Annotated in this window: 103 protein-coding genes and 2 tRNA genes (2 of these 105 only partly in view); 78 read left to right on the top strand and 27 right to left on the bottom strand. The window is 71.6% G+C overall.

The window, feature by feature from the left end; all coding sequences use genetic code 11:
- On the bottom strand, window positions 1-902 hold the 5' portion of the coding sequence (locus ACIPPM_RS10940) for a hypothetical protein (protein WP_401445678.1). 142 nt of this gene lie to the left of the window's left edge; only the first 902 of its 1,044 coding nucleotides appear in the window; the start codon lies at window positions 900-902; its stop codon lies off the left edge, out of view.
- Between the two features lie 137 nt (window positions 903-1,039).
- Here ACIPPM_RS10940 and ACIPPM_RS10935 point away from each other — a divergent pair, with 137 nt between their 5' ends.
- The 12 genes from ACIPPM_RS10935 to ACIPPM_RS10880 all read left to right on the top strand — a co-directional run bounded on the left by ACIPPM_RS10935 (window position 1,040) and on the right by ACIPPM_RS10880 (window position 17,020).
- Window positions 1,040-3,691: a valine--tRNA ligase gene (locus ACIPPM_RS10935; RefSeq protein ID WP_401445672.1), complete on the top strand. Its 2,652-nt coding sequence runs from the start codon at window positions 1,040-1,042 to the stop codon at window positions 3,689-3,691.
- 296 nt (window positions 3,692-3,987) lie between these two features.
- The gene (locus tag ACIPPM_RS10930) at window positions 3,988-5,502 is read left to right on the top strand and encodes a bifunctional folylpolyglutamate synthase/dihydrofolate synthase (RefSeq protein ID WP_401445670.1); all 1,515 of its coding nucleotides are present in this window, start codon (window positions 3,988-3,990) and stop codon (window positions 5,500-5,502) included.
- 12 nt (window positions 5,503-5,514) lie between these two features.
- Window positions 5,515-5,880, top strand: a complete 366-nt coding sequence (locus ACIPPM_RS10925) for a DUF4233 domain-containing protein (protein WP_401445667.1) — start codon at window positions 5,515-5,517, stop codon at window positions 5,878-5,880.
- A 61-nt stretch (window positions 5,881-5,941) separates the two neighbouring features.
- Window positions 5,942-6,355, top strand: a complete 414-nt coding sequence (ndk, locus tag ACIPPM_RS10920) for a nucleoside-diphosphate kinase (protein ID WP_030814145.1) — start codon at window positions 5,942-5,944, stop codon at window positions 6,353-6,355.
- Between the two features lie 341 nt (window positions 6,356-6,696).
- A complete protein-coding gene (locus tag ACIPPM_RS10915; RefSeq protein ID WP_361654642.1) occupies window positions 6,697-7,716 on the top strand; it encodes a rod shape-determining protein in 1,020 nt (339 codons plus the stop codon).
- A gap of 165 nt (window positions 7,717-7,881) precedes the next feature.
- Window positions 7,882-8,838: a rod shape-determining protein MreC gene (gene mreC, locus ACIPPM_RS10910; protein ID WP_401445664.1), complete on the top strand. Its 957-nt coding sequence runs from the start codon at window positions 7,882-7,884 to the stop codon at window positions 8,836-8,838.
- Window positions 8,839-8,851: 13 nt separating this feature from the next.
- On the top strand, window positions 8,852-9,526 hold the full coding sequence (gene mreD, locus ACIPPM_RS10905; protein ID WP_393606860.1) for a rod shape-determining protein MreD: 675 nt from the start codon (window positions 8,852-8,854) through the stop codon (window positions 9,524-9,526).
- A gap of 64 nt (window positions 9,527-9,590) precedes the next feature.
- Window positions 9,591-11,840 (top strand): penicillin-binding protein 2, encoded by a 2,250-nt coding sequence (gene mrdA / locus ACIPPM_RS10900; protein WP_401445661.1) that lies wholly within the window; start codon window positions 9,591-9,593, stop codon window positions 11,838-11,840.
- Window positions 11,837-13,033, top strand: a complete 1,197-nt coding sequence (gene rodA / locus ACIPPM_RS10895) for a rod shape-determining protein RodA (protein ID WP_401445658.1) — start codon at window positions 11,837-11,839, stop codon at window positions 13,031-13,033. Before mrdA ends, rodA begins: the two co-directional genes overlap by 4 nt.
- A gap of 100 nt (window positions 13,034-13,133) precedes the next feature.
- A complete protein-coding gene (locus tag ACIPPM_RS10890; RefSeq protein ID WP_401445656.1) occupies window positions 13,134-14,636 on the top strand; it encodes a CHAD domain-containing protein in 1,503 nt (500 codons plus the stop codon).
- 105 nt (window positions 14,637-14,741) lie between these two features.
- Window positions 14,742-16,697: a TIGR03960 family B12-binding radical SAM protein gene (locus ACIPPM_RS10885; protein WP_401445654.1), complete on the top strand. Its 1,956-nt coding sequence runs from the start codon at window positions 14,742-14,744 to the stop codon at window positions 16,695-16,697.
- A gap of 95 nt (window positions 16,698-16,792) precedes the next feature.
- Window positions 16,793-17,020 carry a hypothetical protein gene (locus ACIPPM_RS10880; protein ID WP_401445652.1) on the top strand — a complete coding sequence of 76 codons (228 nt, stop codon included), beginning with the start codon at window positions 16,793-16,795 and terminating at the stop codon, window positions 17,018-17,020.
- 67 nt (window positions 17,021-17,087) lie between these two features.
- On the opposite strand, the gene ACIPPM_RS10875 is transcribed toward ACIPPM_RS10880, so the two are convergent.
- Window positions 17,088-17,441, bottom strand: coding sequence for a DUF805 domain-containing protein (locus ACIPPM_RS10875; RefSeq protein ID WP_401445650.1), 354 nt, complete (start codon window positions 17,439-17,441; stop codon window positions 17,088-17,090).
- 130 nt (window positions 17,442-17,571) lie between these two features.
- Window positions 17,572-18,816, bottom strand: coding sequence for an alpha/beta hydrolase family protein (locus ACIPPM_RS10870; RefSeq protein WP_401445648.1), 1,245 nt, complete (start codon window positions 18,814-18,816; stop codon window positions 17,572-17,574).
- Window positions 18,817-18,997: 181 nt separating this feature from the next.
- On the opposite strand from ACIPPM_RS10870, the gene ACIPPM_RS10865 reads away from it, so the two are divergent.
- The 9 genes from ACIPPM_RS10865 to obgE all read left to right on the top strand — a co-directional run bounded on the left by ACIPPM_RS10865 (window position 18,998) and on the right by obgE (window position 30,399).
- On the top strand, window positions 18,998-19,612 hold the full coding sequence (locus ACIPPM_RS10865; RefSeq protein ID WP_401445646.1) for a hypothetical protein: 615 nt from the start codon (window positions 18,998-19,000) through the stop codon (window positions 19,610-19,612).
- Window positions 19,613-19,651: 39 nt separating this feature from the next.
- Complete coding sequence (locus tag ACIPPM_RS10860; RefSeq protein ID WP_401445644.1) at window positions 19,652-20,698, top strand: hypothetical protein; 1,047 nt, start codon at window positions 19,652-19,654, stop codon at window positions 20,696-20,698.
- 46 nt (window positions 20,699-20,744) lie between these two features.
- Window positions 20,745-21,521, top strand: a complete 777-nt coding sequence (locus ACIPPM_RS10855; protein WP_401445642.1) for a TIGR03936 family radical SAM-associated protein — start codon at window positions 20,745-20,747, stop codon at window positions 21,519-21,521.
- A 266-nt stretch (window positions 21,522-21,787) separates the two neighbouring features.
- Window positions 21,788-26,104: a ribonuclease E/G gene (locus ACIPPM_RS10850; protein WP_401445640.1), complete on the top strand. Its 4,317-nt coding sequence runs from the start codon at window positions 21,788-21,790 to the stop codon at window positions 26,102-26,104.
- Window positions 26,105-26,222: 118 nt separating this feature from the next.
- On the top strand, window positions 26,223-26,975 hold the full coding sequence (locus ACIPPM_RS10845) for a sugar phosphate nucleotidyltransferase (RefSeq protein ID WP_401445637.1): 753 nt from the start codon (window positions 26,223-26,225) through the stop codon (window positions 26,973-26,975).
- Entirely contained in the window at window positions 26,963-28,024 is a 1,062-nt protein-coding gene (locus tag ACIPPM_RS10840) for an iron-containing alcohol dehydrogenase family protein (protein ID WP_401445635.1), read from the top strand. The genes ACIPPM_RS10845 and ACIPPM_RS10840 overlap by 13 nt, the downstream gene beginning before the upstream one ends.
- Before the next feature lie 210 nt (window positions 28,025-28,234).
- Window positions 28,235-28,555, top strand: a complete 321-nt coding sequence (gene rplU, locus ACIPPM_RS10835; protein WP_161145910.1) for a 50S ribosomal protein L21 — start codon at window positions 28,235-28,237, stop codon at window positions 28,553-28,555.
- Window positions 28,556-28,569: 14 nt separating this feature from the next.
- Entirely contained in the window at window positions 28,570-28,824 is a 255-nt protein-coding gene (gene rpmA / locus ACIPPM_RS10830; protein WP_401445632.1) for a 50S ribosomal protein L27, read from the top strand.
- A 129-nt stretch (window positions 28,825-28,953) separates the two neighbouring features.
- Window positions 28,954-30,399 carry a GTPase ObgE gene (gene obgE, locus ACIPPM_RS10825; protein WP_401445630.1) on the top strand — a complete coding sequence of 482 codons (1,446 nt, stop codon included), beginning with the start codon at window positions 28,954-28,956 and terminating at the stop codon, window positions 30,397-30,399.
- A 93-nt stretch (window positions 30,400-30,492) separates the two neighbouring features.
- On the opposite strand, the gene ACIPPM_RS10820 is transcribed toward obgE, so the two are convergent.
- From ACIPPM_RS10820 to ACIPPM_RS10810, 3 genes are read right to left on the bottom strand one after another with little or no spacing between them, the layout of a single operon-like run.
- A complete protein-coding gene (locus ACIPPM_RS10820; RefSeq protein WP_401445628.1) occupies window positions 30,493-31,638 on the bottom strand; it encodes a glycosyltransferase family 4 protein in 1,146 nt (381 codons plus the stop codon).
- Window positions 31,635-34,511 carry a CDP-glycerol glycerophosphotransferase family protein gene (locus tag ACIPPM_RS10815; RefSeq protein ID WP_401445626.1) on the bottom strand — a complete coding sequence of 959 codons (2,877 nt, stop codon included), beginning with the start codon at window positions 34,509-34,511 and terminating at the stop codon, window positions 31,635-31,637. Before ACIPPM_RS10815 ends, ACIPPM_RS10820 begins: the two co-directional genes overlap by 4 nt.
- An 18-nt stretch (window positions 34,512-34,529) precedes the next feature.
- Window positions 34,530-36,776, bottom strand: coding sequence for a CDP-glycerol glycerophosphotransferase family protein (locus ACIPPM_RS10810; protein WP_401445624.1), 2,247 nt, complete (start codon window positions 36,774-36,776; stop codon window positions 34,530-34,532).
- 269 nt (window positions 36,777-37,045) lie between these two features.
- Here ACIPPM_RS10810 and galE point away from each other — a divergent pair, with 269 nt between their 5' ends.
- A complete protein-coding gene (gene galE / locus ACIPPM_RS10805; RefSeq protein WP_401445622.1) occupies window positions 37,046-38,017 on the top strand; it encodes a UDP-glucose 4-epimerase GalE in 972 nt (323 codons plus the stop codon).
- A gap of 84 nt (window positions 38,018-38,101) precedes the next feature.
- Here the strand turns inward: galE and ACIPPM_RS10800 are convergent, their stop codons facing one another.
- The gene (locus ACIPPM_RS10800; protein WP_401445620.1) at window positions 38,102-38,830 is read right to left on the bottom strand and encodes a L,D-transpeptidase family protein; all 729 of its coding nucleotides are present in this window, start codon (window positions 38,828-38,830) and stop codon (window positions 38,102-38,104) included.
- 168 nt (window positions 38,831-38,998) lie between these two features.
- Here ACIPPM_RS10800 and proB point away from each other — a divergent pair, with 168 nt between their 5' ends.
- The 5 genes from proB (at window position 38,999) to ACIPPM_RS10775 (ending at window position 43,862) form a co-directional block, all read left to right on the top strand.
- The gene (gene proB, locus ACIPPM_RS10795; protein ID WP_401446434.1) at window positions 38,999-40,105 is read left to right on the top strand and encodes a glutamate 5-kinase; all 1,107 of its coding nucleotides are present in this window, start codon (window positions 38,999-39,001) and stop codon (window positions 40,103-40,105) included.
- Window positions 40,106-40,265: 160 nt separating this feature from the next.
- Complete coding sequence (locus ACIPPM_RS10790) at window positions 40,266-40,691, top strand: hypothetical protein (protein WP_388993569.1); 426 nt, start codon at window positions 40,266-40,268, stop codon at window positions 40,689-40,691.
- Window positions 40,692-40,764: 73 nt separating this feature from the next.
- Window positions 40,765-42,051: a glutamate-5-semialdehyde dehydrogenase gene (locus ACIPPM_RS10785; RefSeq protein WP_401445617.1), complete on the top strand. Its 1,287-nt coding sequence runs from the start codon at window positions 40,765-40,767 to the stop codon at window positions 42,049-42,051.
- 57 nt (window positions 42,052-42,108) lie between these two features.
- The gene (locus tag ACIPPM_RS10780; protein ID WP_401445615.1) at window positions 42,109-42,705 is read left to right on the top strand and encodes a hypothetical protein; all 597 of its coding nucleotides are present in this window, start codon (window positions 42,109-42,111) and stop codon (window positions 42,703-42,705) included.
- 89 nt (window positions 42,706-42,794) lie between these two features.
- Window positions 42,795-43,862: a hypothetical protein gene (locus ACIPPM_RS10775; RefSeq protein WP_401445613.1), complete on the top strand. Its 1,068-nt coding sequence runs from the start codon at window positions 42,795-42,797 to the stop codon at window positions 43,860-43,862.
- A 10-nt stretch (window positions 43,863-43,872) separates the two neighbouring features.
- Here ACIPPM_RS10775 and ACIPPM_RS10770 read toward each other — a convergent pair whose 3' ends face one another.
- Window positions 43,873-44,961 carry a M48 family metallopeptidase gene (locus tag ACIPPM_RS10770; RefSeq protein WP_401445610.1) on the bottom strand — a complete coding sequence of 363 codons (1,089 nt, stop codon included), beginning with the start codon at window positions 44,959-44,961 and terminating at the stop codon, window positions 43,873-43,875.
- Window positions 44,962-45,060: 99 nt separating this feature from the next.
- Here ACIPPM_RS10770 and ACIPPM_RS10765 point away from each other — a divergent pair, with 99 nt between their 5' ends.
- From ACIPPM_RS10765 to ACIPPM_RS10725, 9 genes are all read left to right on the top strand, one after another.
- Window positions 45,061-45,225 (top strand): hypothetical protein, encoded by a 165-nt coding sequence (locus ACIPPM_RS10765; RefSeq protein ID WP_401445607.1) that lies wholly within the window; start codon window positions 45,061-45,063, stop codon window positions 45,223-45,225.
- A gap of 131 nt (window positions 45,226-45,356) precedes the next feature.
- Window positions 45,357-45,521, top strand: a complete 165-nt coding sequence (locus ACIPPM_RS10760) for a hypothetical protein (RefSeq protein ID WP_401445604.1) — start codon at window positions 45,357-45,359, stop codon at window positions 45,519-45,521.
- A 55-nt stretch (window positions 45,522-45,576) separates the two neighbouring features.
- Window positions 45,577-46,254, top strand: coding sequence for a nicotinate-nucleotide adenylyltransferase (gene nadD / locus ACIPPM_RS10755; RefSeq protein ID WP_401445601.1), 678 nt, complete (start codon window positions 45,577-45,579; stop codon window positions 46,252-46,254).
- A 16-nt stretch (window positions 46,255-46,270) separates the two neighbouring features.
- Window positions 46,271-47,974 carry a LytR C-terminal domain-containing protein gene (locus ACIPPM_RS10750; RefSeq protein ID WP_401445598.1) on the top strand — a complete coding sequence of 568 codons (1,704 nt, stop codon included), beginning with the start codon at window positions 46,271-46,273 and terminating at the stop codon, window positions 47,972-47,974.
- A 161-nt stretch (window positions 47,975-48,135) separates the two neighbouring features.
- Window positions 48,136-48,579 carry a ribosome silencing factor gene (rsfS, locus tag ACIPPM_RS10745; RefSeq protein WP_031183654.1) on the top strand — a complete coding sequence of 148 codons (444 nt, stop codon included), beginning with the start codon at window positions 48,136-48,138 and terminating at the stop codon, window positions 48,577-48,579.
- Window positions 48,579-49,247 (top strand): histidine phosphatase family protein, encoded by a 669-nt coding sequence (locus tag ACIPPM_RS10740; RefSeq protein WP_401445595.1) that lies wholly within the window; start codon window positions 48,579-48,581, stop codon window positions 49,245-49,247. The genes rsfS and ACIPPM_RS10740 overlap by 1 nt, the downstream gene beginning before the upstream one ends.
- Window positions 49,248-49,319: 72 nt before the next feature.
- Window positions 49,320-49,392, top strand: a tRNA-Ala gene (locus tag ACIPPM_RS10735).
- Window positions 49,393-49,701: 309 nt separating this feature from the next.
- Window positions 49,702-49,935, top strand: coding sequence for a hypothetical protein (locus ACIPPM_RS10730; protein ID WP_006136074.1), 234 nt, complete (start codon window positions 49,702-49,704; stop codon window positions 49,933-49,935).
- Window positions 49,936-50,023: 88 nt separating this feature from the next.
- Window positions 50,024-50,096 (top strand) — tRNA-Ala (locus ACIPPM_RS10725).
- A gap of 105 nt (window positions 50,097-50,201) precedes the next feature.
- Here the strand turns inward: ACIPPM_RS10725 and ACIPPM_RS10720 are convergent.
- Window positions 50,202-51,812, bottom strand: coding sequence for an NADH-ubiquinone oxidoreductase-F iron-sulfur binding region domain-containing protein (locus ACIPPM_RS10720; RefSeq protein ID WP_401445592.1), 1,611 nt, complete (start codon window positions 51,810-51,812; stop codon window positions 50,202-50,204).
- Window positions 51,809-53,065 (bottom strand): cytochrome b/b6 domain-containing protein, encoded by a 1,257-nt coding sequence (locus ACIPPM_RS10715; RefSeq protein ID WP_401445589.1) that lies wholly within the window; start codon window positions 53,063-53,065, stop codon window positions 51,809-51,811. The genes ACIPPM_RS10720 and ACIPPM_RS10715 overlap by 4 nt, the downstream gene beginning before the upstream one ends.
- A gap of 416 nt (window positions 53,066-53,481) precedes the next feature.
- Between ACIPPM_RS10715 and leuS the strand changes: the two genes are divergently transcribed.
- The 10 genes from leuS to holA all read left to right on the top strand — a co-directional run bounded on the left by leuS (window position 53,482) and on the right by holA (window position 66,093).
- On the top strand, window positions 53,482-56,379 hold the full coding sequence (leuS, locus tag ACIPPM_RS10710; protein ID WP_401445586.1) for a leucine--tRNA ligase: 2,898 nt from the start codon (window positions 53,482-53,484) through the stop codon (window positions 56,377-56,379).
- A gap of 164 nt (window positions 56,380-56,543) precedes the next feature.
- Window positions 56,544-57,278 (top strand): hypothetical protein, encoded by a 735-nt coding sequence (locus ACIPPM_RS10705; RefSeq protein WP_401445583.1) that lies wholly within the window; start codon window positions 56,544-56,546, stop codon window positions 57,276-57,278.
- 64 nt (window positions 57,279-57,342) lie between these two features.
- Window positions 57,343-58,188: a DegV family protein gene (locus ACIPPM_RS10700; protein WP_401445580.1), complete on the top strand. Its 846-nt coding sequence runs from the start codon at window positions 57,343-57,345 to the stop codon at window positions 58,186-58,188.
- 552 nt (window positions 58,189-58,740) lie between these two features.
- Window positions 58,741-59,412 (top strand): helix-hairpin-helix domain-containing protein, encoded by a 672-nt coding sequence (locus ACIPPM_RS10695; protein WP_401445577.1) that lies wholly within the window; start codon window positions 58,741-58,743, stop codon window positions 59,410-59,412.
- Window positions 59,409-61,913: a ComEC/Rec2 family competence protein gene (locus ACIPPM_RS10690; protein ID WP_401445575.1), complete on the top strand. Its 2,505-nt coding sequence runs from the start codon at window positions 59,409-59,411 to the stop codon at window positions 61,911-61,913. The genes ACIPPM_RS10695 and ACIPPM_RS10690 overlap by 4 nt, the downstream gene beginning before the upstream one ends.
- Before the next feature lie 270 nt (window positions 61,914-62,183).
- Window positions 62,184-62,723, top strand: a complete 540-nt coding sequence (locus ACIPPM_RS10685; RefSeq protein WP_401445572.1) for a GNAT family N-acetyltransferase — start codon at window positions 62,184-62,186, stop codon at window positions 62,721-62,723.
- Window positions 62,724-62,854: 131 nt separating this feature from the next.
- On the top strand, window positions 62,855-63,661 hold the full coding sequence (locus ACIPPM_RS10680) for an arylamine N-acetyltransferase (RefSeq protein WP_401445569.1): 807 nt from the start codon (window positions 62,855-62,857) through the stop codon (window positions 63,659-63,661).
- Window positions 63,662-63,800: 139 nt separating this feature from the next.
- Entirely contained in the window at window positions 63,801-64,682 is an 882-nt protein-coding gene (locus tag ACIPPM_RS10675) for a YceI family protein (protein ID WP_401446431.1), read from the top strand.
- Between the two features lie 49 nt (window positions 64,683-64,731).
- Window positions 64,732-64,977, top strand: a complete 246-nt coding sequence (locus tag ACIPPM_RS10670) for a hypothetical protein (RefSeq protein ID WP_388993515.1) — start codon at window positions 64,732-64,734, stop codon at window positions 64,975-64,977.
- Window positions 64,978-65,103: 126 nt separating this feature from the next.
- The gene (gene holA, locus ACIPPM_RS10665; RefSeq protein WP_393598529.1) at window positions 65,104-66,093 is read left to right on the top strand and encodes a DNA polymerase III subunit delta; all 990 of its coding nucleotides are present in this window, start codon (window positions 65,104-65,106) and stop codon (window positions 66,091-66,093) included.
- A gap of 247 nt (window positions 66,094-66,340) precedes the next feature.
- Here the strand turns inward: holA and rpsT are convergent, their stop codons facing one another.
- On the bottom strand, window positions 66,341-66,607 hold the full coding sequence (gene rpsT, locus ACIPPM_RS10660) for a 30S ribosomal protein S20 (protein ID WP_030814907.1): 267 nt from the start codon (window positions 66,605-66,607) through the stop codon (window positions 66,341-66,343).
- Between the two features lie 228 nt (window positions 66,608-66,835).
- On the opposite strand from rpsT, the gene lepA reads away from it, so the two are divergent.
- From lepA to ACIPPM_RS10635, 5 genes are all read left to right on the top strand, one after another.
- Entirely contained in the window at window positions 66,836-68,713 is a 1,878-nt protein-coding gene (gene lepA, locus ACIPPM_RS10655; protein ID WP_401445566.1) for a translation elongation factor 4, read from the top strand.
- 278 nt (window positions 68,714-68,991) lie between these two features.
- On the top strand, window positions 68,992-70,866 hold the full coding sequence (locus ACIPPM_RS10650) for an AMP-dependent synthetase/ligase (RefSeq protein WP_401445564.1): 1,875 nt from the start codon (window positions 68,992-68,994) through the stop codon (window positions 70,864-70,866).
- Between the two features lie 170 nt (window positions 70,867-71,036).
- On the top strand, window positions 71,037-72,902 hold the full coding sequence (locus ACIPPM_RS10645; protein ID WP_401446428.1) for a SpoIIE family protein phosphatase: 1,866 nt from the start codon (window positions 71,037-71,039) through the stop codon (window positions 72,900-72,902).
- Window positions 72,903-72,949: 47 nt separating this feature from the next.
- Window positions 72,950-74,182, top strand: a complete 1,233-nt coding sequence (gene hemW / locus ACIPPM_RS10640; RefSeq protein ID WP_401445560.1) for a radical SAM family heme chaperone HemW — start codon at window positions 72,950-72,952, stop codon at window positions 74,180-74,182.
- Between the two features lie 100 nt (window positions 74,183-74,282).
- Complete coding sequence (locus ACIPPM_RS10635) at window positions 74,283-74,861, top strand: Uma2 family endonuclease (RefSeq protein WP_401445558.1); 579 nt, start codon at window positions 74,283-74,285, stop codon at window positions 74,859-74,861.
- Here ACIPPM_RS10635 and ACIPPM_RS10630 read toward each other — a convergent pair.
- Both ACIPPM_RS10630 and ACIPPM_RS10625 read right to left on the bottom strand, forming a co-directional pair.
- A complete protein-coding gene (locus ACIPPM_RS10630; RefSeq protein WP_401445556.1) occupies window positions 74,839-75,648 on the bottom strand; it encodes a DUF3097 domain-containing protein in 810 nt (269 codons plus the stop codon). The genes ACIPPM_RS10635 and ACIPPM_RS10630 overlap by 23 nt on opposite strands.
- Window positions 75,649-75,682: 34 nt before the next feature.
- Window positions 75,683-76,405 carry an MBL fold metallo-hydrolase gene (locus ACIPPM_RS10625; protein WP_401445554.1) on the bottom strand — a complete coding sequence of 241 codons (723 nt, stop codon included), beginning with the start codon at window positions 76,403-76,405 and terminating at the stop codon, window positions 75,683-75,685.
- A gap of 158 nt (window positions 76,406-76,563) precedes the next feature.
- Here ACIPPM_RS10625 and hrcA point away from each other — a divergent pair, with 158 nt between their 5' ends.
- The 4 genes from hrcA (at window position 76,564) to ACIPPM_RS10605 (ending at window position 80,651) form a co-directional block, all read left to right on the top strand.
- The gene (hrcA, locus tag ACIPPM_RS10620; RefSeq protein ID WP_135785882.1) at window positions 76,564-77,580 is read left to right on the top strand and encodes a heat-inducible transcriptional repressor HrcA; all 1,017 of its coding nucleotides are present in this window, start codon (window positions 76,564-76,566) and stop codon (window positions 77,578-77,580) included.
- The gene (gene dnaJ, locus ACIPPM_RS10615) at window positions 77,581-78,720 is read left to right on the top strand and encodes a molecular chaperone DnaJ (protein WP_401445551.1); all 1,140 of its coding nucleotides are present in this window, start codon (window positions 77,581-77,583) and stop codon (window positions 78,718-78,720) included. It begins immediately after the preceding gene.
- Window positions 78,721-78,807: 87 nt separating this feature from the next.
- Window positions 78,808-79,908, top strand: a complete 1,101-nt coding sequence (locus ACIPPM_RS10610; protein WP_401445549.1) for a nitronate monooxygenase — start codon at window positions 78,808-78,810, stop codon at window positions 79,906-79,908.
- A complete protein-coding gene (locus tag ACIPPM_RS10605) occupies window positions 79,905-80,651 on the top strand; it encodes a 16S rRNA (uracil(1498)-N(3))-methyltransferase (RefSeq protein WP_401445547.1) in 747 nt (248 codons plus the stop codon). Before ACIPPM_RS10610 ends, ACIPPM_RS10605 begins: the two co-directional genes overlap by 4 nt.
- Before the next feature lie 29 nt (window positions 80,652-80,680).
- Here ACIPPM_RS10605 and ACIPPM_RS10600 read toward each other — a convergent pair whose 3' ends face one another.
- Window positions 80,681-81,061, bottom strand: a complete 381-nt coding sequence (locus tag ACIPPM_RS10600) for a hypothetical protein (RefSeq protein WP_401445545.1) — start codon at window positions 81,059-81,061, stop codon at window positions 80,681-80,683.
- A gap of 87 nt (window positions 81,062-81,148) precedes the next feature.
- Between ACIPPM_RS10600 and ACIPPM_RS10595 the strand changes: the two genes are divergently transcribed.
- From ACIPPM_RS10595 to ACIPPM_RS10575, 5 genes are all read left to right on the top strand, one after another.
- The gene (locus tag ACIPPM_RS10595; RefSeq protein WP_401445543.1) at window positions 81,149-81,697 is read left to right on the top strand and encodes a hypothetical protein; all 549 of its coding nucleotides are present in this window, start codon (window positions 81,149-81,151) and stop codon (window positions 81,695-81,697) included.
- Between the two features lie 122 nt (window positions 81,698-81,819).
- Window positions 81,820-84,969 (top strand): S41 family peptidase, encoded by a 3,150-nt coding sequence (locus tag ACIPPM_RS10590; protein WP_401446425.1) that lies wholly within the window; start codon window positions 81,820-81,822, stop codon window positions 84,967-84,969.
- Window positions 84,970-85,089: 120 nt separating this feature from the next.
- A complete protein-coding gene (locus ACIPPM_RS10585; protein ID WP_388993477.1) occupies window positions 85,090-85,443 on the top strand; it encodes a histidine triad nucleotide-binding protein in 354 nt (117 codons plus the stop codon).
- Between the two features lie 5 nt (window positions 85,444-85,448).
- Entirely contained in the window at window positions 85,449-86,354 is a 906-nt protein-coding gene (locus tag ACIPPM_RS10580) for a ribonuclease Z (protein ID WP_401445540.1), read from the top strand.
- Between the two features lie 29 nt (window positions 86,355-86,383).
- Window positions 86,384-87,388 carry an adenosine deaminase gene (locus tag ACIPPM_RS10575; RefSeq protein ID WP_401445538.1) on the top strand — a complete coding sequence of 335 codons (1,005 nt, stop codon included), beginning with the start codon at window positions 86,384-86,386 and terminating at the stop codon, window positions 87,386-87,388.
- Here the strand turns inward: ACIPPM_RS10575 and ACIPPM_RS10570 are convergent, their stop codons facing one another.
- Entirely contained in the window at window positions 87,389-88,714 is a 1,326-nt protein-coding gene (locus ACIPPM_RS10570) for an MFS transporter (protein WP_401445536.1), read from the bottom strand.
- 587 nt (window positions 88,715-89,301) lie between these two features.
- Between ACIPPM_RS10570 and ACIPPM_RS10565 the strand changes: the two genes are divergently transcribed.
- From ACIPPM_RS10565 to ACIPPM_RS10530, 8 genes are all read left to right on the top strand, one after another.
- Window positions 89,302-90,252: a 5-dehydro-4-deoxyglucarate dehydratase gene (locus ACIPPM_RS10565; RefSeq protein ID WP_401445533.1), complete on the top strand. Its 951-nt coding sequence runs from the start codon at window positions 89,302-89,304 to the stop codon at window positions 90,250-90,252.
- Window positions 90,249-91,529, top strand: coding sequence for a glucarate dehydratase family protein (locus ACIPPM_RS10560; protein ID WP_401445531.1), 1,281 nt, complete (start codon window positions 90,249-90,251; stop codon window positions 91,527-91,529). The genes ACIPPM_RS10565 and ACIPPM_RS10560 overlap by 4 nt, the downstream gene beginning before the upstream one ends.
- Before the next feature lie 120 nt (window positions 91,530-91,649).
- Window positions 91,650-92,801 (top strand): carbohydrate kinase family protein, encoded by a 1,152-nt coding sequence (locus ACIPPM_RS10555; protein ID WP_401445529.1) that lies wholly within the window; start codon window positions 91,650-91,652, stop codon window positions 92,799-92,801.
- Between the two features lie 345 nt (window positions 92,802-93,146).
- Window positions 93,147-94,226, top strand: a complete 1,080-nt coding sequence (locus ACIPPM_RS10550) for a PhoH family protein (RefSeq protein WP_401445526.1) — start codon at window positions 93,147-93,149, stop codon at window positions 94,224-94,226.
- A 12-nt stretch (window positions 94,227-94,238) separates the two neighbouring features.
- A complete protein-coding gene (ybeY, locus tag ACIPPM_RS10545; protein WP_401445524.1) occupies window positions 94,239-94,736 on the top strand; it encodes an rRNA maturation RNase YbeY in 498 nt (165 codons plus the stop codon).
- 16 nt (window positions 94,737-94,752) lie between these two features.
- A complete protein-coding gene (locus ACIPPM_RS10540) occupies window positions 94,753-96,051 on the top strand; it encodes a hemolysin family protein (protein WP_401445522.1) in 1,299 nt (432 codons plus the stop codon).
- The gene (locus ACIPPM_RS10535) at window positions 96,048-96,407 is read left to right on the top strand and encodes an MmcQ/YjbR family DNA-binding protein (protein ID WP_401445520.1); all 360 of its coding nucleotides are present in this window, start codon (window positions 96,048-96,050) and stop codon (window positions 96,405-96,407) included. The genes ACIPPM_RS10540 and ACIPPM_RS10535 overlap by 4 nt, the downstream gene beginning before the upstream one ends.
- Window positions 96,408-96,451: 44 nt before the next feature.
- Window positions 96,452-97,471: a S66 peptidase family protein gene (locus ACIPPM_RS10530; protein ID WP_401445518.1), complete on the top strand. Its 1,020-nt coding sequence runs from the start codon at window positions 96,452-96,454 to the stop codon at window positions 97,469-97,471.
- A 2-nt stretch (window positions 97,472-97,473) separates the two neighbouring features.
- Here the strand turns inward: ACIPPM_RS10530 and ACIPPM_RS10525 are convergent, their stop codons facing one another.
- A complete protein-coding gene (locus ACIPPM_RS10525; RefSeq protein WP_401445516.1) occupies window positions 97,474-98,889 on the bottom strand; it encodes an MFS transporter in 1,416 nt (471 codons plus the stop codon).
- A 163-nt stretch (window positions 98,890-99,052) separates the two neighbouring features.
- On the opposite strand from ACIPPM_RS10525, the gene ACIPPM_RS10520 reads away from it, so the two are divergent.
- Both ACIPPM_RS10520 and ACIPPM_RS10515 read left to right on the top strand, forming a co-directional pair.
- The gene (locus ACIPPM_RS10520; RefSeq protein WP_401446422.1) at window positions 99,053-99,868 is read left to right on the top strand and encodes a helix-turn-helix transcriptional regulator; all 816 of its coding nucleotides are present in this window, start codon (window positions 99,053-99,055) and stop codon (window positions 99,866-99,868) included.
- Window positions 99,865-100,215: a cytidine deaminase gene (locus ACIPPM_RS10515; RefSeq protein WP_401445513.1), complete on the top strand. Its 351-nt coding sequence runs from the start codon at window positions 99,865-99,867 to the stop codon at window positions 100,213-100,215. Before ACIPPM_RS10520 ends, ACIPPM_RS10515 begins: the two co-directional genes overlap by 4 nt.
- A gap of 21 nt (window positions 100,216-100,236) precedes the next feature.
- On the opposite strand, the gene ACIPPM_RS10510 is transcribed toward ACIPPM_RS10515, so the two are convergent.
- Both ACIPPM_RS10510 and ACIPPM_RS10505 read right to left on the bottom strand, forming a co-directional pair.
- A complete protein-coding gene (locus tag ACIPPM_RS10510) occupies window positions 100,237-100,575 on the bottom strand; it encodes a P-II family nitrogen regulator (protein WP_401445511.1) in 339 nt (112 codons plus the stop codon).
- Window positions 100,572-101,867: an ammonium transporter gene (locus tag ACIPPM_RS10505; protein ID WP_401445509.1), complete on the bottom strand. Its 1,296-nt coding sequence runs from the start codon at window positions 101,865-101,867 to the stop codon at window positions 100,572-100,574. Before ACIPPM_RS10505 ends, ACIPPM_RS10510 begins: the two co-directional genes overlap by 4 nt.
- A 180-nt stretch (window positions 101,868-102,047) precedes the next feature.
- Between ACIPPM_RS10505 and era the strand changes: the two genes are divergently transcribed.
- Entirely contained in the window at window positions 102,048-103,001 is a 954-nt protein-coding gene (era, locus tag ACIPPM_RS10500) for a GTPase Era (protein ID WP_393598479.1), read from the top strand.
- Window positions 103,002-103,007: 6 nt separating this feature from the next.
- Here the strand turns inward: era and ACIPPM_RS10495 are convergent, their stop codons facing one another.
- A complete protein-coding gene (locus ACIPPM_RS10495; RefSeq protein WP_401445504.1) occupies window positions 103,008-104,321 on the bottom strand; it encodes a GH1 family beta-glucosidase in 1,314 nt (437 codons plus the stop codon).
- A 45-nt stretch (window positions 104,322-104,366) separates the two neighbouring features.
- Window positions 104,367-105,230, bottom strand: a complete 864-nt coding sequence (locus ACIPPM_RS10490) for a sigma-70 family RNA polymerase sigma factor (protein ID WP_401446419.1) — start codon at window positions 105,228-105,230, stop codon at window positions 104,367-104,369.
- Between the two features lie 112 nt (window positions 105,231-105,342).
- Here ACIPPM_RS10490 and ACIPPM_RS10485 point away from each other — a divergent pair, with 112 nt between their 5' ends.
- Window positions 105,343-106,104 (top strand): SDR family oxidoreductase, encoded by a 762-nt coding sequence (locus ACIPPM_RS10485; RefSeq protein WP_401445502.1) that lies wholly within the window; start codon window positions 105,343-105,345, stop codon window positions 106,102-106,104.
- A gap of 10 nt (window positions 106,105-106,114) precedes the next feature.
- Here ACIPPM_RS10485 and ACIPPM_RS10480 read toward each other — a convergent pair whose 3' ends face one another.
- Together ACIPPM_RS10480 and ACIPPM_RS10475 are read right to left on the bottom strand one after the other, a co-directional pair.
- Window positions 106,115-106,381, bottom strand: a complete 267-nt coding sequence (locus ACIPPM_RS10480) for a protealysin inhibitor emfourin (protein ID WP_401445499.1) — start codon at window positions 106,379-106,381, stop codon at window positions 106,115-106,117.
- Window positions 106,382-106,405: 24 nt separating this feature from the next.
- The gene (locus ACIPPM_RS10475; RefSeq protein WP_401445497.1) at window positions 106,406-107,482 is read right to left on the bottom strand and encodes a M4 family metallopeptidase; all 1,077 of its coding nucleotides are present in this window, start codon (window positions 107,480-107,482) and stop codon (window positions 106,406-106,408) included.
- 326 nt (window positions 107,483-107,808) lie between these two features.
- Here ACIPPM_RS10475 and leuA point away from each other — a divergent pair, with 326 nt between their 5' ends.
- The 4 genes from leuA (at window position 107,809) to ACIPPM_RS10455 (ending at window position 112,145) form a co-directional block, all read left to right on the top strand.
- Window positions 107,809-109,530: a 2-isopropylmalate synthase gene (leuA, locus tag ACIPPM_RS10470; protein WP_401445494.1), complete on the top strand. Its 1,722-nt coding sequence runs from the start codon at window positions 107,809-107,811 to the stop codon at window positions 109,528-109,530.
- A gap of 179 nt (window positions 109,531-109,709) precedes the next feature.
- Window positions 109,710-110,354, top strand: coding sequence for a TerB family tellurite resistance protein (locus ACIPPM_RS10465; protein WP_401445492.1), 645 nt, complete (start codon window positions 109,710-109,712; stop codon window positions 110,352-110,354).
- A gap of 167 nt (window positions 110,355-110,521) precedes the next feature.
- Window positions 110,522-111,073, top strand: a complete 552-nt coding sequence (locus ACIPPM_RS10460) for an EF-hand domain-containing protein (RefSeq protein WP_401445490.1) — start codon at window positions 110,522-110,524, stop codon at window positions 111,071-111,073.
- 64 nt (window positions 111,074-111,137) lie between these two features.
- Window positions 111,138-112,145: a questin oxidase family protein gene (locus tag ACIPPM_RS10455; RefSeq protein WP_401445487.1), complete on the top strand. Its 1,008-nt coding sequence runs from the start codon at window positions 111,138-111,140 to the stop codon at window positions 112,143-112,145.
- Here the strand turns inward: ACIPPM_RS10455 and ACIPPM_RS10450 are convergent.
- From ACIPPM_RS10450 to ACIPPM_RS10435, 4 genes are all read right to left on the bottom strand, one after another.
- A complete protein-coding gene (locus tag ACIPPM_RS10450) occupies window positions 112,142-112,384 on the bottom strand; it encodes a hypothetical protein (protein ID WP_401445484.1) in 243 nt (80 codons plus the stop codon). The genes ACIPPM_RS10455 and ACIPPM_RS10450 overlap by 4 nt on opposite strands.
- A gap of 98 nt (window positions 112,385-112,482) precedes the next feature.
- On the bottom strand, window positions 112,483-112,665 hold the full coding sequence (locus ACIPPM_RS10445) for a DUF397 domain-containing protein (protein ID WP_401445482.1): 183 nt from the start codon (window positions 112,663-112,665) through the stop codon (window positions 112,483-112,485).
- Window positions 112,647-112,868, bottom strand: coding sequence for a DUF397 domain-containing protein (locus tag ACIPPM_RS10440; RefSeq protein WP_401445479.1), 222 nt, complete (start codon window positions 112,866-112,868; stop codon window positions 112,647-112,649). The genes ACIPPM_RS10445 and ACIPPM_RS10440 overlap by 19 nt, the downstream gene beginning before the upstream one ends.
- The gene (locus ACIPPM_RS10435) at window positions 112,850-113,683 is read right to left on the bottom strand and encodes a Scr1 family TA system antitoxin-like transcriptional regulator (protein ID WP_401445477.1); all 834 of its coding nucleotides are present in this window, start codon (window positions 113,681-113,683) and stop codon (window positions 112,850-112,852) included. Before ACIPPM_RS10435 ends, ACIPPM_RS10440 begins: the two co-directional genes overlap by 19 nt.
- A 113-nt stretch (window positions 113,684-113,796) precedes the next feature.
- Here ACIPPM_RS10435 and ACIPPM_RS10430 point away from each other — a divergent pair, with 113 nt between their 5' ends.
- Together ACIPPM_RS10430 and ACIPPM_RS10425 are read left to right on the top strand one after the other, a co-directional pair.
- Window positions 113,797-114,012, top strand: coding sequence for a hypothetical protein (locus ACIPPM_RS10430; RefSeq protein ID WP_393598460.1), 216 nt, complete (start codon window positions 113,797-113,799; stop codon window positions 114,010-114,012).
- A complete protein-coding gene (locus ACIPPM_RS10425) occupies window positions 114,009-114,233 on the top strand; it encodes a hypothetical protein (RefSeq protein ID WP_401445473.1) in 225 nt (74 codons plus the stop codon). Before ACIPPM_RS10430 ends, ACIPPM_RS10425 begins: the two co-directional genes overlap by 4 nt.
- A gap of 81 nt (window positions 114,234-114,314) precedes the next feature.
- On the opposite strand, the gene ACIPPM_RS10420 is transcribed toward ACIPPM_RS10425, so the two are convergent.
- Window positions 114,315-114,699, bottom strand: partial view of an N-acetylmuramoyl-L-alanine amidase gene (locus tag ACIPPM_RS10420; protein WP_401445471.1) — the end only. Its footprint extends 2,126 nt past the window's final position; the window shows 385 of its 2,511 coding nt (coding positions 2,127-2,511); its start codon lies beyond the right edge, outside the window; the stop codon is at window positions 114,315-114,317.

Raw genomic sequence — 114,699 nt, 5'->3', positions numbered from 1 at the left:
AGGGAGAACGTCATCTCCTTGGGCACGCCCTCACCGCTGCCCGACGTATCGCCCTTCGCCTGCTGGCACTTGAGGACCGCGTCCCCGAGCGCCTCCGGCTCGTACGGCTTCGGCTCGCCGATCAGCTCGTACTTGTGCTCGGCGTCCTTGGCGCTCTGGTCCTTCATGTAGGCGAACATCTCGTCGACCGTCTTCTCCGGGTCGGCGATCGTGCCGTACACCCCGCCGAACTCGATGACCTTCTTGCTCAGCGGGTTGTCGACGTTCCCGGCCGCGTACTCGGCGCTGACGTCCTTCGGCTTCTCGACGCCCCAGTTCTCGGCGTCCTTCAGGTCGTCCTGGGTCATCGCGCCGTTGGCGCTCTTGCCCTTCTTGTACTCCGAGAGCACCGTCGAGGGCGCGGTCAGCTTGTGCGGGCCGTCGTCGGCGATGTCGCCGCCACCGCTGCCACTGGTCAGGAAGTAGACGCCCACCGCCACGGCGGCGACCACGGCCACCGCGCCGATGATCAGCCCGTTCCGCTTGGAGTTGTTGCGACCCTGCACCGGGGGCTGCGGAGCGCCGTAGGGGGCCTGCTGCGGCTGCCCGTACGGGGGCTGCTGCCCGTAGGGGGGCTGCTGGGGCTGGGCGTAGGGGCCCGGCTGCTGGGGGACGCCCTGCTGCTGCGGGTACCCGTAGGGGGCCTGCGGCGGGGCCGGGGGGCCGGGCGGGGGCGGCGGGGACTGCGGGTAGCCGTAGCCCGGCTGCGGCGCCTGCGGGGGCTGACCGTACGGTCCGGGTGCCCCGTAGGGGCCGGGCTGGGCCGGGGGCTGCTGCCCGTAGGGGCCGGGCTGACCAGCCTGACCGTAAGGACCCGGCTGCGGGGGCTGCCCGCCGTACGGGCCCGGCTGGTTGCTGCTCATGGCTGGGTTCCCCTCCAGATGTTCAGGTGTTGCCGCCATCCTTGCCCAGCGGCGGGGGAGGGGTGGCACCGGGGGCCGCACCGTTACAGAACAAACGCGTTTCGGGAGCACCCCGTGGCACCCCTAAACTGACCCCCGTGACCGAGAACGCTCAGCAGCAGCCATCAGCGCCCGAGACCGAACTGCCGACCCAGTACGCGCCGGCCGACGTAGAGGGGCCGCTGTACGAGCGCTGGGTGGAGCGGGGCTACTTCGAGGCCGACGAGAAGAGCGACAAGCCGCCCTTCACCGTCGTCATCCCCCCGCCCAACGTCACCGGCAGCCTCCACCTGGGCCACGCCTTCGAGCACACCATCATCGACGCCCTGACCCGCCGCAAGCGCATGCAGGGCTACGAGACGCTGTGGCAGCCGGGCATGGACCACGCCGGCATCGCCACCCAGAACGTCGTCGAGCGCGAGCTGGGCAAGGAGGGCAAGTCCCGCCACGACCTGGGCCGTGAGGCGTTCGTCGACCGCGTCTGGCAGTGGAAGGGCGAGTCCGGCGGCCAGATCTCCGGCCAGATGCGCCGCCTCGGCGACGGCGTCGCCTGGTCCCGCGAGCGCTTCACCATGGACGAGGGCCTGTCCCAGGCCGTCCAGACCATCTTCAAGCGGCTCTACGACGACGAGCTGATCTACCGCGCCGAGCGCATCATCAACTGGTGCCCGCGCTGCCTCACCGCGATCTCCGACATCGAGGTCGAGTACCAGGACGACGACGGCGAGCTCGTCTCCATGAAGTACGGCGACGGGGACGAGACCATCGTCGTCGCCACCACCCGCGCCGAGACGATGCTCGGTGACACCGCCGTCGCCGTCCACCCCGGGGACGAGCGGTACCGGCACCTCATCGGCAAGCTGATCCGGCTCCCGCTGACCGACCGCTCCATCCCGGTCGTCGCCGACGAGCACGTCGACCCCGAGTTCGGCACCGGCGCCGTCAAGGTGACCCCGGCGCACGACCCGAACGACTTCGAGATCGGCCAGCGGCACGACCTGCCGTCCATCACCGTCATGGACGAGCACGCCGTCATCACCACCCCCGGCCCCTTCCAGGGCCTGGACCGCCTGGAGGCCCGCTCCGCCATCGTCGCCGCACTGCGCGCCGAGGGCCGGATCGTCGCCGAGAAGCGGCCCTACGTCCACTCGGTCGGCCACTGCTCGCGCTGCAAGACCACCATCGAGCCGCGCCTGTCCATGCAGTGGTGGGTCAAGGTCGGCCCGCTCGCCAAGGCCGCCGGTGACGCGGTCCGCGACGGCAAGGTCAAGATCCACCCGCAGGAGATGGAGAAGCGGTACTTCGACTGGGTCGACAACCTGCACGACTGGTGCATCTCGCGCCAGCTCTGGTGGGGCCACCGCATCCCGGTCTGGTACGGCCCGGACGGCGAGGTCGTCTGCGTCGGCCCCGACGAGCAGCCGCCCACCGGCGACGGCTGGCACCAGGACACCGACGTCCTCGACACCTGGTTCTCCTCCGGCCTGTGGCCCTTCTCCACCCTGGGCTGGCCCGAGCAGACCGAGTCGCTCGCGAAGTTCTACCCGAACTCCGTCCTGGTCACCGGCTACGACATCCTCTTCTTCTGGGTCGCCCGGATGATGATGTTCGGCCTCTACGCGATGGACGGCACCCCGCCGTTCCACACCATCGCCCTGCACGGCATGGTCCGCGACCAGTTCGGCAAGAAGATGTCGAAGTCCTTCGGCAACGCGGTCAACCCGCTGGACTGGATGGACAAGTACGGCTCCGACGCGCTCCGCTTCACCCTCGCGCGCGGTGCCAACCCCGGCGTCGACGTGCCGATCGGCGAGGACTGGGTCCAGGGCTCGCGGAACTTCGCCAACAAGATCTGGAACGCGACCCGGTTCGCCATGATGAACGGCGCGACGATCGAGGGCCCGCTGCCGGACGCCTCGCGCATGTCGGCGTCCGACCGCTGGATTCTCTCCCGCCTCAACTCGGTCGTGGCCGAGGTCGACGCGCACTACGAGGACTACCAGTTCGCCAAGCTCTCCGACGCCCTCTTCCACTTCGCGTGGGACGAGGTCTTCGACTGGTACGTCGAGCTGTCCAAGACCACGTTCCAGGCGGGCGGGGAGGCGGCCGAGGTCTCCAAGCGGGTCCTGGGCGAGGTTCTCGACGTCACGCTGAAGCTGCTGCACCCGGTGGTCCCGTTCGTCACGGAGACCCTGTGGACGACGCTGACCGGTGGCGAGTCGCTGGTCATCGCCGAGTGGCCGAAGGCTGTGTCCGTTCCTGGCGCCGACGCACCGGGCGGCTTCCGGGACGCGGCCGCCGAGCGGGAGATCGAGTCCCTCCAGTCGGTCATCACCGAGGTCCGCCGCTTCCGCGCCGACCAGGGCCTCCAGCCGGGCCAGCGGGTGCCCGCGCGGCTCACGCTGGACGGTACGGCCCTCGCTCCCCACGAGGCCGCGATCCGCCAGCTCCTCCGCCTCCAGCCGGAGGGCGACTCCTTCACTGCCACGGCCACCCTGCCGGTCGCCGGTGCCGAGGTCGCGCTCGACCTCTCCGGCACGATCGACATCGCGGCGGAGCGCAAGCGCCTCGCGAAGGACCTCGCGGCCGCGGAGAAGGAGAAGGCCGCCGCCACGGCCAAGCTCGGCAACGAGGCGTTCCTCGCGAAGGCCCCGGACGCGGTCGTCGACAAGATCCGCGCCCGCCTGACCAAGTCCGAGGAAGACATCCTCCGCCTCCAGTCCCAGCTGGACCGCTTGCCGCAGGCGTGAGCGACCCCAGGCAGCCCCCGGCGCTTTCCACGAGCACCGGGGGCTGTCGTCTGCCCGCGGCGCCGCGGTGGTGCCGCTGCGCCCACCCGTGCCGCCCTGCGGCACGACTGCCCGCAGCTGGGTGGGTGGTGTGGGCACCACGAGGTGGCCGCCCGATCCAGCGCGGCTCGGCTGCACCCACCTAGGGGCGCGGGGAACTGCGCGAGTGGCCACGACGGCGCCGCGGCCGAACACGGCAGACGCCCGGCGCCGGACCACCACGCGCAAGACAGCACCCCCTCCGTAGACTGGGCGATGTGAGCGACTCGCCCGGTAATAACGACACGCCCGACCCCCTCGCCGACTTCGACGACATCGTCGCCGAGGAGACCGACCGCGACCCCGACCTCGCCGTGATCGAGGCGGGCAGCCGCACCCTGCGTACCCAGGGCGGCCCGCCGGAGGCCGACGTACCGGCCCGGCCCGAGGACCCCGAGGTGGACGCCGCCCTGCGCGCGGTGGAGACCGAGCTGGCCACCCGCTGGGGCGAGACCAAGCTGGAGCCCTCCGTCACCCGGATCGCCGCCCTGATGGACGTACTGGGCGACCCCCAGCGCACGTACCCCTCCATCCACATCACCGGCACCAACGGCAAGACCTCCACCGCCCGCATGATCGAGGCCCTGCTCGGCGCCTTCGAGCTGCGCACCGGCCGCTACACCAGCCCCCACGTGCAGTCGGTGACCGAGCGCATCAGCCTGGACGGCGCCCCGATCAGCGCCGAGCGGTTCATCGAGACGTACGAGGACGTCAAGCCGTACATCGGGATGGTCGACACCGCCCAGGAGCACCGCCTCTCCTTCTTCGAGGTGCTGACCGGCATGGCGTACGCCGCGTTCGCGGACGCGCCCGTGGACGTCGCCGTCGTCGAGGTCGGCATGGGCGGCAGCTGGGACGCGACCAACGTGATCGACGGTGATGTCGCCGTGGTCATGCCCATCTCGCTGGACCACACCGACCGCCTGGGCGAGACGCCCGAGCAGATCGCCACCGAGAAGTCCGGCATCATCAAGCCGGACTCGACCGTGATCATGGCGCAGCAGCCGGTGGACGCGGCGCAGGTGCTGCTGAAGAAGGCCGTCGAGGAGAACGCCACCGTGGCCCGCGAGGGCATGGAGTTCGGCGTGGTGGACCGCCAGGTCGCCGTCGGCGGCCAGCTGCTCACCCTGCGCGGGCTGGGCGGCGAGTACCCCGAGGTCTACCTCCCGCTGCACGGCGCCCACCAAGCGCACAACGCGGCCGTCGCCCTCGCCGCCGTCGAGGCGTTCTTCGGCGTGGGTGCCGAGCGCGCCGAGCCGCTGGACATCGACACCGTGCGCAAGGCGTTCGCGGCCGTCTCCTCGCCGGGCCGCCTGGAGATCGTCCGGCGTTCGCCGACCGTCGTGCTGGACGCGGCGCACAACCCGGCGGGTGCCGAGGCGACCGCCGAGGCGGTGCGGGAGTCGTTCGACTTCAGCAGGCTGATCGGCGTGGTCGGCGCCAGCGCGGACAAGAATGTGCGCGGGGTGCTGGAGGCGTTCGAGCCGATCTTCGCGGAGGTCGTCGTCACGCAGAACTCCAGCCATCGCGCGATGGACGCGGACGAGCTGGCCGGTATCGCTGTCGAGGTGTTCGGCGAGGACCGCGTCCAGGTCGAGCCCCGGCTGCCGGAGGCGCTGGAGGCCGCGATCACCCTGGCCGAGGAGGAGGGCGAGTTCTCCGGTGGCGGCGTCCTGGTCACCGGCTCGGTCATCACGGTGGGCGAGGCCCGCCTGCTGCTTCGGAAGAGCTGAGGTAAACCGCTCGTGCGTACGCTCTGTTCCTCGACGCTGATCGGCGAGTTCTTCGTCATCGGGTTCGCCGGTCTGGTCGCCATGAAGGACCCCTCGCTGGGCATGTCCACGGTGTGGTGGGTCTGCGGGGTCGCCATGGTGCTGTCCGTGCTGCTGTGCGGCATGGTGTCCCGGCCGGGCGGCGTCGTCCTCGGCTGGGCGCTGCAGATCGCGCTGATCGCGTCCGGCTTCTTCGTGCCGATGATGTACTTCATGGGCGCGGTGTTCGCGGCCCTGTGGTGGGCGTCGGTGCACTACGGCCGCAAGGTCGACGAGGCCAAGGCCCGCTTCGCGGCGGCCGCTGCCGCCGGGTCCTCCCCTAAGGCTGACGCTGCGTGACGAGGGTGCGGACACGCCCTGTAACCTCGTGCCACCGCACGTCAGTCGTAAGGAGCCTTCCGTGACCCAGCGCACCCTCGTCCTGCTCAAGCCCGACGCCGTCCGTCGTGGTCTGATCGGCGAGATCATCGGCCGTATCGAGCGCAAGGCCGACTGGCGGATCGCCGCGCTGGAGCTGCGCGAGCTGGACCGGGGCACGCTGGAGCAGCACTACGGCGAGCACGAGGGCAAGCCTTTCTACGAGCCGCTGGTGCAGTTCATGTCCTCCGGCCCCGTCGTCGCCATGATCGTCGAGGGTGAGCGGGTCATCGAGGGTGTGCGGCAGCTCGCCGGGCCGACCGACCCGATCGCCGCGGCTCCCGGCTCCATCCGCGGCGACTTCGGTGTCATCGTGCGCGAGAACCTGATCCACGCCTCGGACTCGGAGGAGTCCGCCGAGCGCGAGGTGAAGATTTTCTTTCCGGGTCGTGACTGACCGGTGCGGTGCGGGCCCGTCCGGGCCACGCCGTAAGGAGTTTTAGGGAATTTTTTCTGAGGGGCCGTCAGCCTTCTTGGATATCCCGCCCCCGGGCGGCCGTACCATTTCGGCCGTCCCTCGGCATATGCGTTGCCGATCGGGGGAACGCATGCCCCCGATGGACCGTCTCCACAAGCGAGGCACCGCGCCATCTGCTGACAATTGGCGAAGACCCTCGCGCGGTGTTCGTGCAGGCGCGTCTACGATGGAAGCCTTCACGTCACCGCACCCACCTCGCCGACCTGAAAAGCCCTCAAAAGCTTCCAGGGAAGGCCCGTCGAATCCTGATGGGGAACTCAATGTCGTTCATCGGCCGTGACATGGCTGTCGACCTCGGGACCGCCAACACGCTGGTGTACGTCAGGGGTCGCGGGATCGTACTCAACGAGCCGTCCGTCGTGGCGATCAACACCAACACCGGTGGCATCCTCGCGGTCGGCGCCGAAGCGAAGAAGATGATCGGCCGCACGCCGGGCAACATCGTGGCCGTGCGGCCGCTGAAGGACGGCGTGATCGCCGACTTCGAGATCACCGAGCGGATGCTCCGCTACTTCATCCTGAAGATCCACAAGCGGCGGTATCTGGCCCGGCCTCGGGTCGTCGTCTGTGTCCCCTCGGGCATCACAGGCGTCGAGCGGCGCGCCGTCATCGAAGCGTCCTCCCAGGCGGGCGCCCGCCAGGTGCACATCATCGAGGAGCCCATGGCCGCGGCCATCGGTTCCGGCCTGCCGGTCCACGAGGCCACGGGCAACATGGTGGTGGACATCGGCGGCGGCACCACGGAGGTCGCGGTCATCTCCCTCGGCGGCATCGTCACCGCCCAGTCCATCCGCGTCGCGGGTGACGAACTGGACAACGCGATCATCCAGTACATCAAGAAGGAGTACAGCCTTCTGCTGGGTGAGCGGACGGCCGAACAGATCAAGATCACGATCGGTTCGGCGTACGACCTCGACTCCGACGAGCACACCGAAGTCCGCGGCCGGGACCTGGTGTCCGGGCTGCCCAAGACCGTCGTCATCTCCGCCGCGGAGGTACGCAAGGCGATCGAGGAACCGGTCAACGCGATCGTCGACGCCGTCAAGACGACCCTGGACAAGTGCCCGCCGGAGCTGTCCGGCGACATCATGGACCGGGGCATCGTGCTGACCGGCGGCGGCGCCCTGCTGCGCGGCCTCGACGAGCGGCTGCGCCATGAGACCGGCATGCCGATCCACATCGCCGAGGACCCGCTCGACAGCGTCGCGCTCGGTTCCGGCAAGTGCGTCGAGGAGTTCGAGGCACTGCAGCAGGTGCTCGACGCCCAGCCGCGCCGATGACATCACCCTTCGATTCCGCCGTACGAGACGTTCTGCTCTCGTGCGGCGGATCGTTGATATAGAGGCATAAGCTCCCCCAACGGACCCCCTTCGATTCGCGTATCGGCAACGGCGCTTTATCGGGGGTCCCCGAATTCCTATAGAGGAAGGGCACGGCCGCCGCACGTGAGGGACACGAAAGAGAGCCGCCTGCTCCTGGTCCTGCTGATCGCCATCGCGTTCGCACTGATCACGGTGGACATCCGCGGAGGCCGGAACTCCCCGGTCGACGGAGCCCGGCAGGCCGCGGCCGCGGCCTTCGGCCCGATCGAGAACGGGCTGTCCACGGTGGTCGATCCGGTCGGCAACGCCGTCTCGGCCGTACGGGACTCCGGAGACCGCCATGACCGGCTCGCCGTCATGGAGAAGGAGAACGCGGCACTCAAGGCCAAGCTGGGCAGCGACGACCGCAACCGCAGCCGTCTGAACCAGCTCGACCGGATGCTGAAGGTCGCCGGTCAGGGCCAGTACGGCATCAAGGGCGCCCAGGTCATCGCCATAGGAGCCGCGCAGGGCTTCTCCTGGACCATCACCATCGACGCGGGCGCCGATGACGGCATCAAGCGGGACATGACCGTGCTCAACGGCGACGGCCTGGTCGGCCGCGTCACCACGGTCGGCCCCGAGACCGCCACCGTGCTGCTCGCCAACGACCCCGACTTCACCGTCGGCACCCGGATGGAGGCGGGCGACGAACTCGGCTTCGCCTCGGGACAGGGCGACCGCCCGCTGCGTGTCGAACTCCTCAACGGCAAGGCGGAGGTGAAGAAGGGCGACCGGCTCGTCACCTTCGGCTCCCAGGCCGACAAGCCGTTCGTGCCCGGCGTGCCGGTCGGCGTGGTCTCCCGCGTCGACCCCTCCGGCGGCGGCCTGACCCGCACCCTGTACGTCACCCCGTACGTCGGCTTCAGCAAGCTCGACATCGTCGGCGTGGTCGTCGCGGGACCGAAGAAGGACCCGCGCGACGAGGTCCTCCCGGCCAAGCCCAAGCCGGTCCCGACGCCCACGGTGACCGTCACGGTCACCCCCTCGGCGGACGGCTCCGCGCCGGACGACTCCGACACCAACGGCCAGCAGCAGTAGGAGCTGAACCCCCATGCGCCTCAACCGTGTCCTGCTCTCCACGGTGCTGGTCGTCGTCGCCCTGGTGATCCAGGTGAGTGTCCTCGCCCGCCTCCACCTGCCCGGTGCCGTGCCCGACCTGCTCCTCCTCACCGTCCTCGGCCTCGCCCTGGTGTACGGCCATGTCGGCGGCGCCCTCGTCGGCTTCGGCGCCGGACTCCTCGCGGACCTCGCGCCGCCCGCCGACCACGCCGCGGGCCGCTACGCCCTCGTGCTGTGCGTCATCGGCTACTTCGCCGGGCTCGTCAAGCCCGAGACCGGCCGTCTGAAGTCGGCGACCGGCCCGATGGCCGTCGTGGTCGCCGCCGCGATCGGCTCCACGCTGCTCTACGCCGGTGTCGGCGCCCTCGTCGGCGACACCGCCGCCCGCCATGTCGGCCTGCCCGGCCTGCTGTTCTCGGCCGCGCTGTACGACCTGCTGCTGGCGCCCTTCGTGGTGCCCGGCGTGATGTGGCTGGCCCGCCGCGCGGACAACGACCCGCTGGCCGAGTCCGGCCCCGCCGCCAAGGCCGGGAACATCTCCTCCGGTTGGCTCTCCTCCGGCACCGGTCTGCGCCTCGGCTCCCAGCGGGGCCTCGGCTCCCTGAAGGCCAAGGCCCGCACCCGCTCGGCCCGCGTGGGCCGCATCAAGGGGGTCAAGCGGCTGTGACCGCACCCGAGTTCATCCGCCGTCCGTACATCAGTTCCCGCGCTGAGAGGGGGAGTCAGCAGCAGTGACGAACATTCCCGAGACCGGACGGACCCCACGGGTCCAGATCCGGCTGGTCGTCATCCAGATCCTCGTCCTCTCCCTGCTCGGCACCCTCGGCGGGCGCCTGTGGTACCTCCAGATCCGCGAGGGCGCCGAGTACCAGAAGGAGGCGTCCGGCAACCACGTCCAGCAGGTCGTCGACCCCGCCGTGCGCGGTGACATCCTGGACGCGCGCGGTGTGCCCCTCGCGGACAACGAGACCCGCCTCGTCGTCTCCGCCTCGCGCACCGACCTGCTCAAGCAGAAGGACGACGGCAAGGGCGTGCTGGCCAAGCTCGCCGGTGTCCTCGGCCTGAAGCCGGACGAGGTCCAGCAGAAGGTCCGGCTGTGCGACGCCAAGACCCCCCAGCCCTGCTGGAACGGCTCGCCCTACCAGCCGATCCCGATCACCGACGAGGCCACGGCCAAGCAGGCCCTGCAGATCCGTGAGCGCGCCGAGGACTTCCCCGGCATCACCGCCGAGCCCGAGGCCGTCCGCCGCTACGGCGCCCCCGGTAAGGCCCACACCTCCCAGGTCCTCGGCTATCTCTCGCCGGTCACCGACGACGAGATCCAGAAGGCCAAGGACACCGACTCGCCCTACCTGCGCTCCGACATGGTCGGCCGCTCCGGACTGGAGCGGCAGTACGACAAGGAGCTGCGCGGCAAGGCGGGCGTCACCCGCTACGAGGTGGACAACCTCGGCCGGGTCATCGGCAAGGCCCAGGCCGACCCGGCGGAGTCCGGCTCCAACCTGGTCACCAGCATCGACTCCCGCGTCCAGCGGGTCACCGAGTTCGAGCTGGACAAGGCGATGAAGGTCGCCCGCCAGCAGTTCGACAAGATCACCGGCACCAACTACAAGGCCGACTCCGGTGCCGCCGTGGTGATGGAGGCCAAGACCGGCCGCATCGTCGCCATGGCCTCCGCGCCGGACTACGACCCGAACGTCTGGGTCGGCGGCATCTCCGCCAAGGACTACCAGACCCTCACCGGCAAGAACTCCGACTACCCGCTGCTGAACCGGGCCATCCAGGGCCAGGCCGCACCCGGCTCGACCTTCAAGGTGATCTCCACCGCCGCCGCGGTGGAGGCGGGGTACGACTTCGACGGCCGCTACCCCTGCACGAGTTCGTACTCGGTGGGCGGCCAGGTCTTCAAGAACTTCGAGGGCGAGAGCTTCGGCCCCATCCCGCTGGGCCGGGCGCTCGAGGTCTCCTGCGACACCGTCTTCTACTACCTCTCCGACCAGCAGTGGAAGAAGGACGGCGGCATCAACCCCAAGAAGGGTCAGCCGAAGGACTTCTTCTACAAGGCCGCCCACCAGTTCGGCCTCGGCAAGGAGACCGGCGTCGACCTGCCCAACGAGGTCACCGGCCGCGTCCCCGACCGCCAGTGGAAGCTGGACTACTGGGAGGCCAACAAGGACGCCTGGTGCAAGTACGGCAAGAAGGACGGCTCCTACGTCGAGAAGATCGCGTACGAGAACTGCCTCGAAGGCAACAAGATGCGTGAGGGCGACTCGATCAACTACTCCATCGGCCAGGGCGACACCCTCGTCACGCCGATCCAGGAGGCCGTGATCTACGGCGCCGTCGCCAACGGCGGCACCATGTACCACCCCACCATCGGCAAGGCCGTGATCAGCGCGGACGGCAAGACCGTGACCCCGATCCCGCCGAGGAAGAGCGGCCGTCTCCCGGTCTCCCAGGCCACGCTGAAGGGCATGGACGACGCCTTCGCGGGCGTGGTCACCCGGGGTACCGCCGCCTGGAAGTTCGGCGGCTGGCCGCAGAACAAGATCCCGCTGCACGCCAAGACGGGCACGGCCGAGGTCTACGGCAAGCAGACCACCTCCTGGCTGGCCACCTACTCCAAGGACTACACGGTGATCATGACGATCGCCCAGGCCGGTACGGGTTCCGGAGCCTCCGGTGAGGCCGTCCGCAACATCTACAGCGCGCTCTACGGCGTCAAGGGCGACGGTTCCATCGACAAGAACGCGGCTCTGCTGCCCGAGCCGCAGAAGACCCTGCCGCAGGTCCGCCCCGACGGCACCGTGGCCGCCCCGAAGATCAAGGGCGACCCGGCCAAGGACGTCGAGAACGCCCAGAAGAACAACACCAGCAACGGCGAGGACCAGCCCGCCGCCGCCACCTCGCCCTCGCCCAACACCAACAGCAACACCCGCAGGCGGGCCCGCCGGAGGGGGAGCCGGAGGACACGCACATGACCGGCAACACCTTCTCCGTCTCCGGGTACGGCCCGGAGCGCGCGGGCTGGACCAGGATCTTCGCCCGTGACTCCCTGGCCCGCAGGCTCGACTGGCCGATGCTGCTGGCGGCGCTCGCGCTGTCGCTGATCGGCTCCCTGCTGGTGTTCTCGGCGACCCGCAACCGCACCGAGATCAACCAGGGCGACCCGTACTACTTCCTGTTCCGGCACTTCATGAACACCGGCATCGGGCTCGCCCTGATGATCGGCACCCTCTGGCTCGGCCACCGCGGCCTGCGCAACGCGGTGCCGATCCTCTACGGGCTGTCGCTGGCCGGCATCCTCGCGGTGCTCACCCCGCTCGGCTCCACCGTCAACGGCGCCCACTCCTGGATCGTCTTCGGCGGCGGCTTCTCGCTCCAGCCCTCCGAGTTCGTGAAGATCACGATCATCCTGGGCATGGCGATGCTGCTGTCCGCGCGGGTCGACGCGGGCGACAAGGCGTACCCCGACCACCGCACGGTCCTCCAGGCGCTCGGGCTGGCCGCCGTGCCGATCCTCATCGTGCTGCTCATGCCCGACCTCGGTTCGGTCATGGTGATGGTGATCATCATCCTGGGCGTGCTGCTCGCCTCCGGCGCCTCTAACCGCTGGGTGTTCGGCCTCATCTCGGCGGGCGCCGCCGGTGCCATCGCGGTGTGGCAGCTGCACATCCTGGACGACTACCAGATCAACCGGTTCGCCGCCTTCGCCAACCCGGAGCTGGACCCGGCGGGCGTCGGCTACAACACCAACCAGGCGCGGATCGCCATCGGTTCGGGCGGGCTGACCGGCTCCGGGCTGTTCCACGGCTCGCAGACCACGGGCCAGTTCGTGCCCGAGCAGCAGACCGACTTCGTCTTCACGGTCGCGGGGGAGGAGCTGGGCTTCCTCGGGGCCGGCCTGATAATCCTCCTGCTCGGCGTCATCCTGTGGCGCGCCTGCCGTATCGCCCGCGACTCCACCGAGCTGTACGGCACGATCGTGGCCGCCGGGATCGTCGCCTGGTTCGCCTTCCAGGCGTTCGAGAACATCGGCATGACCCTCGGCATCATGCCGGTGACCGGTCTGCCACTGCCGTTCGTGTCCTACGGCGGCTCGTCGATGTTCGCGGTCTGGGTGGCCGTCGGGCTGTTGCAGTCGATCAGAGCGCAGCGACCGATGTCGGCGTGAGCCGGTAGGGGTGCCGCGTGAGGGCCGGGAGCCGATCTCCCGGCCCTCACCCGTGTCCGGGGGGCTGGTTGAGATCGCGGGGGCGTTCTAGATTCGGTTCATGACGGACGTGAAGCGGGAGATCGAGCGGAAGTACGAGGTGGCGGACGGTGGGCCGCTGCCCGAGCTGGCCGGGACCGGCGGGGTGGCGGACGTCGTCGACCAGGGGGTGGTCGAGCTGGACGCCGTCTACTACGACACCGCCGACGAGCGCCTCGGCGCCGCCTCGCTCACACTGCGCCGCCGCACCGGGGGGTCGGACGCCGGATGGCATCTGAAGTTCCCGGTCGCGCCCGGTGTCCGGGACGAGATCCGGGCGCCGCTCTCGGACACCGTGCCCGACGAGCTGGCCGCGCTGGTCCGCTCACGGGTGCGGGGCGCCGAGCTGGTGCCCGTGGTCCGGCTCCGGTCCGCCCGCGACGTGTGGCACCTGCTCGACGCGGACGGCGCCCCGCTGGCCGAGGCGAGCGTGGACACCGTGACCGCCGAGCGCCTCAACCGGGCGGGCGGCACCGCCCGGTGGACGGAGATCGAGGTGGAACTGGCCGACGGCGCCGACCCGGCCGTGCTGGACGCCGTCGAGGAGCGCCTCGCCGAGGCGGGCGTGCGGCCGTCGAAGGCGGCGTCCAAGGTGGCCGAGGCGCTGCGCCGGACCGGCGGCTCCCGCGCCCGGTCGGCGCGGGCGGCCGAGCCGGTGACGGCGGGGGACCACGTCCTGGCGTATCTGCGGGAGCAGCGCGAGGCGATCCTCACCCGCGACCCCGGTGTCCGCCGGGACCTGCCGGACTCCGTGCACCAGATGCGGGTGGCCACCCGCCGGATGCGGTCCGCCTTCCGCGCCTTCGGCTCGGTGCTGGACCGGGACGCCACCGCGCCGGTCGCCGCCGAGCTGAAGTGGCTGGCACGCGAACTCGGGACCGGCCGCGACCAGGAGGTGCTGGCGGACCGGCTGACGGAAGCCCTGGACGCCGTCCCGCCCGGCCAGGTCACCGGCCCGGTCCGCGAGCGCCTCGCCTCCTGGGCCACCGCCCGGCACGGCAGCACCCGCGGCCATCTGCTCGGCGTGCTGGACTCGGCCCGCTACCTCGCCCTGCTGGACGGCCTCGACACCCTGCTCGCCGACCCGCCGCTGCGGAAGCGGGCGGCCCGCAAGCCGGACAAGGTGCTCACCCGCGCGCTGAAGAAGGAGGGCGCGAAACTGTCCGGGCTGGTGACGGCCGCGCTGGCGCTGCCGCCCGGCGAGGACCGCGACCACGCCCTGCACGAGGCCCGCAAGCGGGCGAAGCGCGCCCGCTACGCCGCCGAGGCGGCCGTTCCCGCGCTCGGCGGCCCGGCCCGCGCCCTGGCCCGCGCGGCGAAGAAGCTGACCAGCCTGCTCGGCGAGCACCAGGACAGCGTGCTGGCCCGGCGGACCCTGCGCGAGCTGGCCGCGGTGGCGCACGCGGCGGGGGAGAGCGCGTTCACCTACGGGGTGCTGTACGAGCGGGAGGAGCAGGCCGCGCGGCGCACGGAGGCGGAGCTGCCCCGCAGGTGGCACAAGGCACGGTCGGCGTTCCCGCGCTGAGACCGGCGTACGGAGGAGGCGCCCGGACGGGTTAGGCTTGATGGTCACCCTTCCAGCCTCCGGCCGGGAGATGCCCTGAAGTCAGCTCACGAAGGTAATGCCGCGATGTCTGTCGAGTCGGTCTTCCCGCAGCTCGAAGCCTTGCTCCCGCATGTGCAGAAGCCGATCCAGTACGTCGGTGGGGAGCTGAACTCCACGGTCAAGCCCTGGGACGAGGCCGAGGTCCGCTGGGCGCTGATGTACCCCGACGCGTACGAGGTCGGTCTGCCCAACCAGGGCGTCATGATCCTCTACGAGGTACTGAACGAGCAGCGGGGCGTCCTCGCCGAGCGCACCTACAGTGTGTGGCCGGACCTGGAGGCGCTGATGCGGGAGCACGGCGTCCCGCAGTTCACGGTCGACAGCCACCGCCCGGTGAAGGCGTTCGACGTGTTCGGCCTGAGCTTCTCCACCGAGCTGGGCTACACCAACATGCTCACCGCGCTGGAGCTGGCGAACATCCCGCTGGAGTCCAAGGACCGTACGGTCGACGACCCGATCGTCCTGGCGGGCGGGCACGCGGCGTTCAACCCGGAGCCCATCGCGGACTTCATCGACGCCGCGATCATCGGTGACGGCGAGCAGGCCGTGCTGGACATGACCGAGATCATCCGCGGCTGGAAGGCCGAGGGCCGTCCCGGTGGCCGCGAGGAGGTCCTGCTCCGGCTGGCGAAGACGGGCGGGGTGTACATCCCGGCGTTCTACGACGTGGAGTACCTGCCCGACGGCCGGATCGGCCGTGTCGTGCCCAACCGCTCCGGTGTGCCGTGGCGCGTCTCCAAGCACACGGTGATGGACCTGGACGAGTGGCCGTACCCGAAGCAGCCGCTGGTGCCGCTGGCGGAGACGGTGCACGAGCGGATGTCGGTGGAGATCTTCCGCGGCTGCACGCGCGGCTGCCGCTTCTGCCAGGCGGGCATGATCACCCGTCCGGTGCGCGAGCGCTCCATCACCGGCATCGGTGACATGGTCGAGAAGGGCCTGAACGCGACCGGCTTCGAGGAGGTCGGTCTGCTGTCGCTGTCCTCGGCGGACCACTCCGAGATCGGTGACATCGCCAAGGGCCTCGCGGACCGCTACACCGACGACAAGATCGGCCTCTCGCTCCCCTCCACCCGCGTCGACGCGTTCAACGTCGACCTGGCCAACGAGCTGACCCGCAACGGCCGTCGCTCCGGTCTCACCTTCGCCCCCGAGGGCGGCTCCGAGCGCATGCGCAAGGTCATCAACAAGATGGTCTCGGAGGAGGACCTGATCCGTACGGTCGCCACCGCGTACGGCAACGGCTGGCGCCAGGTGAAGCTGTACTTCATGTGCGGCCTGCCGACCGAGACGGACGAGGACGTCCTCCAGATCGCCGACATGGCGACCCACGTGATCCAGAAGGGCCGCGAGGTCTCCGGCTCGGGCGACATCCGCTGCACGGTCTCCATCGGCGGGTTCGTGCCCAAGCCGCACACCCCGTTCCAGTGGGCGCCGCAGCTCTCCGCCGAGGAGACCGACGCGCGCCTGCAGAAGCTCCGCGACAAGATCCGGGGCGACAAGAAGTACGGCCGCGCCATCGGCTTCCGCTACCACGACGGCAAGCCCGGCATCATCGAGGGCCTGCTCTCGCGCGGTGACCGGCGCGTCGGCGCGGTGATCCGCGCGGTGTACGAGGACGGCGGCCGCTTCGACGGCTGGCGCGAGCACTTCTCCTACGACCGCTGGATGGGCTGCGCGGACAAGGCGCTGGCCGAGTTCGGCGTGGACCTCGACTGGTACACCACCCGCGAGCGCTCCTACGAGGAAGTCCTCCCGTGGGACCACCTGGACTCCGGTCTCGACAAGGACTGGCTCTGGGAGGACTGGCAGGACGCCCTCGACGAGACCGAGGTCGAGGACTGCCGCTGGACCCCGTGCTTCGACTGCGGCGTCTGCCCCCAGATGGACACCCAGATCCAGATCGGCCCCACGGGCAAGAAGCTGCTCCCCCTGGCCGTGAAGAACGCGGCCCCAGCACCGAGCGGCCACTCCCACTGAGCCGGACGACCGGTCGGGGACCCACCGTCCTCGACCGGCTCGGCTCCGCGGCCTGCGGTCTGCTCCTGGCGGCGGGGCAGTTGTTCGCGGCCTATGTGACGCTGATCGCGTACCTGGCCCACCCCGCCGGGCCCTGGGACAGCGAGAGCATCGCGCACGCGGACTTCGCGGCCGGTCTCGCCCTGGCCATCTCGGTCGTCCTGGCGCTGCTGACCTGGGTGTTCGTCAAGGCCGAGTGGGTGCGGACCTGGTGGTACGCGGTCCCGGCGGTGCTCGCCGTCGCCGCGCTGCTCCGGCTGACGCTGCTCGCCCCCGAGTTCTGACACGCCTGTACGCGGAAGGGCCCGCCGGATGTTCCGGCGGGCCCTTCCGCGTGTGACCCAGGTGGCGTCAGGCCGCCGGGGCGTACTTGGGGTTGGGGCCGTACTCGTTGGCCTCCGCCTTGCCCTCCGAGGCGAAGAAGACGATCAGGATGATCCAGCCGATCAGCGGGACCAGGCCGATCAGGAGCCACCAGCCGGAGCGGCTCGTGTCGTGCAGCCGACGCACGCCGACCGCGAGCGACGGCAGCAGGACCGCGAGCGCGTAGACGGTCTGGATGATCTGGGTGTCCAGGGCGTTGTCCACGATCGAGAGCACGATGCTGATGATCAGGTTGAACAGGGTGAACATCCAGTATTCCTGCCGGCGCGCGCGACCGCTGAATACCGCGTACTTCTTGAGCACGTCGACGTACCAGTGCATTTCTCGTCCCCCCAGGGAAGTGCGTGAGTGGTCTCCCATGGAAGCAGCAGCACTGGCCGGAATCCATAGCTTTGGCGTGGTCAGATCAATGCGTTACGCGGCCGCAGCCGTTCGGTGATCAAACCCCGCGTCACACCGTCCCGGCGGTGGCCAGCCGGGCGTCCAGCCAGTCGAAGACCCGCTCCTCGAACAGGGCCCGGCCGAGCGGCTCGCAGTGCAGATGCGCGCCCTCCTCCTCGGTGAAACGGACCAGCTCCTTCACGCCCGGCAGCGCGTCGTACAGCTGCTCGGAGGCGCCGGGCCAGAAGTGCTCGCCCTCCGGGTCGGTGACCAGCAGCGGGGTGGTGATGTGGTCCACGACCCGGGTGAGGTCGTGCCGGGAGACCTCGGTCAGCAGGTCGTACCGCGAGACCTCGCGGAGCAGGTCGTAGGGCGCCTCGATGCCGTACGGCTTGGCCCGCCAGCGCCAGGTCGCGGCCAGCGCCGGGTTCTGCTCCAGCGCCTCCCCGATGATCGCGTCGAAGGCGTCCCGGTCCCCGCACTCCCACAACTCGCGCAGGTCCGGCCCGAGATGCTGCCACCAGCTCTCCGCGACCCGCACCACCCCCGGATCGGCGACCGCCGCCGCGATCCGGTGTTCGAAGGCCAGCGCGCGCGGTACCCAGTACCCGGCCTGACTGATCCCGGCCAGCGCGATCCGGCGCGGGTCCACGTCGGGGCGGGCGAGCAGGAAGTCCACGACCGGGGTGATGACGTTCTCCCAGTCCGGCCGGAAGGTCACCCCGCGCTCGAACAGCATCGACTGCTGGCCGGGGCCGTCGAAGAGCAGCACCCGGTAGCCGCGCTCCACCGCCGGGGCGCCGAGCAGCGTCCAGGTGGAGCTGAGCGGGCCGTCGCTGCCGTTGTTGGCGATCAACGTCGGCAGCGGCGCGTCGCCGGAGCCGGGCGGGCTGATCAGATAGCCGGGCAGCGTCGTGTCCTCGTACGGGATCGACACCGGCTCGGCGGGCGGCTCCAGGGCCAGCAGGAAGCGGTCGAGGCAGGCGCGGTGCTCGGCGAACGCCTCCCGCGCGCGTTTCTCCGCGTCCGGGACCGCGTCCACGCCCACCATCGCGGTGCCGAGATAGCCGGCCGCCCGCAGCCAGCCCTCACGCGCGCTCACCAGATGGCCGGCCGCCGCGCACTCCTCCGCTTCCACCCGGACGCGGCGGCCCAGGTCCAGCCAGGCGTCGAACCACGCCTGCCCGTCCCCGTCCGCCACCGACGCGGCGGTGGTGAGTACTTCGCCCGCATCGGCTCCCTGCCGCCACACCGAACCGAGGGCGAGCAGGATCTCGTAGTTGAACTGGTCGTTCTCACTGAAGTGATACGTCATGACGGCTCCCGGACAGGCCGACTGAACCCCTCGCTGGTCCGGACCGCACTTCTCACGGTAGGGGCCCGGCCGCCGCACCGCACCACGGGCGGCGTGCGGGCCGGGGCGAGCGGCCCCACCATGGGACAGGGGGGCGGGCCGCGACATCCCACGACGGCACACCTCACGGGAGGACGTCCACATGGTGCAGCAGGCCACCACGGAACAGATCGCACCCAAGAAGAAGCCGGTCGGAACCGCCAGCGTGTTCCTCTCGTTCGCCCCCTGGATCATCTTCGGAGTGGTGGCCAGCCCCAGTACCTGGGAGTACGCCGCCCTGGCCGCGCTGATCGCGGCCCTCGTGCTGTCGGCGCAGGACCTGCTGCACGGGAAGATCCGCATCCTCGACGCGGCCGGCATCGTGTTCTTCGCCGTCCTCTCCGTCCTCGCCCTCGCCCTGAGCCGCTCGGACCTGCTCTGGGTGGAGACCTACGCCCAGGTCATCTCCAACGGCCTGGTCGCCGTGGTCGCGTTCGTCTCGCTGCTGTACGACCCGTTCACCGCGCAGTACGCCCGCGAGTCGACCCCGCGCCAGTACTGGGACTCGCCCGTCTTCCGGCACATCAACCGGGTGCTCACCACGTACTGGGGCGTCACCTTCGCCATCATGACGGCGTCCACCTGGCTCGCCATCGCCTACCCCGGCCAGGACGACTGGTTCAACTGGGTCATCCCCATCGCCCTGCTGGTCATCGCGGTGAAGTTCACCCAGCGCTACCCGGAGTCGTACAAGGACCGGGTGAGCGCGGCGACCTGAAAAGGCATCCAGAAGCGGGTCAGTGGCGTCCAAGAGGGTATGGACCTCGACAAGCCGCCCGCGCCCCAGCCCCCGGAGGGCTGCCTCGTCGTCGCCCTCCGGCTTCCCGTCCGGATCGTCGTGCTGGTGCTCGTGGTGCCGGTACGGCTCGCGTGGGACGCGCTGGCCGCGGGCGGACGGTTCCTGCACGCCACCGTCCTCCGGCCGCTCGGGCGTGCGCTGCTGTGGGTCGGCCGCGCCCTCTTCGTGTGGCCCTTCGTGGCGCTGTGGCGCTGGGGGCTCGTCCCGGTGGGCACGGCGCTGCGCTGGCTCGGGCACGTCCTGGTCGTCGCGCCGCTGACCTGGGCGTACGTCCATCTCCTGACCCCCCTCGGGCGAGGGGTGTACGCGTATCTGCTGGCACCGGTCGGCCGGGGGCTGGCGTGGCTCGCGCGGGGGATCGGCGCGCTGCTGGCGGCGGCCGGGCTGGGCCTGCTCACCGGCGCCGCCTGGCTGGTCCGGCATCTGCTCGTCGTGCCCGCCCGGTGGCTGTACGTCCAGGTGTTGAGCCCCGTCGGCCGGGCACTGCTATGGCTCGCGGACGCGGCTCTCACCGGGGTCGGCGCCGCCCTGTACTGGACGCTCCGCATCCTGCTCGTGCTGCCCGCCCTCGCGCTGTGGCGCTGGGTCCTGGCCCCCGTCGGCCGGGTGCTGGCCGTCGTCGCGCGCGAGGTCGGCGACGCGCTCGGGCATGCCTGGCGGGTCGCCGGGCACCTCTCCCGCGTGGTGGGCCGGGCGCTGGGGACCCTCTTCCGGTGGATCTTCGTGGAGCCCGCCCGCTGGGCGTACCGGACGATCCTGACCCCGGTCGGACACGCCGTGCGCGACGCGGTCCTGCGGCCCGCCGCCCAGGCGGCGTGCGAGGTCGGACGGGTCACCCGGCTCACCCTCGCCGCCGCCCGCGACACCCTCCGCGAGACCCGCCGGGATCTGCGGCGGGCCCTCTTCGGCGCCCCCCGGCAGCCCCTCGCCGTGGACCGCCGGGAACCTCCCGCGCGCGACCCACGTACTCTTGGTGACAGTACGACCGTTCTCACGAAGGACTAGGACACTGGGCAAGCGACAGCCCGAAGGCCCGCCGCCCGCACCCGCGGTGCAGCGCATCCGACTGCGCTACACCAAGCGCGGCCGCCTCCGGTTCACCAGCCACCGCGACTTCCAGCGCGCCTTCGAGCGCGCCCTGCGCCGCGCCGCCGTACCCATGGCCTACTCGGCGGGGTTCACGCCGCACCCGAAGGTGTCGTACGCCAATGCCGCACCCACCGGCACGGGCAGCGAGGCGGAGTACCTGGAGATCGCGCTGACCGCACCGCGCGACCCCGAGACCCTGCGCGCCCTGCTCGACGAGTCGATGCCCACCGGGCTCGACATCGTCGACGCCGTGGAGGGCCGCACCTCGGGCCTCGCCGACCGGCTGACCGCCTCCGTGTGGGAACTGCGGCTGGACGGCGTCGACCCCGAGGAGGCCCGGCGCGCCGCCGACGCCTTCATGGCGGCGGAGACGGTGGAGGTGCAGCGGATGGCCAAGAACGGCGTCCGCACCTTCGACGCCCGCGCCGCCGTCGTCACCCTGGAAACGCGGGACGAGTCGGCTGATAGGCCCAGCGACCAGCCCTGTGCGATACTGCGCCTGGTTGTTCGGCACGTGACGCCTGCCGTACGACCCGACGACGTCCTGTCCGGTCTTCGCGCCGTGGCCGACCTGGCGCCGCCGGTCCCCGCAGCGGTGACCAGGCTGGCGCAGGGGCTGTTCGATGAAGAGACCGGCACGGTGACCGACCCGCTCGCGCCCGACCGCGAGGCAGCCCCGGCCCCGAAGGCCGAACCGGCTGCCGCCGCGACGGCGCCGACGCCGGAAGGTTCCGTGTAGGGACGGACGCCGTAGCGCCGCCCTCTGATCCGGGAGCCACCTGGGTCGGGCAGCGCACCGAACCAGAAGACTTTCGCCAGGCCGTACCGACAAGGCGTACGGAACCGGCGAGACAGGACACAGAGTGCTCCCGTGCGGCGCCCGCGCCCCGGACGGCGGCCATCGCGCATCGCGCGGGCCGCGGACGTCAACGGTGGCCGGTCTTTGAGAGACCGGCCCCGGACCAGGCGCGGCGACCCGGGAGCTCCGACGGGAGAAATGCCCGCATGCTCGAACCGACCGAGCCCAACGAGGGCTCCGAATCGAACACCCCCAGCGACACGCTGCCCCCGCGCAGGCGTCGCCGCGCCGCGTCCCGCCCGGCGGGTTCGCCCGCCACCGGCAGCGGCACCGAGACCACCGCGCAGCCGGAGGCCACCACCCCGGCCGAGGCCCCCGAGGCCCCCGCCGAAGCGGCCGCACCGGCCGCCCGCCCGCGCCGCCGCACCACCCGCCGCGCCGCCGCGCCCGCCGGGTCCCCCGCCGAGGCCGTCACCGTCGCCGAGCCCGCCGCACCGGCCGCGCCCGCCGCCGAGCCCGCCGAGTCCGCCGAAGAGGGGTCCGGCACCACCGCCGCGCCGCGCCGTACCCGCCGCCGCGCCTCCGCGCCCGCCGGAGCCCCCGCTCAGATCGCCGCCGAGGACAAGAAGGCCGAGGAGGCCGACGTGGCCCAGGACACCGAGGACCAGACGGGCGCCACGCCCGCCGAGGCCACCCCCGAGACCCCCGCCCGCCCGCGCCGCCGTGCCACCCGGCGCGCCTCCGCCCCGGCCGGGGCGCCCAAGGCCGACGAGACGCCGCAGGCCGCGCCCGCCGCCGAGACGCCCGCCGAACCGGCACCGGCCGCCGAGACGGAGACGGTGACCGAGACGGCGACCGAGGCCCCGGCCGCGCGTCCGCGCCGCCGTGCGACGCGCCGTGCGTCCGCGCCCGCCGCCGAGACCCCGGCCGCCACCGAGACGCCCGCCGCGCCCGCTGAGCCCGCTGCGGCCGTCGAGGCCGAGCCCGCCGTCGAGGCCGAGGCCGCTCCGGCCGGGCGTACGCGCCGCCGCGCCACCCGTCGGGCCTCCGCGCCCGCCGAGACCCCGGCCGCCGTCGAGGAGAAGCCCGAGACCCCCGAGGCCGAGCCGACCCCGGCCGCCGAGGCGGAGCCCGAGGCCGAGGCCGCGCCCGCCGGCCGTACCCGCCGGCGTGCCTCCCGCCGGGCGTCCGCGCCCGCCGGTGCCCCGGCTGTCGCCGAGGAGAAGGCCCAGGAGAAGGCCGAGGAGAAGCCCGAGGCCGCCGCCGAGGCCGAGCCGCGTCCCGCCCGCAAGGCGACGCAGTCCGAGCCCGAGCAGACCGAGGCCGAGGGCGGCCCGCGCCGCCGCCGCCGTGCCGTGCGCCAGGCCGCGGGCGGGTTCTCCGCGCCCGCCCCCGCCGAGGGTGACGCCCCGCGCCGTGCCGCCCGGCCCGCCGTGGCCACGTTCCAGGCGCCCGTCTTCACCGAGCCGCGGTTCCAGACCCCGCAGCGCGCCGCCGCCGAGGCCGCGGCCCAGGCCGCCGGTGCCGGTGCGGACGAGACGCCCGCCGAGACCGAGAAGCCCGCGGAGGCCGCCGCCCCCGAGGCCGTCACCGAGGAGCGTGCCGACGAGCGCGCCGACAACGGCCGCCGTCGCCGTCGTCGCCGTGGTGCCGCCGCCGAGGAGACCCGCGCCGTCGAGGAGAAGCCCGAGGCGGCCGACGAGCCCGCCGAGGACGTCACCGAGGACGACGACTCCGACGACGCCGAGGGCTCGGAGGAGTCCGGCTCGCGCCGTCGTCGCCGCCGGGGCGGCCGTCGCCGCCGCCGTGGCGACGCCTACGACGACGACGAGAACGGCGAGGGCACGGACGGCGAGTCCGGCGACCTGGCCGCCGAGCAGGCCGAGCAGGACGCCGAGGACACCGCCGAGCAGACCGCCGAGGACGCCGAGGACGCTGAGGACGCCGAGGAGCAGCGGGGCGAGGAGTCCGGTGGCTCCAGCTCCAGCCGTCGCCGCCGTCGCCGTCGCCGTCGCGCCGGTGACTCCGGCGAGGGTGAGCCCAGCGACGACCCCGAGCGCACCGTCGTCAAGGTCCGCGAGCCCCGCAAGGCCGCCGAGCCGTCCGACGAGGTCCAGTCCATCAAGGGCTCGACGCGCCTGGAGGCCAAGAAGCAGCGCCGCCGCGAGGGCCGCGAGCAGGGCCGCCGCCGGGTGCCGATCATCACCGAGGCGGAGTTCCTGGCCCGCCGCGAGGCCGTCGAGCGGGTGATGGTCGTGCGCCAGCACGGCGAGCGCACCCAGATCGGCGTCCTGGAGGACGGCGTGCTCGTCGAGCACTACGTCAACAAGGAGCAGGCCACCTCGTACGTCGGCAACGTCTACCTGGGCAAGGTCCAGAACGTGCTGCCGTCCATGGAGGCCGCCTTCATCGACATCGGCAAGGGCCGCAACGCCGTCCTGTACGCCGGTGAGGTCAACTTCGAGGCACTCGGCATGGCCCACGGGCCGCGCCGTATCGAGGTCGCGCTCAAGTCCGGCCAGCCCGTCCTGGTCCAGGTGACCAAGGACCCGATCGGCCACAAGGGCGCCCGCCTCACCAGCCAGGTCTCCCTGCCGGGCCGCTACCTCGTGTACGTCCCCGAGGGCTCGATGACCGGCATCAGCCGCAAGCTGCCCGACACCGAGCGGGCCCGGCTGAAGACCATCCTCAAGAAGATCGTCCCCGAGGACGCGGGCGTGATCGTGCGCACCGCCGCCGAGGGCGCGAGCGAGGACGAGCTGCGCCGTGACGTCGAGCGGCTCCAGGCGCAGTGGGAGGAGATCAAGAAGAAGGCGAAGACGGGCAACGCCCCGGCGCTGCTGTACGGCGAGCCGGACATGAGCGTCCGCGTCGTCCGCGACATCTTCAACGAGGACTTCTCCAAGGTCATCATCAGCGGTGACGACGCCTGGCAGACCATCCACGGCTACGTCTCCCACGTGGCCCCGGACCTCACCGACCGGCTGCAGAAGTGGACCAGCGAGGTCGACGTCTTCGCCACGTACCGGATCGACGAGCAGCTCGCCAAGGCGCTGGACCGCAAGGTCTGGCTGCCCAGCGGCGGTTCGCTGGTGATCGACCGGACCGAGGCGATGGTCGTCGTCGACGTCAACACCGGCAAGTTCACCGGCCAGGGCGGCAACCTGGAGGAGACGGTCACCAGGAACAACCTGGAGGCGGCCGAGGAGATCGTGCGCCAGCTCCGGCTGCGCGACCTCGGCGGCATCATCGTCATCGACTTCATCGACATGGTGCTGGAGTCCAACCGGGACCTCGTGATGCGCCGTCTGCTGGAGTGCCTGGGCCGGGACCGGACCAAGCACCAGGTGGCCGAGGTGACCTCGCTGGGCCTGGTGCAGATGACCCGTAAGCGGGTCGGCCAGGGCCTGCTGGAGTCCTTCTCCGAGAACTGCGTCCACTGCAACGGCCGCGGTGTCATCGTCCACATGGAGCAGCCCACCGCCGTCGGTGGCGGTGGTGGCGGCAAGCGCAAGAAGCGCCGCGGCGGCGACGGCCACGTCCACGAGGGCGACGGCGAGACGCTGACGGTGGAGACGGCCGTGGCCGACATCCCCGACACGGACGTCGAGACGGCCGACGAGGTGGCCGCCGAGGTCGCCGAGCCGGTCGCGCTGCCGTCGGCGGAGTTCACCCCGGACGAGGAGCTGTACAGCTCCGTCGCCGAGGCGGAGGCCGCCGCCGGACGAGGCCGCTCGCGCCGCCGCGCCGGGCGCCGGGCTTCCGCCCCGGCGGGTGCGCCGAAGGAGGGCAACCGCCGCTCCGCCGAGCGCGCCGAGCGGTTCGAGCGGGCCGCCGAGGAGGCGCCGACCGCCGCGTCGGTCTCCGCCGAGGAGGCCGCCGCCCGGCCCGTCCAGCCGGAGCCCGCCGCCGAGGCTCAGGCCGCGCCGATGGCCGCCGAGGACCCGGTGGTCGCGCCCGAGCCCGCCGTCGAGGAGGCCGCGCCCAAGGGCCGTGCCCGGCGCCGGGTCACCCGCAAGGTGTCCGCGCCCGCCGGTTCGCCGGCCGGGGCCGAGGCCGCCGTGGTGACCGTCGCCGAGTCCGCGCCGGTGGCCGAGCCGGAGCCGCAGCCGGAGGCCGCCCCGGCGGCCGAGGAGAGCGCCGCCCCGGCCCGTCCGCGCCGCCGCGCGGTGCGCAAGGCCACCGCGCCGACCGCGTCCGAGGAGACGGCCGTCCTGGTCGTCCCGTCGTCCGCGCCGGAGGCCGTCGAAGAGGCGCCCGCCGCCGAGCAGCCCGCTGAGGAGGAGGCCGCTCCCGCCAAGAAGACCGCCCGCAAGGCGGCCAAGAAGGCACCGGCGAAGAAGACGGCCGCGAAGAAGGCCGCTCCCGCCAAGAAGACGGCGGCCGCGAAGAAGACGGCCGCCAAGACGACGACGGCGAAGAAGACGACGGCCAAGAAGGCGGCCACCAAGACCGCCAAGACGGCCGCCAAGTCGACGGCGAAGAAGACCGCCAAGGTCTCCGCGTCGGACGACGAGAGCTGAGATCGAACACCCCTCGTGTGGTCCTGCCGTTCGCGGCAGGGCCACACGGCTTTACCCCCCACGCCCCGTGAACCGGGGAAGTCGCCCCGTGCACCGGGGAAGTTAAGGAGAACCCGCGATGATAGGTCTCGTGCTGGCGGCCGGCGCCGGACGGCGTCTGCGCCCCTACACCGACACGCTGCCCAAGGCTCTGGTGCCGGTGGGCCCGGAGGGCGACGAGGAGTCGCTGACGGTGCTGGACCTGACGCTGGGGAACTTCGCGGAGGTCGGCCTGACCGAGGTCGGTGTCATCGTCGGCTACCGCAAGGAGGCCGTCTACGACCGCAAGGCCGCGCTGGAGGCCAAGTACGGCCTGAAGATCACGCTGATCGACAACGACAAGGCCGAGGAGTGGAACAACGCCTACTCCCTGTGGTGCGGCCGGGACGCGCTGAAGGACGGCGTGATCCTCGCCAACGGCGACACCGTGCACCCGGTCTCGGTCGAGAAGACCCTCCTCGCGGCCCGTGGCGACGGCAAGAAGATCATCCTCGCGCTGGACACGGTCAAGTCCCTGGCGGACGAGGAGATGAAGGTCGTCGTGGACCCCGACAAGGGCGTCCAGAAGATCACCAAGCTGATGGACCCGGCCGAGGCGACCGGTGAGTACATCGGCGTGACCCTGATCGAGGGCGACGCGGCGGCCGACCTCGCGGACGCGCTCCGGGTGACCTTCGAGCGCGACCCGCAGCTCTACTACGAGGACGGCTACCAGGAGCTGGTGAACCGCGGCTTCAAGATCGACGTCCAGCCGATCGGCGAGGTCTCCTGGGTCGAGATCGACAACCACGACGACCTCGCACGAGGACGGGAGATCGCGTGCCGATACTGACGAGGCTGATCCCCTCGCCGGTCGTCGTGGACATCCGCCCGGGTGCCCTCGCCGACCTGGCCGCCGTCCTCGCCGACCAGCGCATCTCGCACTCCGGCCGCCTCGCCGTCGCGATCAGCGGCGGCTCCGGCGCCCGGCTGCGCGAGCGGGTCGCGCCGCAGCTGCCGGGCGCCACCTGGTACGAGGTCGGCGGCGGCACCCTGGACGACGCCGTCCGGCTCGCCGACGAGATGAAGTCCGGCCGCTACGACGCCGTGGTCGGGCTCGGCGGCGGGAAGGTCATCGACTGCGCCAAGTACGCGGCGGCCCGTGTCGGCCTGCCGCTGGTCGCGGTCGCCACCAACCTCTCCCACGACGGCATCTGCTCGCCGGTGTCCATCCTCGACAACGACGCGGGCCGGGGCTCGTACGGCGTGCCCACGCCCATCGCGCTGCTGATCGACACCGACATCATCCGGGAGACCCCGGTGCGCTTCGTGCGCTCCGGCATCGGGGACGCCGTGTCGAACATCTCGGCGGTCGCGGACTGGGAGCTGGCCAACCGGGTCAGCGGCGAGAAGATCGACGGTCTCGCCGCCGCCATGGCCCGCCAGGCGGGCGAGGCGGTGCTCCGGCACCCCGGCGGCTGCGGCGACGACGCGTTCCTCACCGTGCTCGCCGAGGGGCTCGTGATGTCCGGCATCGCCATGTCGATCGCGGGCCACACCCGGCCCTCCTCCGGCGCCTGCCACGAGATCAGCCACGCGCTCGACCTGCTCTTCCCCGAGCGGGCCGCCAGCCACGGCGAGCAGGTGGGCCTCGGCGCCGCCTTCGCCACGCATCTGCGCGGTGACCACGAGGGCTCGTTCCTCATGGCCGCCTCGCTGCGCAGGCACGGGCTGCCGGTGCTGGCCGAGGAGATCGGGTTCGGCGTGGACGAGTTCGTCCGGGCCGTGGAGTTCGCGCCACAGACCCGACCGGGCCGGTACACGATCCTGGAGCACCTGGAGCTGTCCCCGGACCAGATCCGGCGGGCGTACGCCGACTACACGGCCTCGCTGGAGAGCTGAGCCCGCCGAGCCCCCCAGCTCAGGGCCCGGTTTGACCCGTACGGGACGCCCCCCGTACTCTTGACCGTCGGCGTGTCATTTGAGCATGCCACATCCCCGTAAACCTTCTCCTCCCGGTCGCCCTGGGCGGTCGGGAGAGGTCGTCCGTGGTGTTCTACCGGTGCGGCTGGCCTTCGGGGGTGCCGTTCTTCGAGCGAAAGTGAGATCCGCGTGTACGCCATCGTGCGCAGCGGTGGTCGCCAGCACAAGGTTGCTGTCGGCGACATCGTTGAGGTTGACAAGATTTCCACCGCCAATGTTGGCGACACGGTCGAGCTTTCGACCCTGCTCGTTGTCGACGGCGACTCCGTGACCAGCGACCCGTGGGTGCTGGCCGGCATCAAGGTCCAGGCTGAGATCGTGGACCACCACAAGGGCCAGAAGATCGACATTCTGCGCTACAAGAACAAGACCGGCTACCGCCGTCGTCAGGGCCACCGCCAGCAGTACACGGCGATCAAGGTCACTGAGATCCCCGCGGCTGCGAAGTAAGGGACTGAGAACACATGGCACACAAGAAGGGCGCATCGTCCACCCGGAACGGTCGCGACTCCAATGCCCAGCGGCTCGGCGTGAAGCGCTTCGGCGGTCAGCGCGTCAACGCCGGTGAGATCCTGGTCCGCCAGCGCGGCACCCACTTCCACCCCGGCACCGGTGTCGGCCGTGGCGGCGACGACACGCTGTTCGCGCTCCTGCCCGGTGCGGTGGAGTTCGGCACCAACCGCGGCCGCAAGGTCGTGAACATCGTTCCGGTCGCCTGAATCCTCTGATTCACGGCCGCGAGCGTTAAAAGCTGCGCGAGGCGGACCTCACTTCCCGGTCGGGAAGGCGGGTCCGCCTTTCGCGTGTTGACATAGGTAGTACCCGTACTTTTCTGGAGGCACCGAACCATGACCACCTTCGTGGACCGCGTCGAACTGCATGTCGCCGCGGGTAACGGAGGCCACGGCTGTGCCTCCGTCCACCGTGAGAAGTTCAAGCCGCTGGGCGGTCCGGACGGCGGCAACGGCGGGCGGGGCGGCGACGTCATCCTGACCGTCGACCAGTCCGTGACCACGCTGCTCGACTACCACCACTCCCCGCACCGCAAGGCCACCAACGGCAAGCCCGGTGAGGGCGGCAACCGCTCCGGCAAGGAGGGCCAGGACCTGGTCCTGCCCGTCCCGGACGGCACGGTCGTCCTCGACAAGGAGGGCAACGTGCTGGCCGACCTGATCGGCCACGGCACCTCCTACATCGCCGCGCAGGGCGGCCGGGGCGGCCTCGGCAACGCGGCCCTCGCCAGCGCCCGCCGCAAGGCGCCCGGCTTCGCGCTGCTCGGTGAGCCCGGTGACTTCCACGACGTGGTCCTGGAGCTGAAGACCGTCGCCGACGTGGCCCTGGTCGGCTACCCGAGCGCGGGCAAGTCCTCGCTGATCTCGGTGCTCAGCGCCGCCAAGCCGAAGATCGCGGACTACCCCTTCACCACCCTGGTGCCCAACCTCGGTGTGGTGACCGCCGGTTCGACCGTCTACACCATCGCCGACGTGCCCGGTCTGATCCCCGGCGCCAGCCAGGGCAAGGGCCTGGGCCTGGAGTTCCTGCGCCACGTCGAGCGCTGCTCGGTGCTGGTGCACGTGCTGGACACCGCCACGCTGGAGTCCGACCGCGACCCGCTCTCCGACCTCGACATCATCGAGGCGGAACTGCGGCAGTACGGCGGTCTCGACGACCGGCCCCGCATCGTCGTCCTCAACAAGATCGACGTGCCCGACGGCAAGGACCTCGCCGAGATGGTCCGCCCCGACCTGGAGGCCCGCGGCTACCAGGTCTTCGAGGTGTCGGCGGTGGCCCACACCGGGCTGCGCGAGCTGACGTTCGCCCTCGGTGACCTGGTCGGCCGGGCGCGCGCCGCCAAGCCGGTGGAGGAGGCGACGCGGATCGTCATCCGGCCCAAGGCCGTGGACGACGCGGGCTTCTCCGTCACCCGCGAGGAGATCGACGGCGAGCCGCTGTTCCGGGTGCGCGGCGAGAAGCCGGAGCGCTGGGTGCGGCAGACCGACTTCAACAACGACGAGGCCGTCGGCTACCTCGCCGACCGGCTCAACCGCCTCGGTGTCGAGGACCGGCTGATGAAGGCGGGCGCCCGCACCGGCGACGGCGTCGCCATCGGCCCCGAGGAGAACGCGGTCGTCTTCGACTGGGAGCCCACCGTCACCGCGGGCGCCGAGATGCTCGGCCGCCGAGGCGAGGACCACCGCCTGGAGGAGGAGCGTCCGGCCGCCCAGCGCCGCAGGGACCGCCAGGCCGAACGGGACGAGTCCCAGCGCGAGTTCGACGACTTCGAGCCGTTCTAGAGTCCTTCTCGGGCCGGTAGTCGTACGGACACCGGAAAGGGGCGGGGACCAGGTTGCCCAGGCAACCGGTCCCCGCCCCTTCGTCGTCCCGACTCAGCGCTCCAGCAGGGCGAACAGCTCTTCCCACCGGTCGGTGATGGCCGTGGGGGAGTAGCGCTGCACGTTCGCGCGCGCCTTCTCGCCCATGTCGTCCCGGAGTTCGGCACTGTCCATCATCCGGCCCAGCTGACGGGCCAGTTCACTGGTGTTGCCGGGCCTGGCGAGCAGTCCGTCCTCCTCGGTCCGGACGATCTCCCGGACACCGGGGGCGCAGTCGAAGGCGGCGCAGGGCACGCCGCACGCCATCGCCTCCAGCAGCGCCAGCGGGAAGCCCTCGCCGCGGGAGGACTGGACGAACACCGAGGCGCCGTGCAGCGCGCCGACGACGTCGTCGGTCTGGCCCGCCCACTCCACCGAGTCGTCCAGGCCCAGCTCGGCGCACTGCTGCTTCAGGGCCGCCTCGTCGGGACCGGAACCGTAGATCCGCAGGGTCCAGCCGGGGTGCCCCGGTGCCGCTTCCGCCCAGGTGTCCAGGAGCATGTCGATGCCCTTCTGGTGCCCGAGGCGGCCGATGCTCACGACCACCTTCTCGGTGCGCGGCGACGGCACCTCCGGCATCATCGGCAGCGGGTTCGGCATGAAGCCCACGTTGTTGAGGCCGCGGCCGGTCCAGAGGTCGGCGTCCTCCTGGGTCAGCAGGAGCAGCCGGGCGACGTCCTTGTAGTACGTCTGGACGCGCTGGAACCGGGAGGAGCCCCGCGAGTACTCGTAGGACTCGTGGCTCATGCCGAGGACCGCGTGACCGGCGGTGTCCGCGGCGGCGACCCACTCCATGGCCCACACCTGGGTCACGATGATCATGGCGCCGGGCCGGGCCGCGCGGAAGATGTCCGACAGCCGCTCCGTGGCCGCGCGCATCTCCGTCTCCCGGGCGGCTTCGCGCTTCCGGGCGGTCAGGTTGGCGCGGTCCCGGAGGTTGCGGGCCCGCCAGCGGCCGGGGGGCCGGACGTCGTAGAGGGTCACCGTGTCGAACGGCGGGTTGTCCCCGAGGTCCATCGGCACCTCGGGCGGGGCTATGCCCACGATGGTCACCCGGTGGCCCCGCTCGGCGAACAGAGCGGCCATCAGGGCCTGCCAACGGGCCACCCCGCCCAGTTCGTTGACCTCGTTGGCCACGAAGATGATGTCTCGCTCGGTCATCGCGCCTCCCCCTCGGAGCCGAAGAAGCGGTCGACGATGCGGGCGGCGGCGTCGCCCCGGTCGTACTCGCCGTACTGAGTCATGAATTCCTTGACCTTGCTCTCGGAGCCGGACGACAGGGCGTCCAGGTCGGACAGCACGTCGAAGAGCTCCTCCTTGGTCCCGACGACGGGGCCGGGAGCCTGCTCGGAGAGGTCGAAGTACGTACCGCGGCTGTTGCGCACGTAGTCGTCCCAGTCGTAGGTGAAGAACACCATCGGCCGCTGGAGCAGGGAGTAGTCGAACATCACCGACGAGTAGTCGGTGATCAGCACGTCGGACAGGAGCAGCACCGGGGTGATGTCCGGCTCGCCGCTGACGTTGACGACGCGCCCGGCCACCGACGGCGGGAGGCTGACGTTGTTGAGGTAGTGCGTGCGGATGAGCAGGGTGAACTGGTCACCGAAGCGCTCCGCGAACTCCTCCACGTCGAAGGGGAACTCGAACTTGCGCACCTTGCCGTCGTCCTGCGCCCGGAACGTGGGGGCGTAGAGGACGACGGGACGGTCCTGCCGGATGCCGAGGCGCTTGGCCAGCTCCCGCGCGGCCGGGGCCTGCTCCGCCGACTCCCGGGCCCGTACCAGGGCGTCGTTGCGCGGGTAGCCGGTGCGCAGCAGCTTCTCCTCCGGCAGCCGGTAGGCCCGGCCGAGGGTCTTCTCGTCGTGCTCACCGCGGACCACGAAGTGGTCGAAGCGGTCGATCGCACGCTGGTACGCCTGCTGCTCGTGCTCCGGCTTGATCCGGTACTGCGGCTCGTCGAAGCCCATGCGCTTGAGCGCGGTGCCGTGCCAGGTCTGGATGTACGTCGTCTCGGGCCGCTTGGTCAGCTTCAGCGGGAAGCCCTGGTTGTCGATCCAGAACTCGGCCTGCGCCAGCGCCCGCAGGTACGGCCAGGACCAGCGGCGCACCAGCTCGACGTCCTTGGGGAACCCGGTGGGACGCGATCCGGCGTACGACCAGATGGCCTTGACCGGCGTGCCGCGCCGTCGCAGCTCCTCATAGATGGCGCGCGGGCTGTCGCTGTACTGCTTGCCGAGGTGGCTCTCGAAGACGATGGTGCCCTTGCGGACCGGCAGCAGCCGGATCATCCGCTCGAACGTCTCGATCTTGCGGGCACCGGAGTTGAGCTCCTTGCGCGCGGAGGCGACCTTGCGCACCGCCGACTTCGCGACCTGCGCGGGCTTGCCCTGCATGTTGCGCTGGACGAGCGCCGACGTCTGCTGGGCGAGCTTGCCGTGCTGGACCAGCCGGAAGGCGAGGTGGCCGTTGGCCGAGGCATGCGGCACGACGCGGTCGGCCACCAGGCGGCCGAGGCGCGGCCGGACGCGGACCGCTCCGGCGCCCTCCAGGTCGGTGCGGCCGACGGTGAGACGGCTCGTGGTGTGCTCCCCGTCGACCGTCAGGTGCATCCGCACGTCCCAGACGTCGTCGACGATGCCGACCGGGCGCAGCTTCCGGGCCAGCGGGAGCGCGGTCTGCCAGGTGACGGAGCCGTCCGCGTGCTTCAGCGTCGTCACCGGGAAGCGGAAGGACTGCAGGCTCTTGCGCCGGGCCCGGAACTCCAGTTCGGCTTCGATCCGGGCGTCCGGCCCGATGACGCCGAGCGGGTTGACCAGGGCACCGGCCAGGGTCACCCCGGCCGGGTTCTCCGTGTACTGGGTCAGCTCGTTGCGCAGGTTGAGCTTCTCCACCGGCTTGTCGTGGTAGCCGAGGTCGGTCACGTCGAGGATGCGGCGGGCCAGCGGGTCGTCGAGGTGCTCCGCGCACCAGTACACCCGGCCGTCCCGCTCCACCAGCGGGCTGGAGACCTTGTTCTTGTTGAGGAGCGTGTCGATGGCCGGCATGAGGTGATCCCAGTCCTCACGCAGCAGCAGATAGGCGCAGAGCCGGTGGATCGGGGTGAGCCCGGCGTACGCCTCCTCGGGGAAGTCCTGGATGTAGCCGCGGGCCATCTCCGCGAAGAGGTGCCGGTACTCGTCGTCCAAAAACGGCAGTTCGCGGAGGTAGAGCACGAGGTCGTGCTTGAGGAACTTGATGTCCTTGTGCAGCTTCAGCGCGTCGTGGCCGTCCTCGACGAGGATGCGGTCGATCCGCTGGTGGATCTCCAGCCGGTCGGCGAAGTTGTTGATCTCGTGCCGGCGGTTACTGATCGACTTCGCTTCGGTCTTCTCGACGACGTTCCAGTGGTAGACCGTGTTCGGGATCAGCGTGATCCGGGACGCGGCCAGGTACGCCTGCGCGGAGAAGAGCAGGTCCTCGTAGTGGATTCCGCGCGGGAATACCAGGCCCTTCTCGATGAGGAACTCGCGCCGGTAGCACTTGTTCGTCGAGAGGGTGTCGAAGACCAGGAGGTCCGGTATCTCGTCGATGGAGTCGAAGGTGCGCGTCTGCCGGTACAGCCAGGCGTACCACTTGGCGGTCTTCCCCGACCGGCTGTCGGTGTGCACGCGCAGGCAGAGACCGGAGACCAGGTCGGCGCCCGTGCGCTCGGCGGCCTCCAGCATGTTCAGGCAGGCGTTGGGCTCGAGCGTGTCGTCGCTGTCGAGGAACATCACGTACCGGCCGCGCGCGATGGCCACGCCCTGGTTGCGTGGTTCGCCGCAGCCGCCGCTGTTCTCGGCGAGCTGGATGGCCCGCACACGGTCGGAGCCCTCCGCCAGCCGCTGGGCGACCTCGAAGGAGCCGTCGGTGGAGTGGTCGTCGGCGATGACGACTTCCACGTTTCGCAGGGTCTGGTCGAGGACCGACTGCACTGCCGTGGGAAGACGTTCCGCGTCGTTGTAGACGATGACGACGACGCTGATGTCGGGTGTTACGTTCTCACGCTGGGACACAGCAGCGGCTACCTCTGGTCAAAGTACGGATATCGAATCGGACGGAGCGATGCCTGACGGCGTCGGTGCGGGCACCCGTTCGTCCAGCGGTACGACGGGCGGCAGCTGCGTGAGCGACTCCCCGAGGAAGACCTGCCGGACCACGCGCTCGGCGGCCCGTCCGTCGTCCAGCTCGCAGAACCGGCGGCGGAAGGCGGCGCGACGCGCGGTGGCGTCCGGGCTCCGGTACTCGCCCGAGTCCAGCAGGGCGGTCAGCTCGGCCTGCGAGGTGCTGACCGCGCCGGGCGGCTCCTCGAGCAGGTTGAAGTAGGTGCCCCGGACGGTGGAGTAGATCTGCCAGTCCGGCGCGTGGATGACGATCGGCCGGTCCAGGACGGCGTAGTCGAACATCGCGGAGGAGTAGTCCGTGATCAGCGCGTCCGCGGCGAGGTACAGCTCCTCCACCCGGCCGTGGTCCGAGACGTCGACGATGCGGCCGCTCCGGTACAGCTCGGCCAGGTGCGAGGACGAGCCGCCGTAGAAGTAGTGGCCGCGCACCAGCAGGGTGACGTCCGGGCCCAGCTCGTCGGCGAGCCGCTCCAGGTCGAGACTGGGCACGAAACCGGCCTGGTACTCGCGGTGCGTCGGCATGTACAGGAACGCCCTGGTGCCGTCGGCGAGCCCCAGCGCGGTACGGGCCGCCCGCACGTCCTCGGCGGTCGCGTTGGCCAGCACGTCGTTGCGGGGGTAGCCCGTCTCCAGCGACACGTAGGAGCAGGGGTACACCCGCTCCCAGATGGCGGTGGAGAAGCGGTTGGCGCTGACGCTGTAGTCCCAGCGGTCGCAGCGCCGCAGCAGCTGGGCGAAGTCCATGTTCGTGGACGCCGGGTACTTGCGCTGGTCCAGCCCCATGCTCTTCAGCGGGGTGCCGTGGTGCGTCTGCAGGTGGACCTGGCCCTCGCGCTTCACGATCGCGTCGGCGAAGTTCACGTTGTTCACGAGGTACTTGGCGCGGGCGACCGCCGACCAGTACGCGCTGGAGCCGACCCGGACGTAGTCGACGCCCGCGGGCACCTTGTGCACCGCGTCCGCCTTGATGGCCCACACCCGGCGCACGTGCGGTGCCAGCCGGGCGAGCTCGGCGTCGATGGCGGCGGGGTTGCAGGAGACACCGCGGCTCCAGTACGCGGAGAACAGAGCCAGGTTCTCGTCCAGCGGCAGCTTGAGCTGCGACTGGTAGTAGACGCCCATCGCGTTGCGCTTGGACTTCTTGACGGTGGTGCGGGCCCGCCGCTTCACCGCCTGGCGGAGCTTCACCGCACCCAGGGCGCCGGCCATCGTGACGTAGGAGCCGCGCTCGATCATCGCGTACTTGTGGCCGAGGTTGCCGCCCGGCCGCTGGAAGCCCTCGGGGAGGCGCTTGCGGTAGTCGGCGGAGGCGCGGTGGAAGAACTCGGCGCGCGCGTTCTGCGGCAGCCGGCCGGGCTTGGTCAGGACGGTGAGGAAGTGGTCGACCATCTTGCGGAACAACGGCCCGCGCCACTCGCCGAGTTCGGGATGCGCGTCGATGAAGTCGAAGACCCGGTCGTACTGGTCGAAGACGTCGAAGTGCTTGCGGCTGACGGTCTTCAGGATGTTGCCGCCCTCACGGCGCTGGCGGTACATCACGCAGACCCGGTCCAGCAGGGCGATGTGCTCGGCGCTGATCATCGAGCAGAACGTCCAGGGGGCGTCCTCGTAGTAGCCGGACGGGAAGCTCAGGCCCATGCGGAGGACGAAGTCCCGGCGGTACGCCTTGTTCCAGACGATCTGGAGCAGGTCCAGCAGCTGCGGCCGCTCGCTGAGCGGGAAGGACTCGGGCCCGTCGGGGCGGAGCAGGGCGGCGCGCTGGTTGGGAAGGATTCTGCCGTCCCAGTAGCCGCGCGCGTAGTCGTAGACGAGTATCTCGGGATCACCGGCGGCCTCGAGCCGCTCGGCTATCGCCCGCAGCGCGCCCTCGGTGAGGGTGTCGTCGCTGTCGAGGAACAGGAGGTACTCACCCGTCGCCTTCTCCATGCCCGCGTTGCGCGCGTGACCGAGGCCCACGTTCTCCGTGAGGTGAATCACGTGGATTCGCGGGTCACGCTCGGCGTATTCGTCCAGAATGGCGCCCGAGGCATCGGGTGAGCGGTCGTCGACGGCGATGACCTCGAAGTCCGTGAAGTCCTGTTCGAGGATCGAGTCGAGACACTCCGCGAGGTACGCCTGCACCTTGTACGCAGGGACGACGAGGGAGAGTTTGGGCATCCTTTACAACCTGTTCCGAGGGCCGATCACGTGAGTGTGGGCCGGGGCCGGAGTGAACTCTGTCCGCCGACGGGCCCGAGCGAGCCGCCGCCACAGCGTACAAGGACCGGCAAGTCCCGTGATTGCGGTGGTGGGCCGGGTGAAGTGGTCCACCCCACATCGCCGCTCATGCCCGATTTCGGAATGTCCGGGGCGGGATGTCGGATTCGATTTTCCCCCGCCCATCAAGGAGTCTGCTGCCGGGTAGTGAACATCGAGGAGGAATCGGAATGAGCTGGCTGGTCACGGGCGGCGCCGGATACATCGGCGCGCATGTGGTGCGCGTCATGGCGGAGAGCGGCGAAAGCGTCGTCGTGTACGACGACCTGTCGACCGGCAGTGCCGACCGGGTCCCCTCGGGTGTTCCGCTGGTCGTGGGAAGCGTCCTGGACCAGGAGCTCCTGGAGCGGACGATGCGCGATCACTCCGTGACGGGTGTGGTGCACATCGCGGCCAAGAAGCAGGTCGGCGAGTCGGTGGAGCGGCCGCTCCACTACTACCGCGAGAACGTCACCGGCCTGCAGACCCTCCTCGAGGCGATGAAGAACACCGGTGTCGGCCGGATCGTGTTCTCCTCGTCCGCCGCCGTCTACGGCATGCCGGACGTCGACCTCGTGACCGAGGACACCCCCTGCGCCCCGATGAGCCCCTACGGCGAGACCAAGCTCGTCGGCGAGTGGCTGATCGCCGCGGCCGCCCGGGCCCACGGCCTGCGCGCCATCTCGCTGCGCTACTTCAACGTGGCCGGTGCCGCCGCCCCGGAGCTGTCCGACGGCGGTGTGTTCAACCTGGTCCCGATGGTGTTCGAGCGGCTGGAGGCGGGCGAGGCGCCCCGCATCTTCGGTGACGACTACGCCACCCCGGACGGCACCTGCGTGCGCGACTACATCCACGTCCAGGACATCGCCTCCGCCCACCAGGCCGCCGCGACCCGGCTGAAGGACGCGCCGGAAGGCACCTCTCTCACCCTCAACATCGGCCGTGGCGAGGGAAGTTCGGTCCGCGAGGTGGTGGACCGCATCCTCAAGGTGACGGACCACGAGGACCGCACGCCCGACGTGACCCCCCGCCGCGCCGGAGACCCGGCCCGGGTCGTCGCCTCGGCCGACCGCATCCGCGAGGAACTGGGCTGGACCGCCCGCCTCGACCTCGACGACATGATCGACTCCGCCTGGCAGGGCTGGCGCCACCGCCACGGCTGAGACACCCGGCACGACGCCGAACGCCGGTGCGGGACCTCCCGCACCGGCGTTCCGTGTTTTCAGCACGTCACAGACTTACGGGATTCACACCTTCAGATCCGCCTCGTCGCCCATCACCACGACCGGACGCTGCTTCGGGTCCAGGGTGCGCAGCAGGTACTCCATGTCCGCCTTCGACTGGCTCACGCACGCCGACGTACCGCTGCCGTGGTCCATGTGCAGCCAGATGCCGCCGCCCTTGGACTGGCCCTGCGGCCGGGTCTGGTCGTTGGGCGGGGTGCCCTTGACGCGGTTGTAGTCGATGGCGATGACGAGGTCGAAGTCGTGCCAGTACGACTTCTTCCAGAAGTGCGGCGCCTGGAACGCGGCCGACTCGGTGTACGGCAGCTTGGCCGCGGGCTGGGCCAGCACCCCGCCCGCGTCGCTCAGCGTGAACACCCCGACGGGGCTGCGCAGATCGTCCTCGTGGTGGTCGGTCGTCCAGCCCTTGCGGCCGTTGTGGGTGGCCCAGGCGCGCTCCCGCGTCCAGGTCGACCCCCGCTTCGTGTACAGCGCCGCGTCCGAGTCCGCCGAGTCCCGCCCCTTGCCGGACACCACCAGCACCTGCCGGGACTCCCCGGGTACGCGCTTCCACAGCCGGTCACCGACACCGGGCACCCGCTTCAGGCCGGTCCGCGGCGCCTTTCTGTCGTCCTGAGCCCGCGCGGAACCCGAGTCCTTCTTCTCCGGACCCCCGCACCCCGCCGCACCGAGGACGAGCAACGCCCCGCCCATCGCAGCCGCAACCGCTCGTACCGCACCGCCTTTTCGCATGGGCTCCATGGTCCCAGAACGTGCCCCGCCCGCACGCGGTACCTCCACCGCACCCACCGTCCGCCTGCTGAAACCCGCATGCACCGGCCCTCGGCATTCCCGTAGATTGCGGGCACAAGGACCGGGGCGAGAGGAGAAGCGGGCAAGGTGGCAAGCGCAAGGCAGACCGTGGGCGAGGCCCGGCGGATCGTCGTCAAGGTGGGGTCCTCCTCGCTGACCACCGCCGCGGGCGGACTCGACGCGGACCGGGTGGACGCGCTGGTCGACGTGCTCGCGAAGGTGCGCGGCGGCGGGGAGAAGGAGATCGTGCTGGTCTCCTCCGGCGCCATCGCCGCCGGACTCGCCCCGCTCGGCCTGGACCGCCGCCCCAAGGACCTCGCCCGCCAGCAGGCCGCCGCCAGCGTCGGCCAGGGCCTGCTGGTCGCCCGCTACACCGCGTCCTTCGCCCGCTACGGTGTCCGCGTCGGCCAAGTCCTGCTCACCAGCGACGACATGAGCCGCCGCGCCCACCACCGCAACGCCTCCCGCACCCTCGACAAGCTGCTGGCGATGGGCGCCTTCCCGATCGTCAACGAGAACGACACCGTCGCCACCGACGAGATCCGCTTCGGCGACAACGACCGCCTGGCCGCCCTCGTCGCCCACCTCGTCCACGCCGACCTGCTGGTCCTCCTCTCCGACATCGACGGCGTCTACGACGGCGACCCGTCCCGCCCCGGCACCGCCCGCATCGCCGAGGTGCGCGGCCCGGCCGACCTCGCCGGGGTCGAGATCGGCAGCGCGGGCAAGGCGGGCGTCGGCACCGGAGGCATGGTCACCAAGGTCGAGGCCGCCCGGATCGCGGCCGCCGCGGGCATCCCCGTGGTCCTCACCAACGCCGTGCACGCCGCCGACGCCCTCGCGGGGGGCGACACCGGCACCTGCTTCCACCCCACCGGCAGACGCTCCGCGGGCCGGCTGCTCTGGCTCCAGCACGCCTCCACCCCGCAGGGCTCCCTGACCCTGGACGACGGCGCCGTGCGCGCGGTGGTCGAGCGGCACAGTTCGCTGCTGCCGGCCGGGATCGCCGCCGTCACCGGCGAGTTCAGCGCCGGGGACCCGGTCGAACTGCGGGACCGGGCCGGGCACGCGGTGGCGCGGGGGCTCGTCAACTTCGACGCCCGCGAGCTGCCCCAACTGCTCGGGCGTTCGACCCGCGAGCTGGCACGCGAGCTGGGCCCGGCCTACGAACGCGAGGTCGTCCACCGGGACGACCTGGTACTCCTGCACCCCTGACCGCCGCCCCCGCCCCGGAAAAGCCGGGCACACCGGGCGACCCCGGTGGGGGACGTTCCGTAAAACCGCCACGCGGAGGCCCCCGGCCTGCTCAACTTTGTTGCGGGGACATGTTGAAGGGACACGTTCCGTCAAGGGGCCATGCGTGAAGGAGGCCGTCGTGAGACGAGTCCGTCCTGGGGCGGCGTCCCGCGGTGCTCTGACGAGCGTCGCGGCCGGGGACACCTACGAGGAGCCCAAGGACCTGCCCCGCCTGTGGCACGTCACCCTCAGCGTCTCCGGGGAACACGTCCCCGTGCAGGACCTGCGGCGGGCCCTGGAACAGCTCGCCCACGACCACCCCTTCCTCCTGACCAGCAGATACGCCGGGGACCACGCCGAGATCCGGTACTGGGAGGAGGCCCGCGACCTGCACGACGCGGCCGCCGTCGCGCTGCGCCTGTGGGGCGAGCACCGGCAGACCGCCGGACTGCCGCCCTGGGAGATCGTCGGCCTGGAGGTCATCGACCGCGAGACCTACCACCAGCGCATCGCCGAGGGCTACGGGCCCGCACCGGCCACACCCGTGGGGGTCCACCCCTTCTGAGGGCCCCTTCCGTCCCGTCTCGCGGTGCGGAACAGCCCCCGGAACACCACGTGCCCCGCACTACCCTTCCCCCATGACCACGCTCTCCCCGAACGACTCCCTCTCGCCGGTCACCCGGGCCGCCCACCGGGCCAAGGCCGCCGCCGCCGACCTCGCGCCGCTGCCGCGCGCCGACAAGGACGACGCGCTGCTCGCCGTGGCCGACGCGCTGGAGGTCCGCACCGCCGAGATCGTGGCCGCCAACGCCCGTGACGTGGCCAAGGCGCGGGAGAACGGCACGGCCGAGTCCGTCGTGGACCGGCTCACCCTCACCCCCGAGCGGGTCCGCGCCATCGCCGCCGATGTGCGCGACGTCGCCAAGCTGCCCGACCCGGTCGGCGAGATCGTCCGGGGCAACACCCTGCCCAACGGCATCGACCTGCGCCAGGTCCGCGTCCCGCTCGGCGTCGTCGGCATCATCTACGAGGCCCGGCCCAACGTCACCGTCGACGCAGCCGCGCTCTGCCTGAAGTCCGGCAACGCCGTCCTGCTGCGCGGCTCGGCCTCCGCCTACGCGTCCAACACCGCCCTCGTCCAGGTGATCCGGGACGCCGTCGCGGGCGCCGGACTGCCCGCCGACGCCGTACAGCTGGTGCCGGGGGAGGGGCGGGAGAGCGTGGGCGAGCTGATGCGCGCCCGGGGCCTGGTCGACGTACTCATCCCGCGCGGCGGCGCCTCCCTGATCCGGACCGTGGTCGAGGAGTCCACCGTCCCCGTCATCGAGACCGGCACCGGCAACTGCCACGTCTACGTGGACGCCGACGCCGACATCGACATGGCGATCGACATCCTGGTCAACTCCAAGGCCCACCGGGTCAGCGTCTGCAACGCCGCCGAGACCCTCCTCGTCCACCAGGACATCGCCGCCGCCTTCCTGCCCCGCGCCCTGGACGCGCTGGCCGACGCCGGGGTCACCGTGCACGCCGACCCGCGCGTCCGGGCCCACGCCGGGGGCACCAGGGCGACCGTGGTGGAGGCCGTGCCGGAGGACTGGGAGACCGAGTACCTGTCGTACGACATCGCCGCCGCCGTGGTCGACTCCCTCGACCAGGCCGTCGAGCACATCCGGCGCTGGAGCTCCGGCCACACCGAGGCGATCGTCACCACCAGTCAGCAGGCGGCCCGGCGCTTCACCCGTCTGGTGGACTCCACCACGGTCGCCGTGAACGCCTCCACCCGCTTCACCGACGGCGGCCAGTTCGGCTTCGGCGCGGAGATCGGCATCTCCACCCAGAAGCTGCACGCCCGTGGCCCCATGGGCCTTCCGGAGCTGACCAGCACCAAGTACATCGTCACCGGCGACGGCCACGTGCGCCCCTGAACATCTCCACGAGGCGCCCACGGGACGACGGACGAATTTCCATACCGTCTGCCCAAATTGACCCCCCAGGTCTACTCTGGACCCGTGCCGGAGGACGTGGGGGGCACGCCGTTCCCTGACGGCTGGGAGCCCGACGACGACCACGACCACGGGGTGCCGGACGAAGAGTTCGCCTCCGTGGTGTTCGACGCGGCCTTCGTCGCCGCCGCCACCATCCACGAGCCGACCGCCGTGGAACGCCTCCTCGCCGCCGCCGAGGCCCGCGCCGAGGCGACCGACACCGACGCCCGCCGCACGCACGCCCCCGCCGACCCCTACGACGAGGGCTACGGCCCCGATGGCAGCGGTTTCGGCCACGACCTGGACGACGACGACCCGGACGGCCGCTACGCCGACGACGACCACCACCACCCGTTCGGCGCCCACGGAAAGATCCGCTGGCACCGGCCCGTGGCCTGGGTGCTCGCCGTGGTGATGGGCATCGGCATGGTCGCGCTGGCCTTCGCCGCCGTCTACCGGGGCGCCTCCTCCGGCACCCGCGACCAGGTGCCCGCCCCCGCCTCCACCGGCCTCGGCCGGGACGGCGTGGCCGCGCCCTCCGCCTCCGCCGACTACTCCCGGCCAACCGTCTCCGCGATCCCGCCCACCCCCTGACGCCCGCCCGGCGTTCTTGGTGGGAACCTGCCAGAAGTTGTCGCGCACCAGCGCGTTTACCCGAGCCTCCCGCGACCTACCCTGAAGGTATGGGCGGGCCTGGAGACCCACCGGAGGGGACACCCGAGGGCGGCCCCGGAGGTGCCGAGGACGAGTACCGATCCGTCGTGTTCGACGAGTCGTTCGTCCGCGCTGCCCGCCTCCAGGAGTCCTCCGCCCGCGAACGCGTCAGCGACCACGCCCCCGCCGTACGCCGCCGCCCGCCCCTGCGCCGGGGCATCACCCGCCAGGCGATGGTGCTCCTCCTGCTGCTCGCCGTGGCCTTCGGCACCGCCGTCTTCATGGGCTTCCGCCACCCGTACGGCGCAGCACCCGTGAAGAGATCCACCGAACCGCTGCGCATGAGCGTCGTCCCGCTCGCCCCGCGCGGCCCGGTGCCCGGCGCCCCCGACGCCCGGACGCTGTACGCGCGCAGCCCCGCAGCCCGGTTCGCGGTGGGCCTCGCCGGGATGCCGCTGCCCCCCTCCCAGCCCACCCCGCACTTCTCCGACAGCCAGGTCCTCGCGGCCCTCGACACCGCCCGCAAGTACGTCCTGCACTCCGCGCTCGACCCCGACGTGCTCACCGGCCGCCAGACCCGCCCCGTACGGGCCCTGATCGCCGCCGACCAGCTCGACCAGTTCGACCGGAGCATGGCGGCCCCCGCAGCCGACGGCAGACACGCGCCCACCGGCTGGATGATCCGCTTCGACCCCGCCCGCACCGCCCTCGCCGACAGCGACATCCGCACCCGGGGCGCCCTCAGGGTGACCGAGACCGACGCGGCCACCCTCCAGGTCGTGGCCGACGGCACCTTCGTCTACGCCCTGCGCGCCGCCGGTACCGAGGGGAGGACGCCGGTCTCGCTGTTCACCGTGCGCCGCGAGCTGACCTTCCGCTTCGACCGCGACACCCTGCGCATCGGCCAGACCCGGCTGACCTCCTCCAGCACCCAGGCGGGCCCGCTGTCCTGCGACACGGACACCAGCGCCTATCTGCGGCCCCTGCTCGCCGGTGAGCGGGCCAAGGCGGGCGGACCGCCCGGCACCGACCCCTACGGCACCGGCGCCGCGGCCCTGTGCGGCACCCTCGCCGACTCCGCCCAGCCGCGCGGGTGAGCGCGGGGGCTCAGCCCCCCGCCGGGGCGTCCTTCGCGGGACCGTCCTTCGGGGCCTGTCCGGCGAAGCCGTTGAAGCCCCGCTTCACCCGGCCGCCCAGGTCGCCCGCACCGCCCGCGAGATCCGAGACCAGCTTCATCAGCGGGTCCTTGCTGGTGCGCACCTCGCTCGCGTAGCTCGCCGCGGACTGCCGGAAGGACTCGCCGACCTTGGCGTCCTTGTCCTCCTCGCGGCGCGGGTAGTGGCCGTCCATGATCCGCTGGAAGTCGCGCGACTCGGCCCACCGCTTCAGCTCGGCCGCCCGGATCGTGGTGAAGGGGTGCGAGCGCGGGAGCACGTTCAGGATCTTCAGCACCGAGTCCCTGAGGTCGCCCCCGGCCTCGTACTCCTCGGCCTGCTCCAGGAACGCGTCCACGTTCATCTCGTGCAGGTGGTTGCCGCCCGCGATCTTCATCAGACCCCGCATCGACGCCCGCAGGTCCTGGCCCACCAGCAGCCCGGCCCGGTCCGCCGACAGCTCCGACTTGCGGAACCACTCCCGCAGCGCCGTCACGATCGCCATGATCGCCACATTGCCCAGCGGAATCCACGCCACCTTCAGCGCCAGCGAGGTCAGGAACAGCAGCACCGTGCGGTACACGGAGTGGCCGGACAGCGCGTGGCCCACCTCATGGCCGACGACCGCCCGCATCTCCTCCTCGTCCAGCAGCTCCACCAGACCGGTGGTCACCACGATGACCGGCTCGTCCAGGCCGATGCACATCGCGTTCGGCTTCGGGTCCTGCGTGACGTACATCGCCGGGACCTTCTCCAGGTCCAGGATGTAGCAGGCGTCACGGAGCATGTCGCTCAAGTGGGCGAACTGCCGGTCGGAGACCCGCACCGAGTCGGACAGGAACAGCAGCTTCAGGCTCCGCTCGGGCAGCAGCCCGCTCAGCGCCTTGAACACCGTGTCGAAACCGGTCAGTTTGCGCAGGGCCACCAGCGCGGACCGGTCGGCCGGATGCTCGTAGGCCCGCGAGGAGATCCCCGGGAAGCGGCTGCGGCGCCTGCCCGGCACCCGCTCGTGGCCAGCCTGCTCGTGGCGGTCGTCGGACATGTCTTCCCCCTGCGTCTCGGAAACCCGCTGCGCCCCCCGGACCGGGCCCAGCCTAGGCGGAGATACCGTGGACGGGCAGCACCCCTAAGGAGTCACGTCATGCAGCACCACCTTGCGACCGCCCGGCTGACCGAGGCCGCCGCGAGCGCCGTCCAACAGCAGGGGCCGGGAAACCTGCTCCGGATCGTCCTGATCGTGATGGTCCTGGGCTGCGCGCTGACCGCCTGGTTCCTCCTGCGCGGCTACAAGCAGAAGGACGACTGACGCGCGGCGGAGGTTCCCGCGCGCCGCGCCCCGAGGGCCCTTTGCCGGAGTCGGCGTGATCGTCGCGGGGGTGCCCGCTTACGATGAAGCGACGTCTTTATCCCGCCCACACGCGATAGGTCCTGCCGAAGATGAGCTTCCACAGCACCGCTGCCCAGTTGGTCACTCTCGCCGCCGAGGGCGCAGAGCACGGCGGCAACCACAACAGCCTGAACCCCGCGGTCACCGGCGGCGGCGCCCTGATCATCCTGCTGCTCCTGCTGTGGATCACCACGCGCTTCAACCGCGACCGCTGAAACCCGACCGGTCCCCGGCGAGAAGCCGCAGGCCGGGCCGGTAGGGTCTGCACGCATGGGAGAGCACGACATGCCTACCGGTCCGGCGGAGGGCACCGTGAACGAGCCGGCTCGGAGCACGGCCGACCACGGCCCCGCCCGCACGGACCGGCGCAGGCTCGGCGTCATGGGCGGCACCTTCGACCCGATCCACCACGGACACCTCGTGGCGGCCAGTGAGGTCGCCGCCCGGTTCCAGCTGGACGAGGTGGTGTTCGTCCCCACCGGCCAGCCCTGGCAGAAGTCGCACCGCAACGTCTCCCCGGCCGAGGACCGCTATCTGATGACGGTCATCGCCACCGCCGAGAACCCGCAGTTCTCGGTCAGCCGCATCGACATCGACCGCGGCGGCCACACCTACACCGTGGACACGCTGCGCGACCTCAGCCTCCTCAACCCCGGCACCGACCTGTTCTTCATCACCGGCGCCGACGCCCTGGCCCAGCTGCTGACCTGGCGCGACTCCGAGGAACTCTTCTCCCTCGCCCACTTCGTCGGCGTCACCCGCCCCGGCCACCAGCTCACCGACGCCGGTCTGCCCGCGGGCGGGGTCTCCCTGGTCGAGGTGCCCGCGCTGGCCATCTCCTCCACCGAGTGCCGGGCGAGAGTCGCCAAGGGCGACCCCATCTGGTACATGGTCCCGGACGGCGTCGTCCGCTACATCGACAAGCGTGAGCTGTACCGCGGCGAGTGAGCCGAGAGGGGCACCGGTGAACGACCGATACGAAGCTGGGTACGGCGACGAGAGTCACGGAGGTGAGGACCAGTACGAGATCGTCGGCTACGACGACTACGGCCGCCCCGTGTACCAGCAGGTCCCGCCCCGCCACACGCCGCAGCAGCAGACCTACGACCCCTACGGGCAGCGACCGGACTACGCCCAGAGCGGCTACGACACCGGCCGCCAGCAGCCCGTACCCCCCGCCTACGACCCCTACGGGACCCAGGGCGCCCCCTACGACCCGTACGGGAACGGCGGCCAGGACCCCGCGCCCGGCTACGACCCCTACGGGCAGGCGGCGACCGGCGGACAGCAGCCGAGGGTCACCGAGCGGACCGCGCACATCCCGCAGCAGCCGCAACCCCCCGAGGACACGCGGAGCGAGGCACCCCCGGCCGCACCGGAGCGCCAAGAGGCGGGCGAGGGCGGGGAGTTCGCGTTCGCCGAGGAACCGGACGGCGACTCCGAGGACGTCATCGACTGGCTGAAGTTCACCGAGAACCGCACCGAGCGCCGCGAGGAGGCCCGCCGCCGAGCCCGCCGCCGGATCATCGCCCTCGGCGTCGTCCTCGCCCTCGTCGTGGCGGGCGGCGTCGGCTACCTCTGGTACGACGGCAAGCTGCCCGGAGTCTCCTCGCCCGGCGCCGGGACCGGCACCACCGTCGCCGCGGGCGCCCAGAAGCGCGACGTGATCGTGGTCCACCTGCACAACACCGGCAAGCGCGACACCTCCACCGTGCTGCTCGTCGACAACACCACCACCCAGCGCGGCACCACCGTCCTGCTCCCCAACTCCCTCGCGCTGAGCGACGATTCGGGCACCACCACCACGCTCGCCAAGTCCGTCGACGACGACGGCTCCTCCGGCACCCGCGACCAGCTCGACACCGTCCTCGGCACCGACATCCAGGGCACCTGGCGGCTGGACACCCCCTACCTCCAGAACCTCGTCGAGCTGGTCGGCAACATCGAGGTCGACACCGACACCGACGTGCCCGACCCCGACGCCAAGAAGAAGGGCGCCGCCCCGCTCGTCCACCAGGGCAAGGCGCAGACCCTCAGCGGGAAGACGGCCGTCGCCTACGCCACCTACCGGGGCCCCGGCGAGACCGAGAACGCCCAGCTCAAGCGGTTCGGCCAGGTCATGCAGAGCACGCTGCGCAAGCTGTCCTCCGACCCGTCCTCCGCGACGACCACCGTGCGGACCCTCGCGCAGATCCTCGACCCGCCGCTCACCGACAACGACCTCGGCACCTTCCTCGCCAAGCTGGCCGACCTCGCCAAGGAAGGGAAGTACCAGACGGTTCCGCTGCCGGTGCAGAACGACGGCACGCTGACCGCGGGGACCAGCGACAGCGTGGTCAAGAACATCCTGGGCGGCACCGCCAAGAGCCCCGACGCGGGCTCCGCGGTCCGGGTCGCCGTACAGAACGCCACCGGCGCCAAGGCCGACACCGACAAGGCCCGCGTGACCCTGCTCGGCGGCGGCTTCGGCTTCATCGAGGGCGGCACCGCCTCCGGCGCCCGCACCGCCTCCAAGGTTCTCTACTCCGACCCCGCCGACCGGCAGAACGCCACCGAGGTCGCCAAGACCCTGGGCCTGCCAGCGGGCTCCGTGGCCAAGGGCGCGGTCTCCTCCGGCGCCGACGTCCTCGTCGTCCTCGGCCAGGACTACCGGCCCGGCACCTCCTGACGGCACGCGGCACACCCCGGGTGAGCGCCGGAACACGTGGGGTGCGCCCGGCCGCCCGTGAGACCCTTGGAGTTCCGGTGCCTTCCGGAAAGCGCCCCGCGCCCGGCAGGCCGCCCCGAACTCTTCGCCATCACACCCCGTCCTCGAACGAAAGCCGCACAGTGACCGCCACCGACCGTTCTCTCGAACTCATCAACACCGCCGCCCAGGCGGCAGCCGACAAGCTCGCCCACGACGTCATCGCCTACGACGTCAGCGACGTGCTGTCGATCACGGACGCGTTCCTGCTGGCCTCCGCCCCGAACGACCGCCAGGTCCGGGCGATCGTCGACGAGATCGAGGAGCGCCTGCAGAAGGAGCTCGGCGCCAAGCCGGTGCGCCGCGAGGGCGACCGCGAGTCCCGCTGGATTCTCCTGGACTACGTCGACATCGTCGTCCACGTCCAGCACAGCGAGGAGCGCGTCTTCTACGCCCTGGAGCGCCTGTGGAAGGACTGCCCCGAGCTGGAGCTGCCCGAGGAGGCCCGCGCCACCCGCGGCAAGGCCGAGGAGCACGCCAAGCTGCACGCGGACGAGGCCGGTGACGAGCCCGGCCAGGAGCGCTGATGAGCGCCACCGGTGAGGTGACCGACCGCTCCGGCCGGGGCCGCCGCGTCATCCTGTGGCGGCACGGCCAGACCGCGTGGAACGTGGAGCGCCGCTTCCAGGGCACCACCGACGTGGAGCTGACCGGCACCGGCGTGGCGCAGGCCCGCCGGGCCGCCCGGCAGCTCGCCTCGCTGCGGCCGGACGCGATCATCGCCTCCGACCTCAAGCGCGCCTCGGACACGGCCGACGAGCTGGCCGCCCTCACCGGCCTGGACGTCGTCCGCGACGAGGCGCTGCGGGAGACCTACGCGGGTGTCTGGCAGGGCCTGACGCACGACGAGATCATCGCCAGGTTCGGGGACGACTACGCCGCCTGGAAGCGCGGCGAGCCGGTCCGGCGCGGCGGTGGCGAGCTGGAGACCGAGGTCGCCGACCGCGCCGCCCCCGTCGTGCTGCGGCACGCGGAGAAGCTGCCCGAGGACGGCACCCTCGTGGTGGTCAGCCACGGCGGCACCATCCGTACGACGATCGGCCGGCTGCTCGGCCTGGAGTCCCACCACTGGGAGAGCCTCGGCGGGCTGACCAACTGCTGCTGGTCCGTGCTCGGCGAGGGCGCCCGCGGCTGGCGGCTGCTGGAGCACAACGCGGGCACCCTGCCCGAGCCGGTCCTCGGCGACGACGACTGAGCCGATTTCACTTTCCGGCAGGTCACAGGCTAAAGTTCTTCTTGTTCGGCCCGCGGAGCGGGAAGAACGCGAGGGGCTATAGCTCAGTTGGTAGAGCGCCTGCATGGCATGCAGGAGGTCAGGAGTTCAATTCTCCTTAGCTCCACAGATCGACACTCGTACCGAGTGATCAGAGATCGGTGATGAAGATCCCGTCCCTTCGAGGGGCGGGATCTTCTGTTTCTCCCTGGCTTGAGTCGTTCACGTTCCATGGTCGTATACGTCTGTGAACGGGGTCGGGGCAGGGGTGACCGTGTCCGGACCGGTACTGAGGCGTCGCTGACCGTGCAGGCCCGGCCGTGGCAGAATCAGACGGCCGGAAGGGGGCTCGGCCCGACGGGAGGGAGTGGCGATGCCTGCGAGCATCCTTGGAGGTTCCGTGCGGGTGGCCTGCGGCCACAGCTGGAGCTGAGCGATGGGTGCACACAGGCGGAAGTGCGACTGGTGCGGGAGCGGCACCCCGATCGTCCGCGACATGGAGCCGATCAACCCCGACTACCAGTACTGGTGCGAGGAATGCGCCCGGGCGCTGATCATAAAAGGCGACCCCATCGAGACGTACCGCGAACTCGAGGGGGAGCCGATCTACGGACGGCTGCTGGAGGAGCACTGCACGCTCAAGCGGTTCTACTCCTTCGTCACGGCATAACGGACATTACGGAACCGATTTGGTGTTCCACCCCCGGGTCCGTGTAATGTTGGCATCGCCGCCGGGGAAACCGGGCGGAAAACAACAAGGGGCTATAGCTCAGTTGGTAGAGCGCCTGCATGGCATGCAGGAGGTCAGGAGTTCAATTCTCCTTAGCTCCACAGAAAACGAAGGCGGACCGTCGTAAAGACGGTCCGCCTTCGTCGTGTTGGCCATGCCGTATCAGCGACCGGGCGGGCCGTTCGTGAACGGCCCGCCCCTTCGCGTCAGCGGCCCAGTGCGCGCCGCCCACGGCCCTGGGAGACCACCGGGAGGTTCCGCGCGGGCGCCTGGCCGCGGGTGTCCTCCTCGATCCGCAGGGCGAGCGCCGGGCAGCGGCGTACCGCGCGCAGCGCCTTCGCCTCCGCGTAGCGCGGCACCTGGGCCTGGGCGACCGTCGGGAAGCCGTCCGCGCCCAGCTCGAAGACCTCCGGGAGGATGTCCGCGCACAGGCCGTGGCCCCGGCACAGCGTCCAGTCGACGTAGATCTTCTGGCGGCTGCCCCCGGCCTCCTCCGGTGCCGCGCCGCCCGTGATCCCGGCGGGCAGCCGGCCGCCCTCGAACAGCGGCAGCACGCCCTCCACAGGGCGTCCGCAGCCGTTGCCGAGGACATGGGCGGCCAGGTCGTCCGTGAACGCCTTGATGGTCGACTCCAGGAACATCGCCGAGCCGTCCGGGTGCGAACACGCCCCGCGCCGCTTCACGTTCTTGGCGACCTGCTTCAGCGCCTCCAGCGCGGCCGGGCCGCCGCCGTTGATGATGTCCTCCATGCCCCGCGCGGCGGCGGGCAGTCCGAGGTAGCACGGCCCGCACTGACCGGCGCTCTCGTCGGCCAGCCACTGCGCCACCCGCAGCGACTCGCCCAGCGGACACGTCTCCTGACTGATCGGCAGGATCGCGCCCGCGCCCAGCGCGCCGCCCACCGCGTCCAGGGAGTTGCGCGAGACGACCGCCTCGTTCACCGTCGCCGCGTCGATCCACTTGCCGTGGTAGCCGCCGGTCAGCACGCCCTGCGGTACCGGCGGGGCACCGGCCAGCTGCAGGATGTAGCGCAGCGGCACGCCCGTGGGGGCCTCGATCACCATCGGGCGGGCGACCGCGCCGGACACCGTCAGCATCACCGTGCCCGGCTCGTCGTACAGACCGGTGTTGCCGTAGCGCTCGGGGCCGATGCGGGCGGCGATGGCCAGCTGGGCGAAGGTCTCCGCGTTGGAGAGCAGGGTGGGCACTCCGCCGACGCCGCTCTGAGAGGCGCTGATCTTGCGGCCGGGTGGGATCGCCGGGCCGCCGTCCACCGAGCGGATCAGGGCGGCGGCGGCGCCCGTGACCATGCGCACCGGGTTGCGCTGCACCCAGGCGCGCAGGGCCGAGCGGCGGGAGTTGCTCAGGCCGCGCTCGGCGAGGGCCGCCTCCATGGAGCGCTGGGTGGACTCACGGGTCACCCCGATCACCAGGGTGCGCGCGCCCATCGCCTCGGCGCACAGCAGCGCGCCGTCCAGGATGAGGTGCGGGGCACGGTTGATCAGGACCGTGTCCTTGCGGCAGGCGGGTTCGTCCTCGCTGCCGTTGACGACGACGACGGGCCGCACACCCTTCTTGATCGCCGATTCGGCGACCGAGCGGAGTTTCTTGTGGAAGGGGAAGCCCGCGCCGCCGCGGCCCTTCAGGTTGATGCTCTCGGAGAGCTGCGCGAGCTGCTCACCGCCGAGCGGCTCGAGCGGCCCGTGCACCTTCAGATGCATGGGCAGATCGAGCCGCTCCACAAGGTCGAAACCCGACGTGAGCTGGGGAAGTCCGACCACGCGGACTTCGGGGACGTCGGGCAGGGCCTCGTTCACCTATGGCCTCCGGAAGGCGTGTTCCAGGGCTCGCCCGAACCCGGCGCGTCATAGCCTGCGCCGGGGGTCGCTTCAGGGGCGGGACCGCTGTTGAACGTTTCGGAGGAGTTGTACGTCCCGTAGCGGGCGTTCGTCTCACCGGTGTTGTACACATCACTTCCGCCGTATCCGCCGGTGCCCGGATTGCCATAGGCGGGGATGTTGTATCCGGTGTCCTGGAGCGGGTCGTAGGAGGACGGCGGGGCCTCGCGGACCGGGGGCGGGGACGGCACCGGCCAGCTGGGGCCGGGACCGGGGCCGGTGGTGTTCATCCGGGGCATCGCCTCGGTGGGCCGCGTGTCCGCGGGGGTGTCCCGGCGTCCGCCCTGGCCGCCGAACTGCTGCTGCCCCGGCCCGTTCGCCGTGCGGTAGGCGGCGGCGAAGCCCGCGGTGGTGTCCGCGGCCGGGGACTGGTAGAGCGGGCCGGACGGGGTCTCGGGGGCGCGGCGGGGCTCGCGCCGGTTGTCGAAGCCCGGCTCGGACATCCGGTTGCGGCTGGCCTCCAGGCGGTCCAGGTCGAGGCGCTCGCCGCCCCCGAGGACACCGATCAGGCGGTCGGCGAGGTTGCGCTTGACCGGGCGCGGCGCGGCGCGCAGCGCGAGGCCGGCCATGACGCCGAGCAGCGAGAGGCCGTAGAGGATCACGAAGATCGGCTTGGCCTGGCGGCCCGCGTAGAGGCCGTGCACCAGGGCCGCGCACCACGCCGGGTAGGCGAGCATGTGCATCGCGCGCCAGCGGGCGGCGACGGGGGCCGGGGCGGCGAAGTTGCTGCGCAGGGCGCCGGTGACGCCGACGAAGACCATCAGCAGCCCGGCCAGGGAGCCCAGGCCGATCAGACCGCCGCTGCCGGTGACGCCGAGGGAGAAGGGGATCAGGGCCGCGATCAGCTGGGTGTGGTCCAGCACGATCTTGGTGGTGATGTGCAGCAGCAGGAACGCGATCGACGCGACGGACATCGTCCGGTGGATCGCCTGGCCGATGATCCGCTGGCGGGTGTTCAGCAGGACCCGGTCCTGGGCGACCAGGCCCCAGATGACCGAGCAGCTCAGTGAGACGAGGGACAGCACGCCCGCGCCGAAGTTCAGGAACTCCTGGAACTGGCTGCTTCCCACCAGCACGACCACGGGTATGAGCAGCAGGAAGACAGCGGACGCCACCCCATAGGCCGACCGGCCGGGCTTGGGGAGCGAGCTGTTACTACGACGAGGGTTCATGGGGGCAACTCCGAGCAGTTTCGGGAAGGCGGTCCCGCTGCCGAACTCTAGGTGGAGCCATACCGATCAGTACGAGGTTTGAGTTATTGCGTTGTTATCAAAGGACGAATCACCTGCGGCGTCGTCCCTTAGTGACTGTTACGCGAAGTAATCCTTGACCCGGATTCAGATCTGGCGGCCGTACGGACATGTCTCACCTGCATACGCACGCGCGTCGCGGCTTGCTCAAGGGCTGCGGTACCCTAACGCCATGCGTGCTGTACGCCTTCTGCTTAGCGAGCCGCGCTGATCAGTACCGACCACCGGTCGCACCGGACGGTCGGCATCGGCGCGGCGTCCCCTCCTGTGTGAGGGGCTTTTTCGTTTCCGCGGGCAGATCTCCGCGGGCAGAGACGATCGATGGAGCTTTGAGGATCATGAGCGAGACGAACCCCGCCGCCACCGCTGCCGCGTCGGCGGAGGCCGCGCCGCACCGCTACACGGCCGCCCTGGCCGCCGAGATCGAAGCACGCTGGCAGGACTTCTGGGACGTCGACGGCACCTACGACGCGCCGAACCCCACCGGTGACCTGGCGGACGACGCCACGCTGGCGGCGAAGCCCAAGAAGTTCATCATGGACATGTTCCCCTACCCCTCCGGCGCGGGCCTGCACGTCGGCCACCCGCTGGGGTACATCGCCACCGACGTCTACGCCCGCTTCCAGCGCATGACCGGGCACAACGTCCTGCACACCCTGGGCTTCGACGCCTTCGGCCTGCCCGCCGAGCAGTACGCGGTGCAGACCGGCACGCACCCCCGCGTGTCCACCGAGGCCAACATGGAGAACATGAAGGCCCAGCTGCGCAGGCTGGGTCTGGGCCACGACAAGCGCCGGTCGTTCGCCACGATCGACCCGGAGTACTACAAGTGGACCCAGTGGATCTTCGTCCAGATCTTCAACTCCTGGTACGACGACAAGGCCGGCAAGGCCCGCCCGATCTCCGAGCTGGTCGCCCTCTTCGAGTCCGGTGAACGCCCCGTACCGGGCCACACGCGCGCGTGGAGCGAGCTGACCGCCGCCGAGCGCGCCGACGTCCTGGGCGAGTTCCGCCTGGCCTACGCCTCCGACGCACCGGTCAACTGGTGCCCCGGCCTGGGCACCGTGCTGGCCAACGAGGAGGTCACCTCCGACGGCCGCTCCGAGCGCGGCAACTACCCGGTCTTCAAGGCCAAGCTGCGCCAGTGGAACATGCGCATCACCGCCTACGCCGACCGCCTGCTGGACGACCTGGACGGGCTGGACTGGCCCGACGCCATCAAGCTGCAGCAGCGCAACTGGATCGGCCGCAGCGAGGGCGCCCGCGTCGACTTCCCCGTCGACGGCGAGCGCATCACCGTCTTCACCACCCGCCCCGACACCCTGTTCGGCGCGACCTACATGGTGCTGGCCCCGGAACACCCGCTGGTGGAGAAGTTCACCCCCGAGGCGTGGCCCGAGGGCACCCACGACGCGTGGACCGGCGGACACGCCACCCCGGCCGAGGCCGTCGCCGCCTACCGCGCGCAGGCCGCCGCCAAGTCCGACGTGGAGCGCCAGGCCGAGGCCAAGGACAAGACCGGCGTCTTCACCGGTGTGTTCGCGGTCAACCCGGTCAACGGCGAGCAGGTCCCGGTCTTCATCGCCGACTACGTCCTGATGGGCTACGGCACCGGCGCGATCATGGCCGTCCCCGCCCACGACACGCGTGACTTCGCGTTCGCCCGCGCCTTCGAGCTGCCGATCCGCTGCGTGGTCGAGCCGACCGACGGCCGCGGCACCGACACCTCCACGTGGGACGACGCCTTCTCCTCCTACGAGGCGAAGCTGGTCAACTCCGCGGGCGAGTCCGTCACCCTGGACGGCCTGGCCGTCCCCGAGGCCAAGGCCCGCATCACCGACTGGCTGACCGAGGCCGGGATCGGCGAGGGCACCGTCAACTTCCGCCTGCGCGACTGGCTGTTCAGCCGGCAGCGCTACTGGGGCGAGCCCTTCCCGATCGTCTACGACGAGGACGGCATCGCCCACTCCCTGCCCGAGTCGATGCTGCCGCTGGAGCTGCCCGAGGTCGAGGACTACAGCCCGCGCACCTTCGAGCCCGACGACGCCGACACCCAGCCCGAGACCCCGCTCTCCCGCAACGACGAGTGGGTCCACGTCACCCTGGACCTGGGCGACGGGCGTGGTCCCCGCAAGTACCGCCGCGAGACCAACACCATGCCCAACTGGGCCGGTTCCTGCTGGTACGAGTTCCGCTACCTGGACCCGCACAACGACCGCGAGCTGGTCGACCCCGCCGTCGAGCAGTACTGGATGGGCCCCCGCGAGGGCATGCCGCACGGCGGTGTCGACCTGTACGTCGGCGGCGCCGAACACGCCGTGCTGCACCTGCTGTACGCCCGCTTCTGGTCCAAGGTCCTCTTCGACCTGGGACACGTCTCGTCCGCCGAGCCGTTCCACAAGCTGTACAACCAGGGCATGATCCAGGCGTACGTCTACCGCGACAGCCGGGGCATCGCCGTCCCGGCCGCCGAGGTCGAGGAGCGCGACGGCGCCTTCTGGTACCAGGGCGAGCAGGTCTCCCGGCTGCTGGGCAAGATGGGCAAGTCCCTGAAGAACGCCGTCACCCCGGACGAGATCTCCGCCGAGTACGGCGCCGACACCCTGCGCCTGTACGAGATGGCGATGGGCCCCCTGGACGTCTCCCGTCCCTGGGACACCCGCGCGGTCGTCGGCCAGTTCCGGCTGCTGCAGCGGCTGTGGCGCAACATCGTCGACGAGGCGAGCGGTGAGGTCACCGTCACCGACGCCGAGCCCGGCGAGGACACGCTGCGCGCCCTGCACAAGGCGATCGACGGCGTCGGCCAGGACCTGGAAGGCCTGCGCTTCAACACCGCCATCGCCAAGCTCACCGAGCTGAACAACCACCTGACCAAGGCGTACGGCAGCGCCGGTGTGCTGCCCCGCACGGTCGCCGAACCGCTGGTCCTGATGATCGCGCCGCTGGCCCCCCACATCGCCGAGGAGCTGTGGCGCAAGCTGGGCCGCACCGACTCCGTCGTCCACCAGGACTTCCCGGTCGCGGACCCGCAGTACCTGGTCGACGACACCGTCACCTGCGTCGTGCAGATCAAGGGCAAGGTCAAGGCCCGCCTGGAGGTGCCGCCGGGCATCTCCGACGAGGAGCTGGAGAAGGCCGCGCTGGGCGACGAGAAGGTCGTCGCCGCGCTGGGCGGCGCGCCGATCCGCAAGGTGATCGTGCGGGCGCCGAAGCTGGTGAACATCGTCAGCGGCTGAGAGCTTGTGCCGCGCTGAGCACCCGGTGCCTCGGGTGCCGGTCCGGGTATCGGGGTGATCCCCTACGGGCAGGTTCCGGGTTCCGATGGAACCCGGGGCCTGCCCGCTGCGTTTACCGTGTAGAGCGAGGCGGCTCGCGGCCGCGCCCGGAGGAGGAACGCGTCATGGAAGCAGTGATCACCGTGTTCGCCGTGCTCTTCGTGCTGCTCGTCGTGCTTGGCACCTACGCCACGGTGAAGGCGGTCGGCGCCGCCAAGCGCAGCGTGGACCGCACCATCGCCCAGGGCCGCCGCACCGTCGAGGACCACACCCTGCGCGCCAAGTCGCTCACCCGCCCCGGCCCCGCCGGAGAGATCGCCCAGCTCCGGCTCACCCTGCGCACCTCGATGCGCGCCACCCAGGACGCCCTGCACACGGGCCCGGCCGAGGACGCCTCCCTCAAGGAATCCCTCGGCCTCTTCGAACGCCTCAGCGTGCACGGCCGCGAGCTGGACGTCGTCCTCAAGCACCTGGAGTCCGAGCCGGACCGCGCCACCCTCACCGCCCGCCTGCCCGAGCTGCGCACCCGCACCGAGCGCATCACCGCCTCCGCCGACTCCCTGCGCTGGGCCGCCCGCGACCGCGCGAGCCGCTTCGCCGAGGACGACCTCGACGCCCTCAGCAGCCAGATTGACATCGAGGCGGGCGCCCTGCGCCACTGGACCACCGCCACGGCGCCGCCGACCGCTGCCCCCTGGCCCGAGGCCCCGGCGGCCGACGAAGGGGCGGCCCACCGGCAGACCTGGCCCCGGGAACCGGAAGGCCGGCCCGAACCGGAAGGGCGGCCCGCCATCACGTCGCCCGCCGCCCGGCCCGCCTACCCCTGGCAGAAGAAGCCGCGCCCGGAGAGCACCGCCTGACCGTCGGCGCCCTCCTCCGGGGCTGGGCTGCCGTGCGGGCACTACGGCAGGTAACCTCCAGCTCATGTCCCGCCATGTCGCTATCGTCACCGATTCAACGGCCTACTTGCCGCCGGGGCTGATGGAGCGCCACGGCATCACCTCGGTCCCGCTGACCGTGGTCCTCGGCGACCAGGCGCTCGAAGAGGGCACCGAGATCTCCACCCGCTCCCTGGCCCAGGCCCTCCAGAAGCGGCGCGCGGTCACCACCTCCCGTCCCAGCCCGGAGGAGTTCGCGCGCACCTACCGCGAGGTCGCGGACACGGGCGCCGACGGAATCGTCTCCCTGCACCTGTCCGCCGAGCTGTCCGGCACCTACGACGCGGCCGTGCTCGCCGCCCGCGAGGCACCGGTACCGGTCCGGGTCGTCGACACCGGCATGGTCGCCATGGCCCTCGGCTTCTGCGCCCTGTCCGCCGCCGAGGCCGCGGAGGCGGACGGCACGGTGGACGAGGCGGTGGCCGCCGCCGAGAAACGGGCCGCGGGCACCTCCGCCCACTTCTACGTCGACACCCTCGACTACCTCCGCCGGGGCGGCCGCATCGGCACCGCCCAGGCCCTGTTGGGCTCCGCCCTCGCCGTCAAACCCCTGCTCCGGCTCGAGAGCGGGCGCATCGAGCTGCTGGAGAAGGTGCGCACGGCGTCGAAGGCGATCGCCCGGCTGGAGGAGATTGTGGTCGAGCGGGCGGGTGCGGCGGAGGTGGATATCGCCGTCCACCATCTGTCCGCGCCGGAGCGGGCCGGGGTGCTGGCGGATCGGTTGCGTGAACGGGTTGCTGGGCTGGCGGAGTTGCATGTCAGCGAGGTGGGGGCGGTGATCGGGGCGCATACGGGGCCTGGGTTGTTGGGGGTTGTGGTTTCGCCTCGGTGAGGGGGCCTGCGGCGCTTGGGGGGTCGGCGGCGTTCGGTGACGTTCGGTGGGGCGGCGGCGTTCGATGGGTCGGCGTTCGGTGGGGCGGGCGTGGCTCGTGTGGGTGACGGAGTTATCCACAACCGGGGGCTTTTCCACGGTAATTGAGCAAGATCCACTTTCTTTGGCGAGGTGTCCCATTCTCGGGTCATGACACTTCGATCACTGACTCGTGCGGCCACTCCGACCAGCGGTCCCGGCAGGGGACCTTCCTCCGACAGCCGTGTGCGGTACCGGCGTCCCACCGAGCGTGTGCGGGGCCGGCATCGGGCGCCGGTGCCGGGGGAGGAGGTGCGGCGGCGGGCCGGGCAGTTGTTCGGCGAGGCTCCGGGGGAGTCGGGGAGCGGGCCGCCGGGGGGATTGGACGCGGGGGTTCGGGGTGCGCGGGTTCTCGGGACGGGTGGTCTGAGGGCGGGGGCGCTGGGTGCGGGGGCCCGCGGTGTGGGTGCGCTGGGTGCGGGGGCTCAGGGGAGCGAGGGCCTACTCGTCGATTCCGGCCCGTGGGCGCGGGTCGTGCTCGCGCTGCGGGACCGGGTGCCGATGTGGGTACAGGCGCGGTGCGGGGTGGAGCGTCGGGGGGTGCTGGCGCTCGGGGTGGTGCTGCTGCTGGCCGCCGTGCTCGCCGGTCAGCATTTCTGGAGCGGTCGCACCGAGAAGGTGAGTGCGCCTCAGGTGGTGCGGGAGGCTCCGGTGCGGGTGAAGGGGCCGGAGGTGCCGGGGGCCGGTGGCGGTTCCGTCGCGGTGACGGGGGCGCCGGGTGCGCAGATCGTGGTGGATGTCAGCGGCAAGGTGCGTGATCCGGGGATTCGTCGGCTGCCGTCGGGGTCGCGGGTGGCGGACGCGCTGAAGGCGGCTGGGGGAGTGCGGCCAGGGGTGCGGGCGGAGGGGCTGAACCGGGCGCGGTTCCTGGTTGACGGGGAGCAGATCGTGGTGGGGGCATCAGGGGTGCCGGGTGCTGTCGCGGGTCCCGCTCCGGCCGGGGCGGCCTCCTCGGCGCCGGTCTCACTGGGCACGGCGACGGTCGAACAGCTCGACACCCTGCCCGGTGTGGGCCCGGTGCTGGCCCAGCGCATCATCGACTACCGCACCCAGCACGGCGGTTTCCGCTCGGTGGACGAGCTGCGCCAGGTGGACGGCATCGGCGACCGGCGCTTCTCGGACCTCCGGGCGCGGGTGGGGCCGTGACGGCCGAGCACGACCCCCGCTGGAAGGGCGACTCCCACCCCCGGCAAGAGGGCCCGCTCGACCTGCGGCTCGTACCACCCGCGCTCGCCGCGTGGGCGACGGCGGCGCTGGTGCTGGACGTTCCGTTGGCGTGGAGCCTCGGGCTCGCGAGTGCTTGCCTCGTCGCCGGGGTCATCCTGCTCCGGGGCCCGGTCCGGCTCCGGCTCGGCTGGCAGCGCACCCCGGTGGCGGCGGTACTGCTCTGCGTCGCCGCGTCCGCCGTCTCGGCGGGGCTGCACGGGGCGGACGTACGGCGCGGGCCGGTGCCGGAGGCGGCGCGGAGGTTCGGGACCGTGGTGGCCGAGGTGGAGCTGACCGGCGACCCGTGGCTGAGCAAGCCCCGGGTGCGGGGGGACCACGCGGCGCCGGTGGGGGTGTTGGTGCGGGGCGAGGTGCGGTGGGTGGGGGAGGAGGGGGTGGGGGGAGGGGAGGGGGCCCTCCTCACCCGAAGTCCCGTACTCCTCGTCGTGGACGCGGACGTACCGGCGCCCGGAGCACACCGCGCCGGAGCCGCTGCACGTGCCGGCTGGCTCCGCCTCCTCCCCTCCACCCGACTCCGCCTGACCGGCAGACTCGCACCGCCCACGACAGCCGGTGACCGTACCGCCGCCGTCCTGCGCGTACGGAGCTGGCCGCCACCGGAGACCGTGTCCGGGCCGACCCCTCCCCAACGCCTGGCGGGCCGCCTCCGAGCCGGGCTCCGCGAGGCAACCGAAGAACTCCCCCTGGACGCAAGAGCACTGCTCCCGGGCCTGGTCGTCGGAGACACCTCCCGCATCACCCCCGACCTGGACGACGCCTTCAAGGCGACCGACCTCGCGCACACCCTGGCCGTCTCCGGCAGCAACCTCACCATCCTGCTGGCTCTGCTCATCGGCCCACCGGGCACGGCGGGCCTCGCCGAACGCCGGGGCGTCGCGCCCGTCCTGGGCCTGTCCCTGCGCACCACGGCCCTGCTCGCTGGAGCCCTGACCGTGGCGTTCGTGATCGTGTGCCGCCCCGACCCCAGCGTGCTGCGCGCGGCGGCGTGCGGCGCGGTCGCCCTGCTGGCCCTGGCGACCGGCCGCCGCAGATCCCTCCTACCGGCGCTGGCCACGGCCGTACTCCTGCTCGTCCTGTACGACCCCTGGCTGAGCCGGAGTTACGGCTTCGTCCTCTCGGTACTGGCGACCGGCGCGCTGCTCCTCCTGGCGCCGCGCTGGAGCGAGGCCCTGCGCAGTCGCGGCGTGCCCGCCCGGCTTGCGGAGGGGCTGGCGGCGGCCGCGGCGGCCCAAGCGGCGTGCGCGCCGGTCGTGGCGGTGCTGTCGGCCCGGGTGAGCCTGGTGGCGGTGCCGTGCAACCTGCTGGTGGAGCTGGCCGTGGCCCCCGCGACCGTACTGGGCTTCGCGACGCTGGCGGCGGCACCGGCGTCGATGCCGTTGGCCAAGGCGCTGGCCTGGTGCGCGGGTTGGCCCGCCGGGTGGATCGCCACCGTGGCCCGTACCGGCGCGGCCCAGCCCGGAGCGGGCGTGGACTGGCTGGGCAGTTGGCCGGGGGCGCTGCTACTGGCCGCCGTCACCGTGGCCCTCGTCCTGGCCGGACGGCGCGTGATCCGGCACCCGTGGTGGTGCGGGGCGCTGGCCCTGCTCCTCCTGCTGGTGGTCGTACGCCCCGCCCCGCTGACCCGCGCGGTCACCGGCTGGCCCCCGCCCGACTGGCGCTACGCCGTGTGCGACGTCGGCCAGGGCGACGCCACCGTACTGTCCGCGGGACCCGGCGCAGCTGTCGTCGTGGACGTCGGACCCGACCCGGCACCGGTCGACCGCTGCCTGCGCGAACTAGGCATCACCCGCATCCCCCTAGTGGTCTTGACCCACTTCCACGCCGACCACGTAGGAGGGCTCCCCGGAGTCCTGAGAGGCCGTTCGGTAGCCGCGATCGAGACCACGACGTTCCCCGAACCCGCCGACCAGGCCGAGTCGGTACGCCGGGAGGCCGCCGCCCGCCACATCCCCCTCACCACGGCAGCAGCCGGGGAGGAACGCCGAGTCGGCCCCCTCACCTGGCGCGTCCTGTGGCCACAGGCCGATGCCCTGATCCCCCCGGACGGCCCGAACGATGCCAGCATCACCCTCCTGGTCCGCACAGCGGGCCTCCGCCTGCTGCTCCTGGGCGACCTCGAACCCCCGGCCCAACACGAGCTGCTCCGCACCCCGCAGGCAGCCGACCTCGCCCACGTGGACGTCCTCAAGGTCGCCCATCACGGCTCGGCCTACCAGGACCCCGACCTCCTCCGCCTGACCGCCCCTCGCGTAGCCCTCATCTCCTGCGGCACCGACAACCCATACGGCCACCCGGCCCCCACCACCCTGGCCGCCCTCCGCTCCACCGGAGCGACGGTGCTGCGCACGGACCGGGACGGTGCGCTCGCCCTGACCGGCACGGGCGGACCGCACGGCGGAATGAAGGTGATGCGGGACTGAACACCGCCCTGCCCGGCCGGCCTCAGGTGATGCTGTGCGGAGGCGACGTGATCACGGTCAGCCTCTCGGGGTCCTCAGCCACCCAGGTCGGCCCACCGCCCGCGTGAGGCCGAAGGATGTACCGGGACCCGTGCTGGACATCGAGCTGATGGCCGGCTCACCGATTCCGGGGCGGATGCGTTCCCTCCTCGGCGATTACTACCGGGACTTGATCACTCTTGCGCCCCACGCTGCTGTCGCCCGAGAGTGGGGGGACCGATACCGCACCGAATGGAGCCGAGTTTGAACCCGCCCGAGCTGGTGATCCGGCACTTCGCCCACGAGGACGTCCCGCGGATTCGCCAGGACCTGATCGATGTACACCGTGACGCGTACGCCAACGCCATGAATGACGAGTTCAACCAGCGCTTCCCCTGGTTCGTGGATCACTGGGGCGGCAATCCCGACTTCGCCTGTGTGATCGCGTTCGACGGGGACGAGCCGGTGGCCTTCGCCTACGGGGCTCCGGCGACGGCAGACCGCGAGTGGTGGCGCGAGCACCTGGACGAGGTACCGGAGAGGCACCTCACGTTCTCTTACTCCGAGCTGGCCGTCCGTATGTCGCACCGCAAGACCGGCACGGCGGAGCTGGTTACGAGGGCTCTCCTGGAGGACCGGGACGAGGACCTCGCCGTCCTCCTGGTCGACGTCACCCACCCACGCGTGCAGTCCCTGTACGAGAACTGGGGCTTCAGCAAGGTCGGCGAGCGCCAGCCCTTCCCGGACTCCCCGGTCTACGCCGTCATGCTGGCCGAGCTGCCCCTGAAGTAAGCCTGGCCAGTGGATGGCCGTCGCCTTCCAAGGCCCGTTCGGCTCTCGTCGCTCTCACCGGCACCGGTGGACCACACGCCGAGATGAAGGTGACGCGGGACCAACCCCGCCCCGCCCACCACACTGGCCCCATGAACCCCACCCCCACCGATGCCTACCTCCAACGCCTAGGCACAGAACGCCCCGCCCGCCCCATCACCGAGGCCCTGCGGGACCTGCACCTCCGCCACCTCCGGACGGTCCCCTTCGAGAACCTGTCCATCCACCTCGGCGAGCCCGTCGTCCTGGAGGAGGAAGCGCTGCTCGACAAGGTGACGAAAAGCCACCGGGGAGGCTTCTGCTACGAACTCAACGGCGCTTTCGCCCTGTTGCTCACCGCGCTCGGCTACGACGTCCAGCTCCTCGCAGGCCGGGTCCACGGGGACGAGGGACGGCTCGGTATCCCGTACGACCATCTCGCCCTGCGGGTGAGGACGGTGGACGGCGGGGACCTGATCGCCGACGTGGGCTTCGGGGCGCACAGCCACGGTCCGCTGGACTTCGGTGAGCGCGGGGACCAGGCCGACCCCGGTGGAACGTTCCGGGTGGTGGAGGTGGGTGACGGGGACCTGGACGTGCTCCGGGACGGCAGACCGCAGTACCGGCTGGAGACGCGGCCCCGCACTCTCCCGGACTTCCGCGCCGGAGCCTGGTGGCACTCGACCTCGCCGGAGTCGCACTTCACCCGGTCCCTGGTGTGCTCGCGGATCACGGCAGACGGCGGGCGGATCACGCTCAGCGGGCGGACGTTGACGACCACGGACGCCGACGGGCGGAAGACGGTGCGCGAGCTGGGCGCGGACGAGGAGGTGCTCGCGGTGTACGGGGACGAGTTCGGCATCGGGCTGAGCGCGGTACCCACCGTGCGCGACTTCGGCGTGGGCGGCCAATTCGGGTGACTTCCGGCGCATGGGCCGTACTCCCGTGATGTGGGCCCGTTTTGCTCGAAAGCCGCATCGGTGATCGAATGACTCTTCGGCAGACGCAGGATGTCGAGGCGCGCGCAGAGGCGCACGGAGACGCACGGGAGTGGCGTACATGTTCGGCCGGTGGCTGGAGAAACGAACGGACCGGGTCCACCGGACGAGCCCACTGGCGGCGCTCCGTACCCCGGCCGACGCGGGGGTGCTGAGCTGCCGGGTGCTCGATCCGGTCAACCAGCCGGTCGCCTCGGCGGAGTTCAGCATCAGCGACAGCATGGGCCGCAAGGTCGTCACCGGCGGCACCGACCCCTACGGCTCCTTCATGGCGACGGTCCCGGCCGGCGAGTACCGGCTCGCGGTGTCCGCCGAGGGGTACACGCCGTACCGGGCCACGGCCATGGTCGCGGAGAACTCCCTCGCCTCGCTCGGTGACGTGACCCTCCAGGTCGCGCCGCCCACCGAGCCCCCGATGCGCGGTGACTGGGACATCGACCCGGTCCACTCCTCCATCGTCTTCACCGCCCGGCACATCGGACTGGCCCGTATCCACGGGCGGTTCAACGCGTTCGCGGGCGCGGTACGGATCTCCGACCGGGTCGCGAACTCGGCGATGCACGTGGTGATCGACGCCTCCTCCATCGACACCGGGGTCCGGATGCGCGACGACCACCTGCGCTCGCCCGACTTCCTGGACGTGGGGCGATACCCGACGCTGGAGTTCTACAGCGAGCGGTTCGTCCGCCGGGGCGGCAACCGCTGGGCCGTCACCGGCGGGCTCTCGCTGCACGGCGTGACCCGCACCGTCACCCTCGACACCGAGTACCTCGGCCTCGGCACCGGGATGGAGGGCGAGACCCGCGCCGCCTGCCGCGCCACCACCGAACTCCACCGCGACGACTACACGATCAACTGGCAGACCCTGCTGGCCCGTGGCATCGCGGCGATCGGCCCGAGCATCCGGGTCGACCTGGACGTGCAGATCGTCCCCAGGGTGTGAGCGCCCGCCCGGCCGCTCGGGCTGTCGCGCCGTGCCGGAGAATGGCCGCGTGAGCGATGTGAGACATGTGCTGGTGCTGCCCGACCGTGACGCCGCCGAGGAGGCCGCCGAGGCGCTCCGGGCACGGTTCGGCGTGGACGAGGAGCCCCGGCTCGTACGGGACGCGCTGGCCGGTGAGGACGACGCCGAGGACGCCCAGTGGCTGGTGCTCCTGCACGACGAGGCGGAGCGGCTGGACCCCGCCGAACTGGACGCCTTCGCGGGGGAGTGGGAGGGCTGGCGCGAGGAGCCGTGAGCCCCCGCCCGCACTCCCCGCACATGCGCCCCTCACGCCCCCGACCTCTCTCTCAGGGTCCGCTCAGGGATCAGCCAGGGTGCCTGCCCCGCTTGGTTGTCGGTGCCGCGTGGGATGCTGTCAGTGATGGCAAGAAAGACTGCGAATGACGACCCTCTCGCCCCGGTGACCCTTGCCGTGGGCCAGGAGGACCTCCTGCTCGACCGTGCCGTGCGGGAGGTGGTGGCCGCCGCCCGCGCCGCCGACGCCGACACGGACGTACGCGACCTCACCCCGGACCAGTTGCAGCCCGGCACCCTCGCCGAGCTGACCAGTCCCTCGCTCTTCTCCGAGCGCAAAGTCGTGGTCGTACGCAATGCACAGGATCTCTCTGCCGACACGGTCAAGGACGTCAAGGCGTACCTCGGGTCGCCCGCCGAGGAGATCACGCTCGTCCTGCTGCACGCGGGTGGTGCTAAGGGCAAGGGCCTGCTGGACGCGGCCAGGAAGGTGGGCGCCCGCGAGGTGGCCTGCCCGAAGATGACCAAGCCCGCCGACCGGCTGGCGTTCGTGAGAGGGGAGTTCCGGGAGTTCGGGCGGTCCGCGACGCCCGAGGCGTGCCAGACACTGGTCGACGCGATCGGCAGCGACCTGCGCGAACTGGCCTCGGCCGTGGCCCAGCTCGTGGCCGACGTCGAGGGCACGATCGACGAGGCCGTGGTCGGCCGGTACTACACCGGGCGGGCCGAGGCATCGAGCTTCACCGTCGCCGACCGGGCGGTGGAGGGGCGTACGGCGGAGGCGCTGGAGGCGCTGCGCTGGTCGCTGTCGACCGGGGTGGCACCGGTGCTGATCACCAGCGCGCTGGCCCAGGGCGTGCGGGCCATCGGCAAGCTGTCCTCGGCGCGGGGCGGGCGTCCGGCCGACCTCGCCCGTGAGCTGGGCATGCCGCCGTGGAAGATCGACCGGGTCCGGCAGCAGATGCGGGGCTGGACCCCGGAGGGGGTGTCCGTGGCGCTGCGCGCGGTCGCAGAGGCCGACGCGGGCGTGAAGGGCGGCGGTGACGACCCCGAGTACGCGCTGGAGAAGGCGGTCGTGACCATCGCCAGGGCGGCCCGCTCCCGAGGACGCGCGTAACGAGGAGGCAGCGGGCCTGAGCTTCACCACCCAGGCCCGCACCCAGCCCGCTCGGGCACCCACCCCCAGGCATGCCGAAGGCCCCGGCGCCCTCCCTGGGAAGGAAGGGCACCGGGGCCTCGGGACCAAGATGCTGAAGCCACACCCGCGTGGCGAACGCAGGCCGCGTGTGGCTTCGGGGTGCCGGACGGGAGCGGAGAGAGAGGGCCCGCTCTGGGTCCTTCCGGCGGTCAGATCAGAAGGAGGTTCAGCCCTTGAGGTCCGCGACCTTGGCCGAGAGCGCCGACTTCTTGTTGGCGGCCTGGTTCTTGTGGATGACGCCCTTCGAGACGGCCTTGTCGAGCTGACGCGCGGCAGCGCGCTGGTACTCGGTGGCCTTCTCGACGTCACCCGCGGCAGCGGCCTCGCGGGCCTTGCGGATCGCGGTCTTCAGGGAGGACTTGACGGCCTTGTTGCGCAGCCGAGCCTTCTCGTTGGTCTTGATCCGCTTGATCTGGGACTTGATGTTCGCCACGAAAGGAGCCTTTACAGGTTCAGGCACGGGCCCGCGAAGGGTCCCGTACCGGTGATCCAGAAATTTATCGTCGCGCCTCGCGCTGAGAGGGCATGAGGCACAGCGCTCTACAGTACCAGCGGCCCCGACGGCGGCCCAAAACGCTCCCCGGTCGCTCTCCGTGGGACCATGGAGTCTACGTATCGATCCGACCCGAGGCACAAGGCGCCTCAAGAGACAGGACCCTGCGTGCCCGCGATCCCTAACAATGTGCCCGAGCCGAGCCGTACCGCCCCGGCTCTGATCCGCAACTTCTGCATCATCGCGCACATCGACCACGGCAAGTCCACGCTCGCCGACCGGATGCTCCAGCTGACCGGTGTCGTCGAGCAGCGGCAGATGCGTGCTCAGTACCTCGACCGCATGGACATCGAGCGCGAGCGCGGCATCACGATCAAGTCCCAGGCGGTGCGTCTGCCCTGGGCCCCCACCGAGGGCCCCGACCAGGGCACGACGCACATCCTGAACATGATCGACACGCCGGGCCACGTCGACTTCACCTATGAGGTCTCGCGGTCGCTGGCCGCCTGCGAGGGGACCGTCCTCCTCGTCGACGCCGCGCAGGGCATCGAGGCGCAGACCCTCGCCAACCTGTACCTGGCGATGGAGAACGACCTCAAGATCATCCCGGTGCTGAACAAGATCGACCTGCCGGCCGCCCAGCCGGAGAAGTTCGCCGAGGAGCTGGCGAACCTGATCGGCTGCGACCCCGACGACGTGCTCAAGGTCTCCGCGAAGACCGGCCTCGGTGTCGACGCGCTGCTGAACAAGGTCGTGAAGGAGATCCCGGCCCCGGTCGGCAACGCGGACGCCCCCGCCCGCGCGATGATCTTCGACTCGGTCTACGACTCCTACCGGGGCGTCGTGACGTACGTCCGTGTCATCGACGGGCAGCTCAGCAAGCGTGAGCGCATCCGGATGATGTCCACCGGCGCCACCCACGAGCTGCTGGAGATCGGCGTCAGCTCGCCCGAGATGCTCCCGGCCGACGGTCTCGGCGTCGGCGAGGTGGGCTACCTGATCACCGGTGTGAAGGACGTCCGCCAGTCCAAGGTCGGTGACACCGTCACCAGCCAGGCCAAGGGCGCGACCGAGGCGCTCGGCGGCTACAAGGACCCGAAGCCGATGGTCTTCTCGGGCCTGTATCCGCTGGACGGCTCGGACTACCCGGAGCTGCGCGAGGCGCTGGACAAGCTCCAGCTCAACGACGCCGCCCTGGTCTACGAGCCGGAGACCTCCGCCGCCCTCGGCTTCGGCTTCCGCGTCGGCTTCCTCGGCCTGCTGCACCTGGACGTGATCCGGGAGCGGCTGGAGCGCGAGTTCGGCCTCGACCTCATCGCCACCGCGCCGAACGTGGTCTACCGCGTGGTCATGGAGGACGGCACCGAGCACACGGTGACCAACCCGAGCGAGTTCCCCGAGGGCAAGATCGCGGATGTGTACGAGCCGGTCGTGCGCGCCACGATCCTCGCGCCGTCCGAGTTCATCGGCTCGATCATGGAGCTGTGCCAGACCCGGCGCGGCACCCTGCTCGGCATGGACTACCTCTCCGAGGACCGGGTCGAGATCCGCTACACGCTGCCGCTCGCGGAGATCGTCTTCGACTTCTTCGACCAGCTGAAGTCCAAGACCCGCGGCTACGCCTCCCTGGACTACGAGCCCACCGGCGAGCAGGCGTCCAGCCTGGTCAAGGTCGACATCCTGCTGCACGGCGACAAGGTGGACGCCTTCTCGGCGGTCACCCACAAGGACCAGGCGTACGCCTACGGGGTCCGGCTCGTCGCCAAGCTGCGCGAGCTGATCCCGCGGCAGGCGTTCGAGGTGCCGATCCAGGCCGCCATCGGTTCGCGGGTCATCGCCCGCGAGACCATCCGCGCCATCCGCAAGGACGTCCTCGCCAAGTGCTACGGCGGTGACATCTCCCGTAAGCGGAAGCTGCTGGAGAAGCAGAAGGAGGGCAAGAAGCGGATGAAGATGGTGGGTTCCGTGGAGGTTCCCCAGGAGGCGTTCATCGCGGTGCTCTCCAGCGACGACAGCGGCGGAAGCTCCGGCAAGGGCAAGAAGTAGCCCGCGATCGCGCCGAGTTGTCGGAGCGAACCGGGCAAAGTGGGGCCCGTCGTACATGTGTACGGCGGGCCCGCGCTCGTACGGGGGGCGGTCCGGGGGCGGATCTCGATGGGGTTCCGGTGTGAAGTCACAGGCCGTGGCCTCTTACGCGGTGGCCGGTCGCCCCTTACCCTGATGCCTGCTCGCTAGTTACTCGCGGGTTAAACAACAGCTTCGAACCAGTGAGTCCACCCAGCCGCACCGAGTCAGCCGCACCGTCGCGGGCCCCGGAGGATGTCGTGAGCGACACACAGACCCTGATCGAGAACCGTCCGCCGTCCGTGGCGGCCCTCTTCCTGGAGCGCGTGGCGGCCACACCGGACGCCGAGGCATACCGGTACCCGGTCCCGGCGGCCTCCGGTGAGGGCCCCGACGAGTGGCGGTCGCTGACCTGGGGCCAGGCGGCGGAGCGGGTGTACGCGATCGCGGCCGGTCTGATCGAGCTGGGGATCGAGTCCGAGCAGCGGGTGGCGCTCGCCTCCTCGACCCGGGTCGAGTGGATTCTGGCCGACCTCGGCATCATGTGCGCGGGTGGCGCCACCACCACGGTCTATCCGCAGACCAACGCCGACGAGTCGTCGTTCATCCTGTCCGACTCCGAGAGCCGGGTGCTGATCGCCGAGGACGCGGCCCAGGTCGCCAAGGCGGTGGAGCGGCGCGCGGAGCTGCCCGCGCTGACCAAGGTCGTCGTCATCGACCCCGAGGGCGCCGAGACCGGTGACTGGGTGATCACCCTCGCCGAACTGGAGAAGCGCGGCAACGCCTACCTGGAGCAGCACCCCGAGCTGATCAAGGAGCGGGTCGGCGCGATCACCCGCGACCAGCTCGCCACCCTCATCTACACCTCGGGCACCACCGGCCGCCCCAAGGGTGTGCGCCTGCCGCACGACAACTGGGCGTACATGGCGCGGGCCACCGCCTCGACCGACCTGATCTCCGCCGACGACGTGCAGTACCTCTGGCTGCCCCTCGCCCATGTCTTCGGCAAGGTGCTCACCTCCGGCCAGATCGAGGTCGGCCACGTCACCGCGGTCGACGGCCGGGTGGACAAGATCATCGAGAATCTGCCGGTGGTCCGGCCGACCTACATGGCCGCCGTGCCGCGCATCTTCGAGAAGGTCTACAACGGCGTGGCCGCCAAGGCCCGCGAGGGCGGCGCGGCCAAGTACAAGATCTTCCAGTGGGCCGCCGAGGTGGCCCGCGACTACGCCAAGGCGTCCCAGGACAGCTTCCGCCGCACCGGCACCGCTTCCGTGCCGTTCGCGCTGGCCGCCAAGCACAAGGCCGCCGACGCCCTGGTCTACGGCAAGCTGCGCGAGGCGTTCGGCGGCAACCTGCGCGCCTGCGTCTCCGGCGCCTCCGCCCTCGCCCCCGAGATCGGCTACTTCTTCTCCGGCGCGGGCATCCACATCCTCGAGGGGTACGGCCTCACGGAGACCTCCGCCGCCTCCTTCGTGAACCCCGGTGAGGCGTACCGCACCGGCACGGTCGGCAAGCCGCTGCCCGGCTGCGAGGTGCGCATCGCGGACGACGGCGAGATCCTGCTGCGCGGCCCCGGCGTCATGGACGGCTACCACCAGCAGCCCGAGAAGACCGCCGAGGTGCTGGAGTCCGACGGCTGGTTCCACACCGGCGACATCGGCGAGCTGTCCGCCGACGGCTATCTGCGCATCACCGACCGCAAGAAGGACCTGATCAAGACCTCGGGCGGCAAGTACGTGGCGCCCGCCGAGGTCGAGGGCCAGTTCAAGGCGGTCTGCCCCTTCGTCTCCAACATCCTGGTGCACGGCGCCGACCGGAACTACTGCACCGCCCTCATCGCCCTCGACGAGCCCACGATCCTCCAGTGGGCCGCCGACAACGGCCTGGAGGGCAAGTCGTACGCCGAGGTGGTGGCCGCGCCGCAGACCGTCGAGCTGGTCGACGGCTTCGTGAAGGAGCTCAACCAGGGGCTCCAGCGCTGGCAGACCATCAAGAAGTTCCGGCTGCTGCCGCGCGACCTCGACGTCGAGCACGGGGAGATCACGCCCAGCCTGAAGCTGAAGCGGCCCGTGGTCGAGCGGGAGTACAAGGGCCTGATCGACGAGATGTACAACGGGGCCCGCGAGGCGTGAGGAGCACCCGCCGGGGTGGTTTTTCGGCCGCCCCGGCGGGTTCGCTTTCGGCCATGACCGGATTTGACCGCCTTCTGGCCAGGCGGTAGCCGAGTTCGTCGTCACGGCCGTTCACTTCGGTGACTCGGTGCTTATGCGTCCCGCCTGTCTGTCACCCTGGCCGCATGGACATGGCGGCCATACCCGTGCAACGGGCGGGCGACGCCGGAGCGGACGGCGCACCGGCGCCCTCCGGCACGCGCACCCTCGCCCAGGGCCGGGCCACCCTCCCCGGCAGCCCCGCGGCACCCGGCTCGGCCCGCGCCCTGGTGCGCGCCGCGTTCACCGACTGGGCCGACCTCGGCCTCACCGGCCCGGCCGGCGCGGCCCGGCTCGGCGACGACGCCACCGCCGTCGTCAGCGAACTCGTCACCAACGCCGTCGTCCACGCCGGAACCGCGGTCGAGGTCGACTGGCGGCTGGAGGAGGACGGCGCGTTCGTCGTGGAGGTCCACGACCACCACCCCGCCCGCGCCCCGCGCGACCCCGACGGCGAGGCCCCGTACGAGGCCTCCGAGCACGGGCGCGGGCTGCGCCTGGTCGCCACCCTCGCCGAGTCCTGGGGCGTCACCTACCGCACCGGCCGCAAGACCGTCTGGGCCCGGCTGCCGCCCGGCGGCACCGAGGAGCCCGACGGCCCCGCGCCCGCCCCCGCGCTGGTCGCCGCCGAAGCCCTCGCCCCGCAGCCGCAGCGCGCCACGGGCGACCGCGACTGGCTCGGCCGGGGCGCGCTGTCCTTCCTCGCCGAAGCCTCCGACCTCCTCGCCGGACAGCTCGACGAGAACCTGGTCGCCGCCCTCACCGGCCAGCTGATCGTGCCCCGGCTCGCCGACTGGTGCGCCATCTGGCTGGAGGACGAGGCGACCATACGCGGCGGCGGCGACGGGCCCGCCCGCGTCTGGCACGCCAGCGAGAGCCGGATCGAGGATCTCCAGGGGGCCCTGGAGAAGGAGCCACCGCGCCCCGGCCACGGCGTGCGCTCCGGACCCCAGCCCTACCCCTGGCCCGGCACCGCGCTCGGCCCCGAGGGCACCCACGGCACCGCCCTCGCCTACCGGCTGATCGCGGGCGGCCGCCCGCTGGGCACCCTCCTCATCGGCCGCTGCGGACTGCTCGGCTTCCCCGACGAGGTCACCGGCCTGGTCGAGGACCTCGGCCGCCGGGTCGCCCTCGCCATCGGCGCCGCCCGCCAGTACGCCCGGCAGGCCACCATCAGCGCCGTGCTCCAGCGCGGACTGCTGCCCGGCGCCGTCGCCGAGATCCCCGGCATGACCAGCGCCCTCGTCTACGAACCCCGCGACCAGGGCGGCCCCAGCGGCGACTTCTACGACCTGTTCCCGGCAGGCCGGGGCCGCTGGTGCTTCGCCGTCGGCGACGTCCAGGGCAAGGGCCCCGAGGCCGCCGTCGTCATCGGCCTCGCCCGCCCCTGGCTCCGGCTGCTCGCCCGCGAGGGGTACGGCGTCGCGGACGTCCTCGACCGCCTCAACCAGCTCCTCCTCGACGACGCCACCGAGGCCGCCGACGCCGCCGCCCGCGCCCTGATCGCCGCCGGAGGCGGCCCCTTCGCCCCCGGCGACGGCCCGCAGACCCGCTTCCTCTCCCTGCTCTACGGCGAGCTGACCCCCGTCGAAGGCGGCGTCCGCTGCACCCTCGCCTCCGCCGGACACCCGCTGCCCCTGGTGCTGGGCCCCGGCGGCGAGGTGCGCACCGTCGCCCGCCCGCAGACCCTGCTCGGCGTCGTCGAGGACGAGACCTACACCAGCGACACCATCGAGCTGCTCCCCGGCGACAGCCTGCTCTGCGTCACCGACGGCGTCACCGAGCGCCGCTCCGGCACCGACCAGTTCGACGACGGCGACGGCCTCGCCCGGGCCCTGTCCGGCTGCACGGGCCTGAGCGCCGAGCACATCGCGGACCGCATCCGCGACCTGGTGCACGGCTTCGGCGAGGACGAACCCGAGGACGATCTCGCCCTGCTGGTGCTCCAGGCACAGTGACAGGCGGGTGCGCGGGGTCCCGCGCGCGGTGCGGGACAATGGAGGACATGCCTTCCGCACTCCCCGACGGCGAGTCCGTCCCCGACGACGGCGCGCTGCCCGCCGCCGCGCTCGCCGGTGCCGCCGAGCGGCCCCTCGGGTTCTATCTGCACGTCCCCTACTGCGCCACCCGCTGCGGTTACTGCGACTTCAACACCTACACCGCCACCGAGCTGCGTGGCACGGGCGGCGTGCTCGCCTCGCGGGACAACTACGCGGACACCGTCGTCGAGGAGATCCGCCTCGCCCGCAAGGTGCTCGGCGACGACCCCCGCGAGGTCCGTACGGTCTTCGTCGGCGGCGGCACCCCCACCCTGCTGGCCGCCGGGGACCTGGTGCGGATGCTGGGCGCGATCCGGGACGAGTTCGGCCTCGCGCCCGACGCCGAGATCACCACCGAGGCCAACCCGGACTCCGTCGACCCCGCCTACCTGGCCACCCTCCGCGAAGGCGGCTTCAACCGGCTCTCCTTCGGCATGCAGAGCGCCAAGCCGCACGTCCTGCAGATCCTCGACCGCACCCACACCCCCGGCCGCCCCGAGGCATGCGTGGCCGAGGCCCGCGCCGCCGGGTTCGACCACGTCAACCTCGACCTGATCTACGGCACCCCCGGCGAGTCCGACGACGACTGGCGCGCCTCCCTGGAAGCGGCGCTCGGCGCGGGCCCCGACCACATCAGCGCCTACGCCTTGATCGTCGAGGAGGGCACCCAGCTCGCCCGCCGCATCCGGCGCGGCGAGGTCCCGATGACCGACGACGACACGCACGCCGACCGGTACCTCATCGCCGAGGAGATGCTCACCGCGGCTGGCATGCACTGGTACGAGGTCTCCAACTGGGCCACCACCGAGGCCGCCCGCTGCCTGCACAACGAGCTGTACTGGCGCGGCGCCGACTGGTGGGGCGCGGGCCCCGGCGCCCACAGCCACATCGGCGGCGTGCGCTGGTGGAACGTCAAGCACCCCGGTGCCTACGCGGCCGCCCTCGCCGCGGGCCGCACCCCCGGTGCGGGCCGCGAACTCCTCTCCGACGAGGACCGCCGGGTGGAGCGCATCCTCCTGGAACTCCGCCTCCGCGACGGCGTCCCGCTGTCCCTCTTGAAACCGGCCGGCCTGTCCGCCGCCGACCGCGCCCTGACCGACGGCCTCCTCCGCCCCGACCGCCACACCGAGGGCCACGCGGCCCTCACCCTGCGCGGAAGGCTGCTGGCGGACGCGGTGGTGCGGGACCTGGTGGACTGATCACTCGCCGGGGTGAATCGGTGCGCGATGCCGGTTCACTCCCTAATCTGGTCCGTAGGCTGCCGTCAAAAGCTCGCGGCGGATGTGGAGGGCCACGGAGATGACCGCTGTGGACGAACGTGGGATGACCAAGTATTTCGAGGAACTCGAACCCCCGGAGGGGGTCAAGGTCGAGCTCCTCCGGGGGGTAATCGTGATGATGGCCAGCCCTGACATCGTGCACAACAGGATCGTGACCGATGTGCAGGACCAGATCCCACGGCAGCGCTGGTCGCGTCTTCAGACACAGGACATCGACATCTTCGGTGAGGCCAGTGAACCTGTTCCCGACCTGGTGGTCCTTGCGCGCGACCTGCTGCCGGACAGCGGACGTCTGGTGCCATGCCGACTGATCAGCTTGGTGGTTGAGGTCGTTTCCAAGTCCAGCGTGCACCACGATTACGTGATCAAGCGCTCGATCTACGCGGCGGGGGAGATTCCCGCGTACCTCGTCATCGACCCGATCATGGGGCACTCCGTACTGCTCACAAAGCCCGCAGGCAAGGGGGATGACGCGGACTACCGGAGCCAAGAGATCATCAAATTCGGTGACCGACTACCGCTGGATGTACTCGGCATTGAACTGGACACGGACGAATTCGGGACCCTGCCTGGGGTCAGGCCCCACCGCTATCCGTGACGAAGTCGATCAGTTCCTCCACCCGCCCCAGCAGCTCCGGCTCCAGGTCCCGATAAGACGTCACCTTCGCCAGGATCGCCTGCCACACCGCACCGGTGTTTTCCGGCCAGCCCAGGGCCTTGCAGACGCCCTTCTTCCAGTCCTGGCCGTGGGGGACGCGGGGCCAGGCGGGGATGCCGACGGCCGACGGTTTCACGGCCTCCCAGATGTCGATGTACGGGTGCCCGACCACCAGGGCGTGCTCGCTGGTCACCGACCGGGCGATGCGCCACTCCTTGGTGCCGGGCACCAGATGGTCGACCAGGATGCCCAGGCGGGCGTCCGCGTCGGGGGCGAATTCGGCCACGATCGAGGGCAGATCGTCCACGCCCTCCAGGTACTCCACGACCACGCCCTCGATGCGCAGGTCATCGCCCCAGACCTTCTCCACCAGCTCGGCGTCGTGCCGACCCTCGACGTAGATCCGCCCGGCGCGGGCCACGCGGGCGCGGGCGCCCGGGACGGCGACGGAGCCGGAGGCGGTGCGGGCGGGCTTCGCCGGGGCGGCGGCCGGGCGGACCAGGGTGACCGGGCGGCCCTCCAGCAGGAAGCCGCGCGGCTCCAGCGGGAACACCCGGTGCTTGCCGAAGCGGTCCTCCAGCGTCACCGTCCCCGCCTCGCAGCGGATCACCGCCCCGCAGAACCCGGTACCGGGCTCCTCCACCACCAGCCCCGGCTCCGCCGCCACCTCGGGCACCGGCTGAGGCTTCTTCCAGGGGGCGGTCAGGTCGGGGGAGTAGTCGCGCATTCTGATGACCATAGGAGAAGCGGCCGCCCGGTACTCAGGACACGCCGAAACGTGCTGCCAGGGCGTCGCGTTGACGTCGTACGAAGGCAGCGTCGACCACCGCTCCGTGACCGGGCACGTACAGCGCGTCCTCGCCGCCCAGGGCCAGCAGCCGGTCCAGCGCGGCGGGCCAGCGGGACGGCACCGCGTCCGGGCCCGCCTGCGGTTCGCCGGACTCCTCGACCAGGTCGCCGCAGAAGACGACCTCGGGGGAGCCGGGCACCAGCACCGCGAGATCGTGGGCGGTGTGCGCGGGGCCGACGTTGGCCAGCAGCGCCTGGCGGCCGCCGCCGAGGTCGAGCGTCCACTCGCCGGACACCAGATGCGCGGGCGGCAGCAGGGCGCGTACGGCGGCCTCCGCCTCCCCGGCCGGGACCCCGTGGCCGACCGCGTCCCGCCGCAGCGGCTCCCGCTCGTGCGCGAGAACCACGTCCAGCCCGACCGCGCCGTAGACCTCCGCCCCGGCGAAGGCGGGGGCGCCCAGGACATGATCGAAGTGCGGGTGGGTCAGCGCGAGATGAGTCACATCGCGCCCGGCCAGCCTCCGCACGGCGGCCCGCAGCCCGGCCCCCTCCGCGAGGCCCGACCCCGCGTCCACCACCAGTGCCGTGCCCACGCCCAGCACCAGCCCCACCGTGCAGTCCCAGCCCGGCAGTCGGCACCGCCCCACCCCTTCGGCCAGCCGCTCCCACCCGAGGTCTTCCCAAGTCACGGTCATCCCCGCACGCTAGCTGGGGACAAGCCGGGCGGACCGCACCGACCTTGCCCGATGAGCACCCCACGGCCGTACACTGGCCGGGGAAGTCTGGCACTCGCGTACGCAGAGTGCCAGGCGGTACACCGCAGGGGCCGGGGGGCGACGTGATGGAGGTGCGCATGCTGAGCGAACGCAGGCTGCAGGTACTGCGCGCCATCGTGCAGGACTACGTCGGCACCGAGGAGCCCGTCGGCTCCAAGGCCCTCACCGAACGGCACAGCCTCGGCGTCTCCCCGGCCACCGTGCGCAACGACATGGCCGCGCTGGAGGAGGAGGGGTTCATCGCCCAGCCGCACACCAGCGCCGGGCGCATCCCCACCGACAAGGGCTACCGGCTCTTCGTCGACAAGCTCGCCGGTGTGAAGCCGATGACGGCGCCCGAGCGGCGTGCGATCCAGAACTTCCTGGAGGGCGCGGTCGACCTCGACGACGTCGTGGCCCGCACGGTCCGGCTGCTCGCGCAGCTCACCCGGCAGGTCGCCGTCGTGCAGTACCCCTCACTGACCCGGTCCACGGTCCGGCATGTGGAACTGCTCTCACTCGCCCCCGCCCGCGTGATGCTCGTGCTGATCACGGACACCGGCCGGGTCGAGCAGCGGATGGTCGACTGCCCCGCGCCGTTCGGCGAGGCACCGCTCGCGGACCTGCGGGCGCGGCTCAACAGCAAGGTGGCCGGACGCCGGTTCAGCGACGTACCGCGATTGGTCGAGGACCTCCCCGATGCCTTCGAGGCGGAGGATCGCGGTACGGTCTCCACAGTGCTCTCCACTCTGCTGGAGACACTCGTCGAGGAGAACGAGGAACGGCTGATGATCGGCGGCACCGCCAATCTCACCCGTTTCGGACATGACTTCCCCCTGGTGATCCGGCCCGTGCTGGAGGCCCTCGAGGAGCAGGTCGTGCTCCTCAAGCTCCTCGGCGAGGCCAAAGATCCGGGCGTGACCGTGCGTATCGGGCACGAGAACGCCCACGAGGGACTCAACTCCACGTCCGTCGTGTCGGTCGGCTACGGTTCGGGCGGCGAGGCGGTTGCCAAGCTCGGCGTGGTCGGACCGACCCGCATGGACTACCCGGGAACGATGGGAGCGGTACGCGCAGTGGCACGGTACGTCGGACAGATCCTGGCGGAGTCGTAAGTGGCCACGGATTACTACGCCGTTCTCGGCGTGCGCCGCGACGCGTCGCAGGATGAGATCAAGAAGGCGTTCCGCAGGCTCGCGCGCGAGCTGCATCCGGACGTCAATCCCGATCCGAAGACCCAGGAGCGGTTCAAGGAGATCAACGCCGCCTACGAGGTGTTGTCGGACCCGCAGAAGAAGCAGGTCTACGACCTCGGCGGCGACCCCCTCTCGCAGGCCGGCGGCGCCGGTGGCGCGGGCGGTTTCGGGGCCGGTGGCTTCGGCAACTTCTCCGACATCATGGACGCGTTCTTCGGTACGGCGTCGCAGCGCGGCCCGCGCTCGCGCACCCGGCGCGGCCAGGACGCGATGATCCGGATCGAGGTCGAGCTGGACGAGGCGGCCTTCGGCACGACCAAGGACATCCAGGTCGACACGGCGGTCGTCTGCAACACCTGCAGCGGCGAGGGCGCGGCCCCCGGCACCACCGCGCAGACCTGTGACATGTGCCGCGGCCGTGGCGAGGTCTCCCAGGTCACCCGGTCCTTCCTGGGCCAGGTCATGACCTCCCGCCCCTGCCCCCAGTGCCAGGGCTTCGGCACCGTGGTCCCGACCCCGTGCCCCGAGTGCGCGGGCGACGGCCGGGTCCGCTCCCGGCGCACCCTGACCGTGAAGATCCCCGCCGGTGTCGACAACGGCACCCGTATCCAGCTCGCGGGCGAGGGCGAGGTCGGCCCCGGCGGCGGCCCCGCCGGTGACCTGTACGTCGAGATCCACGAGCTGCCGCACTCCACCTTCCAGCGGCGCGGCGACGACCTGCACTGCACGGTCACCATCCCGATGACGGCCGCGGCCCTCGGCACCAAGGTGCCGCTGGAGACGCTGGACGGCATGGAGGAGGTCGACATCCGGCCCGGCACCCAGTCCGGCCAGTCGATCCCGCTGCACGACCGGGGCGTCACGCATCTGCGCGGCGGCGGCCGGGGCGACCTCATCGTGCACGTCGAGGTCACCACCCCGACCAAGCTCGACGCCGAGCAGGAGCGGGTGCTGCGGGAGCTGTCCAAGCTGCGCGGCGAGGAGCGGCCCACGGGTCAGTTCCAGCCCGGCCAGCAGGGGCTGTTCTCCCGGCTGAAGGACGCGTTCAACGGACGCTGATGTCGGGGGGCGTTCGCGCCCCCCGACCCCGGTCGGCCCCGTCCGGCCCGATTCGGACTTGTCAGGCGGACATGACACCATGCGGGCATGTCCTCCGCACTGGCCGATCTCGTCGTGCACCCGATCGTGCAGGCCCCCATGGCGGGCGGTGTCGCCGTGCCGGAACTGGCCGCCGCCGTCTCCGAGGCCGGAGGGCTCGGTTTCCTCGCCGCCGGATACAAGACCGCCGACGGCATGTACCGCGAGATCAAGCGGCTGCGCGGGCTGACCAGCCGCCCCTTCGGCGTCAACCTCTTCCTGCCCCAGCCCGCCCACGCCGAGTCCGGCGCGGTCGAGCTGTACGCACAGCAACTGGCCGGTGAGGCCGCCTGGTACGAGACCGGGACCGGCGACCCCGACGGCGGCCGCGACGACGGCTACGACGCCAAGCTCGCCGTCCTGCTGGACGATCCCGTCGCCGCCGTCTCCTTCCACTTCGGTGTGCCCGACCCGGAGGCGCTGGCCGCGCTGCGCCGCGCCGGGACCGTCACCCTGGTCACCGCCACCACCGTCGAAGAGGCCCGCGCGGTCGAGCGGGCCGGGGCGGACGCGGTGATCGCGCAGGGCATCGAGGCGGGCGGCCACCAGGGCACCCACCGCGACCTCGCGGAGAACGACGGCACCGGACTCGGCCTGCTGTCCCTGGTCACCCAGGTCGCGCAGGCCGTCGAGATCCCGGTCGTCGCCGCCGGAGGCATCATGCGGGGCGCGCAGATCGCCGCCGCCCTCGCCGCCGGGGCCACCGCCGCCCAGCTCGGCACCGCGTTCCTCGCCACCCCCGAGTCCGGCGCCCCCGAGGCCCACAAGCGGGCGCTGACCGACCCGGTGTTCCCGCGCACCGAGCTGACCCGCGCCTTCTCCGGACGCCCGGCGCGCGCCCTGACCAACCGCTTCCTGCGTGAGCACGGGCCGTACGCGCCCGCCGCCTACCCCGACGTGCACCACCTGACCGCGCCGCTGCGCAAGGCCGCCACCGCCGCCGGGGACGCCCAGGGCATGTCGCTCTGGGCGGGCCAGGGCCACCGGCTTGCCCGGCCGCTGCCCGCGGCCGAACTCGTCCGCACCCTCGCCGCCGAACTCAACCTCGTACGGGGCGAGTCGGGGCGCCAGTACCGACCCATCAGAGCCCAGGGAGGGGACGCGCGATGACCGCGCCCGTCTTCGTCGTCGAGCACTTCCGCGCGGACGGCACCCGGTACGTACTCGACGGCCCCGAGGGACGGCACGCCGTCTCCGTGAAGCGGCTCGAACCCGGCGAGGAGGTCGTCCTCACCGACGGCGCCGGGCGCTACGCGCAGTGCCGGGTCACCGGCACCGAGGGCAAGGACCGGCTGATCGTCGAGCTGCCCGAGGTGCGCGAGGAGCCGGAGCCGCGGCCCCGCATCACCGTCGTGCAGGCACTGCCCAAGGGTGACCGGGGTGAAGTCGCCGTGGAGACCATGACCGAGACCGGGGTCGACCGGATCGTGCCCTGGCAGGCGTCGCGCTGCATCACCCAGTGGAAGGGCGAGCGGGGGCTGAAGGCGCTCGGCAAGTGGCGCTCCACCGCCCGCGAGGCGGGCAAGCAGTCCCGGCGGGTCCGCTTCCCCGAGGTCGCGGACACGGCAACGACCAAGCAGGTGGCGGCACTTCTCGCGCGGGCCGACTTCGCCGCCGTGCTGCACTCCGACTTCGACCACGAGTCGGTCCCGCTGGCCACCGCCGAACTGCCCGCCGAGGGCGAGATCGTGCTCGTCGTCGGTCCCGAAGGGGGCGTCTCGCGCGACGAGTTGGCGCTCTTCGAGGAAGCCGGTGCCCGCGCCTGCGTGCTCGGCCCCTCGGTCCTGCGCACCTCCACCGCGGGCACCGCCGCGACCGCCCTCCTGCTGGGCCGCACCGGCCGCTGGTCCTGAACTGAACCCGCTCGGCACCCAGCTCGTCTTCACCGCCCGGAGCGTCGAGCCGGTGCTGCCGCTGCCCGGCTGACGGCGACGGCCGGCAGCAGCTCCCACCCGTCCACCTCGCCGACCGTGTCCCCGCGCCGACGGATCTCGTCCACGAACGCCCGGACGACGGCGGGTTCGTGCAGGTTCACCCAGTTCCCGTGCTCGTCGCTCACCAGCCCGGTGTGGAAGTGGAATCCGGTGCCCGCGACACGGCCGGGCCCCTCGTCGAAGACGACGCGTACGGCGGCGCCGTCCCGGTGCAGGGTCAGCACCTCCCGGTGCCGGTCGCCCGTGAGGCGCCGGTGCCGGACCGACCACCGGTACGCGGTGCCGTCCGGCAGGGTCAGGTGCCTGAGTCTGCGTTCGTCGCTGCGCACAGGGGCAGCGTACTGAGGGCCGCACGTTCGGGTGACTGGCTGTATGCGGCCTTCCGCCGTGCGGGAGTCGGTGGGACGCTGGGCCGTATGGGGGCATCGATGTGGATACGCCGCGGTCCGCGTCCCGTGCGGCTGCTGGCCGTGACCGGGCTCGCGGTGCTGGTCGCCGCCGGGGTGACGGGATGTCAGCCCGGCGAGCTGGGGGCGGCCTCGGTCGCGTACACCACCGACTCGACGGCGACCGACGCACTGAAGAAGCGTGATGTGGACGTGAGTTGGCTGACCTGTACCGGCAGGCAGGTCGGCGGGTCGTCGGCCGGCGGGTCGCCGAGCGAGTCCACCGTGGTCACCGTGGACTGCCAGGGGAAGACCAAGGACGGGCGGGACATCACCGTCACCGGCAAGGTGACCCGCGCGGTGAGCGGGGCCTGCGTGCGCGGCAATCTCACCGCCGAGGTCGGCGGACGGCAGGTCTTCCGGGTCAGCGGGCTCGGCAACTGCGATGTGGGCCCCTCCTACACCCCGCCCGCGACCTACCGGCCGCCCGGACAGCCCCGGCCCACGGTGACCGTCACCGTCACCCGCACCCTGTGGTGCGAGAACGACCCCTCCTGCAGGCCCGTCGAGGGCAAGTAGCGCAGGAGTGATCAATTCCGGGTCCACGGAGGGACGTTCGCGCGTAGGGTGATCGCGTGACTCAGGGTGCTGCCACGGAAGACGCCGCCTCGTATCTCCGCTTCCCGCATGTGCGGGGCGACTTGATCACCTTCACCGCGGAGGACGACGTCTGGGTCGCCCCGCTGGACGGCGGCCGGGCCTGGCGGGTCAGCGCCGACAACGTCCCGGTGAACCACCCCCGCATCTCCCCGGACGGCACCACCCTCGCCTGGACCTCCACCCGCGACGGCGCCCCCGAGGTGCACACCGCCCCCGTCGACGGCGGACCCTCCCGGCGCCTGACCCACTGGGGCAGCCGCCGCACCCAGGTCCGCGGCTGGACCCCCGACGGCGAGGTCCTGGCGATCAGCGCGGCCGGACGGCACAGCACCCGCCACAGCTGGGCCCGCGCCGTCCCGCTCGACGGCGGCCCGGCGGCCACCCTCCCGTACGGCCCCGTGGGCGCCGTCGCCCACGGCCCGCACACCGTGCTGCTGTCGGCCTCGATGAACCGGGACGCCTCCGCCTGGAAGCGGTACCGGGGCGGCACCGCGGGCAAGCTCTGGATCGACCGGGACGGCGAAGGCGAGTTCGTCCGGCTGCACGAGGAGCTGGACGGCAACATCGAGTACCCGTCCTGGGTCGGCGACCGCCTCGCGTTCCTCTCCGACCACGAGGGCACCGGCGCCCTGTACTCCTCCCTCGCCGACGGCTCCGACCTGCGCCGCCACACCCCGCTCGGCGGGTTCTACGCCCGGCACGCCGCGAGTGACGGCGTCCGCGTCGTCTACGTCGCCGCCGGACAGCTCTGGGTCCTGGACGACCTCGACGGCGCCGAACCCCGCCGCCCCGGCATCCGGCTCGGCGGCGCCCGTACCGACCTGCAGCCCTTCGTCGTGGACGCCGCCCGCTGGCTGGACTCCGCCACCCCCGACCACACCGGGCGCGGCAGCGCGGTCGCCGTGCGCGGCACCGTGCACTGGGTCACCCACCGTGCCGGACCGGCCCGCGCCCTCGCCGCGGAGCCCGGCGTGCGCGCCCGGCTGCCGCGCGCCTTCCGCGCGGGCGGCGAGGAATGGGTGGTGTGGGTGACCGACGCCGAGGGTGACGACGCGCTGGAGTTCGCGCCCGCCACCGGCCTCGCCCCCGGCACCGTCCCGCGCCGCCTCGCCGCCGGACGGCTCGGCCGCGTGCTCGAACTCGCCATGTCCCCGGACGGCACCCGCGCCGCCGTCGCCTCCCACGACGGCAGGCTGCTGCTCGTCGAGCGGGAGACCGGCGAGATCCGCGAGGTCGACCGCAGCGGCGACGGCGACCCGCATGGCCTGGCCTTCTCACCCGACTCCGGCTGGCTCGCCTGGACCCACCCCGGCCCCGGCCCGCTCTCCCAGATCCGGCTCGCGGCCACCACCGACCTCACCGTCACCGAGGCCACCCCGCTGCGCTTCGCCGACTACGAGCCGGTCTTCACCCTCGACGGCCGACACCTGGCGTTCCTCTCCAACCGGGCCTTCGACCCCGTCTTCGACCAGCACGTCTTCGATCTCGCCTTCGTGGAGGGCGTCCGCCCGCACCTCATCACCCTCGCCGCGACCACACCCTCCCCGTTCGGCCCCCAGCGCCACGGCCGCCCCTTCGGCACCCCCGACCGGGACGAGACCCCCGGTGCCGAGGGCGCACCCGCCACCCGCGTCGACCTCGACGGGCTGGCCGACCGCATCGTGCCCTTCCCCGTCGAGGCCGCCCGGTACGGCAACCTGCGCGCGGCCAAGGACGGCATGCTCTGGCTGCGCCACCCGGTGCGCGGCGTTCTCGGCGTCTCCCGCGCCACCCCCGACGCCCCCGATCCCAAGACCGAGCTGGAGCGCTACGACCTCGCCCAGCACCGGCTGGAGCAACTGGGCTCCGACGCCGACCACTTCGAGGTCAGCGGCGACGGCCGCCGTGTACTGCTGTGGAGCGACGGCAGGCTCCGCGTCGTACCCGCCGACCGCCGTGCCCCGGACGACGAGGACGGCGACTCCCGTATCAAGGTCGACCTCGGCCGGGTCCGCCACACCGTCGACCCGGTCGCCGAATGGCACCAGATGTACGACGAGACCGGCCGGATCATGCGGGACAACTTCTGGCGCCCCGACATGGGCGGCGTCGACTGGGACGGCGTCCTGGACCGCTACCGTCCCGTCCTCGGCCGTCTCGCCACCCACGACGACCTCGTGGACCTCCTCTGGGAGGTGCACGGCGAACTCGGCACCTCCCACGCCTACGTCGTCCCGCCCGGCGGCTGGAGCGGCGGCGCCCCGCAAGGGCTGCTGGGCGCCGACATCGCCCGCCACGACGAAGGCAGTTGGCGCATCGACCGGGTGCTGCCCTCGGAGACCTCCGACCCGGAGGCCCGCTCGCCGCTCGCCGCGCCCGGTGTCGCCGTCCGTCCCGGTGACACGCTCCTCGCCATCGGCGGTCGCCCCGTCGACCCGGTCAGCGGGCCCGGCCCGCTGCTGCTCGGCACCGCCGGGAAGCCCGTCGAGCTGACCGTCGCCCCGGCGGGCGGCGGCGAACCCCGGCACGCGGTCGTCGTGCCCCTCGCCGACGAGGAGCCGCTGCGCTACCACGCCTGGGTCGAGGGCCGCCGCGCCCACGTCCACGAACGCTCCGGCGGCCGCCTCGGCTACCTCCACGTCCCCGACATGCAGGCCCCCGGCTGGGCGCAGATCCACCGCGACCTGCGCGTGGAGGTCGCCCGCGAGGGCCTGGTCGTGGACGTCCGCGAGAACCGCGGCGGCTTCACCTCCCAGCTCGTGGTGGAGAAGCTCGCCCGCCGCATCGTCGGCTGGGACCTCCCCCGGGGCATGAGCCCGGTGAGCTACCCCCAGGACGCCCCCCGAGGTCCCGTGGTGGCCGTCGCCGACGAGTTCTCCGGCTCCGACGGCGACATCGTCAACGCCGCCATCCGCGCCCTCGGCATCGGCCCGGTGGTCGGCACCCGCACCTGGGGCGGCGTGATCGGCATCGACAGCCGCTACAGCCTGGTCGACGGCACCGTCATCACCCAGCCCAAGTACGCCTTCTGGATGGAGGGCGCGGGCTGGGACGTGGAGAACCACGGCGTCGACCCGGACGTGGAGATCCCGATGCGCCCCCAGGACTGGGCAGCGGGTACGGACCCCCAGCTGGACAAGGCGATAGACCTGGCGTTGGAAGCACTGGAGAGGGAGCCGGCAAAAACCCCGCCCACTCTGCCAACCTCTTAGGGGCGCGGGGCTGTGTCGATCAGCGGCTCCGCCGCCGGGCGCGAGCAACCACAACGGCCCCGCACCCGAACGACTAGGATGCCGAAGGCAAAGATCATCGGCGAAAGCGAGCGCAGCTAAATGGCCGGCGAACCTCAAGAAGACTGCCTCTTCTGCAACATCATCGCGGGCAAGATCCCCGCAGACGTGGTGAGAGAAACAGACACCACCCTCGCCTTCCGGGACATCAACCCCCAGGCCCCCACCCACATCCTGGTGATCCCCAAGGCCCACTACAAGAACGCCGCGGAACTGGCCGCAGAAGCCCCGCAGCTCGCGGCGGACGTACTCGCGGAGACCCGCGGAGTCGCCGAAGGCGAACAGCTGGAGAGCTACCGCACCGTCTTCAACACCGGCAGCGGCGCCGGGCAGACCGTCTGGCACGCCCACGCGCACGTCCTCGGCGGCCGCGGCCTGAACTGGCCCCCCGGATAACCCACATGTCGGCACGTGAACTGGTGGTCCTCGGCACCGCGAGCCAGGTCCCGACCCGGCACCGCAACCACAACGGCTACCTGCTGCGCTGGGACGGCGAGGGCATCCTCTTCGACCCCGGCGAGGGCACCCAGCGGCAGATGCTGCGGGCCGGGGTCGCCGCGCACGACCTGAACCGGATCTGCGTCACGCACTTCCACGGCGACCACAGTCTTGGCCTGGCCGGGGTGATCCAGCGGATCAACCTGGACCGGGTGCCGCACGAGATCACCGCGCACTACCCGCGCTCCGGGCAGCGCTTCTTCGACCGGCTGCGCTACTCCACCGCCTACCGGGAGACCGTCGACCTGGTCGAGGCACCCGTCGACACGGACGGCCCCCTCGCCACCACCCCCTCCTACACACTGGAGGCGCACCGGCTGTCCCACCCGGTGGAGTCCTACGGGTACCGGCTGATCGAGCCCGACCGGCTGCGCATGCTGCCCGACCGGCTCGCCGCGCACGGTATCTCCGGCCCCGACGTGGGCCGTATCCAGCGGGAGGGCTCGCTCGGCGGGGTCGCGTTGGAGGAGGTCAGCGAGACGCGGCGCGGGCAGCGGTTCGCGTTCGTCATGGACACCCGGCTCTGCCCCGGCGTGCGGACCCTCGCCGACGGCTGCGACCTGCTCGTCATCGAGTCCACCTTCCTGGACGAGGACGTGACGCTCGCCGAGGACCACGGCCACCTGACGGCCGGGCAGGCCGCGACCGTGGCCCGCGACGCCGGGGTACGGCACCTCGTCCTCACCCACTTCAGCCAGCGCTACTCCGACCCGGCCGAGTTCGAGCGGCAGGCCCGCGCGGCCGGGTTCGAGGGCGAGCTGACCGTGGCCCGCGACCTGGACCGCGTGCCGCTGCCCAAGCGCGGCTGAGCGCGCGGAGGCGGGCGTACGATACTTCGATGCCCCTCCCCAAAGCTGAACTGCACCTGCACATCGAAGGCACGCTGGAGCCGGAGCTTGCGTTCCGACTGGCCGAGCGCAATGGCGTCGAGCTTCCCTACGCCGACACCGAGGCCCTGCGCGAGGCGTACCGGTTCGAGGACCTCCAGTCCTTCCTGAACCTGTACTACGAGCTGATGGCAGTCCTGCGCACCGAGCGGGACTTCGAGGAGCTGGCCGACGCCTACCTGGCCCGCGCCGCCGAGCAGGGGGTGCGGCACGCGGAGATCTTCTTCGACCCGCAGGCCCACCTCGCGCGCGGGGTGGAGATGGGGACCGTGATCGAGGGGCTGTGGCGGGCGCTGGGCCGCAGCGAGCAGACCCACGGCGTCTCCACCAAGCTGATCATGTGCTTCCTGCGGGACGAGTCCGCCGAGTCGGCGCTCGCGACGCTGGACGCGGCGAAGCCGTACCTGGACCGGATCACCGCGGTCGGCCTGGACTCCGCCGAGGTGGGCAACCCGCCGGAGAAGTTCCGCGAGGTCTACGACGCCGCCGCCGCGCTCGGCCTGCGGCGCGTGGCCCACGCCGGTGAGGAGGGGCCGCCGGAGTACGTCGTCCAGGCCCTGGACCTGCTCGGGGTGGAGCGGGTCGACCACGGGCTGCGGTCCATGGAGGACCCGGCGCTGGTCGAGCGGCTGGTCCGGGACCGCGTCCCGCTGACGCTGTGCCCGCTGTCCAACGTCCGGCTGCGCACGGTCGACACGCTGGCCGACCACCCGCTCCCGGCGATGCTGGAGGCGGGGCTGATGTGCACGGTGAACTCCGACGACCCCGCCTACTTCGGCGGCTACGCGGGCGACAACTTCACCGCCGTCCAGCAGACCCTCGGTCTCACCGAGGACCGGCTGCGCGAGCTGGCCCGCAACTCTTTCCTCGCCTCCTTCCTGGAGGACGACGAGCCCCGCCGGGCGCGGTACCTGGCGGAGGTCGAGGCGTACGAGTTCCCGGGCGGGGCGGCGTAGTCAGGCGGGGACGGTCGCGGTCGGGGTGTCGGTGAGGGGGATGTGCACGGCCGGGATGCCCTTGGCGGCCAGGTCCCGGACGGTGACACCCCCGACCGTGACCGGCGTGTCCCTGACGGCCGCGGTCGTGACGGCCAGGTCCGCGAGGGCCAGGTCCGGCACGGGCGCCGGGCGCAGGGAGATCTCCACCACCCGCAGGCGGCGGGGTGCCGTCCGCAGGGCGACCACGGACATCGGGACGGCCGCCAGCAGCAGGAGCACCGCCAGGATCTCGCCCATCCCCGCGAAGCCCGCGCGGGCCGACAGCAGGCTGCCGGTCAGCGGACCGGCGGCCGTGCCCAGCGACGCGGCCGAGCCGACCAGCACCGCCCAGCGGCCCCGGGTGTCGAGAGCGGCGGCCAGGCTGATCACGTAGGACAGCACCACCGGGTAACAGAGGTTCCAGGCGATCTCGCCCAGCGCGAAGGACGGCAGATCGGTGGCCGAGGCGCTCAGCGCGATGCAGCCCGCGATCAGCGCCGTACCGAGCCCGATCGGCAGCGCGCGGCCGAGGCGGGGGCCGAGGGCGCCCGCGCCGACCACGCCCAGCAGTCCGGCGCCCAGCGCGACCGCGAACACCACACCGACCGTGATCTCGGTGAGGTGCGCCTGCCCCAGCCCGATGCGCCCGCTGACGCCCCACAGCGCGTTCTGCGCCAGCGACCAGCAGGGCATCGTCGCGGCGAGCAGCAGCCCGGACCGGCGGTGCGGGAGCGGCCGGCGTATGACCGTCGAACCGGCCGCCGGGGCCGTGCGGGCGGGCAGGCGGCCGGTGAACGGCCACACCGCGAGCGCGGTCAGCGCGACCGCGCCGAGCGGCAGACCGTGGCCGGGTCCGAGGCGCGGGATGGTCAGATAGAGGGCACCCGCCAGGGCGGAGACCACGAGCAGCCCGGACGTGGTGGCCCGGTGCGGATCGCGCCCCGCGGCGATGCCGCTCGCGGCGACCGCCGTCATCGTGCCGGAGCCGAACCCGCCGACGACCGCGCCCAGCACCACGGCGGGGACCGAGTCGGTGAGGGCGGCCGAGCCGTAGCCGAGCACGGCCAGGGTGAGCCCCAGCCGGGCGAGCGCACGGGCGCCGAACCGGTCCACCCGGGCGGCCAGCGTGAACCCGGCCGACGCCGAACTCAGCAGCAGGGCACTGCCGATGGCGCCGGCCTGGGTGGCGGACAGCGGCAGCGCGCTGTCGAGACGGCCGACCGTGGTCGGCAGGAGATACGAGGCGAGGTACCCGGCCGTGAAGAGGGCGACGAGGGGCCAGGGGATGGAGCGGGGGGCGAACACGGGCGTTCCCAGGGCAGGCGTGAGCGACAGCTCGACGAGGAGTGAAAGAGGGGGGAGGGCGACGGCCGTCTGTCCGACGGGAGCGCGCGAGCAAGTTGTATCAAGCACGCGGTTTGGAGCAGAAGTTCGGCCGACGTGATTCAGATCACTATCACGTTTGATCTCGACAGGGGCGGGTAGACACTGTCGATTTGGTGCTCGAACGCCCGGACGGTGATCGCACAGAACTCCGGGATGCGCTATGGTTGTTCACGTCGCGGTCGCCGTAACTCCCGGTGGCGGACAGTGCGTTGGTGGTCCAAGGAAAGACGCCCCGCTTCCTGCGGGGAAATGCAGGTGCAAGGCCTGCCCGGCGCTCCGAACAGAGCCTCATCCCGCTTCCGAGCGGGGTGGGGCTCTTTGCTGCGCGCCCCCGCTCCGCGCCGCCCCGCTTCAGCGCGCGCCCTGTCGCTCCCTCCGTCCGCTCGAACCGCGCCCGGACTCCGCGCGGACTTCGCCCGGACCTCACCCGGACCCCACCCCATTGACGGTCCCGGTGCCTGTACCTAGCCTCGGTTCTCATACGTGGACGGCATTCACAAGAGGAGATGGTGCGGGTGAGCGGCGCTCCGCAGGACGTGGCCCGGCGGCTGCGGGAGGGGATGGCGCGGGGTGTGCTCTCCTTCCCGCTCACCGCCTTCCACGAGGACGGCACCCTCGACCCCGGAGGCTGCCGCACGCATGTGGCCGACCGCCTCGCCGCCGGTCCCGGCGCCCTCTTCCCCGCCTGCGGCACCGGGGAGTTCTTCTCCCTGGACGAGGACGAGTACCGGCAGGTCGTCACCATCGCCGTCGAGGAGGCGGCCGGGCAGGTGCCGGTCGTCGCCGGTACCGGCTACGGCTGGGCACAGGCCGCCCGCTTCGCCCGCATCGCCGAGGAGGCCGGGGCCGACGCCCTGCTGGTGCTGCCGCACTACCTGGTCGCCGCCCCGCAGGACGGACTCGTCGCGCAGCTGGCCCAGCTCGCCGCCCGCACCCGGCTCCCGCTCATCGCCTACCAGCGGGACCAAGTCGCCTACACCGTGGACTCGTTGAGGAGCCTCGCGGGCATCCCGAACGTCATCGGGCTCAAGGACGGCCACAGCGACCTCGACCGGCTCCAGCGGCTCACCCTGGCCGCCCCCGAGGACTTCCTGTTCTTCAACGGCGCCGCCACCGCCGAGGTCCAGGCCCGCGCCTACACCGCCGTCGGCGTACCCGCCTACTCCTCCGCCGTGCACGCCTTCGCCCCCGAGATCGCGGGCGCCTTCCGCACCGCCCTGCGCGCCGGGGACGACGACACGGCCGACTGGCTGCTGCGCGGCTTCTACGTCCCCTTCGTCGAACTCCGCGACCGGGTGCCCGGATACGCCGTCTCCCTGGTCAAGGCCGCCGCCCGGCTCAGGGGCGCGCGCGTCGGACCCGTACGGGCGCCCCTGACCGACCCCTCCGCCGCCGACCTCGCCGCGCTGAAGGACCTCCTCGCCGCCGGACTCGACCTCGTGGGAGCCGCCCTGTGACCCCGGACCTGACCATCACCGAGGTACGCCTCACGCCGGTCCTGGTGGCCGACCCGCCGCTGCTCAACACCCAGGGGGTGCACCAGCCGTACACGCCCCGGCTGATCGTGGAGGTGGTCACGGCGGGCGGGGTCACCGGGCTCGGGGAGACCTACGGCGACACGAAGTACCTGGAGCTGGCCCGCCCGCTGGCCGCCCGGCTCACCGGACACTCGGTCACGGATGTGAACGCGCTGTTCTCCCTCGACCTCGCCGTGGACGAGAGCCGGGTCAGGGGCGCCGTCGACGCGGGCGGCCTGCGCGGGGTGCAGAGCGCCGACAAACTCCGGCTGTCCGTGCTCTCCGCCTTCGAGGTCGCCTGCCTGGACGCCCAGGGCCGGGCACTCGGGCTGCCCGTGCACGCGCTGCTGGGCGGGAAGCTGCGGGACTCCGTGGAGTACAGCGCCTACCTCTTCTACAAGTGGGCCGCCCACCCCGGCGGAGCCCCGGACGACTGGGGTGCCGCGCTCGACCCGGCCGGGGTGGTCGCGCAGGCCCGCGCGCTGTCCGGACGGCACGGGTTCACCTCCTTCAAGCTCAAGGGCGGTGTCCTCCCGCCGGAGGAGGAGATCGCGGCCGTACGCGCCCTCGCCGAGGCGTTCCCGGGCGCCCCGCTGCGGCTCGACCCCAACGGGGCCTGGTCGGTGCCGACCGCGCTGAAGGTGGCCGCGGAACTCGCCGACCTGCTGGAGTACCTGGAGGACCCGGTGCTGGGCACCGACGCCATGGCCGAGGTCGCCGCGCTGACCGGGGTGCCGCTCGCCACCAACATGTGCGTCACCACGTTCGGCGAGATCAAGGAGGCGTTCACCCGCGACGCCGTGCGGGTGGTGCTCTCCGACCACCACTACTGGGGCGGGCTGCGCAACACGGGGCACCTCGCCGCGATCTGCGCCGCCTTCGGGGTCGGGGTCTCCATGCACTCCAACACCCACCTCGGCATCAGCCTCGCCGCGATGACCCAGGTCGCGGCCACCGTGCCGAACCTGCACCACGCCTGCGACTCCCACTACCCCTGGCAGAGCGAGGACGTGCTCACCGAGCGCCTGCCCTTCACCGCCGGGCACGTCACCGTCTCCGACCGCCCCGGCCTCGGTGTCGACCTCGACCGGGACGCCCTCGCCCGCCTCCACCACCGCTGGGCGACGGACGACGGCTCCCTGCGCGACCGGGACGACAGCGCCGCGATGCGCCACGCGGACCCCGCCTGGCAGACCCCGGTGATGCCCCGCTGGTAACCCCCCGCACGCTCCCGCGAGCCCCCGGAACCAGCGGATTCCGGCCGCCGAACCCTCGGTCACCGGCCGGTCGGTGGTGCACACTGGCCAGATCCGTACCACGTCAGGGAGCCCGCACAGATGCCGTCCCACGCGATCGCCGGAGAGGAAACCGGAGGCGACCCGGAGCACCTCACGCAGACCGCGCGCCACCAGGCCCAGATCGACCCGCTGGCCGCGCTGCGCGCCCCCGGCGACCCGCCCTGGGACGTCTACCTCACCGGCACCGTCTTCCTCGACATCGTCTTCACCGGCCTGGACACCGCCCCCGTGCGCGGCACCGAGTCCTGGGCGCGCGGCATGGGCTCCAGCCCCGGCGGCGTCGCCAACATGGCCGCCGCCCTCGCCCGCCTCGGCCTGCGCACCTCGCTGGCCGCGGCCTTCGGGGACGACCACTACGGGGAGTACTGCTGGGACGCGCTGGCCCAGGGCGAGGGCATCGACCTCACCCCCTCGCGTACGGTGCCCGGCTGGCACTCGCCGGTCACCGTCTCCATGGCGTACGAGGGCGAGCGCACGATGATCTCCCACGGGCACGAGCCGCCCCCCGAGGAGACCGCGCCCGACTGTCCGCCGCCCGCGCGTGCCGCCGTCGCCTCCCTCACCCCCGGCCGCCGCGCCCCCTGGATCGCCCAGGCCGCCCGCGAGGGCACCCGGATCTTCGCCGACGTCGGCTGGGACGACACCGGCGCCTGGGACCTCGCCGGACTCGCCGACCTGGAGCACTGCGAGGCGTTCCTGCCCAACGCGGAGGAGGCGATGCGGTACACCGGCTCCACCTGCCCCAAGGCGGCCGCGCACGCCCTCACCGAGCACGTACCGGTCGCGGTCGTCACCCTCGGCGCGGAGGGCGCCTACGCGGTGGACCGGCGCACCGGCGAGACCGCCGAGGTGCCCGCCATCGCGGTCGAGGCGCTGGACCCGACCGGCGCCGGGGACGTGTTCGTCGCCGGGTTCGTCACCGGCACCCTCGCGGGCTGGCCCCTCGCCGACCGCCTCGCCCTCGCCGGTCTCACCGCCGCGCTCTCCGTCCAGGAGTTCGGCGGCTCCCTCTCCGCCCCCGGCTGGTCCGAGATCGGCGCCTGGTGGCGCCGGGTCCAGTCCCTGGAGACCCAGAACCCCGCCGCCCTGCGCCGCTACGCCTTCCTCGACACCCTCGTCCCCACCCACCTCGACCGCCCCTGGCCCCTACGCCGAGCAGTCCCCACCATCGGCTTCGGCCGCACCACCTGACCCCATCCCCGACGCAGAGCCACAAACACCACAGCCCCCTCCCGCCCCCCGACCCGCACCCGCCGACGGCGCCCGGGCCCCACCGGGGCCACCCGCACCCGACGACGAAAGCCGCACGGGCGGTGCGGGTGGGAACAACCGGACCCGGCCGGAGGCCGGGTGCCCGACCACCGGCCCGCACCCGCCCGCGTCGAATTGCCACACCCTCCCCAAGGCGGCGCAGCCACCCGCGTGGGTGAAAACCGCTGCGGTGTTGACGGCCCCCCGGCGTACTCTGGACGTGCGAGGCCGCCGTAAGGGGGGCGGCCGTGACGAGGAGGACACGCAGGCCATCAGCGCCGGCCCATGACTCAGACACCGACAGCTCACACCTCCGCACAGGACCAGGCGAGAGCACGGATCAGCATTCCCGCACAGCACCCGATGGTGACCGTGCTGGGCTCCGGCGACTCCCTCCTGCGCGTGATCGAGAAGGCCTTCCCGGCGGCCGACATCCATGTCCGGGGCAACGAGATCAGCGCGGTCGGCGATCCGGCGGAAGTCGCCCTGATCCAGCGCGTGTTCGACGAGATGATGCTGGTGCTCCGCACCGGGCAGCCGATGACGGAGGACGCAGTGGAACGCTCGATCGCCATGCTCAAGGCGAGCGACGAGGGTACGAGCGACGGCCCCGAGACCCCGGCCGAGGTGCTGACGCAGAACATCCTGTCCTCGCGCGGCCGCACGATCCGCCCCAAGACCCTCAACCAGAAGCGCTACGTCGACGCCATCGACAAGCACACCATCGTCTTCGGCATCGGCCCCGCCGGTACCGGCAAGACCTACCTGGCCATGGCGAAGGCCGTACAGGCGCTGCAGTCCAAGCAGGTCAACCGCATCATCCTGACCCGCCCGGCGGTCGAGGCCGGTGAACGCCTCGGCTTCCTCCCCGGCACCCTGTACGAGAAGATCGACCCGTACCTGCGCCCGCTCTACGACGCCCTGCACGACATGCTCGACCCCGACTCGATCCCGCGCCTGATGGCGGCGGGCACGATCGAGGTCGCCCCGCTGGCGTACATGCGTGGCCGCACGCTCAACGACGCCTTCATCATCCTGGACGAGGCGCAGAACACCAGCCCCGAGCAGATGAAGATGTTCCTGACCCGGCTCGGCTTCGACTCGAAGATCGTCATCACCGGTGACGTCACCCAGGTCGACCTGCCCGGCGGTACCAAGAGCGGGCTGCGGCAGGTGCAGGAGATCCTGGAGGGTGTCGAGGACGTCCACTTCTCCCGGCTGACGTCCCAGGACGTCGTCCGGCACAAGCTGGTGGGCCGTATCGTCGACGCGTACGAGAAGTACGACAGCCACCAGGGCACCGAGAGCGGCACCCACCAGGGGGGCCGGGGCAGAACCGGTGCCAAGGGCTCCAAGGGGAAGTAGACCAGCACGACCATGTCGATCGACGTCAACAACGAATCCGGCACCGCGGTGGACGAGCAGGCGGTCCTCGACATCGCCCGCTACGCGCTCGCCCGGATGCGCATCCACCCGCTCTCCGAACTGTCGGTGATCGTCGTGGACGCCGATGCCATGGAGCAGCTCCACATCCAGTGGATGGACCTGCCCGGCCCCACGGACGTCATGTCGTTCCCGATGGACGAGCTGCGCCCGCCGGGCAAGGACGACGAGGAGCCCCCGCAGGGCCTCCTCGGTGACATCGTCCTGTGCCCGGAGGTCGCCGCCCAGCAGGGCAAGGACGCGCCGACCGAGCACTCCATGGACGAGGAGCTGCAGCTGCTCACCGTCCACGGCGTGCTGCACCTCCTCGGCTACGACCACGAGGAGCCGGACGAGAAGGCCGAGATGTTCGGCCTCCAGGCCGCCATCGTCGACGGCTGGCGGGCCGAGCGCGGGCTGACCGGGCCGTCCCCGGCGCCGACCGTCTCGTAGGGCGGCCGGTACCCGAATGAGTCCGCAGATCGTGATCGGCGCGGTCGCGCTGATCGTCGTGGCCTGGCTCGCCGCCTGCGCCGAGGCGGGCATCGCCCGCGTCTCCAGCTTCCGCGCCGAGGAGGCCGTCAAGTCCGGCCGCCGCGGCAGCGGCAAGCTGGCGCAGATCGCCGCCGACCCCACCCGCTATCTCAACGTGGCGCTGCTGCTCCGCGTCGCCTGCGAGATGGCCGCCGCCGCCCTCGTCACCTACGGCTGCCTGCGCGCCTTCGACGCCACCTGGCAGGCCCTGCTGGTCGCCATCGCCGTGATGGTCCTGGTGTCGTACGTCGCCGTCGGCGTCTCACCGCGCACCATCGGCCGTCAGCACCCGCTGTCCACGGCCACCGCGGCCGCCTACGTGCTGCTGCCGCTGGCCCGCGTGATGGGTCCGGTGCCCTCGCTGCTGATCCTCATCGGCAACGCGCTCACCCCCGGCAAGGGCTTCCGGCGCGGCCCGTTCGCCTCCGAGGCGGAGCTGCGCGCGATGGTCGACCTCGCCGAGCAGGAGTCGCTGATCGCCGACGAGGAGCGCCGCATGGTGCACTCCGTCTTCGAGCTGGGCGACACCCTGGTCCGCGAGGTGATGGTGCCGCGTACCGACCTGGTCGTCATCGAGCGGTACAAGACCATCCGGCAGGCCCTCACCCTCGCCCTGCGCTCCGGGTTCTCCCGCATCCCGGTGACCGGGGAGAGCGAGGACGACATCGTCGGCATCGTGTATCTGAAGGACCTGGTCCGCAAGACGCACATCAACCGGGACGCCGAGAACGACCTCGTCTCCACCGCGATGCGCCCCGCCGTCTTCGTCCCCGACACCAAGAACGCGGGCGACCTGCTGCGCGAGATGCAGAAGGAACGCAACCACGTCGCCGTCGGCATCGACGAGTACGGCGGCACCGCGGGCATCGTCACCATCGAGGACATCCTGGAGGAGATCGTCGGCGAGATCACCGACGAGTACGACCGGGAACTCCCGCCCGTGGAAGACCTCGGCGAGGGCCGCCACCGGGTCACCGCCCGCCTGGACATCACCGACCTCGGCGAGCTGTACGGGCTGGAGGAGTACGACGACGAGGACGTGGAGACCGTCGGCGGACTGCTCGCGAAGGCACTGGGCCGCGTACCCATCGCCGGGGCGAGCGCCGAGGTCGAACTGCCCGACGAGCGGCGGCTGAAGCTGACCGCCGAGGCCGCCGCCGGACGCCGGAACAAGATCGTGACGGTGCTGGTCGAGCCCGCCGGGGTCCCGGCCCGGGAGGAGAGCGCGGAATGAAGCCCCAGGAGCTGCGCGCCCTGTGCCTGTCCTTCAACGCGGTGACGGAGGAGTTCCCCTTCAACCCGGACACCTCGGTCTTCAAGGTGCTGGGCAAGCTGTTCGCCCTTGCGGCACTGGACGCGCGGCCCCTGACGGTCAACCTCAAGTGCGACCCGGAGGACGCCCCGCGCCTCCGCGCCGACCACGAGGGCCTGATCGTCCCCGGCTATCACATGAACAAACGGCACTGGAACACCGTCACGGTGGACTCCACCCTGCCCGACGCCCTGGTCAGCGAGCTGGTCGAGGACTCCTACGACCTCGTCGTCGCGGGCCTGCCGAAGGCCGAGCGGCTGAAGCTCGACCGCCCCTGAAATCCCCTACGGGGCGGCGGTGACCCCGTGTCAGAATCCGCCGCATGCCCCCTCGCTACCCGCGCCCCCTGCGCCCCGGAGACCGAATCGGCGTGACCTCGCCCTCCAGCGGGGTCCCGTATGCCCTGCGCGGCCGACTCGACGTGGCCGTGCGCGACCTGAAGGAGCGCGGGTACGAGGTGACGGTCGGCCGGTGCATGGACGGCTCCGGCCACCTCAGCGCCCCGGCCGCCGAGCGGGCCGCCGAACTCACCGCGATGCTCACCGACCCGGAGATCCGGGCCGTGGTGCCCCCGTGGGGCGGCGAGACCGGCATCGACCTGCTGCCGCTGCTGGACTTCGCGGAGATCGGCCGCGCCGAGCCCACCTGGGTCGTCGGCTACTCGGACACCTCGGGCCTGCTCGCGCCCCTGACCCTGCTGTCCGGCGTGCCCACCGTGCACGGCAACAACCTCATGGACACCCCCTACGGGACACCCGAGGGCCTGCTGTCCTGGCTGGACATCGCCGAGGCGCCCCAGGGCGAGCCGTTCACCCAGACCCCGCCCGGCCGGTACCGCTCCGGTGGCTGGGACGACTTCGCCGGGCACCCCGAGGTCCGCGACCTCACGCTGGACACCGAGGGCTCCTGGACCCGGCTGGACGGCACCGGGGACGTGGACGTCAGCGGGCGGCTGACCGGCGGCTGCGTCGAGATCCTGGCCAACCTCGCCGGGACGCCGTACCTGGACACCGCCGCGCTCGCCCCCGGTGAGCCGCTGCTCGTCTACGTGGAAGCCTGCGAGGACAGCGCGTTCAGCATCTGCCGGAACCTGCACGGCATGCGGCTCGCCGGGTTCTTCGACCGGGCCGCCGCGATCCTGGTCGGCCGCACCAAGGCCCCGGACAGCTCCACCCTGACCCAGCACGAGGCGGTGCTCGACGCGCTCGGCCCGCTGGGCGTGCCGATCGTCGCCGACGTGGAGTGCGGGCATGTCGCCCCGTATCTGCCACTGGTCAACGGCGCGCGCGGCCGCGTGGAGCACACGGCCGCGCGCAGCGCGATCACCCAGTCCCTGGACTGAGGTCACGCCTTCGCGGGGCGCAGTCCGAGCGCGATCAGGGCGGCCGCGGCCAGCGCGACCACCGCGTCCAGCGCGATCACCGTGTGGACACCGGCCAGCAGGTCGCCGGAGGTGGTGGCCAGCACGCCCAGCAGGGGCACGCCGACCGTGAGGCCGACCTGCTGGGTGGAGGTCGCCAGCCCGGTCGCCAGACCCTGTTCGCCGTCCGGGACACCGGAGGTGACGATGAGGCCGTACGAGATGATCGCGCCGAGGTGGCACATGCTGGCCAGCGACACGGCCGCCGTGGCGAGCCACACCGACCAGCCCTGGGTGCTCAGCGGCAGCAGGGCGGCGACCAGGAGACCCTGTCCGGTCAGCGCGCCGACCAGCGTGCGGCGGGCGCCGAACCGGCCGATCACCCTCGGGGCGAAGACGCCCGCCACCACCGACACCACGCCCTGCACCCCGAAGACCAGCCCGGTCTCGAACGCCGACAGCCGCAGCACCTCCTGGAGGTACAGGGTCAGCACGAACACCACGGTCGACATCATCGAGAACGTCACCAGCCCGCCCAGGTTGCCCCACGCCACCGTCCGGCGGCGCAGCATCGGCAGCGAGACCAGCGGCTGGGCCGTACGGGATTCGATCACGGTGAACGCGGTCAGCAGCGCGAGCCCCGCCACCAGGGCGGCCAGCACGTCCGGGTGGCCGAAGCCCCGGTCGGCGGCGGAGGACAGCGCGTAGATCAGGGACAGCAGACCGGCGGTGACGGTGACCGCGCCGGGCACGTCCAGCCGGGGGCGGTCCGGGGTACGGGACTCGGGCAGCAGGCCGGGCGCCAGCGGCAGCACGAGCAGCGCGAACACGGCCAGCAGCGCCATCGTGGAGCGCCAGCCGAAGGTGTCGGTCAGCACACCGCCCGCGACCATGCCGATGGTGAAGCCCAGCGACAGCAGCGTGCCGGAGATGCCGAGCGCGCGATCCCGCGCCGGACCCTCGGGGAAGGTGGTCGTCAGCAGGGACATGCCGGTCGGCACGATCGCCGCCGCGCCGAGCCCCTGGAGGGCGCGGCCGGTGAGGAAGGACGCCGGGTCCCAGGCCAGGGTCGCCAGCACGGAGGCCGCGCCGAACAGGGCGAGACCGGTCAGGAACAGCTTGCGGCGGCCGTAGAGGTCGCCGACCCGGCCGAAGAGCAGCAGGAAGCCGCCGGACGGCAGCGCGAACGCGGTGACCGCCCACTGGAGCGCCGAACGGCTCATGCCGAGGCCGGTGCCCAGCTCGGGCAGTGCCACGTTCAGCACCGAGAAGTCGAGCGCGACCATGAACTGGGCCGCGCACAGCACGAACAGGACGAGCCGGTCACGCGCCGAGAGCCGAGCGGGACGGACTGGCTTGTCAGCGGGGGGAGTTACGGGGGCTGGGGTGTCGATCGCCATGGCAAAGAGCTTCCGATGCCCGGAAGAAACGTGGGGAGTCGGAACTTATGGTGGTGGTGGCACCACCAGACACGGCGGCGAGAGGGAGCGGGACGTGGCTGCGACGGCGAGCACGGCGAGCAGGCCGAGAAGTGAACGGCGCAGTGAGCTCCGGGAGTTCCTGATGACCCGGCGCGCCCGGATCACCCCGCAGGAGGCCGGGCTGCCCTTCGGCGGCCCACGGCGCCGTACGCCGGGGCTGCGCCGCGAGGAGGTCGCGGTGCTGGCCGGGGTGGGCGCCTCCTGGTACCAGTGGCTGGAGCAGGGGCGGGACATCTCCGTCTCCCCGCAGGTGCTCGACGCGGTCTCGCGGGTGCTGCGGCTGAGCGACGCCGAGGTGCGGCATCTGTACGTGCTGGCCGGCCTCAACCCGCCCGCACCCGAACTCGTCTCGCTGCGGCGGGACATGTGCGACGGGCTGCGGCGGCTGATCGACACCTGGATGCCCTACCCGGCGCACATCATGGACCGCTACTACAACTGCGTGATGTACAACGCGGCGGCGACCGCGGTGTTCGGCATGGGGGAGGGGCCCACCACCCGGAACTGCCTGGTCGACTTCTTCGCCGACCCGCTGTTCCGGAGCCGCACCCTGAGCTGGGAGACCAACGCGCGTACGGTCGTCGCGCAGTTCCGGGCCGCCTGCGCGGCGCACCCGGAGGACGAGGGGTTCCAGGAGGTGCTGGCCGAACTGACCTCTCTGAGCCCGGAGTTCAACGCGCTGTGGGCCGAGCGGGACATCGAGGACCAGGGGCAGATCCGCAAGGAGCTGACGCATCCGCGGGCCGGGCTGCTGGTGGTGGAGTCCACGGCCATGCAGGTGCCCGCCCGGCCCGACCTGCTGATCGTGCTGCACACCCCGCTGCCGGAGGCGGACACCGCGGCGAAGCTGGAGTGGCTGGCGGGGGCGGACGACGGGGTTCGTATGCTCGGGGCATGAGCGAGAACGAGCTTGATCCTGAGGACCGGAAGATCGTGACCCTGGCCCGGTCGGTACGGGCCCGGAACGGAGTCCCGGAGGGTGCCGCCGTACGGGACTCCACGGGCCGCACCTACGTGGCCGGGGCGGTGTCACTGCCCTCGCTCCAGCTGAGCGCGCTGCGCACGGCCGTCGCCATGGCGGTGGCCTCCGGTGCCGAGTCCCTGGAGGCGGGGGCCGTCGTCAGCGAGGCGGAGGGGCTCTCCGCGGAGGACCTCGCCGCCGTCGCCGACCTCGGGGGTGCGGGGACGCCGGTGCTGCTCGCCGGGACGGACGGGGTCGTCAGGGCGACGGTCACGACCGACTGACACCACGCGTCCGGGGACCGGCTACAACGCGTCCGGTCCCCGCTCTCCCGTCCGTACCCGCACCACCGTCTCCACCGGCACCGACCACACCTTGCCGTCGCCGATCTTGCCGGTGTGGGCGGCCTGGACGATGGTGTCGATGGCTTCCTCGGCCACCGCGTCCTCGACGACCAGTTCCAGGCGGACCTTGGGGACGAGGTCCACGACGTACTCCGCGCCCCGGTACACCTCGGTGTGGCCGCGCTGGCGGCCGTAGCCGCTGGCCTCGGTGACGGTGAGGCCGTCGATGCCGAGGTCGCGGAGGGCGGACTTCACCTCGTCCAGGCGGTACGGCTTCACGACGGCGGTGATGAGCTTCATGCGGGGCTCTCGGCCTTCCGGACAGGGGCGGCAGGGGCGCCATGGCCCAGGACCCCGTGATCGTAGGCCGTCTCGGCGTGCACCGTAAGGTCCAGACCGGTGCGCTCCTCCTCCTCGCTCGCGCGCAGCCCCATCGTGCGGTCCAGCAGCTTGCCCAGCCCGTACGTCACCGTGAAGGCGTACCCGGCGACCGCGAGGACCGCGACGAGCTGGCGGCCCAGCAGCCCGAGCCCGCCGCCGTGGAACAGCCCCTCCGCGCCGCCGGTCATCGCCTTGTCCCCGAACAGGCCGATCATCAGGGTGCCGATCACCCCGCCGACCAGGTGGACGCCGACGACGTCGAGGGAGTCGTCGAAGTTCAGCCTGAACTTCCAGCCCACCGCGTACGAGCAGACGACACCCGCCGCCAGCCCGACGACCAGGGCGCCCAGCAGCGAGACGGTGCCGCAGGACGGGGTGATGGCGACCAGCCCCGCGACCGCGCCGGAGGCGGCGCCCAGCGTGGTGGGGTGGCCGTCCCGCTTCTGCTCGACCAGCAGCCAGCCCAGCAGACCGGTGCACCCGGCGGCGAGGGTGTTGAGGAAGGCGGCCGCGGCGAGGCCGTTCGCGCCGAGCGCGGAACCCGCGTTGAAGCCGAACCAGCCGAACCACAGCAGCCCGGTGCCCAGCATGACCAGCGGGAGGCTGTGCGGGCGCATGGAATCCTTCTTGAAGCCCAGCCGGGGTCCGAGGACCAGGCACAGGGCGAGTCCCGAGGCGCCGGACGTGATCTCCACCGGCAGACCGCCCGCGAAGTCCAGCGCCCCCAGTTTCGCGCCGATCCACCCGCCCGGCCCCCACACCCAGTGCGTGACCGGAACGTATACGAGCAGCGTCCACACCGGCACCAGCACCAGCCACGCCCCGAACCGGGTGCGGTCTGCGACCGCGCCGCTGATCAGGGCCGCCGTGATGATCGCGAAGGTGAGCTGGAAGGTGGCGAAGAGCAGCGTCGGCACCGTGCCGTGCAGGGCGGCCGGGCCGATCCCGGCCATCCCGGCGTTCTCCAGCCCGCCGAGCAGACCGCCGCCGAGGTCGTCGGTGAAGGCGAGGGAGTAGCCGGCCGCCAGCCACACCACGGTGACCAGGGCGATGGACACGAAGCTCATCATCAGCATGTTGAGGACGCTCTTCGCGCGGACCATGCCGCCGTAGAACAGGGCCAGACCCGGTGTCATCAGCAGCACCAGGGCGGTGGCGGCGAGCAGCCAGGCGGTGTCACCGGTGTCCGCGTGCGCGGCGGCGAGGGTCACGGGCGTCTCCAGCGGTCCGGGGGAGCGGGCTCGTCAGAGGTTCACGGGTGCGCGTTTCCAGTCGCCTACAGGGGCGTTTCCACGGTGTTTCGGCCCGCTCGGGTGACCGGAGGCGCTGGTGGCGGGGGTACGGCGGACGCCGGTGCGGCGCGGGCCCGAGGATCAGGGAGAATGGTCGGCATGAGCGTTCGTACCCAGTCATCCGAGCGGTCGGGCGAGAACGCCCACCGCGCAGGCTTCGCGTGCTTCGTGGGCCGTCCCAACGCGGGCAAGTCCACCCTCACGAACGCTCTGGTCGGGCAGAAGGTGGCCATCACCGCCGACCAGCCGCAGACCACCCGGCACACCGTGCGGGGCATCGTGCACCGGGACGACGCCCAGCTGATCCTGGTGGACACCCCCGGCCTGCACAAGCCGCGCACCCTGCTCGGCGAGCGGCTCAACGACGTGGTGCGCACCACGTGGGCCGAGGTCGACGTGATCGGCTTCTGCCTCCCGGCGAACGAGAAGATCGGCCCCGGCGACCGCTTCATCGCCAAGGAACTGGCCGGGATCAAGAAGACCCCCAAGGTCGCCATCGTCACCAAGACCGACCTGGTCGACTCCAAGACCCTCGCCGAGCAGCTCATCGCCATCGACCAGCTCGGCAAGGAGCTGGGCTTCGAGTGGGCGGAGATCGTGCCGGTCTCCGCGACCGGCGGCAAGCAGGTGGGCCTGCTGGCCGACCTGATCGTGCCGCTGCTCCCCGAGGGCCCGCCGCTCTACCCCGAGGGCGACCTCACCGACGAGCCCGAGCAGGTCATGATCGCGGAGCTGATCCGCGAGGCCGCGCTGGAGGGCGTGCGCGACGAGCTGCCGCACTCCATCGCCGTGGTCGTCGAGGAGATGCTCCCGCGCGAGGACCGCCCGGCCGACCGCCCCCTGCTCGACATCCACGCCAACGTCTACATCGAGCGGCCCAGCCAGAAGGGCATCATCATCGGCCCCAAGGGCAAGCGGCTGAAGGACGTCGGCATCAAGTCCCGCAAGCAGATCGAAGCCCTGCTCGGTACGCCCGTCTTCCTCGACCTGCACGTGAAGGTCGCCAAGGACTGGCAGCGCGACCCGAAGCAGCTCCGCAAGCTCGGCTTCTAGTCCCTGTCAGCGCTGCGCCCGCAACAGCTCCTGGTACCAGCGGTACGACGCCTTCGGGGTCCGCCGCAGCGTGGCGAAGTCCACGTCCACCAGGCCGAAGCGGCGGGCGTAGCCCTCGGCCCACTCGAAGTTGTCCAGCAGCGACCACACGAAGTAGCCGCGCACGTCGACCCCCTCGGCGAGCGCGGCGTGGACGGCGCGCACATGGCCGTCCAGGTAGGCGATGCGGTCCTGGTCGTCCAGCCCCTCGTACGAGCAGCCGTTCTCGGTGATGACGAGGGGCGGGAGCCGGTCGCCGTAGCGGTCCCGGAGCCCGGTCAGCAGGCTGGTCAGCGCCTCGGTGACGACCGGCCAGCCGAAGTCGGTCACCGGGACTCCCTCGAACTCCCGGAGCGAGAAGGGGAGTTCGGCGGGCAGGGGCACTCCGCCGAACTCGGTGGGCTTCTCCTGCGGAGCTCCCACGCGCGCCGGGGCGTAGTAGTTGATCCCGTACCAGTCGAGCGGCTCCGCGATGATCCGCAGGTCGTCCTCGGCGCCCTCGGGCATCAACGCCGCCGTGCCGTCCGGGTACTCGCCCAGCAGGACGGGTTCGGCGAAGAGGCGGTTGAGGAGCAGGTCGTAGAAGACGGCCGCCTCCACGTCCGCCGGGTCGGCGGAGGCGGGCTCCACGGGGGAGTGGGAGTTGGCGATGCCGATGTTGCTCACCCCGGCCGCGCGCAGCGCCCGTACCGCCAGGCCGTGTGCCAGGAGTTGGTGGTGGGCGGCCGGGAGCGCGTCGAAGAGCAGGGCGCGGCCGGGGGCGTGGGTGCCGAGCGCGTGGCCCAACAGGGTGTGCTCGGCGGGCTCGTTGAGGGTGGTCCAGCGCGGTACGCGGTCCCCGAGCCGGTCCGCGACACCGGAGACGTGGTCCGCGAACCGGTGCGCGGTGTCCCGGTCCAGCCAGTCCAGCCCGGCCGGCAGATCCCAGTGGAACAGCGTCGGCACCGGCTGCACGCCCGCCTCGCACAGCGCGTCCACCAGCCGGTCGTAGAAGTCCAGGCCACCGGGGGAGTTCACGCGCGGCCAGGAGATGGAGAAGCGGTACGCGTCCACGCCGAGGTTGGCGAGCAGGGCCACGTCCTCCGGGTAGCGGTGGTAGTGGTCGCAGGCGACGGCGGCCGTCGAGCCGTCCTTCACCCGGCCGGGTTCGGCGGTGAACACATCCCACACGGAGGGTTCGCGCAGGTCGGCGGCGCCCTCGATCTGGTGTGCGGAGGTCGACACCCCCCACAGGAAGCCGTCGGGGAAGCGGGGGAGAGGGCCGTGCGCGTCCGTCACCATGAGCCGGATCATCCGCACCCGGCCCCCGCCACGTCAACGCCCCCGTCAGTCCTCCAGCGGCACGATGTCGAGCGCGGCCAGCCGCTCCCGGTCCGCGACGACCTCGATCCCGGTGATCCGGCCGTCGTCCGCGAAGGTGAAGGCGAGGACCAGGGCCAGGCGGCCGTGCGGGGCCATGACCAGGCCGACCGAGCCGTCCAGCAGGGCGAGACCGGTGAACAGCGCCCGACCGGTGGCCGCCATCGCACCTCGCGCGACCGTGCCCGCACCCCGGGCGGCGACCGGCTCCGGGGTCGGCACCACGAACCGGTCGGCGTGCAGCACCACGTCCGGGTGGAGCAGACCCACCAGCGCGTCGAAGTCCCCGCCCCGCGTGGCCGCGAGGAACGCCTCCACCGCACGGCGCCGCCGGACCGGATCGCCCTCCGGCGGCGGCCCGTCGCCCTTGACCCGGCGCCGGGCCCGGCTCGCCAACTGCCGTACGGCGGCCGGGGAACGCTCCAGCAGCGGGGCGATCTCGTCGAACGGCACCGCGAACAGGTCGTGCAGCACGAACGCCAGCCGCTCCGCGGGGGAGAGCCGGTCCAGCACCACCAGCAGCGCCACCCCGACCGCGTCGGCCAGCACCGCCTCCTGCTCGGGGGCATCACCGGTGACCGGGTCGGCGGGCCGGGACTCCAGCGGGTCCTCGCGCCGACGGTCACGGGTGCGCAGCAGGTTCAGACACACCCGCCCGACGATCGTGGTCAGCCAACCGGCGATGTTCTCCACCCCGTCGGCGCCCGCCCGGTCGGCCCGCAGCCAGGTCTCCTGCACGGCGTCGTCGACCTCGCTCGCCGAGCCCAGCATCCGGTACGCCACCGCCCGCAGCCGCGCCCGGTGCCCCTCGAACATCTCTGCCGACCACATGGCGTCGCCCACCGGTGTCACATTCCCTCCGCGCGTGGTGTCACGGAGGTAGAACACCCGCAGAGGGGACCCGGACGCAAGCTTTCCGGTTCCCGTGAAACTGGGAGCAGTCATGACCTCCAGCACCTCAGCCGTCCTGGTCACCGGTGGCACCGGCACGCTCGGCCGCCATGTCGTCCCCCTGCTGCGGGAGGCGGGCCGCGAGGTACGTGTCCTCAGCCGCACGGGCGGGGACGGCCCGGACCAGGTGAGCGTCGACCTCCGCACCGGCACCGGACTCGACGCCGCCCTCGACGGCATCGACACCGTGCTCCACCTCGCGGGCGGCCCCAAGGGCGACGACATCGCCACCGGCAACCTGGTCCGCGCGGCACGGGCGGCCGGGGTCCGGCACCTCGTGTACATCTCCGTCATCGGCGCCGACCGGGTACCGCTCGCCTGGCTCAGGTCGAAGCTGGCCGCCGAGCAGGCCATCGCGGAGTCCGGGCTGTCGTGGACGACACTGCGAGCGGCCCAGTTCCACGAACTCACCCTGAAGATGGTCCAGTCGATGGCCAAGCTGCCCGTCTTCCCGGTACCGGGCGGACTGCGCCTCCAGCCGGTCGACTCCCGCGACGTGGCCGCCCGCCTCATCGACCTCACCCTCGGCACCCCGGCCGGACTCGTCCCCGACCTCGCCGGACCCCGGGTGTACGGCCTCGGCGAGCTGGGCCGGGACTACCTCCAGGCGCGCGGCAGGCGCCGCCCCATGCTGCCGGTCCGCATCCCCGGCAAGGCGGGCCGTGCCTACCGCGCGGGCGACAACCTGACCCTCACCGGCGCGGACACCGGCAAGCGCACCTGGGAGGAGTTCCTGGACCAACAGCCGGTCTGAGCACCCTCCTTCAGGCCCCCTCCTTCAATACCCGCGACACCAGCTCCCGCTGGGCCTCGGTCAGCCGGGGGTCGGCCGCGTGGACGGTGTGGCCGTCCACCGTGATCTCGTAGTGGAAGCCGTCCGGGACACCCGCCGGAGGGGTGTCCGGCGCGGCGGCCAAGGCGCGGTCGGCCAGGGTGCGCCACTCCGCCGCGTCGGCGCGGTCCGAGGTGTCCACCTCGGCCTGCCGCTCGATGCCCGCGAAGCCGCCCGTACGCCGTACTTGGATACGCATGGCCCCAGTGTCCGGCACCGGCGCCTACAGCGTCTGCACCCCCACTTCCTCCCACGCCTTCTCCACGGCCTGGAGTTCGCCCCCCGCGCCGAACCGCTCACGGGCGGCCTTGACGGTCAGGGTGGCGAAGTCGGCGAACTGGGCGTCCTCCTTGAGCTTGCCGCCGGTCAGCACGTCGTACCAGATCTGCCCCGCCTTCTCCCAGGCGTAGCCGCCGATCGCGGTGGCCGCGATGTAGAAGGCGTGGTTCGGGATGCCGGAGTTGATGTGCACGCCGCCGTTGTCCCGGCCGGTGTGGACGTAGTGCTGCATGTCGGCGGGCTGGGGGTCCTTGCCGAGCACGTCGTCGTCGTACGCCGTGCCCGGTGCCTTCATCGAGCGCAGGGCCTGGCCCTGGACGCGAGGGGCGAGGAGACCCGCGCCGATCAGCCAGTCCGCGTCGGCGGCGGTCTGGCGCAGCGTGTACTGCTTGATCAGCGAGCCGAACACATCGGACAGCGATTCGTTGAGCGCGCCGGACTGGCCGAAGTAGGCCAGGTTCGCGGTGTACTGCGTGACGCCGTGGGTGAGTTCGTGGCCGATGACGTCGACCGGGATGGTGAAGTCGAGGAAGATCTCGCCGTCCCCGTCACCGAACACCATCTGCTCGCCGTTCCAGAAGGCGTTGTCGTAGTCCTTGTCGAAGTGGACCGTGGCCTGGAGGGGGAGGCCCTGGCCGTCGATGGAGCGCCGGCCGTACACCTTCAGATACAGCTCGAAGGTGGCGCCCAGGCCCGCGTAGGCCCGGTTGACCGTGGCGTCGGAGCCCGGCTCGGAGCCCTCGGCGCGGACTTTCTTGCCGGGGAGGTTCTGGGTGTGCTCGGCGTCGAAGATGGTGCGGTCCGGCTGGTCCCCATCGGCGGGCGCGGCGGCGGCAGCGGCAGCGGCCTGCGCACCGATCACGGTGGTCAGCCGACGGCGGGTGCGCTCGAACGCGTCCCGCTCCAGGGAGCGGCGGGCCGGGCCGGACAGCGCCGGGTCGGAGTCGCGCGCGAGCTTGTCGAGGAGGTGCGGCGGCACGATCGTGCAGAAGACGGGCTCATGGCCCCCGTTGGTCGTCATACCAATAAATGGTCGCACCGAGCGATGGCAAAGTCACTAGCTGTAACCGTGATTGATGAAATACGGTGATATCTCTCGTCACTCCGCGTCACTGGGTGGTATGGACCCGCATCACGGGCCCGCGTCACCCGCCCCGGTTCCGCATGCTGATACGCCCCGGCGGGTCCGGCGGGGCTCGGCTAGGCTGCGGAGCATCATGCGTTTCGGGCTGCTTCTCCTTAGCTGCCGCGGCGAGGGCCTGTAAGCAAGGCCGACTCCCTCCCCGCGGTGCTTTTGGCGTTGCGTCGTCGGCCGTCCCAAGGACTTTCCGAGGAGCCCACGCGATCATGGCGAACCGCCAGCAGCCCAGCGACATGCCGTTCCAGCGCTACGGCCAGTACGACCAGGTAGACATCCCCGACCGCACCTGGCCCGGCAAGCGCGTCACCGCGGCCCCCCGCTGGCTCTCCACCGACCTGCGCGACGGCAACCAGTCGCTGATCGACCCGATGTCCCCCGAGCGCAAGCGCCGGATGTTCGACCAGCTGGTCAAGATGGGCTACAAGGAGATCGAGGTCGGCTTCCCCGCCTCCGGCCAGACCGACTTCGACTTCGTGCGCTCCATCATCGAGGAAGAGGGCGCGATCCCCGAGGACGTGACGATCTCCGTCCTCACCCAGGCCCGCGAGGACCTGATCGAGCGGACCGTGGAGTCCCTGAAGGGCGCCCGCCGCGCCACCGTCCACCTGTACAACGCCACCGCGCCCGTCTTCCGCCGGGTGGTCTTCCGGGGCTCCAAGGAGGACATCAAGCAGATCGCGGTCGACGGCACCCGGATGGTGGTGGAGTACGCGCAGAAGCTGCTGGGCCCCGAGACCGACTTCGGGTACCAGTACAGCCCGGAGATCTTCACCGACACCGAGCTGGACTTCGCGCTGGAGGTCTGCGAGGCGGTGATGGACGTCTACCAGCCCGGTCCGGGCCGCGAGATCATCCTCAACCTGCCCGCCACGGTGGAGCGTTCGACCCCGTCCACGCACGCCGACCGGTTCGAGTGGATGCACCGCAACCTCTCCCGCCGCGAGCACGTCGTCCTGTCCGCGCACCCGCACAACGACCGGGGCACCGCCGTGGCCGCCGCCGAGCTGGCGGTGATGGCCGGTGCCGACCGCGTCGAGGGCTGCCTGTTCGGGCAGGGCGAGCGCACCGGCAACGTCGACCTGGTCACCCTGGGCATGAACCTGTTCTCCCAGGGCGTCGACCCGCAGATCGACTTCTCCGACATCGACGAGATCCGTCGGGTGTGGGAGTACTGCAACCAGATGGAGGTCCACCCGCGCCACCCGTACGTGGGCGACCTGGTCTACACGTCCTTCTCCGGCTCCCACCAGGACGCCATCAAGAAGGGCTTCGACGCGATGGAGACCGACGCGGCCGCCCAGGGTGTCGCCGTGGGCGAGCTGGAGTGGGCGGTGCCGTACCTGCCCATCGACCCCAAGGACGTCGGCCGCTCCTACGAGGCCGTGATCCGGGTCAACTCGCAGTCCGGCAAGGGCGGTGTGTCGTACGTCCTGAAGAACGACCACAAGCTGGAACTGCCGCGCCGGATGCAGATCGAGTTCTCGAAGATCATCCAGGCCCGGACGGACGCCGAGGGCGGCGAGATCACCCCGCGCGACATCTGGGCGGCCTTCCAGGACGAGTACCTGCCGAACCCGGAGAACCCCTGGGGCCGCGTCCAGGTCCGCGCCGGCCAGTCGACCACCGACACCGACGGCATCGACACACTGACGGTCGAGGCGACGGTGGACGGCGTGGACACCGTGCTGACCGGTACCGGCAACGGTCCGATCTCGGCCTTCTTCGACGCCCTCCAGTCGGTCGGCGTCGACGTACGCCTGCTGGACTACCAGGAGCACACGATGAGCGAGGGCGCGTCCGCGCAGGCCGCCTCCTACATCGAGTGCGCGATCGGCGACAAGGTGCTGTGGGGCATCGGTATCGACGCGAACACGACGCGCGCCTCGCTGAAGGCGGTCGTCTCCGCGGTGAACCGCGCGACGCGCTGACCCTGCCCTTCGGTGCCCCGGCCGCTGTGCACGGCGGCCGGGGCACCGTCGTCTTCCGGCCGCGGAACGCCCCAGGTCACGGACCGGTCTCGCCCAGGGTGCTGACTCGGGCTCCGTGATGTGGCTAACATCACGCCAGCGCGGCGACGTTGCCGCGTGGTGACGTGCGGAGGTGCGACGTGCTGCCAGTACGGGGACGAGACGGCCGAGCCACCGGGTTCGTCCGGCGCATCCTGGGCTCCCGCACCGCTTGGACGCCCCAGGGCGACGGGGAGTTCTTCTGCCCCGGCTGCGGCGGCGACCGCAACTACCAGCGCCTCACCGGCCGCGAACGCCTCACCGTGCTCGGAGTGCCCGTCCTGTCGCGCGGGGTGACCGAGCCGGTCGTGGAGTGCGCCTCCTGTCTGCACCGCTTCGGCGTCGACACCCTCGACCACCCCACCACCCGCCGCCTCTCCGTCCTGCTCCGCGACGCCGTCCACGCCGTCGCCGTCTCGGTGCTGGTGGCCGGGGGCGCGGGCTCGCGGGCCGCGCTGGAGACGGCCGCCGAAGCCGTGCGTGCGGCGGGCTGCGAGGAGGACGCGGTGGAACGTCTCGCCATGACCCTGGACGGCGGCGACCCCCGCCCCGCCCTGACCGCCCTCGCCCCCCACCTGGCCGCCCCGGGCCGCGAGTCCCTCCTCCTGGACGCCGCCCTCATCGCCCTCGCGGACGGCCCCTACACCCCCGCCGAGCACACCGCCCTCACGGTGGCGGGCGAGGCGCTGCTGCTCCCGTCCGAGGTGGTGGAGCGGGTGCTGACGGCCGCGCGGATGCCGTCCTGAGGGGCCCATCTCGCTCTTGAAGGTCGACCGTCGCGCTGAACAACCCTCGATCCCGCCGGTTCATGATCACTGAATCGGGTGGTATATGCCGACTTTGCTATGCGTAAGGGATGTTTCTCCGCATGCTGGAGGTGCCATCAGGGCGAGATCATGGAGGACTTGGAAGCATGACCACCACCGCGCAGGACGTCATCTCCGTCAAGCTTGAGCGCTCGTTCGATGCGTACGACGCCAACAAGGACGGGTACCTGGACTGGTCGGACTACGAGCAGCTCGGCGAGCGGTACATCAAGGCGTACGGGCTCGACAAGAACGACCGGCGCGCCAGGGCCATCGTGGCGTTCAATCAGATGTCCTGGCTGGAGTTGCTGCGCCACTCGGGTGTGGACACGACCCGGCTGACGAAGGAGCAGTACGTCACGGCCAACCGGCTCGCGGCCATCGACACCAGTCGGCTCAATGTGACGGAGGGCGGCGGCCACGCCATCTTCGACGTCATCGACGTGGACGGTGACAACGAGATCAGCAGGGCCGAGTTCGAGCGCTTCCTGCGGGAGGTGTGGCGGAGTGAGGCGCCGGACGCGATGGACGCGTTCAGCAGGCTGGACACCGACGGGGACGGCTCGATCTCCCGCCAGGAGTTCATCCGCGCAATCCGCGAGTACCACTTCTCCAGCGACCCCGAGGCTCCGGGCAGCCTGTTCTACGGGCAGGTCTGACCTAGGTCCCCCTAGGTCTTCCGGCCGTTACGCCGTCACCGCGCCCCGCTCTACCGTCCTCGGCATGGATGAGAGCGGGGTTCTGGACGAGGCGTTGGAGCGGCTGCACGGGGCGGGGCCGGAGCGGATGGGGCGGCTCACCAATCACGCGCCGATGGCCGTGGAGGCGTTGGCCGCGCGCGGGCAGGCAGCGGGCGTGCATCGGTGGGTCGACCTGTACGCGCGGAAGCTGGAGGAGTTCCCGGCCGGGGTGGAGCGGGTGACCGACGCCAACTGGGCCGCCGCGCTGGGGGATTCGCGACGGGTCGCCGACTGGGTGGGGTACTTCCAGGGGGAGGTGGGGGAGTGGGGGTGGCGTGCGGTGCTGGCGGCGTGGTGGCCCCGGCTGCTGCCCGGCATGTACGGCGGTTCCACGCATCCGGTGATCCGGGTCGGGCACGCGGTACGGACGCTGCTCGTGGGGGAGACCGTGCCACGGATCAACGAGCTTGCGCACGGGCTGGGTTACTGGGCCGCTCGGCACCGGCCCGTCGCCGGGCTCACCCCGCTGCCCGGCGCCGACAGCGCCGCCGCCGCGCTGGACGAGGTACGCCCCATCGCCGTACGGGACGGCGGTTTCCCCGCGCGGCTGGACCGCGTCACGGGCCTGCCCGTCTGGGCGGCGGACGTCACCGACCCGGTCGAGGCCCACCGCCGTCTCACCGACCTCGTCCGGGCCGCCACCCACCGGTACGCCACCCACGCGCACGGCGAGCCGACCATGCTGGTGCACACGGCGACGGCCCCCAACGCGGTACTCCGCACCTTGCCCGCGCTCCCGAGAGACCTGTGGGTCCCGAGCCTGCGCGCGGCGTGGACGGCCTCGGCGGCGGTCACGGCGATGTACGCCCCCGACGAGCCCGTCCCCTACGCCCCGCCGGGCCCCCTCGCACCCGAGGAGCTCTCCGAGCGAGCCCTCGCCCACGGCGACGAGCACGTCATCAAACTGACGGACACCGCGCTGGACGTGGGCGACGAGCGTGCCTTCGCGGCGGCGCTGCGGGCGATCGAGCTGAGCGAGCCACTCGCCTAGCGGACCGGCTGCTCTGGCGAGCGTTTACGTCGTACCCTGCGGTTCACGGCGATGAGAATGGCGAACAGGGCGCAGCCGGCGCCGGAAGAGGCGATGGCGCCCGCGCCGTCACCGTCCAGGAGCCGCAGGATCAGTACCACGATGCTGAGGACCAGCATCGACAGGAACAGCCAGAAGGCCCATTGAGATCCGGGCAGCGTCCAGGCCGATACCTCACGGGACTTGAGTCGTCGCGTCATGTTCCCTCCCCGAACCTCCAGTGCCCCCGGCAGCGCGCACACACTCCCAGCGGACCTCACCGTCCTGGCAACGGCCGCCGAGGCGTGGGGTGCGGATGTCAGCGCCGGATGGCGTCAAGGAAGTCGGCCCAGGCGGAGTCGCCGAGGCGGAGTACGGGGCTGTCCTCAACCTTGCTGTCCCGTACGAGGACTCCGTCGGCGACTTCGATGCAGTTGCCGCCCTCGCCGTTGCTGTGGCTGCTCTTGTGCCAGCGGGCGTTGGTCAGATCGTGCTCGCGCATCGGGGGTTCTCCGCTCCGGCCGAGTCGATGAAGTGGGCCCACGCGGAGGGACCGACAAGGAGTACGGCGCCGTCCTTGACCTTGCTGTCTCGTACGGGGACGACACCGGAGACTCCGTCGGCGACCTCGACGCAGCTACCACCTTCACCGTTGCTGTAGCTGCTCTTGTACCAGCGGGCGTTGGTCAGGTCGTACTCGCGCATCGTCTGAAGTCCTCCGCCGCCGATTCGATCAGAGTCAGGGACGCCTCCGGCGACAGCGTGGCGACCCTGAGTAGATCGTATGCGCGCTGGGCCCGCTTCACCACGACCGGAACGTCCACCAGCGTTCCGGAGAACGAGGTCTCCGTGTAGGCGACTGGCGGTGCGTCCTCGAACTCCATGAGTTGGAGCATCCCGCCCATGGCCGCGTGCGCACCGGCTTTGTAGGGAACCACTGTCACCATGGCCGTGCGCGCCCGCATCAGACTGGCAATGTGGTCCAGTTGAGCAGCCATGGCCATCGGCCCGCCAACGGGACTGCGCAGCACATTCTCATGCAGCGCCACCCAATACTCCGGCCTTGTAGCGTCGCTGAGGATCAGCGAGCGTTCCAGTCGGGCGGTGACGATCTCGTCCACGTACCCGTCGGCCTGGAAGGGGTTGGCCGCGATGGTGACCGCGCGGGCGTACTCCTTCGTCTGGAGCAGGCCCGGAACCACCGTGGGAGCGAACTCGCAGATCAGCGTGGCCAGGCGCTCCAGCTCCACCACGTGCGCGAAGTAATCCGCATACCGAGGATCGTCGATCAGCTTTCTGCACAGCCGCTCGAAAATACCGTCGGTTTGCAGTACCCGGTCGATCCGCTGAGCCACGTCCAGTTGCGGCTTCCTGATCGCCTGCTCGAACTGGCCGATGTACCCGCCGGAGACGAAAACCGCCGCCCCCAGCCCCGCCTGACTGAACCCCGCCTTCTCGCGGCGACGCTTCAGTTCCGTGCCGAAGAACTCCCAGACCGCCTGACGTGAACCGTTGGCCACTGCCAACCCCCTTGTGCTGCCACGCGCTTGTAGGGCTCAGGCCCCTTCCGAGTCTAGTTGTGGAGCGTCACCGTGAGGACACGAAGCGTGAAGAACGTGACGGAAGGGAAGTGATGCGGACAGTGAACACACAGGATTCAGCGGACCGGGTCGAGGCAGCGGAGCGAACCCTCGAGGAATTGCGGACCGCATTGGAGAAGGCCGGGATCAAATTGCCGTCGCTCGGGCTCGATCCCATCTCGTTGGCCTGCGAGGCCCCGATCCCGTTGGTGGAGCTGGGACGGTGCTCCGTGCAGACGGCCGCGCTGCTCGCCGCGGCGCTGCGATGAGTGCCGTAGGGCCGCCGCTGGGCTCGTACGCCTTGGACACCGGCACGAACAGAGTGGGCGTGGTCATGGGACACCAGGGGCCGTATGTGCAGCTGAGACCGCTCGGTGGCGGCCGGGAGTGGGACGTACCGCCGGACCGGGTGCGGGAGGCGACCCCCGCGGAGCGGATCAGCGCGGCGACGGCGTATGCGAACGCGCGCAGCAGAGGCGAGGTGCCGTGACGGCGGGTCGCCCCGCACAAGGGAAAGCGGCCTTCCCCGGACCGGAGTCCGGAGAAGGCCGCTCGCCCGCGCGGGATCAGGTCAGTTGAGGACCGCGATGCCGTCCGTGGTGACCGTCGGACGACCCGACGTGCCGACGACCACGATCTTCAGGGTGTGCTGGGCCGCGCTGCTCCAGGACTTGGTCCACATCGCCTGACGGTAGGCCGTGGTGGCCGACTTCAGGTCGACGGTGCTCTGCAGGGTGCCGTCGACGTAGATCTGGACCGCGCCCGAGGTGCTGGCGCGCGAGGCGATCCACGCGACCGAACGGCCCTTGAAGGTCCAGGTCAGCGAGGCGCCCTTGGTGCCGGAGCTGGAGGAGTAGCCGCCGAGGTAGCTGCTGCTGGACCGCTTGGTCCAGGTACCGGTGGCCTTCGCCGAGCTCTCCTGGAGCAGGGTGGGCGTCGCGGTGACCGACGCGGTC

Source organism: Streptomyces sp. NPDC090119 (genome assembly GCF_044747085.1).
Lineage (GTDB): Bacteria > Actinomycetota > Actinomycetes > Streptomycetales > Streptomycetaceae > Streptomyces.
The sequence above is the reverse complement of the archived record's forward strand: the minus strand, read 5'-3'. Positions and strand labels throughout refer to the sequence as shown.

Coding starts and splice junctions, on each gene's coding strand:
- ACIPPM_RS10425 (WP_401445473.1), top strand. CDS start 114,009: ATGAGTGCCGTAGGGCCGCCGCTGGGCTCGTACGCCTTGGACACCGGC.
- ACIPPM_RS10555 (WP_401445529.1), top strand. CDS start 91,650: ATGCCGTCCCACGCGATCGCCGGAGAGGAAACCGGAGGCGACCCGGAG.
- ACIPPM_RS10525 (WP_401445516.1), bottom strand. CDS start 98,889: ATGGCGATCGACACCCCAGCCCCCGTAACTCCCCCCGCTGACAAGCCA.
- ACIPPM_RS10730 (WP_006136074.1), top strand. CDS start 49,702: ATGGGTGCACACAGGCGGAAGTGCGACTGGTGCGGGAGCGGCACCCCG.
- leuA (WP_401445494.1), top strand. CDS start 107,809: ATGGCGAACCGCCAGCAGCCCAGCGACATGCCGTTCCAGCGCTACGGC.
- ACIPPM_RS10870 (WP_401445648.1), bottom strand. CDS start 18,816: ATGACGTATCACTTCAGTGAGAACGACCAGTTCAACTACGAGATCCTG.
- ACIPPM_RS10740 (WP_401445595.1), top strand. CDS start 48,579: ATGAGCGCCACCGGTGAGGTGACCGACCGCTCCGGCCGGGGCCGCCGC.
- ACIPPM_RS10485 (WP_401445502.1), top strand. CDS start 105,343: ATGACCTCCAGCACCTCAGCCGTCCTGGTCACCGGTGGCACCGGCACG.
- ACIPPM_RS10700 (WP_401445580.1), top strand. CDS start 57,343: ATGTCCCGCCATGTCGCTATCGTCACCGATTCAACGGCCTACTTGCCG.
- ACIPPM_RS10580 (WP_401445540.1), top strand. CDS start 85,449: ATGTCGGCACGTGAACTGGTGGTCCTCGGCACCGCGAGCCAGGTCCCG.
- ACIPPM_RS10550 (WP_401445526.1), top strand. CDS start 93,147: ATGACTCAGACACCGACAGCTCACACCTCCGCACAGGACCAGGCGAGA.
- ACIPPM_RS10495 (WP_401445504.1), bottom strand. CDS start 104,321: ATGGTGACGGACGCGCACGGCCCTCTCCCCCGCTTCCCCGACGGCTTC.
- ACIPPM_RS10610 (WP_401445549.1), top strand. CDS start 78,808: ATGTCCTCCGCACTGGCCGATCTCGTCGTGCACCCGATCGTGCAGGCC.
- ACIPPM_RS10820 (WP_401445628.1), bottom strand. CDS start 31,638: ATGACCGAGCGAGACATCATCTTCGTGGCCAACGAGGTCAACGAACTG.
- ACIPPM_RS10460 (WP_401445490.1), top strand. CDS start 110,522: ATGACCACCACCGCGCAGGACGTCATCTCCGTCAAGCTTGAGCGCTCG.
- ACIPPM_RS10455 (WP_401445487.1), top strand. CDS start 111,138: ATGGATGAGAGCGGGGTTCTGGACGAGGCGTTGGAGCGGCTGCACGGG.
- obgE (WP_401445630.1), top strand. CDS start 28,954: ATGACCACCTTCGTGGACCGCGTCGAACTGCATGTCGCCGCGGGTAAC.
- ACIPPM_RS10785 (WP_401445617.1), top strand. CDS start 40,765: ATGACCACGCTCTCCCCGAACGACTCCCTCTCGCCGGTCACCCGGGCC.
- ACIPPM_RS10685 (WP_401445572.1), top strand. CDS start 62,184: ATGGAGCCGAGTTTGAACCCGCCCGAGCTGGTGATCCGGCACTTCGCC.
- ACIPPM_RS10595 (WP_401445543.1), top strand. CDS start 81,149: ATGGGGGCATCGATGTGGATACGCCGCGGTCCGCGTCCCGTGCGGCTG.
- ACIPPM_RS10510 (WP_401445511.1), bottom strand. CDS start 100,575: ATGAAGCTCATCACCGCCGTCGTGAAGCCGTACCGCCTGGACGAGGTG.
- ACIPPM_RS10705 (WP_401445583.1), top strand. CDS start 56,544: ATGGAAGCAGTGATCACCGTGTTCGCCGTGCTCTTCGTGCTGCTCGTC.
- ACIPPM_RS10915 (WP_361654642.1), top strand. CDS start 6,697: ATGTCGTTCATCGGCCGTGACATGGCTGTCGACCTCGGGACCGCCAAC.
- ACIPPM_RS10680 (WP_401445569.1), top strand. CDS start 62,855: ATGAACCCCACCCCCACCGATGCCTACCTCCAACGCCTAGGCACAGAA.
- ACIPPM_RS10480 (WP_401445499.1), bottom strand. CDS start 106,381: ATGCGTATCCAAGTACGGCGTACGGGCGGCTTCGCGGGCATCGAGCGG.
- hemW (WP_401445560.1), top strand. CDS start 72,950: ATGCCTTCCGCACTCCCCGACGGCGAGTCCGTCCCCGACGACGGCGCG.
- ACIPPM_RS10800 (WP_401445620.1), bottom strand. CDS start 38,830: ATGCGAAAAGGCGGTGCGGTACGAGCGGTTGCGGCTGCGATGGGCGGG.
- holA (WP_393598529.1), top strand. CDS start 65,104: ATGGCAAGAAAGACTGCGAATGACGACCCTCTCGCCCCGGTGACCCTT.
- ACIPPM_RS10775 (WP_401445613.1), top strand. CDS start 42,795: ATGGGCGGGCCTGGAGACCCACCGGAGGGGACACCCGAGGGCGGCCCC.
- ACIPPM_RS10875 (WP_401445650.1), bottom strand. CDS start 17,441: ATGCACTGGTACGTCGACGTGCTCAAGAAGTACGCGGTATTCAGCGGT.
- ACIPPM_RS10770 (WP_401445610.1), bottom strand. CDS start 44,961: ATGTCCGACGACCGCCACGAGCAGGCTGGCCACGAGCGGGTGCCGGGC.
- ACIPPM_RS10440 (WP_401445479.1), bottom strand. CDS start 112,868: ATGCGCGAGTACGACCTGACCAACGCCCGCTGGTACAAGAGCAGCTAC.
- rpmA (WP_401445632.1), top strand. CDS start 28,570: ATGGCACACAAGAAGGGCGCATCGTCCACCCGGAACGGTCGCGACTCC.
- ACIPPM_RS10765 (WP_401445607.1), top strand. CDS start 45,061: ATGCAGCACCACCTTGCGACCGCCCGGCTGACCGAGGCCGCCGCGAGC.
- nadD (WP_401445601.1), top strand. CDS start 45,577: ATGGGAGAGCACGACATGCCTACCGGTCCGGCGGAGGGCACCGTGAAC.
- ACIPPM_RS10850 (WP_401445640.1), top strand. CDS start 21,788: ATGCTCGAACCGACCGAGCCCAACGAGGGCTCCGAATCGAACACCCCC.
- galE (WP_401445622.1), top strand. CDS start 37,046: ATGAGCTGGCTGGTCACGGGCGGCGCCGGATACATCGGCGCGCATGTG.
- ACIPPM_RS10630 (WP_401445556.1), bottom strand. CDS start 75,648: ATGCGCGACTACTCCCCCGACCTGACCGCCCCCTGGAAGAAGCCTCAG.
- ACIPPM_RS10635 (WP_401445558.1), top strand. CDS start 74,283: ATGACCGCTGTGGACGAACGTGGGATGACCAAGTATTTCGAGGAACTC.
- hrcA (WP_135785882.1), top strand. CDS start 76,564: ATGCTGAGCGAACGCAGGCTGCAGGTACTGCGCGCCATCGTGCAGGAC.
- ACIPPM_RS10540 (WP_401445522.1), top strand. CDS start 94,753: ATGAGTCCGCAGATCGTGATCGGCGCGGTCGCGCTGATCGTCGTGGCC.
- ACIPPM_RS10890 (WP_401445656.1), top strand. CDS start 13,134: ATGACGGACGTGAAGCGGGAGATCGAGCGGAAGTACGAGGTGGCGGAC.
- ACIPPM_RS10530 (WP_401445518.1), top strand. CDS start 96,452: ATGCCCCCTCGCTACCCGCGCCCCCTGCGCCCCGGAGACCGAATCGGC.
- ACIPPM_RS10565 (WP_401445533.1), top strand. CDS start 89,302: ATGGTGCGGGTGAGCGGCGCTCCGCAGGACGTGGCCCGGCGGCTGCGG.
- ACIPPM_RS10430 (WP_393598460.1), top strand. CDS start 113,797: ATGCGGACAGTGAACACACAGGATTCAGCGGACCGGGTCGAGGCAGCG.
- ACIPPM_RS10585 (WP_388993477.1), top strand. CDS start 85,090: ATGGCCGGCGAACCTCAAGAAGACTGCCTCTTCTGCAACATCATCGCG.
- ACIPPM_RS10625 (WP_401445554.1), bottom strand. CDS start 76,405: ATGACCGTGACTTGGGAAGACCTCGGGTGGGAGCGGCTGGCCGAAGGG.
- ACIPPM_RS10715 (WP_401445589.1), bottom strand. CDS start 53,065: ATGAACCCTCGTCGTAGTAACAGCTCGCTCCCCAAGCCCGGCCGGTCG.
- ACIPPM_RS10475 (WP_401445497.1), bottom strand. CDS start 107,482: ATGACGACCAACGGGGGCCATGAGCCCGTCTTCTGCACGATCGTGCCG.
- ACIPPM_RS10645 (WP_401446428.1), top strand. CDS start 71,037: ATGGCGGCCATACCCGTGCAACGGGCGGGCGACGCCGGAGCGGACGGC.
- ACIPPM_RS10760 (WP_401445604.1), top strand. CDS start 45,357: ATGAGCTTCCACAGCACCGCTGCCCAGTTGGTCACTCTCGCCGCCGAG.
- ACIPPM_RS10515 (WP_401445513.1), top strand. CDS start 99,865: ATGAGCGAGAACGAGCTTGATCCTGAGGACCGGAAGATCGTGACCCTG.
- era (WP_393598479.1), top strand. CDS start 102,048: ATGAGCGTTCGTACCCAGTCATCCGAGCGGTCGGGCGAGAACGCCCAC.
- ACIPPM_RS10860 (WP_401445644.1), top strand. CDS start 19,652: ATGGACCTCGACAAGCCGCCCGCGCCCCAGCCCCCGGAGGGCTGCCTC.
- ACIPPM_RS10605 (WP_401445547.1), top strand. CDS start 79,905: ATGACCGCGCCCGTCTTCGTCGTCGAGCACTTCCGCGCGGACGGCACC.
- ACIPPM_RS10575 (WP_401445538.1), top strand. CDS start 86,384: ATGCCCCTCCCCAAAGCTGAACTGCACCTGCACATCGAAGGCACGCTG.
- ACIPPM_RS10885 (WP_401445654.1), top strand. CDS start 14,742: ATGTCTGTCGAGTCGGTCTTCCCGCAGCTCGAAGCCTTGCTCCCGCAT.
- mreD (WP_393606860.1), top strand. CDS start 8,852: ATGCGCCTCAACCGTGTCCTGCTCTCCACGGTGCTGGTCGTCGTCGCC.
- ACIPPM_RS10445 (WP_401445482.1), bottom strand. CDS start 112,665: ATGCGCGAGCACGATCTGACCAACGCCCGCTGGCACAAGAGCAGCCAC.
- ACIPPM_RS10450 (WP_401445484.1), bottom strand. CDS start 112,384: ATGACGCGACGACTCAAGTCCCGTGAGGTATCGGCCTGGACGCTGCCC.
- ACIPPM_RS10535 (WP_401445520.1), top strand. CDS start 96,048: ATGAAGCCCCAGGAGCTGCGCGCCCTGTGCCTGTCCTTCAACGCGGTG.
- leuS (WP_401445586.1), top strand. CDS start 53,482: ATGAGCGAGACGAACCCCGCCGCCACCGCTGCCGCGTCGGCGGAGGCC.
- ACIPPM_RS10845 (WP_401445637.1), top strand. CDS start 26,223: ATGATAGGTCTCGTGCTGGCGGCCGGCGCCGGACGGCGTCTGCGCCCC.
- ybeY (WP_401445524.1), top strand. CDS start 94,239: ATGTCGATCGACGTCAACAACGAATCCGGCACCGCGGTGGACGAGCAG.
- ACIPPM_RS10810 (WP_401445624.1), bottom strand. CDS start 36,776: ATGCCCAAACTCTCCCTCGTCGTCCCTGCGTACAAGGTGCAGGCGTAC.
- rodA (WP_401445658.1), top strand. CDS start 11,837: ATGACCGGCAACACCTTCTCCGTCTCCGGGTACGGCCCGGAGCGCGCG.
- ACIPPM_RS10490 (WP_401446419.1), bottom strand. CDS start 105,230: ATGTGGTCGGCAGAGATGTTCGAGGGGCACCGGGCGCGGCTGCGGGCG.
- ACIPPM_RS10865 (WP_401445646.1), top strand. CDS start 18,998: ATGGTGCAGCAGGCCACCACGGAACAGATCGCACCCAAGAAGAAGCCG.
- ACIPPM_RS10520 (WP_401446422.1), top strand. CDS start 99,053: ATGACCCGGCGCGCCCGGATCACCCCGCAGGAGGCCGGGCTGCCCTTC.
- ACIPPM_RS10675 (WP_401446431.1), top strand. CDS start 63,801: ATGTTCGGCCGGTGGCTGGAGAAACGAACGGACCGGGTCCACCGGACG.